This is a genomic window from Algoriphagus sediminis (genome assembly GCF_030403435.1).
Classification (GTDB): domain Bacteria; phylum Bacteroidota; class Bacteroidia; order Cytophagales; family Cyclobacteriaceae; genus Algoriphagus; species Algoriphagus sediminis.
Genome location: NZ_JAUEPH010000002.1, coordinates 115,344 through 230,686, shown reverse-complemented (window position 1 = coordinate 230,686; position 115,343 = coordinate 115,344). Strand labels below are relative to the sequence as shown.

General features: G+C 40.6%; 88 protein-coding genes and 1 tRNA gene (2 of these 89 cut by a window edge). 38 read left to right on the top strand and 51 right to left on the bottom strand.

The genetic code is table 11. The features are described 5' to 3' along the window. A protein-coding gene (locus tag QVH07_RS04170) for a hypothetical protein (protein WP_289998890.1) crosses the window boundary here: on the bottom strand, positions 1-379 show its 5' portion. The gene continues 185 nt to the left of window position 1, outside the view; 379 of the gene's 564 nt are visible here — the first part of the coding sequence; the start codon lies at positions 377-379; the stop codon falls past the left edge of the window. 434 nt (positions 380-813) lie between these two features. Here QVH07_RS04170 and QVH07_RS04165 point away from each other — a divergent pair, with 434 nt between their 5' ends. Next, the gene (locus QVH07_RS04165; RefSeq protein ID WP_289998889.1) at positions 814-1,869 is read left to right on the top strand and encodes a sensor histidine kinase; all 1,056 of its coding nucleotides are present in this window, start codon (positions 814-816) and stop codon (positions 1,867-1,869) included. A gap of 9 nt (positions 1,870-1,878) precedes the next feature. On the opposite strand, the gene QVH07_RS04160 is transcribed toward QVH07_RS04165, so the two are convergent. The 13 genes from QVH07_RS04160 to QVH07_RS04100 form a co-directional block, all read right to left on the bottom strand. Next, positions 1,879-2,160 carry a hypothetical protein gene (locus QVH07_RS04160; RefSeq protein WP_289998888.1) on the bottom strand — a complete coding sequence of 94 codons (282 nt, stop codon included), beginning with the start codon at positions 2,158-2,160 and terminating at the stop codon, positions 1,879-1,881. A gap of 29 nt (positions 2,161-2,189) precedes the next feature. Next, a complete protein-coding gene (locus tag QVH07_RS04155; RefSeq protein WP_289998887.1) occupies positions 2,190-4,592 on the bottom strand; it encodes an ABC transporter permease in 2,403 nt (800 codons plus the stop codon). 15 nt (positions 4,593-4,607) lie between these two features. Then, entirely contained in the window at positions 4,608-7,037 is a 2,430-nt protein-coding gene (locus tag QVH07_RS04150) for an ABC transporter permease (RefSeq protein WP_289998886.1), read from the bottom strand. A 14-nt stretch (positions 7,038-7,051) separates the two neighbouring features. Then, complete coding sequence (locus tag QVH07_RS04145; RefSeq protein WP_289998885.1) at positions 7,052-7,999, bottom strand: DUF4097 family beta strand repeat-containing protein; 948 nt, start codon at positions 7,997-7,999, stop codon at positions 7,052-7,054. A gap of 228 nt (positions 8,000-8,227) precedes the next feature. Then, on the bottom strand, positions 8,228-10,645 hold the full coding sequence (locus QVH07_RS04140) for an ABC transporter permease (protein ID WP_289998884.1): 2,418 nt from the start codon (positions 10,643-10,645) through the stop codon (positions 8,228-8,230). Positions 10,646-10,792: 147 nt separating this feature from the next. Beyond that, positions 10,793-13,222 carry an ABC transporter permease gene (locus QVH07_RS04135; protein WP_289998883.1) on the bottom strand — a complete coding sequence of 810 codons (2,430 nt, stop codon included), beginning with the start codon at positions 13,220-13,222 and terminating at the stop codon, positions 10,793-10,795. A gap of 84 nt (positions 13,223-13,306) precedes the next feature. Beyond that, complete coding sequence (locus tag QVH07_RS04130) at positions 13,307-14,002, bottom strand: head GIN domain-containing protein (RefSeq protein WP_289998882.1); 696 nt, start codon at positions 14,000-14,002, stop codon at positions 13,307-13,309. A gap of 148 nt (positions 14,003-14,150) precedes the next feature. Beyond that, on the bottom strand, positions 14,151-16,568 hold the full coding sequence (locus QVH07_RS04125; protein ID WP_289998881.1) for an ABC transporter permease: 2,418 nt from the start codon (positions 16,566-16,568) through the stop codon (positions 14,151-14,153). Positions 16,569-16,749: 181 nt separating this feature from the next. Further along, positions 16,750-19,158: an ABC transporter permease gene (locus QVH07_RS04120; RefSeq protein WP_289998880.1), complete on the bottom strand. Its 2,409-nt coding sequence runs from the start codon at positions 19,156-19,158 to the stop codon at positions 16,750-16,752. Between the two features lie 23 nt (positions 19,159-19,181). Beyond that, positions 19,182-21,635: an ABC transporter permease gene (locus tag QVH07_RS04115; protein WP_289998879.1), complete on the bottom strand. Its 2,454-nt coding sequence runs from the start codon at positions 21,633-21,635 to the stop codon at positions 19,182-19,184. A gap of 148 nt (positions 21,636-21,783) precedes the next feature. After that, positions 21,784-24,147, bottom strand: a complete 2,364-nt coding sequence (locus tag QVH07_RS04110) for an ABC transporter permease (RefSeq protein ID WP_289998878.1) — start codon at positions 24,145-24,147, stop codon at positions 21,784-21,786. A 95-nt stretch (positions 24,148-24,242) separates the two neighbouring features. Continuing rightward, positions 24,243-24,941 carry an ABC transporter ATP-binding protein gene (locus tag QVH07_RS04105; protein WP_289998877.1) on the bottom strand — a complete coding sequence of 233 codons (699 nt, stop codon included), beginning with the start codon at positions 24,939-24,941 and terminating at the stop codon, positions 24,243-24,245. Positions 24,942-25,063: 122 nt separating this feature from the next. Next, complete coding sequence (locus QVH07_RS04100; protein ID WP_289998876.1) at positions 25,064-26,311, bottom strand: efflux RND transporter periplasmic adaptor subunit; 1,248 nt, start codon at positions 26,309-26,311, stop codon at positions 25,064-25,066. A gap of 330 nt (positions 26,312-26,641) precedes the next feature. Between QVH07_RS04100 and QVH07_RS04095 the strand changes: the two genes are divergently transcribed. Beyond that, positions 26,642-28,030, top strand: coding sequence for a sigma-54-dependent transcriptional regulator (locus QVH07_RS04095; RefSeq protein WP_289998875.1), 1,389 nt, complete (start codon positions 26,642-26,644; stop codon positions 28,028-28,030). Further along, a complete protein-coding gene (locus tag QVH07_RS04090) occupies positions 28,020-29,372 on the top strand; it encodes a sensor histidine kinase (RefSeq protein WP_289998874.1) in 1,353 nt (450 codons plus the stop codon). The genes QVH07_RS04095 and QVH07_RS04090 overlap by 11 nt, the downstream gene beginning before the upstream one ends. Here QVH07_RS04090 and QVH07_RS04085 read toward each other — a convergent pair. Beyond that, a complete protein-coding gene (locus QVH07_RS04085) occupies positions 29,369-30,520 on the bottom strand; it encodes an aminotransferase class V-fold PLP-dependent enzyme (RefSeq protein WP_289998873.1) in 1,152 nt (383 codons plus the stop codon). The two genes, QVH07_RS04090 and QVH07_RS04085, sit on opposite strands and share 4 nt — an antisense overlap. A 100-nt stretch (positions 30,521-30,620) precedes the next feature. Between QVH07_RS04085 and QVH07_RS04080 the strand changes: the two genes are divergently transcribed. After that, positions 30,621-31,127, top strand: a complete 507-nt coding sequence (locus QVH07_RS04080) for a hypothetical protein (protein WP_289998872.1) — start codon at positions 30,621-30,623, stop codon at positions 31,125-31,127. A gap of 46 nt (positions 31,128-31,173) precedes the next feature. Here the strand turns inward: QVH07_RS04080 and QVH07_RS04075 are convergent, their stop codons facing one another. Further along, a complete protein-coding gene (locus tag QVH07_RS04075; protein WP_289998871.1) occupies positions 31,174-33,315 on the bottom strand; it encodes a TonB-dependent receptor in 2,142 nt (713 codons plus the stop codon). Between the two features lie 14 nt (positions 33,316-33,329). Then, the gene (locus QVH07_RS04070; RefSeq protein WP_289998870.1) at positions 33,330-35,990 is read right to left on the bottom strand and encodes a PQQ-dependent sugar dehydrogenase; all 2,661 of its coding nucleotides are present in this window, start codon (positions 35,988-35,990) and stop codon (positions 33,330-33,332) included. Between the two features lie 281 nt (positions 35,991-36,271). Here QVH07_RS04070 and msrA point away from each other — a divergent pair, with 281 nt between their 5' ends. Further along, a complete protein-coding gene (gene msrA, locus QVH07_RS04065) occupies positions 36,272-37,357 on the top strand; it encodes a peptide-methionine (S)-S-oxide reductase MsrA (protein WP_289998869.1) in 1,086 nt (361 codons plus the stop codon). A 44-nt stretch (positions 37,358-37,401) separates the two neighbouring features. Here msrA and QVH07_RS04060 read toward each other — a convergent pair whose 3' ends face one another. Beyond that, the gene (locus QVH07_RS04060) at positions 37,402-38,010 is read right to left on the bottom strand and encodes an alpha-ketoglutarate-dependent dioxygenase AlkB family protein (RefSeq protein ID WP_289998868.1); all 609 of its coding nucleotides are present in this window, start codon (positions 38,008-38,010) and stop codon (positions 37,402-37,404) included. A gap of 71 nt (positions 38,011-38,081) precedes the next feature. On the opposite strand from QVH07_RS04060, the gene QVH07_RS04055 reads away from it, so the two are divergent. Continuing rightward, the gene (locus tag QVH07_RS04055; RefSeq protein WP_289998867.1) at positions 38,082-38,489 is read left to right on the top strand and encodes a hypothetical protein; all 408 of its coding nucleotides are present in this window, start codon (positions 38,082-38,084) and stop codon (positions 38,487-38,489) included. Here the strand turns inward: QVH07_RS04055 and QVH07_RS04050 are convergent, their stop codons facing one another. Continuing rightward, complete coding sequence (locus QVH07_RS04050) at positions 38,490-38,939, bottom strand: Dabb family protein (RefSeq protein ID WP_289998866.1); 450 nt, start codon at positions 38,937-38,939, stop codon at positions 38,490-38,492. It lies immediately after the preceding gene. An 87-nt stretch (positions 38,940-39,026) separates the two neighbouring features. Between QVH07_RS04050 and QVH07_RS04045 the strand changes: the two genes are divergently transcribed. Beyond that, positions 39,027-40,019 (top strand): 2-hydroxyacid dehydrogenase, encoded by a 993-nt coding sequence (locus tag QVH07_RS04045; RefSeq protein WP_289998865.1) that lies wholly within the window; start codon positions 39,027-39,029, stop codon positions 40,017-40,019. On the opposite strand, the gene QVH07_RS04040 is transcribed toward QVH07_RS04045, so the two are convergent. From QVH07_RS04040 to trxA, 8 genes are all read right to left on the bottom strand, one after another. Then, entirely contained in the window at positions 40,009-41,364 is a 1,356-nt protein-coding gene (locus QVH07_RS04040) for a hypothetical protein (RefSeq protein ID WP_289998864.1), read from the bottom strand. The genes QVH07_RS04045 and QVH07_RS04040 overlap by 11 nt on opposite strands. Beyond that, entirely contained in the window at positions 41,361-42,419 is a 1,059-nt protein-coding gene (locus tag QVH07_RS04035; protein ID WP_289998863.1) for a c-type cytochrome, read from the bottom strand. Before QVH07_RS04035 ends, QVH07_RS04040 begins: the two co-directional genes overlap by 4 nt. A gap of 81 nt (positions 42,420-42,500) precedes the next feature. Then, the gene (locus tag QVH07_RS04030; protein WP_289998862.1) at positions 42,501-43,220 is read right to left on the bottom strand and encodes an acyl-[acyl-carrier-protein] thioesterase; all 720 of its coding nucleotides are present in this window, start codon (positions 43,218-43,220) and stop codon (positions 42,501-42,503) included. Continuing rightward, positions 43,221-44,381, bottom strand: coding sequence for an MFS transporter (locus QVH07_RS04025; protein ID WP_289998861.1), 1,161 nt, complete (start codon positions 44,379-44,381; stop codon positions 43,221-43,223). A 239-nt stretch (positions 44,382-44,620) separates the two neighbouring features. Next, the gene (locus QVH07_RS04020; RefSeq protein ID WP_435367056.1) at positions 44,621-45,112 is read right to left on the bottom strand and encodes a DUF6691 family protein; all 492 of its coding nucleotides are present in this window, start codon (positions 45,110-45,112) and stop codon (positions 44,621-44,623) included. A gap of 10 nt (positions 45,113-45,122) precedes the next feature. Continuing rightward, on the bottom strand, positions 45,123-45,704 hold the full coding sequence (locus QVH07_RS04015; protein ID WP_289998859.1) for a YeeE/YedE family protein: 582 nt from the start codon (positions 45,702-45,704) through the stop codon (positions 45,123-45,125). An 84-nt stretch (positions 45,705-45,788) separates the two neighbouring features. Further along, complete coding sequence (locus QVH07_RS04010; protein WP_289998858.1) at positions 45,789-47,210, bottom strand: MBL fold metallo-hydrolase; 1,422 nt, start codon at positions 47,208-47,210, stop codon at positions 45,789-45,791. Between the two features lie 62 nt (positions 47,211-47,272). Continuing rightward, positions 47,273-47,593: a thioredoxin gene (gene trxA / locus QVH07_RS04005; protein ID WP_289998857.1), complete on the bottom strand. Its 321-nt coding sequence runs from the start codon at positions 47,591-47,593 to the stop codon at positions 47,273-47,275. A gap of 167 nt (positions 47,594-47,760) precedes the next feature. On the opposite strand from trxA, the gene QVH07_RS04000 reads away from it, so the two are divergent. Continuing rightward, positions 47,761-50,742, top strand: coding sequence for a glycosyltransferase family 117 protein (locus QVH07_RS04000; RefSeq protein WP_289998856.1), 2,982 nt, complete (start codon positions 47,761-47,763; stop codon positions 50,740-50,742). Between the two features lie 33 nt (positions 50,743-50,775). Here the strand turns inward: QVH07_RS04000 and QVH07_RS03995 are convergent, their stop codons facing one another. Beyond that, positions 50,776-51,552, bottom strand: a complete 777-nt coding sequence (locus QVH07_RS03995; RefSeq protein ID WP_289998855.1) for a class I SAM-dependent methyltransferase — start codon at positions 51,550-51,552, stop codon at positions 50,776-50,778. A gap of 16 nt (positions 51,553-51,568) precedes the next feature. On the opposite strand from QVH07_RS03995, the gene QVH07_RS03990 reads away from it, so the two are divergent. Both QVH07_RS03990 and rlmB read left to right on the top strand, forming a co-directional pair. Then, on the top strand, positions 51,569-52,846 hold the full coding sequence (locus QVH07_RS03990; protein ID WP_289998854.1) for a GWxTD domain-containing protein: 1,278 nt from the start codon (positions 51,569-51,571) through the stop codon (positions 52,844-52,846). Then, complete coding sequence (rlmB, locus tag QVH07_RS03985) at positions 52,819-53,595, top strand: 23S rRNA (guanosine(2251)-2'-O)-methyltransferase RlmB (RefSeq protein WP_289998853.1); 777 nt, start codon at positions 52,819-52,821, stop codon at positions 53,593-53,595. Before QVH07_RS03990 ends, rlmB begins: the two co-directional genes overlap by 28 nt. Here the strand turns inward: rlmB and QVH07_RS03980 are convergent, their stop codons facing one another. Continuing rightward, positions 53,596-54,675 carry a mannose-1-phosphate guanylyltransferase gene (locus QVH07_RS03980; protein WP_289998852.1) on the bottom strand — a complete coding sequence of 360 codons (1,080 nt, stop codon included), beginning with the start codon at positions 54,673-54,675 and terminating at the stop codon, positions 53,596-53,598. Continuing rightward, the gene (locus QVH07_RS03975; RefSeq protein WP_289998851.1) at positions 54,675-55,649 is read right to left on the bottom strand and encodes a KpsF/GutQ family sugar-phosphate isomerase; all 975 of its coding nucleotides are present in this window, start codon (positions 55,647-55,649) and stop codon (positions 54,675-54,677) included. The genes QVH07_RS03980 and QVH07_RS03975 overlap by 1 nt, the downstream gene beginning before the upstream one ends. An 86-nt stretch (positions 55,650-55,735) precedes the next feature. Between QVH07_RS03975 and recQ the strand changes: the two genes are divergently transcribed. From recQ to QVH07_RS03955, 4 genes are all read left to right on the top strand, one after another. Then, positions 55,736-57,916 (top strand): DNA helicase RecQ, encoded by a 2,181-nt coding sequence (gene recQ, locus QVH07_RS03970; protein ID WP_289998850.1) that lies wholly within the window; start codon positions 55,736-55,738, stop codon positions 57,914-57,916. Positions 57,917-57,932: 16 nt separating this feature from the next. Further along, positions 57,933-59,222, top strand: coding sequence for a phosphoribosylamine--glycine ligase (gene purD / locus QVH07_RS03965; RefSeq protein ID WP_289998849.1), 1,290 nt, complete (start codon positions 57,933-57,935; stop codon positions 59,220-59,222). Between the two features lie 121 nt (positions 59,223-59,343). Beyond that, complete coding sequence (locus QVH07_RS03960) at positions 59,344-60,615, top strand: PSP1 domain-containing protein (protein ID WP_289998848.1); 1,272 nt, start codon at positions 59,344-59,346, stop codon at positions 60,613-60,615. Next, positions 60,608-61,057, top strand: a complete 450-nt coding sequence (locus tag QVH07_RS03955) for a gliding motility lipoprotein GldH (RefSeq protein WP_289998847.1) — start codon at positions 60,608-60,610, stop codon at positions 61,055-61,057. The genes QVH07_RS03960 and QVH07_RS03955 overlap by 8 nt, the downstream gene beginning before the upstream one ends. On the opposite strand, the gene QVH07_RS03950 is transcribed toward QVH07_RS03955, so the two are convergent. Then, positions 61,058-61,507 carry a GNAT family N-acetyltransferase gene (locus QVH07_RS03950; RefSeq protein WP_289998846.1) on the bottom strand — a complete coding sequence of 150 codons (450 nt, stop codon included), beginning with the start codon at positions 61,505-61,507 and terminating at the stop codon, positions 61,058-61,060. Between the two features lie 17 nt (positions 61,508-61,524). Further along, positions 61,525-63,186, bottom strand: a complete 1,662-nt coding sequence (gene pgi / locus QVH07_RS03945) for a glucose-6-phosphate isomerase (protein ID WP_289998845.1) — start codon at positions 63,184-63,186, stop codon at positions 61,525-61,527. A gap of 126 nt (positions 63,187-63,312) precedes the next feature. Here pgi and QVH07_RS03940 point away from each other — a divergent pair, with 126 nt between their 5' ends. Then, entirely contained in the window at positions 63,313-65,586 is a 2,274-nt protein-coding gene (locus QVH07_RS03940; RefSeq protein WP_289998844.1) for an aminotransferase class III-fold pyridoxal phosphate-dependent enzyme, read from the top strand. 64 nt (positions 65,587-65,650) lie between these two features. Continuing rightward, a complete protein-coding gene (locus QVH07_RS03935; protein WP_289998843.1) occupies positions 65,651-66,697 on the top strand; it encodes an endonuclease/exonuclease/phosphatase family protein in 1,047 nt (348 codons plus the stop codon). A gap of 28 nt (positions 66,698-66,725) precedes the next feature. Here QVH07_RS03935 and QVH07_RS03930 read toward each other — a convergent pair whose 3' ends face one another. From QVH07_RS03930 to QVH07_RS03920, 3 genes are read right to left on the bottom strand one after another with little or no spacing between them, the layout of a single operon-like run. Then, positions 66,726-67,703: an MlaD family protein gene (locus QVH07_RS03930; protein ID WP_289998842.1), complete on the bottom strand. Its 978-nt coding sequence runs from the start codon at positions 67,701-67,703 to the stop codon at positions 66,726-66,728. Further along, positions 67,700-68,461, bottom strand: a complete 762-nt coding sequence (locus QVH07_RS03925; protein ID WP_289998841.1) for an ABC transporter ATP-binding protein — start codon at positions 68,459-68,461, stop codon at positions 67,700-67,702. The genes QVH07_RS03930 and QVH07_RS03925 overlap by 4 nt, the downstream gene beginning before the upstream one ends. Further along, complete coding sequence (locus tag QVH07_RS03920) at positions 68,455-69,252, bottom strand: MlaE family ABC transporter permease (RefSeq protein WP_289998840.1); 798 nt, start codon at positions 69,250-69,252, stop codon at positions 68,455-68,457. Before QVH07_RS03920 ends, QVH07_RS03925 begins: the two co-directional genes overlap by 7 nt. A gap of 876 nt (positions 69,253-70,128) precedes the next feature. Between QVH07_RS03920 and QVH07_RS03915 the strand changes: the two genes are divergently transcribed. Continuing rightward, positions 70,129-70,581 (top strand): YciI family protein, encoded by a 453-nt coding sequence (locus tag QVH07_RS03915; protein ID WP_289998839.1) that lies wholly within the window; start codon positions 70,129-70,131, stop codon positions 70,579-70,581. On the opposite strand, the gene QVH07_RS03910 is transcribed toward QVH07_RS03915, so the two are convergent. From QVH07_RS03910 to QVH07_RS03900, 3 genes are all read right to left on the bottom strand, one after another. Then, complete coding sequence (locus QVH07_RS03910) at positions 70,582-73,431, bottom strand: PD-(D/E)XK nuclease family protein (protein ID WP_289998838.1); 2,850 nt, start codon at positions 73,429-73,431, stop codon at positions 70,582-70,584. It abuts the gene before it with no gap. Next, a complete protein-coding gene (locus QVH07_RS03905) occupies positions 73,424-76,672 on the bottom strand; it encodes a UvrD-helicase domain-containing protein (RefSeq protein WP_289998837.1) in 3,249 nt (1,082 codons plus the stop codon). Before QVH07_RS03905 ends, QVH07_RS03910 begins: the two co-directional genes overlap by 8 nt. An 86-nt stretch (positions 76,673-76,758) precedes the next feature. Further along, entirely contained in the window at positions 76,759-77,598 is an 840-nt protein-coding gene (locus QVH07_RS03900) for an alpha/beta hydrolase (protein ID WP_289998836.1), read from the bottom strand. Between the two features lie 75 nt (positions 77,599-77,673). On the opposite strand from QVH07_RS03900, the gene QVH07_RS03895 reads away from it, so the two are divergent. The 4 genes from QVH07_RS03895 (at position 77,674) to blaOXA (ending at position 81,138) form a co-directional block, all read left to right on the top strand. After that, the gene (locus tag QVH07_RS03895; RefSeq protein WP_289998835.1) at positions 77,674-78,888 is read left to right on the top strand and encodes a serine hydrolase domain-containing protein; all 1,215 of its coding nucleotides are present in this window, start codon (positions 77,674-77,676) and stop codon (positions 78,886-78,888) included. Between the two features lie 21 nt (positions 78,889-78,909). Then, a complete protein-coding gene (locus tag QVH07_RS03890; RefSeq protein ID WP_289998834.1) occupies positions 78,910-79,770 on the top strand; it encodes a cyanophycinase in 861 nt (286 codons plus the stop codon). Positions 79,771-79,844: 74 nt separating this feature from the next. Beyond that, positions 79,845-80,300, top strand: a complete 456-nt coding sequence (locus tag QVH07_RS03885; protein WP_289998833.1) for a GNAT family N-acetyltransferase — start codon at positions 79,845-79,847, stop codon at positions 80,298-80,300. 1 nt (position 80,301) lies between these two features. Beyond that, complete coding sequence (gene blaOXA, locus QVH07_RS03880; RefSeq protein ID WP_289998832.1) at positions 80,302-81,138, top strand: class D beta-lactamase; 837 nt, start codon at positions 80,302-80,304, stop codon at positions 81,136-81,138. Between the two features lie 10 nt (positions 81,139-81,148). Here blaOXA and QVH07_RS03875 read toward each other — a convergent pair whose 3' ends face one another. Together QVH07_RS03875 and QVH07_RS03870 are read right to left on the bottom strand one after the other, a co-directional pair. Next, positions 81,149-81,556: an alkyl hydroperoxide reductase gene (locus QVH07_RS03875; RefSeq protein WP_289998831.1), complete on the bottom strand. Its 408-nt coding sequence runs from the start codon at positions 81,554-81,556 to the stop codon at positions 81,149-81,151. A 51-nt stretch (positions 81,557-81,607) separates the two neighbouring features. Then, positions 81,608-82,441 carry a 1,4-dihydroxy-2-naphthoyl-CoA synthase gene (locus QVH07_RS03870; RefSeq protein ID WP_289998830.1) on the bottom strand — a complete coding sequence of 278 codons (834 nt, stop codon included), beginning with the start codon at positions 82,439-82,441 and terminating at the stop codon, positions 81,608-81,610. An 82-nt stretch (positions 82,442-82,523) separates the two neighbouring features. Between QVH07_RS03870 and QVH07_RS03865 the strand changes: the two genes are divergently transcribed. The 3 genes from QVH07_RS03865 to QVH07_RS03855 all read left to right on the top strand — a co-directional run bounded on the left by QVH07_RS03865 (position 82,524) and on the right by QVH07_RS03855 (position 85,545). Continuing rightward, the gene (locus QVH07_RS03865) at positions 82,524-83,582 is read left to right on the top strand and encodes an AMP-binding protein (RefSeq protein WP_289998829.1); all 1,059 of its coding nucleotides are present in this window, start codon (positions 82,524-82,526) and stop codon (positions 83,580-83,582) included. A 68-nt stretch (positions 83,583-83,650) separates the two neighbouring features. After that, positions 83,651-84,406, top strand: coding sequence for a hypothetical protein (locus tag QVH07_RS03860; protein WP_289998828.1), 756 nt, complete (start codon positions 83,651-83,653; stop codon positions 84,404-84,406). Positions 84,407-84,471: 65 nt separating this feature from the next. Further along, entirely contained in the window at positions 84,472-85,545 is a 1,074-nt protein-coding gene (locus QVH07_RS03855; protein ID WP_289998827.1) for a toll/interleukin-1 receptor domain-containing protein, read from the top strand. Here the strand turns inward: QVH07_RS03855 and QVH07_RS03850 are convergent. Next, the gene (locus QVH07_RS03850; protein WP_289998826.1) at positions 85,542-86,312 is read right to left on the bottom strand and encodes a LexA family transcriptional regulator; all 771 of its coding nucleotides are present in this window, start codon (positions 86,310-86,312) and stop codon (positions 85,542-85,544) included. The two genes, QVH07_RS03855 and QVH07_RS03850, sit on opposite strands and share 4 nt — an antisense overlap. Continuing rightward, a complete protein-coding gene (locus tag QVH07_RS03845) occupies positions 86,309-86,563 on the bottom strand; it encodes a hypothetical protein (protein ID WP_289998825.1) in 255 nt (84 codons plus the stop codon). Before QVH07_RS03845 ends, QVH07_RS03850 begins: the two co-directional genes overlap by 4 nt. Positions 86,564-86,821: 258 nt before the next feature. Here QVH07_RS03845 and QVH07_RS03840 point away from each other — a divergent pair, with 258 nt between their 5' ends. The 5 genes from QVH07_RS03840 (at position 86,822) to QVH07_RS03820 (ending at position 94,754) form a co-directional block, all read left to right on the top strand. Then, entirely contained in the window at positions 86,822-89,581 is a 2,760-nt protein-coding gene (locus tag QVH07_RS03840; RefSeq protein ID WP_289998824.1) for an outer membrane beta-barrel protein, read from the top strand. A 63-nt stretch (positions 89,582-89,644) separates the two neighbouring features. Then, positions 89,645-90,217, top strand: coding sequence for a TlpA family protein disulfide reductase (locus QVH07_RS03835; RefSeq protein ID WP_289998823.1), 573 nt, complete (start codon positions 89,645-89,647; stop codon positions 90,215-90,217). A gap of 95 nt (positions 90,218-90,312) precedes the next feature. Next, positions 90,313-92,760 carry a P-loop NTPase family protein gene (locus QVH07_RS03830; protein ID WP_289998822.1) on the top strand — a complete coding sequence of 816 codons (2,448 nt, stop codon included), beginning with the start codon at positions 90,313-90,315 and terminating at the stop codon, positions 92,758-92,760. After that, positions 92,757-93,473 (top strand): hypothetical protein, encoded by a 717-nt coding sequence (locus QVH07_RS03825; RefSeq protein WP_289998821.1) that lies wholly within the window; start codon positions 92,757-92,759, stop codon positions 93,471-93,473. Before QVH07_RS03830 ends, QVH07_RS03825 begins: the two co-directional genes overlap by 4 nt. A 3-nt stretch (positions 93,474-93,476) precedes the next feature. Continuing rightward, positions 93,477-94,754: a cation:proton antiporter domain-containing protein gene (locus tag QVH07_RS03820; protein WP_289998820.1), complete on the top strand. Its 1,278-nt coding sequence runs from the start codon at positions 93,477-93,479 to the stop codon at positions 94,752-94,754. Between the two features lie 240 nt (positions 94,755-94,994). Here QVH07_RS03820 and QVH07_RS03815 read toward each other — a convergent pair whose 3' ends face one another. Further along, positions 94,995-97,412, bottom strand: coding sequence for a penicillin acylase family protein (locus tag QVH07_RS03815; RefSeq protein ID WP_289998819.1), 2,418 nt, complete (start codon positions 97,410-97,412; stop codon positions 94,995-94,997). Between the two features lie 158 nt (positions 97,413-97,570). Here QVH07_RS03815 and QVH07_RS03810 point away from each other — a divergent pair, with 158 nt between their 5' ends. Together QVH07_RS03810 and QVH07_RS03805 are read left to right on the top strand one after the other, a co-directional pair. Then, a complete protein-coding gene (locus QVH07_RS03810) occupies positions 97,571-97,921 on the top strand; it encodes a PadR family transcriptional regulator (RefSeq protein ID WP_289998818.1) in 351 nt (116 codons plus the stop codon). Then, entirely contained in the window at positions 97,918-100,542 is a 2,625-nt protein-coding gene (locus QVH07_RS03805; RefSeq protein ID WP_289998817.1) for an ABC transporter permease, read from the top strand. Before QVH07_RS03810 ends, QVH07_RS03805 begins: the two co-directional genes overlap by 4 nt. A gap of 89 nt (positions 100,543-100,631) precedes the next feature. Here the strand turns inward: QVH07_RS03805 and hflC are convergent, their stop codons facing one another. The 6 genes from hflC to QVH07_RS03775 all read right to left on the bottom strand — a co-directional run bounded on the left by hflC (position 100,632) and on the right by QVH07_RS03775 (position 103,881). Then, on the bottom strand, positions 100,632-101,570 hold the full coding sequence (gene hflC, locus QVH07_RS03800; protein ID WP_289998816.1) for a protease modulator HflC: 939 nt from the start codon (positions 101,568-101,570) through the stop codon (positions 100,632-100,634). Continuing rightward, positions 101,567-102,544 carry an FtsH protease activity modulator HflK gene (gene hflK, locus QVH07_RS03795; RefSeq protein ID WP_289998815.1) on the bottom strand — a complete coding sequence of 326 codons (978 nt, stop codon included), beginning with the start codon at positions 102,542-102,544 and terminating at the stop codon, positions 101,567-101,569. Before hflK ends, hflC begins: the two co-directional genes overlap by 4 nt. A 120-nt stretch (positions 102,545-102,664) precedes the next feature. Then, positions 102,665-102,739, bottom strand: a tRNA-Pro gene (locus QVH07_RS03790). A 64-nt stretch (positions 102,740-102,803) separates the two neighbouring features. Beyond that, on the bottom strand, positions 102,804-103,055 hold the full coding sequence (locus tag QVH07_RS03785) for a hypothetical protein (protein WP_289998814.1): 252 nt from the start codon (positions 103,053-103,055) through the stop codon (positions 102,804-102,806). Between the two features lie 106 nt (positions 103,056-103,161). Beyond that, positions 103,162-103,566: a DUF4174 domain-containing protein gene (locus QVH07_RS03780; RefSeq protein WP_289998813.1), complete on the bottom strand. Its 405-nt coding sequence runs from the start codon at positions 103,564-103,566 to the stop codon at positions 103,162-103,164. Positions 103,567-103,599: 33 nt separating this feature from the next. Further along, positions 103,600-103,881, bottom strand: coding sequence for a hypothetical protein (locus QVH07_RS03775; RefSeq protein ID WP_289998812.1), 282 nt, complete (start codon positions 103,879-103,881; stop codon positions 103,600-103,602). A 132-nt stretch (positions 103,882-104,013) separates the two neighbouring features. Between QVH07_RS03775 and QVH07_RS03770 the strand changes: the two genes are divergently transcribed. From QVH07_RS03770 to QVH07_RS03755, 4 genes are read left to right on the top strand one after another with little or no spacing between them, the layout of a single operon-like run. Then, entirely contained in the window at positions 104,014-104,463 is a 450-nt protein-coding gene (locus tag QVH07_RS03770) for a DM13 domain-containing protein (RefSeq protein WP_289998811.1), read from the top strand. Positions 104,464-104,469: 6 nt separating this feature from the next. Further along, positions 104,470-105,357, top strand: a complete 888-nt coding sequence (locus QVH07_RS03765; RefSeq protein WP_289998810.1) for a hypothetical protein — start codon at positions 104,470-104,472, stop codon at positions 105,355-105,357. A 1-nt stretch (position 105,358) separates the two neighbouring features. After that, positions 105,359-105,985 carry a Crp/Fnr family transcriptional regulator gene (locus tag QVH07_RS03760; protein ID WP_289998809.1) on the top strand — a complete coding sequence of 209 codons (627 nt, stop codon included), beginning with the start codon at positions 105,359-105,361 and terminating at the stop codon, positions 105,983-105,985. A gap of 20 nt (positions 105,986-106,005) precedes the next feature. Next, entirely contained in the window at positions 106,006-106,452 is a 447-nt protein-coding gene (locus tag QVH07_RS03755; protein ID WP_289998808.1) for a hypothetical protein, read from the top strand. A 69-nt stretch (positions 106,453-106,521) separates the two neighbouring features. On the opposite strand, the gene QVH07_RS03750 is transcribed toward QVH07_RS03755, so the two are convergent. Next, on the bottom strand, positions 106,522-107,982 hold the full coding sequence (locus QVH07_RS03750; RefSeq protein ID WP_289998807.1) for a sensor histidine kinase: 1,461 nt from the start codon (positions 107,980-107,982) through the stop codon (positions 106,522-106,524). Between the two features lie 4 nt (positions 107,983-107,986). Continuing rightward, on the bottom strand, positions 107,987-108,685 hold the full coding sequence (locus QVH07_RS03745) for a response regulator transcription factor (protein WP_289998806.1): 699 nt from the start codon (positions 108,683-108,685) through the stop codon (positions 107,987-107,989). A gap of 147 nt (positions 108,686-108,832) precedes the next feature. Between QVH07_RS03745 and QVH07_RS03740 the strand changes: the two genes are divergently transcribed. The 3 genes from QVH07_RS03740 to QVH07_RS03730 form a co-directional block, all read left to right on the top strand. Next, positions 108,833-109,681, top strand: a complete 849-nt coding sequence (locus QVH07_RS03740) for an SdiA-regulated domain-containing protein (protein ID WP_289998805.1) — start codon at positions 108,833-108,835, stop codon at positions 109,679-109,681. 140 nt (positions 109,682-109,821) lie between these two features. Beyond that, the gene (locus tag QVH07_RS03735; RefSeq protein WP_289998804.1) at positions 109,822-112,107 is read left to right on the top strand and encodes a sodium-translocating pyrophosphatase; all 2,286 of its coding nucleotides are present in this window, start codon (positions 109,822-109,824) and stop codon (positions 112,105-112,107) included. A 377-nt stretch (positions 112,108-112,484) separates the two neighbouring features. Beyond that, a protein-coding gene (locus tag QVH07_RS03730; protein ID WP_289998803.1) for a SusC/RagA family TonB-linked outer membrane protein crosses the window boundary here: on the top strand, positions 112,485-115,343 show its 5' portion. Its footprint extends 228 nt past the window's final position; the window shows 2,859 of its 3,087 coding nt (coding positions 1-2,859); it begins with the start codon at positions 112,485-112,487; its stop codon lies off the right edge, out of view.

Genomic DNA, 115,343 nt, shown 5'->3' with positions numbered 1-115,343 from the left:
CCCTCATCGGTCCAATTAGTGCACTAATAGAAACCGCTTCTGTATCCAAAACGGTCATGGCCATTTCTTGCTTATAATTCATGAAACGATAGCTAAGGCCTTCTTCTTCATAAAGTTCCGAAACATTCTGAACCTCCAAGTCTCCAAAACTCATTTCAAAAAGTGGTGAATTAAATGTGGATTCAATCACCTGCTCCATTTGATCTCTGGGAATCACATTAAAAAGATCTGGATAAGTCAGATCAAGCGATCTTGACCATTCTTTGGATTCAAAAATATCCACATATTGATCCAATAACCCCCTTGCCTCATCTTCCGTCTGGGCCTGAATGGAAAAAGAAAATAATGTAGCGAAAAAGAGTAATGCAAGTTTTTTCATGAAAGTGTGGTTAATATTAGTCTGCACCGAAGATAATGTATAAGTCGGGATTTTTGGTACTTTCCTTTGGAGCTAGAGTTTTATTAAAATCATTTTTTATTAAAAGTGTTAATGGCCTAAATGGTGATTGTCGTTAGAATATAGGGCAGTGGTATTTTAAGGTTTTTGCCTTAAGGAAAGTTTCAAAAACTAAAACGAATACTCAGAATAGGATAACCTTAAAAATCATAATGTAAAAGCATTGACCACACCCTTGAATTTCAGTGTAGAAGCCTCAACTTAGAACAATGAACGACAACAATGGGCGATCAAATCAATATAAAAATTGGAAACTCTCAACCACCTCCTTATTAATCCAAATTCCCTGTCCTTGTCGTAAATAATCCAAAGCGGCGTGATAAAATCTCACCCCTTTAAGATAAACCTAAACTACATTGAAAGCCTATTCTTTTCTTTCCCGTGTACCTGTAATCAAAAACAGTCTCTCATTAAAGGTATTACTCGTTGCCTTCATAGGTATTCACGTACCCTTATTTGGAATCATAGGTTATTTACTGAACTCAGAGTTAGCCAAAACTCAGGCATGGAATGTGGCACTTTTCACCTTTTTTATGACCATTTTGGCTACAATTATTACTCTGATTGTCCTGAATAAACTGCTTAAGCCAGTAATTCTAGCCAAAGAAGCGCTTCTCCAATTTAAAGAATATAGTAAAATACCTGACCTTCCTACCGACTATCAAGACGAAGGTGGTGTACTGATGAGAGAGGTGCAGCAAACCATCGAGTCTCTTTCAAGGATAGAAGAAGAAAGGGAAAATATACTTCATATTCTCAGACATGATCTTCAGGGCCCTATTAATAGTTCTTTGGCAGTTCTGGAATTAGTCAAAACCGATTTACTAGACGAGCAGACTATTGAGAAACTTCAAAGCAATTTTCATGTACAGTTGAATCGCCTGCTCACCTCGATTGATTATATCAAAAGCCAAAGGAATCTACAGGAGCAAAAAAATTCTTTAGAAAGAGTTTCACTAAAAAATCTTATTTCCAGTGCCATCGGACATGTACACTATGAAGCCGATATCAAAAAAATCGAATTTCAACAAACAGAAATCCCTAATGAGAAGGTTCTCTTGCCACTGGTCATTTTGGATCGGGTGATGACTAACCTATTGGATAATGCCATAAAGTATTCAGAAAAAGGCGGTAGAGTGGTGATCAGCTCAGCTATTTCTGAGGGAGTCCTGAAAATTGATATCAAGGACTTTGGTGAGGGCTTAAAGCCCGAAATTTTATCCTCTCTTTTTCATATTTCAAAATCTGATAGAGAAGATTATGACATCCAAAATCCTTCTATGGGTCTTGGGCTTTATTTATGCCAGAAGTTAATGAATTCCGTCGGAGGCAGGATAATAGCCAAAAATAACCAGAAAGAACCCGGTGCTACCTTTGGAATTGAATATGTGATAAATGGGATAGAAAAGTAAACCCTCCACTTACATTGCCTTCATAAGCTCCTTGCTTTTCCTGTCCACAAAAGTGATCGGAACGAACTTATCCGTCGGAGCGCCAATGTAGTAAACTGTCCAATTTGGATCATGATGGCTAAGCATTTCACTGATACAGTCCGCGCGGTGTCCGCCCGGGTTTTCGCATTCATCCCAATAAAAAAGCTCGACCTTGTATTTCAGAGATTGCACCTCGTTATTCACGATTACTTGAATTTCGATATCTTGCTTTCCAGCGACATTCGGAATGGGTATGGCTATATGGCTCATGATTTCATCTATTTAGGTTAAACTTAGATTTATTCATTTTTAAGGCTTTTTACTGGGTTGGCCAAAGCGGCTTTTGTAGCCTGTGTACCGATTGTGAATAAAGCGACAGCTATCGCACTTATTCCAGCCAATGCAAATACCCACCAATCCAATTCAATCTGATAAGCAAAATCATTAACCCAATCTTTAACAACGTACCAGGAAATAGGTATAGCAATTAGGATGCAGACTAGTATAAGTTTAATGAAATCCTTTGAAATCAAGGAAACGACTCCAACCACGCTGGCGCCAAGAACCTTTCGAATTCCTATCTCCTTCACTCGCTGCTCTGTAGCGAATGAGACCAATCCAAACAAACCTAAGCATGAGACTAGGATGGATAGACCGGTCAGAAGACTCACGATAGTTTCTAGAGTTTGATCCGATTTGTAAAGCTCAGCGAAATGATCATCGAGGAATTCATATTCCATTTTTTGCTCTGGAATTACCTTATTCCATGAAGCCTGAATTTGGGTTAAAGTTTCTGAAAAATCTTCTGATGAAGTCCGAATAGAAATCTCAGAGAACCCTTGATTTCCACTATTAAACATCGCGAGTGTTTCAATCTTGTGATGTAAAGAATTAAAATTAAAATCCTTTGCTACCCCGATAATCGACCCCGTAGAATCTGTTCCAAAAATGTAAAAATTGGAGCCAATTAGGTCTTCGATCTTTTGATTATCCTCTACTAATTCATTAGCCAAGGATTCATTAATGATGTAGGTTCTCCCGACTTCACTTTCATTATCAGGGTCAAATTTCCTACCTGCCACAAGCTCAATATCATAAACATCGAGAAAATTCGGGTCAACTGCTATTTGGCTTAAAGCTAGTGATCGCTCTTCACCAAAACTTCGAAAAGAACCACTGGTTTGATGCAAGTTATTGCCAAGTCTTTGGCCAGATGCAGTAACCTGTTCTACCCCAGAAAAAGAAAGCAATTCCTGCTTTAGAGTTTGGAACCTTTGAGAGTAAGAATTATTCATCGGAACAACGATAACTTGTTCTTTGGAAAAACCAAGATCCCTTTCTTGCATGAAATTCAATTGCCTTTTGGCAAAAAGCGTAGCAGTAATCAGAAATATTGCCGCTGCAAATTGGACTACAACGAGGACATTTCGAAACCCTGATTTGGTTGTACCAGAATTCGAACTGCCTTTTAGAACTTTCACTGGGCTAAATCCAGTCAAAACCATTGCTGGATATATTCCTGATAAAATTCCAACCAACAAAGCCCCTAAAGTGGAAGTAAAAAGGAGGAAGGGATCCCTTAACAATGGAAATTCAATCGCCCTTCCGCTCAATTCATTAAAGGATTTTAAGGAAAGAGTTACAATCAAAAAGGCAAAAAGCAATGAAATCAAACTCACCAAAACTGCCTCAGTAATAAACTGTAAATAAAGCTGCCATCTAGATGCACCAGAGGTCTTTCTAATGCCTATTTCCATACTTCGACCCATAGACTTGGCAGTAGCAAGGTTGACGAAATTTATTCCTGCTATAAAGAGAACAATGAGGCCAATAAAAAAGAAAACCTGCAAATAAGATTTATCAAACTTCTTGTGATTAAAATAGTCATGGGTAATCTCAGATGAACCCGAATGAATTTCAGATAGTGGCTGGAGAAAAAGCTGAAAACTCTCGTCAGCACCCTCGCCCAAATGGGAAATCAGATATTCTGGGAAGCGGGATTCCATAGATGTCATATCTACCTCATCTACAAGTTCTAAATAGGTATTGAACCAATTTGCACCCCAACCCGGGCCTTCCTGATCATCAAAAAAAGTGTTCATGGCTATCACCCCCTCAAATTGCAAATGTGACCGTTCGGGAATATCTCTCATTACTCCGGTAACTACTGCGAAGGCGCTGTCTGTATCGGCTACAGGTAGGACTTTGCCAAGGGCAGGTTCATCACCAAAAAGAATTTTAGCTCTCTTTTCAGTAAGGATCATGCCGTCCGGCTTTTTCAGTGCGGTACTTCTATCTCCCTGAATAAGCTCAAAATCAAACACTTCTAGAAACCGCTCATCTGCCCAGATAGTATTTGGAATGGTAGTCCTTTCATTCTCGTTCATAACAATTAAATCACCACCATTAGTCATGGTCGTATAATTAAGAACCTCAGTGAATTCCTCATGGAGGGTAGGTCCCATGGGAAACATACTGAGTGCTACCTTCTGTGGAGCCACCATCCCTTCCCAATTCTGCACTTCATTTAGTCGAAAAATATTTTTCGAGTGCATTTGATCAAATCCTCGCTCATAACCTACAAATAGCATAATGAGTAGGCAAACAGCCATCCCAATTGAAAGACCTAACACATTCAAGAAGGAGTAAAGTCTATTTTTCAATAGATTTCTCCAGGCGATTTTAAAATAATTCTTGATCATTATGGAATGGTTTAATTATTCACTTTTCAGGCTTTTCACTGGATTCACCAAAGCGGCCTTCAGACTCTGGAAACTGATCGTGAAAACAGCCACACTTAAGGCTAATATTCCCGCTAATGGGAAAATCCAAATTGAAATATTTGTTCTATATGCAAATCCTTGTAACCAGGAATCCATCGCCCACCATGAAACTGGAATGGCAAGTGCCAAAGCTATCAATACTAGTTTCACAAAGTCCCAGGAAAGCATGGCTATAAGACTCGCTACGTTAGCACCAAGAACTTTTCTAATGCCAATTTCTTTAGTTCTTTGCTCAGCGGTGTAGGTCGCGAGTCCAAGTAGTCCAAGACAAGCAATCAAAATAGCTAGTACAGAAAATGAAGTAAATATCTTCCTAAACCTGAAATCAGCCTCATACTGATTATTAAAATCCTCATCCAGAAAGCTGTATAAAAATGGCCTGTGAGGGACCATCTCCGACCAAATATCCTCAACTTCAGTTATGGTTTCCTGAAGATTTTCAGTTTCTACCTTGATCGACACATAGCGACTGGCAAAAGGTTCATATGGCAAGGACAAAGGTTCAATTTCATTGTGCAAAGACACAAAATTGAAGTCTTTCACGATACCAATGACCTCTCCTTCTTTCCCCCATTGCTCAAATCTTTTACCCAGCATATCAGCAGGATTTGCATATCCATATTGGCGGGCTAAGGCCTCATTCACTACGATTGCCTGAGTGGTATCAGATAAAATATCTCTTGAATAGGATCTCCCTGCCACCATTTCCAAATCATACTGCTCGATAAAATCCATGCCTACCTGGAAAATCGCCTGATCCTTATACACAAATTCTCCTTCAGCATTCACGATTCCGGTACCTGCATTTGGAAAATAACTTCCGGGAACACTCCGTGAAAAAGCCACATTCTTAACGCCTGACACATCCTCAAGTCGATCCCTAATGGGTTCCATGATTGAATTCACCTGAAAATCATAATTGTACTCAATCAGTAGCATCTGCTCATCCGTGAACCCCATGTCCCTATCAAGGAGATGAGTCATTTGATTGTAAACTACCAAAGTGCCTACGATCAGTGAAATAGATAAGGCAAACTGAAAAACTACCAATCCTTTACGGAGGGCAACTCCCTTCGAATCGGTTTTACTGACTCCTTTCAAAATGCTGACTGGTTTGAAAGATGACAAAGCCAAAGCAGGATAAGATCCAGCCAAAAGACCTACAATCATTAACCCGATAATAAATAATGGGATAGTTTTGGTATTCAGCATTTCATTGAAAATGAAGGTCTTACCAGTGAGATCATTCATAATTGGGAGTGCCAAAGCTACCAGAAGAACTGCTACAATTCCAGCGAGAGATACTATCATTCCTGACTCTCCAAGGAACTGATAAATCAAGCTGGAACGATCAGCTCCAATCGACTTCCTGATACCTACCTCCTTGGCTCGTTCCAAAGATCTGGCAGTAGAAAGATTCATAAAATTGATAATGGCGATGACCAATATGAATAAACCGATCATCGAGAAAATGTAAATATTGGGGAGACTTCCTACCGTGCCTGGCTGGCGCTGGGCTTCAGATCTCAAGTAGAAGTCTTCCATTTTTTCTACAGCAATGTCATAGTTCCCGATATCATCGTCGAGAGCTCTTACTCGCTCTACAAAAGATGGAAGCTTTGCCTGAAAGGCTTCAAAATCCGTATTCTTATCCATTAAGAGATACGTGTAAGTATCTACATAGCCCCAGGATTCAAGAATAAATGGTCTGTTGGTCGAAAAAGTCTCGAAAGACAAAAGCAGATTGAAATCAAAATGAGAGTTTTCCGGCACATCTTCCATCACCCCGGAAACAGTGTAAAGCCCTGCATCCGATCGGCCGGGAGATGCTGATCCATCCAATGTCCTTCCCACTACATCAGTTTCTCCGAAATACTTCATAGCTGTCGATTCCGTCAAAACCACTTTGTATGGAGCATCTAGAACTGTTTTCGGATCTCCATGTATTAGTTTCCATGAAAAAACATCAAAAGCCGTGGAATCCATAAAAAGCACCCCTGTCTCTTGATAGGGTACTTCTTCAAGCATGAAAAGTATGTCGGCCCTGCCTGAAAAACGAACCACCTTATCTACTTCTGGAAAGTCATTCTGAAGGGCAGGTCCAACGGGAGCATTTCCCCAAACCCAGAAGTCATCGTAGCTTTTTCCCTCAATGGTATTATCTCCCTCGGTGTTTCCATGAATCACACGGTAAATCCTGTCATAATTCGCATGGTAGGTATCGTAAGAAAGCTCCTTTTGAACAAAATTAAAGATCAAAAAACAACATGCGATTCCTACTCCAAGACCAAAAATATTGATGAGGGAATAGACCTTGTTTTTCAGCAGGTTCCTGTAAGCGATTTTGATGTAATTTTTCAGCATTTCTATTCGAATGTTTATTCTGTGTATTCAAGCTTTACTCTGCCACCAGAGCTCTGCATGACCAGAGAATAACCTCCGCCATTCATTTCCCCATTCACTCTGTCTTTTTCTACTGTTCCATTGAAATTGATCATGTCAAATCCTACCCTTCCACCCCTTATATCCAAATCAAGGCCCGCTGTAGACGGGATGGAAACGGTGATGCTCCCTCCGCTGCTTTTGAATTCCAAATCATCTGAAATTTCAACCAGATCGGCAGAAATACTTCCTCCACTCGTATAGGCGCCTATACTTCCAGAAATATCTTTAAGCTTCACACTTCCTCCTGAAGTATACACTTCGATTTCTCCTTCGAGCTTATCCATGCTGACAGAACCTCCACTAGTTTTTACTTCAATATCTCCTGAAAAATCACTCAGTCTGAAAGATCCTCCTGATGACCTGGCGGTAATATCACCTTCTCCTTTGCTTATACTCACGCTTCCTCCACTGGTACTGATATCATGATCACCACTGACTCCCTCAAGGCTGATGGAACCTCCGCTTGTTTTAAAAGTGGTCTCTGTTTGAAAGGGAACTTCCACCTCGAAGTACACATTCATTTTCTGATCACCCCAGTTCCATCCGTTGGAATTTTTCCTTTTGAAAACGAGATCAACTTCATTTCCTGAGTGCTCTAATTTCAGGGTATAATCTCCAAGGTTTTCATCCACCTCTGCAGCACTCATATACTCATCCTGATTTCGATATTTGGCATACATGCGGACCACTATTTGGCCCCCTTGGGTACCGGTGACCTTTACCGCTGAGCCTGAAGTTTCCGCTGAAAACTCTGCTGGGGATGATACATCAAATGTCCTGGTTCTGAAGGGTTCTCCATCTTGTGCTAGAGTCTGAGGAGATATTAATAAACCGATGAGAGCTAAACCGAAAAGCGAAAATAATTTTTGAAGTAGGTTCATTTGTTGGATCTTTTTTCCAACTCAAATTTCCAGATTCGTGCCAGTTAAAATCAATCAAAATAGCGTCCTTGGGCTATTTTCAGATTTTCAAAAATTAAAACTCGAACATTTTTGTTCGCCTTCGGGCAAACATGAAAAGACTGAAAAATAGACTTATACTTGGATAGGAAGGAATATGTGTAAATTAAAAAAGCGGGGCCCCGCCCCGCTACTTGAAATTATTAAGGTCTATTCAGCCTTCAAACTATCCACGGGATTTGCTAAAGCAGACTTCAAGGTTTGTATACCAACTGTGGCAGCTGCTACCAAAAGGATGAAGATTAATGGAATGGTAAATAAATCCCAGTTTGGGATGAAACGTGTGGCATAATTTTGAAGCCATTCGTTAACCAGAAAGTAAGACAATGGAACCGCAATGAGTCCAGCTGTACCCACCATGATCAAAAAGCTTTTGGAAAGTTCCCAAACAAGAGATGATTTCGACGCGCCAAGAACAGTTCTTACTCCGATCTCTTTGGTTCGGAGTCGGATCATAAATGAAGACAGACCAAAGAGTCCAAGAATGGCAATTAAAATCGAAAGCAAGGTAAATAGAAGTACAACGCTCCCAAACTGATTATCCTGTTGATATTGCGTATTATAGGTATCATTCAGGAAATGGTATTCATAGCTAGCTCCTGGATAAACCTTCTCGATTGTCTCACCCACATCAGCCACTGCCATTTTTGCGTTATTCGTATTAAGTTTAATGAGGAAATGATCCGTAGAAGGTTGATTCCTTAACAATAGTGGCATGTACTGTTCCTTAGGACTTCTTTGATAGTAATTTTTGAAGACTCCTTTGATATATGAAGGTTCACCATCTTCTGACCAGTAAAAATTTATTCGCTCATTTACAGCATCCTCTGGAGTCGCGAAACCTAATAATTCAGCTGTCCTTTCTGAGATAATTACTTCCTCTTTTGGAGAGTCCACCCTGAATGCCTCACCGGCTAGGAATTCTAATCCCATCACTTCTGGAAAGTTTGCCTGAATTCCATAATGATAAATTAAAATTCCGTCTGTTTCTTCATCCTGACCAAGCTGAGTTATGCCACTACTGGAACTCATATCCTTAGTATTATCGCCTGGAAGAGATCCAGACATGGTAATATCCGAAATCCAGCTTTGAGCTATCAATTCTGATTGAAAGGCAGTGCTCTTTGCCACTTCGATAGAATCATTCGAATCGAGCTGCGGAACTTTGACCACTAAGGTATTATCGATTCCTATTCCCAAATCCTGCGAAGTGAGGTATTTCATCTGCTTGAATACCGCAAATGATACACAAAGCAAAACCACTGAAGCTGTGAATTGAACATAGACAAGCGATTTTCTTAATAGAATACCCTTGGTGGTATTACTAAATTTACCCTTCAGAACAGTCACAGGATTGAAACTGGATAGTACCAGTGCGGGGTAAAACCCTGAAACCACCGTGCCAATCAACACAAATCCAACAAGTATAGCTGCGAGCTTTAAGTTCCCAAAGTTGTTAATGGAAATATCAAGAGCTACAAACTCCCTAAAGGCTGGGAAAACAAGAGAAAAAATTAGTAAAGCCAGCAAAGTTGAAATGAAATTGACGAGGAATGCTTCAGCAAAAAACTGAAAAACCAATTGTTTCTTAGAGGAACCGATAGCCTTCCGAATGCCAACTTCTTTGGCACGATCCATGGCTTTGGCTGTAGCCAAATTAATATAATTAATCCAAGCTAAAGCTATGATTATCAAACCTATAAAAAACATAAAATTAACCGTCTGAGCACTACCGTTCACTTCTGGTTCATAGGTTTTATTGGAGTACAAGTGGATATCCTTGATTCCCTCAGAAATAACAACCTCAGATTCTATTTGTGGATGTCTTTCGGAGTATTCGGCAAGTTTTGCATTGAAGTCTTCTACATTTATGCCCTCCTGCATCAGCAAATACGTGTATTCATTATTGGCATTCCAGAGATTCTCAGGATACCACTGCTGGACTAATGGTAATGTCTCATGCGAAATCAGTAAATCGTATTTTATGTGGGTATTCATTGGGAGATCCTCAAAAACTCCCACAATCTCCAAAGGAAGCTCTGCTTGAGAAGGCTCTAAAGATTCACCCAGAACGTCGGTTTTACCGAAATACTTAATTGCCGTACTTTCTGAAATCACCAATTTGAATGGCTCACTAAAACTTTCCAGATTCTGATCATTCAAGATATTCAGGGAAAAAACATCAAAGATGGTAGAGTCGGCGAAATAGGTCCTGTACTCGTAACTTTTAAAGTTTGTGGAATTAGACACCATTTCAATCGACTCATTCGGGAAAAGCCGAACGAATTCCTCGACTTCGGGATATTGATCTTTAAGCTCCTGACCAATCAATTGGTAGGTCTGAGAATCATTTGCTATAAACTCATTCCCATCATACATATCGATAGAAAGCCTGAATATTCTATGAGCTTCAGCATGCATTTTTTCATAGCTCCGCTCAAAGTCCACATAAAAGAAAATCAACAATGTACAGACCACACCAATGGTCAATCCAGCTATATGAATGAAGGTGGTGGAACCGTTTCTAAAAAGATTTCTAAATCCGATCCGTAAATAGTTTTTCCACATTATGGTTGAGGTTAGATGCCAAATTCTACGCGAGTTTTATGCCATAAAAAATGGGGAGAAACCCCTATTTGAACTGTTTCTCCCCATTTTTCTATTTATACCCCGAACAATATTGTCCGATTTCGGTCGAAGCTCGATTTCAACCTTTTACTCTCCTGACTTTATGCTCTTCACAGGATCAGTCCAGGCTGCCTTCAATGATTGGGAGAAAACCGTGAGAGCAGCAATCAGACCGGCAATTAATCCTGCCACCAAAAAAGTGGTCCAGGAAATTCCCACGCTAAACGCAAAGTCTTCAAGCCAAGAATTCATGCCGAAGTAAGAAATAGGAATAGCGATCACAAAACCAACCAGGACCAGCTTCAAGAAATCTTTTCCAAGTAGGAATAGGATACTTCCTGTCTCCGCTCCCAAAACTTTTCTGATCCCTATTTCTCGTGTTCTTTGCTGTGTAGCAAAGGTGGTCAAGCCAAATAGCCCCAGGATGGATATCAAAATGGCCAGCCCCGAAAAGAAGGTGAAAATGGTCTTTACCCTTTCCTCAGCTTCATATTGCCTATTGAATCCTTCATCCACAAAAGTGGGTTCAAAAGGAAAATTGGGTCTGAAATCTGCCCACTCTGACTCTAAATAGGCAAGGGTCTCTTCTCTTTTATCTGAGTCAATCTTTAAACTAACAAGATTATTCCGATCCTGAGATATGACAAAAACGATAGGAACGATCGGCTGATGCAAAGATTCAAAATGAAAATCCTTCATCACGCCAGTAACAAAGCCTCTCCTTCTTCCATAAATGAATGGCTGATTTACGGCCTCCTCGGGAGATTGCCATCCTATTTCCCGGATGGCTGCCTCATTTAGAATAAAGGCTTCAGTGGAATCACTGGCTCGAAGTACATCGAAATTTCTACCCGCAACCAAGGGAATACCATAAGTATCCAGAAAATTGTGGCTCACGTGGATATCTGCAATTCTGATATTGAGTTGAGTCATTTCCCCATTAACCTCAGCTGAGGCTCCCTGAGAATCTAAAAGTCGTCCCGATGGAACCCTGCTTGAAATAGAAACGGACTGGATTCCCTCCTGGCTTTCCAGTCGGTCTTTTATGATCTGATAATTCTGCTCAATACTTCCGCTGGAAGGTAAAACCACAATATCATCCTTTTTAAAACCGAGATCTTTGGACTGCATAAATTCGAGCTGATTCACCACTACCAAAACGGCCACAATTAAAACTACTGAGATGGCAAATTGCCCAACCACCAAAACAGACCTGAAACTCTCATGTCCCTTACCTACTTTAAAAACCCCTTTCAGTACTCTTGCTGGTTGAAATCCGGAAAGAAATAATGCTGGGTAGCTTCCAGAAATCAAACCAACAAAAACAACGAGCCCGATAATGGCTAAAAAGTATTCAGGGTTTTGAAAGAAATTGAGACTGAGTTGCTTTTGAGTGAAATTTGAAAACTCAGGCAAAAAGAGATAAACCAGTCCCAAAGAGAGGATCATGGAAATGATGGTAAGAATAAATGACTCCCCTAAAAACTGCCTGATCAGACCGCTTCTGTCTGCACCCATTGCTTTTCGTAGTCCCACTTCCATTGACCTCAAGGAAGAACGGGCAGTAGAAAGATTCATGAAGTTGATACAGGCGATCAAAAGAATGAAAAGAGCTACTGCCAGGTAAATGTAGACATAGGTAATATCACTATTGGCTTCAAGTTCAGAATCTAAATTTGAATAAAGATGAATATCTTCTATCGGCCACAGGAAAAGTTTTGTGGTTTCCGACATAGGAATTCCAGCCTGAGTCTCCCCCATGTGCCGATCGATTAAGGAGGGAAGCTTATTTTCGAATGTTTTTCGATCCACTCCCTCTGCCAATAGCAGATAAGTAGAGAAATTATTCCCTCCAAAATTACTCATCATCGCATCCTGTCCACCGTAGAATTGAACTACGGGAGCCATTGAGGAAAGAAAAGATGGATGGAAATGTGAATTATCCGGAAAATCCTTAAACACCCCACTGATCTGCACAGGAAATTGCATTCCACTTAATCCAATTAGCATTTCTTTACCTACTGCAGGTTCATCACCAAAATATTTTTTCGCAGTATTTTCTGAGATCAATAGTCCATCAGAATTGCTCAATGCCGCTTTTCCATCCCCTTCTAAAACCTCAATCGAAAAAATATCCATGGCTTCCGGATCTGCAAAAGTAAAATGTTCTTCGATGAATTTATTCTCTTCATAAATCACTAAAGGATTCGCTTCAAGCAATCTGCCTGAGGCTTCTACATCATCAGGGAAATCCGACTTGATTAAAGGGCCAAAAGGTGGTGCTGCATGCCCCAAGTGTAGACTTTCTTCTCCATCTGGATTAAACCATGCCCGAGAAACTCTTACAATTCGATCTGATTTTTCATGCCAGGTATCGTAGCTAAGTTCGTGCTGGACAAACAAGAGAATGATAATACTGACGGCCATTCCCACTGCCAAGCCAAACACATTGATGAAAACGTAAAGAGGGTTTTTCTTTGCATTTCTTAGTACGATTTTGAAGTAGTTTTTAAGCATAATGATGGGGGTATTTTAAAAAAAACACCTGAGCCTACTGGAAACTCAGGTGTTCTGCTTCATAGTGTTAAGTTAAGCGTTGGTTTAGTTCTTAATGATAATCTGACTGGATCCGGAGCTTGAAATCTTTTGATTTTTGGGGTTTCCATTCACATAAATATCACCTGAACCAGAGGAGGCTACGATTAAATCATTTTCAACTCCAATGTGTACATCTCCAGAACCTGACTTGCCTACTTTTACAGATTCAGCTATTAAATCAATCGCCTTGAAATCTGCAGATCCAGATTGGCCGATATCTACGTTACCTGCTCTTCCTCCTTCTATGGAAACAAGGCCTGAGCCACTTATGCCGACATTTAATTTATCTGTTTCGAGGTTTTGTAATTCTATACTTCCCGATCCTGACTGGCCTATGGAAAAACTCCTAGACTGTACATCAGACTCCACAAAAATACTTCCTGATCCACTACCTCCGATAGCTTCCAGCTCTCTTACCGTTACGTAGGCCGTAATATTCACATTCCTGTGCCTGCCATTTTCAAGCTTGATTTTCAGCTTATCGCCATTTACTTCAGTAATTACCTTATCCAGATCGAAACCTCTGGACTCAAGTCTTACTTCGTCTTTGTTTCCGATGGTTACATAAACATCCCAGTTACCACCAGATTCGATTTTGGTAAAGGAGCCTGGTGTTCGGGTTTCAGAATTTTGTGCTTGTGCGGTTACTCCCAATAAGAAAAGGAGAATGATAAATGCAGTTGAAAGTTTAGTTTTCATATTGTAAGTGGTTATTGATTATTTATTTCCAGAGATAGTGCCAAAGCATTAAATAGGGTTTAATTCACTTTTGATGGCTTTTTCAAGCTTTGGACTGTCCGAATTCTAAAAGATTTTGGTCGCATGCGAACAAATTTCTACAAGATTTTTATTCACTCTTTAAATGATCTACAGGGTTAGAGGCAGCGGTCTTAAAGCTTTGATAACTAACTGTGAGCCATGCAATTACTACCGCCATGACTCCAGACCCTAGAATAAGCGCCCATCCTATGGAAGTTTTAAAAGCGAAATTCTGTAACCAGTAAGTATCCATTACATAATATGCCAGAGGACCAGCAATAATGAAGGCCACCAAAACCAAAAGGGTAAAATCTTTGCTGAGAAGTGTAATCAGATTTGGCATACTTGCTCCCAAAGCTTTCCGGATACTTATTTCTTTGGCCCTTTGCTCGGTGGTGAATGCAGCCAAACCAAATAAGCCAAGACAAGCGATGCTAATGGCCAAGACGGTGAATACCAAAATTATATTACCCATATTCTTTTCTGATCGATACAGGGAATCAAAATTAGAATCCACGAAAGAATACTCGAAAGCAGCCCCATCCGCATACTTTCTCCAAAGTTCCTCGATAATTTCAATTCGATCAGCAATATCTCCGGGGTTAAGTCGGATGGCCATTTCCTGAAAATATTCAGGTTCTATACCCATGATTAAGGGTTCTATTTTCAGTTTTAGATTATCATAGTTAAAATCCTTTATCACTCCGATTACTTCCCTGACTTCATTTTCATCTGCATTGAAATAGCCTGAAATTTTTTGGGTGCCATCCAGCTCAGTCCAGCCGATCTGCTTAAATGCACTTTCATTGACGATTAAGGCAGTACTATCAGAAGGAAATTCTTCTGAGAAAAATCTCCCCTCAACCATTTCATAACCCATGGCATCCAAATGATCTTTATCCACCCAATTCATGGTAAAGAGAAAATCCTGTTCAGTATCCACGGCACGATAGACGGAGGTCCAATCGATTGCCGGAGGAAGGTTATTCGCGTAGGAAGCAGCTTTAAATCCCGTATTTGATAGTAGTTCCTGCTTGAAAGCCTCAGCATTATTTCCCAAGGATCGTGTGTGCAGCAGATTTATGACATTTTCTTTATCAAAACCTAAATTCACTTCCTGCATGTAAGTGAGTTGCTTGTAAACCACTAAACTGCTTATGATCAAACTAATCGATACAAAGAACTGAAAAACTACCAGGCCATTTCTGAACCCTGATCTTTTGGCCCCTTTTCGTACTTTGCCCTTAAGCACCTCAGACGGAGCAAAGGAGGTGAGATAAAAGGCCGGATAAGATCCCGCAAGCAGACCAACTATGAACAAAAAGGCAAAGAAGGCCAAAAGAAGAACCGGGTCTAAAAATACCAACCAGCTCAAATCCTTACCTGAGAGAGCATTAAATGGCTGAAGAGCAATTAAAATAAAAACCAAGGCCACCAGTCCTGACAAAAAACTGTAGATCATAGACTCTGCCAGAAACTGACCAATTAAAGGAATTCTGCTGGCGCCTATAGTCTTGCGTACGCCTACTTCCTTTGCCCTATTTGCGGATTTGGCGGTAGCCAAATTCATAAAATTGATGCAGGCTATCAGGATGATGAAAATTGATATCGCCCCAAAAATGTACAAGTATTGAATGCTACCTGGTGTCGTAGGCTCTTCCGAAAGCTCTGAATATAAATGGATATCCTCTACTGGCATAAAGCCGTAACCTACATTATTTCCCTGGGCCCTAAGTTCATCCATAGAAAAACCCAGATACTGCTCTATCTCAGGCCCAAAATACTTTTCAATAAAACCGTCAAGCCCTGCCTGTACATTACTCATATCCACCTCAGGATAGGTCCTGAAGTAGGTATAGAGATTATTACTGGACCAATTTTCATTTTTCATGTATTCCCAGCTATCTCCTGAAATGATCATATCATAAGTGAGATGGGAATTTGAAGGTGGGTTACTGATTACTCCACTGACTTCGGTTGCAGTTTTTCCAGATCCACGCAAAAGAACCTTTCCTATGGGATCCTCCTCTCCGAAGTATTTTTTAGCATTATCCTCTGAGATCACTACTTTATTTGGACCATCCAGGACCGTTGCCGGATCACCTTGAAGTAGCTCAAAGCCAAAAAAATCAAAGAAATTTTTCTCCACTACTAGGACTTTTCCTTCTGTAAATGTGAGTTCCTCGTACTGGATTGGCAAGGATTCCCACTGCCCTACCCTCAAAGTACTTTCTACTTCAGGAATTTCTTCAGCCATAGCTGGCCCAATCGGTGCGCCAGTCATGGCCATATTGAATTCATTCCCATTAAGCTTTCCTGTGAAATCAACCCTGTATTGGTTTTCGCTCTGTGGGTGAAATTTATCGTAGCTCAACTCGTCCGCAATGAAAACAACGATTAAGACACTGGCGGCTATCCCTAAGCTTAGGCCAAGTATATTGATCGTTGAATAGATTTTATTGTTTCGAAGATTGCGGAATGCAATTTTTAAATAGTTCTTCAGCATAGTGGTGGGTTTAAAGCGTTGGGTAAAAGTGTTGGTTTAGTCTTCTTTTTATTTAGATGCGCTTTATTATGAAAAGGTTGCAATCAGGATTCCAAATAAAAAAATGCTCTCAGAGACTATCTGAGAGCATTTTTTGAAACTGAAATTTAAAAAAGTGTACGATTACAATCTTACCCGAACACTATTCATCTCGCATAGCATCCACCGGATTTGACCAGGCCGCCCTGAGTGCCTGAGTACCAACTGTGAAAAAGGCGATAAGCAAAGTGATCAAACCTCCCAGTAAAAAAGTCCAAAGTGAAAGTCCTGCTTGATATGGGAAATCCGATTGCCAGGTATTCATTCCATACCAGGCAAGTGGAAAGGCAATTATTATGGCGACAAAAACAAGCAATACAAAATCTTTGGTGATCAACTTAATCACACCCTTACTACTTGCACCAAGTACTTTTCTAATTCCTATTTCTTTGGTACGCTGCTCAACCGTGTAAGCCGCCAAGCCAAATAATCCAAGACAAGAAATCAAGATAGATAGAACTCCTGCAATGGTGAATGTTTTACTTAATTGCCGGTCTTCAGCGTATTGAGCAGCAAACTGCTCATCCATAAAGTAATACTCGAACGGATTTCCCGGAAAAATCTCCTCAAACGTTGATTGTAAAGAGGCTAGGTTTGATTCTAAATTGGTAGGATCCACGATTAGAGAAAAATACGCTTGACCTTCATTCGGCAGGAGTATCATAGGAAGTATTTCCTCCTTTAAGGATAAGTGATGATAATCTTCAACTACTCCCACAATTTCATAGACATCCTCTCCCCATTTTATATCATTACCTGCGGCGCTTTCAGGCCCATCAAAACCCAAAACTCTAGACGCGGATTCATTGATCATGAGCTTTCCACTTTCATACCAACCTACCTTGGTTTCATTGGGGTTAAAACCTCGACCGGCTTTGATTTCAATTTCATAGATATCCAGAAATTTTTCATCTATGATTCCCATAGCATAACTCTGGTCTCGATCTTCAGGCCGAGGAACCATTGGAGTGATACCCCCGGCAGAAAAATTATAAGATCTTCCAGGGAGAACATTGGAAGCCGCCAGGCCTTTAACAAAGGTGAAATTTGTCAATCGATCTTTAAATGAAACCAGCTTTTCCTGCCTGTTTTCACCTAGTTCATTTGGCCCTGAAATAACCAGTAGTTGCTCAAGGTTCATTCCCAGGTCTTTGTTTTGCATGAAAGAAAGCTGATCCCTGATAACTAGGGTGGAAATGATTATCCCAATGGAAATAACAAACTGGAAAACCACGAGCGATTTTTGTAATAACTGACCTCTTCCAGCCTTAAAGTCGACTTGAGATTTTTTAGCAAACTTACCAGAAAGGACGACTACATAAATTCCTGAAATCAGTGAACAAAAACCGATGATACCCATCAGCATAAGCCAAAAAACCGGAAGGGTTAAAGCCCCAAGCCAAATTGACTTACCCAAAATAGCAGCCACAATCGGTTCAAGCAGATATACTCCTACCAGTGCCAAAACGGCTGAAAAAACAAGTAATATCAGAGTTTCAATCATAAACTGCTGACCTACTTGCCATGAATTTGCCCCTAAAACCTTTCGCATTTTAATTTCCTTCAATCGGGTAAGTATACTCGCTGCTGAGAGGTTGAGGTAATTCACATAAGCAATAGCTAAAATCAAAATTGCCATCGCCGCAAAAACCAGAACCGAAGCCCGACTTCCGAAGGTTGGCAGAGGATCATCAATCGACCTTCCCAAATGCCACTCACTTAGGGGCTGTAAATGGACTTTGATTTCATCAAGTCCAGGAAATCTTTTGAAGTAATTGGTAATTTGATCTGCTAATTTTTCAGATTTTATTCCTGGATTGGTTTGCACGTAGAGGTTAGCAAAACCAGAATCCATTCCGTCTGGATCAGCCCAAGTGTTCCCATTTCTATTGGCTTCATTCTCTAAAAAATGAATGGATAAAAATACCTGCGAACTAAGATCAGAGCGAAGTGGTATTTCATCCAAAACTCCGGTGACGGTAAAGTCATTTTTCCCAAAATTATTACTAATGGTAAAGCTTTTTCCCAATGCATCAGAATCTCCAAACAACTTGTTGGCGAGATGATTCGAAATTACAGCCGTTTGTGGTTCGGAGAGGTCGGCATTACCCCGCTGAATGGAAAAGGAAAAAGTCTGGAAAAAGTCTCCTTCCACAAAGCTGATTTCTTCTTCCTTGAAAGCAATATTTAACTCAGGGATAGAAATTAATCCATTGCCAATATTTCCTGCAGCACGGGTTACATGGTCCAGGTCTGTAAATTGATCCTCAAGAATGTTTGCAAAGCCTGGAGGAAGCAATATCTCCGCCTGACCACTACTTTCAATAACTGCAATCCGGTAAATTTCATCCTTATTCTCGTGGAAATCATTGAAAGTCCACTCCGTTCCCACATAGGCAAAAAGAACCAGAAAAGTGAGTAGCCCCAAGGTTAGTCCCAGCAGATTCACTGCTGAAAAAACTTGTCGCTTCAGTAAACTCCGGAGTGAGATTTTTATATAGTTGAAGATCATTATTTCAGGATTAAGGGAAAGATTTACTCGCTTTTTAGAGAATTTACTGGATTACTTGATGCGGCCTTAAAGGCTTGGAGGCTTATGGTGACAAAGGCGATAACCGCCACAAAAAGCCCGGCAAGGAGAAAAATGGAGGGGCCCAAATTTACTTTGTACTCATAATCTTCCAACCATTTTGTCATACTCCACCAAGCTAACGGGCTAGCCAAGACAAATGCAATCAAAACAAGTTTTGAAAACTCTTTGGAGAGTAAAACAACTATTCCCGAGGAAGTGGCTCCCAAAACTTTCCTTATTCCAATCTCCTTGGTTCTTTGCTCTGCAGTAAATGCTGTCAAAGCAAAAAGTCCGAGACAGGCGATGAAAATGGCAAATCCGGCAAAAACCCCAAATACTTTACCCAATCGGGTCTCTGCATGATACATTCTGCTGAATTGCTCATCCATAAATTCGTAAGTCAAAGGCTGACCTGGCGCCATATCTTTCCAAGCTTCTTCGATAAGTTGGATGACATTCTGAGTATTTTCAGCCCTGAATTTAAAAGAGACCGGACCTCCTGGAACTTTATTATATAGTAGCATTACAGGAGAAACAGATTCTTTCATAGATTGAAAATTGAAGTCCTTCACCACACCTACCACTGTTCGGATTTGGTAAATCTCCTCATTTCCGTCTCCAAGTATCTGAGAATATACTTTTTGCCCAATAGGGTCACCCTCGAAATTAAACTTCTTCACCGCTGTCTCATTCAGAATCACTGCGCTGCTGTCAGAAGGGAAATCAAGAGAAAAATTTCTACCAGAAACCAGCTCCATGCCTAGGGATGGAATATAGTTTTCGTCTACTTGCCAATTTTGTATACTCACCGTGCTTTCCATATCGGCCAGATCCCGACCTTCTACGAGCCATGGACTATCACTTCTAAAGGAACCTGCCACTGGCAAAAAACCACTAATCGTTGCCTGTTCAATTGTGTTATCAGCTAGGACCCGATCCTTAAAACCTACAAGCCGATCATTTAAAGCATAGGTATTAAACACTGTGATCAGCTGATCTTTTTCGAATCCTATCTCTCGGTTTTGAATAAAGCTCAACTGATTATTCACGGTAATTGTAGCTATGATCAAAATCACAGAAATAGCGAATTGAAAAACCACCAAGGTACTTCGGATATTACCACTCTTCATCCCCATTCGGATTTTTCCTTTCAGGATGCTTACTGGTTTGAAAGCTGATAAGAAAAATGCGGGATAGCTCCCAGCGATCAGTCCTGTTACAATTGCTCCAAGAAATATAGCTGCATAAAAACCTATAGAATCAATGGGCATTGTAAGGTTCCTTTCTGCTACATCATTAAAGAATGGAAGCATAAGAGAAGCCAGAGGAATGGCAATCAAAAATGCTATAGAGCTAAGCAGAATTGATTCCATTAAAAACTGTCGGATCAAATGAATTCGAAAAGAGCCCATAACCTTCCTGATTCCTACCTCCTTGGCTCTGCTTGCAGATTTTGCTGTAGAAAGGTTCATGAAATTGATACAGGCAATCAGAAGGATAAATAAGCCTATGGCTAAAAAAATGTACACATACTGTTCACTGAAATTTGCCTCAAACTCACCTTCCAAATCACTCTTCAAGTGAATATCATGTATTGGTTGGAGGATGTATTCAAGTGAGCTTCCCTGTGCAATCAAATCATCAAAAGTAGTCCCCTCTCCAAAAAAGAGAGAGAGCTGAGGCTCCATATATTTTTTGAGCATTGGGAAGAATTTTTCCTCTATCGCTTCAGGCGAAGCCCCTTCATAGGCCTTGAAATAGGTCTGGAAATTATTACTGAACCAAACTTCACCCTGGGCTTCCTGTAATCCTTCTGCGCTCAATAAAAAATCAAAATGAAAATGGCTTGCCTCAGGCAAATCCTTATAAACTCCGGTAATTCTGAATTCCAAGTCATTATCTAATATCAGCGATTCGCCAATAGCTTCCTGTTTAGGGAAATACTTTTCAGCAATTGTTTCACTGATCGCTATAGTACCCGGTTCATCCAGAATTCCATCATTGGTTCCGCTAACCATTTCAAGATCAAAAACCTTAAAAAAATCCTTACTTGTCCATATTACTCTTCTCTCCAAAAGGTTCTCCGAATCATTTGGTCTTTTGACCAAATAGGGTCCTTGCTCACGAAAATGAACAGCAGATTCCACTTCGGGGATTTCCTCCGGTAAAGCCCTCACTAAAGCAGCTGGAGTGTATAAATTATGGGAGGACCTTCCTCCAAACACGGTCTTATTTGTAATTCTATAAATCCGATCTCCGTCTTTAAAATGCTTATCATAGGATGATTCATTGATTACAAAAAGGGCAATCACCATACAAACGGCAACTCCCACCGAAAGACCAAAGATGTTTATGAAAGAGTAGAAACCTTGTTTGCGAAGATTTCTCAGTGCGATTTTAAAATAACTTTGAAGCATTACGATTTTCTTTAGTGCTTGATTTCTCCTGCCAAATAGTATTCAGGATTTGTGCCACCAAAAAAAGGCCTCCTGAGGTATAGGAGGCCTTTTTTTGAATTTACATATTTATAGTTCGAACAAAAATGTTCGCTTGCGGTCAAATCAATTATTCACTTCTCAAAGAATTTACCGGGTTGTTTCTGGCAGCTTGAAAAGCTTGGTAAGCAACAGTTAATAAAGCTATCAATACAAGAAGTAAACTAGAACCTGCAAATATCCACCAACTTAAATCCGTCTTATAAGCATAATCATTCAACCAATTGGAGGATAAATACCAGCCAAGTGGCACAGAAAGGAGGATAGCAAGTAAAATGAGTTGTAAAAAGTCTTTGGTCACAAGTCCCAAAATACTGGAGATCGAAGCACCCATCACCTTTCTTACACCGATTTCTTTTTTTCTTTTTTCTGCAGTGAAAGTAGCCAGGCCAAAAAGCCCTAAACAAGACAACAATATGGCTATCCCACCAAAATATTTAGAAAGACTGGCTATTCTTTTTTCTGAATTATATAAAGACTGAAAATCTTCATCCAAAAAGCTATAATCCATGGTAAGGCCTGTATTTTCCTGATATAAATTTGCTACTTCTGCAAGCGTCTGATCCTGATTTTCACTCTGAATCCTCACCATGATTTTAGTCGCAAATTCATCGTCATACTTAAGAAAGGCAGGCTTTACGGTTTCCTTTAAAGATTCGAAATTAAAGTTCTTTATTACCCCAATCACCTCCATGTCATTACCCCAGAGGTTTAGCACTTCCCCTACCGGATTTTCAAGCCCTATGATTTTAACAGCCTCTTCATTTAAAATTAACTTTTCTCTTTCCTGCCCATAATCAGATGAAAATGAACGGCCCTCCAAGACTTCAAAACCCATAGTTTCAATTAAACCAAGGTTTACCGTGATGTTTTCAAATTTTACTTGCTCAGTTTCATCTTTGCCTTCCCAGCGCAATCCTATGGTAGAGCTTGAAAGTCCAACCAAATTATGGCTTAGACTAGAGGCGTTTTCCACGCCAGGAAGCTTGCGCAATTGCTCAAGAAATGAATTCGCTTTGGAAGTTTCAAAGTCATTCGCTGAGATTTGAATAATCTGAGTTTGATTATATCCTAAATTCTGGTTTTGAATGAAACTCATTTGCCGGGAAATGACAGTAATCCCAATAATTAGTAAAAGTGAAATAGAAAATTGAAAAATGACCAGTCCCTTCCTTGCCAATAACTCGCCGAAGCTTCCCTTCGCAGTAGACCTAAGTACCTGCATTGGACGGAATTTGGAAAGGTAAACTGAGGGATAAATCCCAGCAATCAGGCTGGTGAAAATCCAGATGCTTATTAGAATTGCAACCTCCTGAATACCGAAGGAAATGTTTAGTAGTTTTCCTGTGACACTATTAAAAAACGGCATTAAAGCATACATTAAAACCACCGCGATTATTAATGCCATTCCGGTAAGAAGAAAGGACTCAATCATAAACTGAGCGAATAATCCTGTACGATTGGCTCCCATTGTTTTCTTCACTCCTATTTCCTTTACCCGACTCATGGCAAGAGCTGTGGTCAGATTCATGAAGTTGATGCATGCTATAAAAAGGATGAAAAGAGCAATAGATGAGAAAATGTAGATGTAGTTAATTTTGCCTCCTGCAACTTTCCCACCCTCATATGTAGAATGTAAGTACAAGTCTTCATAAGACTGAAGGAACGGAGTTACATTACTGCCTTCTTCCCTGTCTTTTATAAAATTGACAAATGAATTATTGAATTCGTCAATATCCACTCCTGGATTCATTAGAGCAATTGCCTGTCCATTGAAGTTATCCCAATGCACCCCATCACCGAGCATTCCCAAAAAATAGTCGTAGTTCAAAAGAAAATGGGCTTCATCCAGCATCTCTTTTTCCGTAAAATCACGGTATACACCTCTAATTTCCACTTCATTTGAAAAGCTAAATACCTTCCAGGCTAGAGTCTTTCCAATAGCTTCTTCCGGACTATCGAACATCTTCAAAGCGAGAGACTCAGAAATGACAACTGAATTTTGATCTTCAAGTGCGCCTGAGCTCGATCCTGCTATCATATTCACGGTGAATATTTCAAAGAATTCCTGATCGATAAAAAATCCATTTGTTGTAGTCTTCTCAGCTACTGACTCAAAACTTACCCCTTCGATATAAGGTGACATTCCTGTCACCACATCTATTTGAGAGTACTCATCTCTCATGGCTTCAGCCATTCGGCCGGGTGTTACCGGTATCGTATTAATTCCAGCACTATTATCATGATTAGTCAGTACCTGATAGATGTATTCTCCTTTCTCATGGCCTTTTAGAACGCCTAATTCACTTCTTACCCATGAAGTAATCAGAAGCAGAGTGGCCAGCCCTGTGGCAAGACCGAAAAGGTTAATAGCAAAAATGCCCTTCTTATTTGAGAAATTTCGAAGGGCAAGTTTGAGGTATTGGTTTAGCATGGTAGGTCAAATATGGAGTAAGGAGATCCTTGAGATTTAGAGAAAAAATAGAAGTAAACTCTTTACTGAGCCTACTTCTAATTATTCTCATCTTCTTAGACGTGAAACTGCTCCCGGATATTCTCGGTCACAACTTTTCCATCAAACAAATTGATGATTCTGTGGGCGTAGTTGGCATCGTGCGGAGAGTGAGTTACCATTACGATAGTGGTTCCTTCATTATTCAACTCCTCCAATAATCTCATAACTTCTTCCCCATTCGTAGAGTCAAGGTTACCCGTTGGCTCATCGGCAAGGATTACAGAAGGCTTTGCCACAATAGCCCTCGCAATGGCCACACGTTGTTGCTGACCACCGGATAACTGCTGAGGAAAGTGGTTTCTTCTGTGCATAATATTCATTCTTCCGAGCACCTCTTCCACTCTCTGCTTTCTTTCTTCAGATGGAAGCTTTAAATAAAGAAGAGGTAATTCCACATTTTCAAACACCGTCAATTCATCAATCAGGTTAAAACTCTGAAATACAAAACCTATATTGCCCTTTCTCAAGGACGATCTTTGTCTCTCCGAGTATTTTGCTACTTCATGATCTATAAAGTGATACTCGCCTTCGTCTGGATTATCAAGAAGTCCAAGGATATTCAATAAAGTAGATTTACCACAGCCCGAAGGGCCCATGATAGCAACAAACTCACCTTTTTTGATTTCGATTTGGATTCCATCCAAAGCGGTAGTTTCTACCTCCTCGGTAGTGTAAAGCTTCCGCAAATTGACTGTTTTGATTACGTTTTCCATTAGTACTGGTCTTTATTAGTAGTTTCTATTATTTATTTCTTTTTATTCTTTTCCTAAGTCTTAGATGAGTTCAGCTATAAATAAGTTGCTTGAGTTCTGAATTTATCATCTTGAGAGCATCCCTATTTCAGTTGTAAGACTTCATTATTACCAAAATTCTCATAGCCACTTACGATCACTTTTTCTCCTTCCACCAGGCCATCAAGAATTTCATAGTACTCAGGATTTTTTCGGCCTAGTCGAATATTTCTTTTCTCGGCATTTCCATCTGACGTCAAAACGAAAACCCAGTTTCCGCCCGTATCCTTAAAGAAACCTCCGGTAGAAAGGAGAAGACTTTCCTCGCTTTGGCCCAGTTCAAGACGAATTCTCACACTCTGACCACGTCTTATACCAGATGGACTCTCTCCTGTAAATTCCATATCCACTTCAAATCTTCCGTTTGTGATATTTGGATAAATCTTAGTGATCTCCAGTTCGTGTGTCTGTCCGCTCAAGGTAAAATTTCCTCTGAGTCCTCGACCTATCCTCGGTAAGTATAATTCATCAATAGGAACGCGAACTTTAAATTCATCAAGCACATCTATCTGACCATATCTTTGACCGGGATTAATAGCCTGACCAATCTCGATCTGCTCCATGGCGAGTTGACCGGATATAGGAGCTCGGATAATAAGGTTATTTAAAATCTGACCAACTCCATCCAAAGAAGCTTGCATTCTGGCTTCTGACTGGCGAAGCTGTGCAAGCTGGTAAGATCTTGCGATAGAATCACTTCTATAAGAAGCGTAGGTCAATTCCTTTCTTTTCAAATTATACTCGTACTGCTCTTTTACTTCTTCAAACTCCCTGTCTGAAACTAACTTCTGCTCATGAAGCTGCTTGAATCTTTTATACTGTGGCTCAAGCAATGAAATCTGATAATCAATCTCTGCCAACTGTCCCTGTTGGCTCAAATCATTTTGATCCAAAAAGAGCCGAGTCTGACGAAGGTTATTGATTTGTTCGTAAAGCATAGTCTCCCGCTGCATCACGTCAAGCTGTAAATTAGAATTGGTCAAAGCCAAAATCGTATCTCCTCGATTGACAGTGGCTCCGGACTCCCTGACCACCTCTGCTACCATCCCTCCTTCTACAGCATCAAGGAAAAAAGTCTGTGCTGGCTCGATTTGTCCAGAAACTAGAATATAATCGGTGAACTCTCCGGTTTTCACAGTCGCGATACTCAATCGGTCTCTCTCCACATTCATGGTAGATCGATGATCTGCCCACCAGATTTGATAAATAATCCCAAATACAAGAACCACTCCACCTACGATGTAAGCTATCTTCTTTGGGGTCCAAAACTTCTTTTTAATTTTTCTATCCATAATGCGTAATCCCTTTTCGGGTCGGTACCCATTATGCCAAAGGCTGTGCCATCCAAAAAAACCGTCTCTTTGCTCTCAATAAACGTTTTTGATTTTTCAGCTTTTAATTATCTCGAACATTTTTGTTCGGCAGCGAACAAAATCTTAAAAAAATGGACTAAATTATTCTGGTCGAGTACACCTGTCTTGGTCAGTAAAATATTGCCCAAACACTATCTGAAAGCCGATTTTTGGTAAAAACAAACTTGGCCCTCATTTCGGTATGCTTTTGGAACTAGCAGAGAACAGCAACCAGGCCAACTATTTTCACTCTTTAAATATTCTAATTAGATGAACGAGCAAAGAATCGGGAAAATACTCATCATTGATGATAACGAAGATTTGCTGAAAGCAGCAAAGATTTTTTTGAAAAGACATTTCGCCCAAGTCGACACCGAAACCAATCCAGACCTTCTCCCCATACTGACTCACAATGAACAGTATGATGTCATTTTACTAGACATGAACTTCACAAAAGATGTGAGTTCAGGCCAAGAAGGGTTCTATTGGCTGGACCGGATTCTGGAAATGGATCCTTCCGCGGTGGTGGTTTTAATCACGGCATATGGAGATGTGAACCTTGCCGTAAAGGCCATAAAAGAAGGAGCCACTGACTTTGTTCTGAAACCATGGGAAAACGAGAAACTACTGGCCACTTTAAACTCTGCCTTAAGGCTCAGGCAAAAAAAGCTGGAAGTTGATCTGCTCAAATCGCAAAAGGAAACCCTTGAAAAGGATATCGATAATAAGTTTAAAGATATCATCGGTCAAAGCCCGGCCATGCAGGAAGTATTTGAAACGATTGAGAGGGTGGCTACTACCGATGCAAATGTCCTTATTCTGGGTGAAAATGGTACCGGGAAGGAATTAATTGCTCGTGCCATTCACAGAAATTCCAAGCGAAACAGAGAAGCTTTTGTAGGTGTGGATCTAGGTTCAATTACGCAGACTTTGTTTGAGTCGGAGCTTTTTGGACATAAAAAGGGGTCTTTTACGGATGCCAAGGATGACCGAGCAGGCCGATTTGAGCAAGCTCACAAGGGAACCCTGTTTTTTGATGAAATAGGTAATCTTCCTTTGCCCTTGCAGGCAAAACTCTTAGCCGCTTTGCAAAATCGACAAGTGACCCGTGTGGGTGCGAATAAGCCTGTGGATGTAAATATTAGATTGATTTCGGCTACCAATATGCCGATCCATAATATGATTTATGACAATACTTTCCGTCAGGATTTACTTTACAGAATAAACACCATTGAAATTCAGCTACCACCGCTTCGAGAAAGAATAGAAGACATTCCTTTGATGGCCGATCATTTTATTTCATTCTATTCCAAGAAGTATAATAAGGACATTCGAAAGGCATCCGAGCCTCTGGTAAAGCGAATGATCAAATACAGCTGGCCAGGAAATATCCGTGAGTTACAGCATAGCATAGAGCGTGCAGTTATTATGTCAAATCACAGTGTGCTACAGCCAGAGGATCTTTTCCTTCAGAAAGTTCAGCAACCTGAAAAGCAGGATGAATCAGTCAGTCTTGATCATTTGAATATAGAAGATGTAGAAAGAATTCTGATCAGAAAGGCCCTTCAAAAGCATAATGGGCATATTACCCGAGCAGCCGAAGAATTGGGATTGACCCGATCCTCACTTTATAGAAGACTCGAAAAATATGGTCTATAAGCGATTTTACCTTGGGGTAGTTTTCCGGGTGTTGGGGCTGGCTCTGGTCATGTTTTTTGCTTTATGGCTGTATTTCAGCCAAGGTTTATTACTTGCACCAGGCATTCTCTTCTTGATAATCTTGGGACAAATTGTCGAGTTAGTCTACTTTGTGAATTCGCTCAACCACAAACTCGCAAGGTTTCTTGATTCTATTCGATTCAATGACTTCTCGAGTTCCTTTACTTCAGATAGTAAAAAGGGAGATTCCTTCAAAGCCGTGAACTTGGCCTTTAATGAGGTCATGGAGGTCTTCAAACAAACCCGTGCTGAGAAAGAAGAGCAAATGCTTTTTCTTCAGGTGATCATCCAACATATCAACTCAGGGATTATTTCTTTTAATTCCCAGGGGCAAATTGGAGTAATCAATAACTCTGCAAAACACCTGCTTCAAATCCCTCAATTTAGGAATATAACCGATCTGGGACGCCTTTCAGAAGAACTCTTGAAAGACGTGATGGATATGAAACCTGGACAAAGAATCTCCAAAAAAATTAATAACGACCTCCACATAATTATACAATCCACTTCCTTAAAAATGGGTGGCGAGAGTTGGACGCTTCTGTCCATGCAAAACATCAATGCAGAATTACAATCGAATGAACTGGAGGCTTGGCAGAATCTAACCAAAGTACTCAGGCATGAAATTATGAACTCCATCACCCCTATTTCTAGCCTGGTGGAAAGTCTCAGAACGATCCTTGACGAAGATACTTTCCTTCAAGCTGAAGGAATGCTGATCAAAAAGGATGGATATCAGGATATGCAGGAGGGCCTGGACACTATTGCAAATAGAAGTAAGGGTCTGGTTAGCTTCGTAAATGCCTACCGAGATTATACTAATATCCCCATTCCAAATAAAGCCACCGTAAAAGTCAAAGCTCTTTTTGAAAATGTGCTTAGGCTCATGAAAGAAGATCTGAAATCCATGGAGGTCAAGGTGGACACAAAAGTAAATCCGGAAGATTGCGAGATCTTATGTGATGAAGATCAGATCACCATGATTCTGATCAATCTGGTAAAAAATGCTGCTGAATCTCTTCATAACAGTGCCGATAGGACCATTTGGCTTTCAGCCCTAAATCAAGGAGATTTGGGTACAGTTATACAGGTGGAAGACCACGGGCCCGGAATTGTTCCTGAAGCCTTGGAAAGAATTTTTGTTCCTTTTTATACCACCAAAAAGACCGGATCAGGGATTGGATTAGCAATTTCAAGGCAAATTATGAATTTACATAGAGGAAGCCTCCAGGTTAAATCCACCCCAAATGAGAAGACTATTTTTTCTCTGAATTTTCGTTAGTCAACAGAGTATAAAACTTCCTTTAGGCGGTCAATATCTGATTTATCGTTGAAGACATTAATTGAAACGCGAAGTGATTGGCCCCGAACCGAAACAAACACTTTTTGGGCATCAAGATTAGCTTTGATTTCTTTTGGGTTAATCCCTTCAGGAAGCGGTAATGCAAAGAGATGGTTTGCTGAAAATGGGCCAAACTCTAAATCCAGTCCCCTAACCTGTTGAAAATCAATCAGCTCCTTTTTCAGGCTACCGGCATATTCCTGAATTCCGTAGGCTGTCCATTCTGATAATTGCTCAAGAGCTTTTTCAAGCATTGGAAGCAAAACAAAATAACTTGTCTCTCCCACATTAAAGCGATTGGCACCAGGCAAAAACTCCTCTTGATAATTTGTCAATTCCGAAAAAATATGCGAATTCGTTCGATTCATCCAAGACTCTTCCAATGGCTTTCCGTCCTTAAACTTATCTGAGAAATAAGAAATGGCCAGTGAATATGGACCCAATAACCACTTATAACTAGCACAGATCAAAGCATCAATTTTGAACTCCTTCACATCTATTGGCATCGCACCAACAGATTGTGTGCCATCCACCACAAAACAAGCTCCTACTTCCTGACACCTTTCCCCGATGGCTTTAAGATCAAATTTCACTCCATTCATCCAGTGCACACTTGAAATCAGTACCACACCTGTTTCTTCATTAATCGCTTCTAATAATCTTTCATTCCAGCTTTTTCCTGGATTATTAGCCTCTGGATCAGGATCAATTATCACCAGCTGAGAGTCATTTTCTTCTGCCCATCTCTTTAGTGAGAAATATCCACTGGGAAATTCATCTCTAACCGTTATTGCATTTTTTCCTCTTGCATTATTCCAATTAGACAAAGCACATGCAAAACCATAGGAAGTACTGGGAATCAAAGCAATATCATCAGCAGAAGATCCTACCATTTGAGAGAATAAGGCTTTTACGCTGTTCACCGTGGTGAAAAAATCCTCTGGATTTTGAGAAAATGGATTCCGCATTTTCTTTAAATCTTCAATAGCAGCTTCTTCTGAAGACTTTAAAATAGGACCTCGGTAGGCATTATTTAGATATGTTACGTCAGGGTCTAATTGAAAAAGAGAATTCTGGCAAGTAAGCATTCCGATGTGTTTTGAGCTTTGGAAGGCCAAAATATAAAAATACCCTGTTTAAGGTATTTCTATTTTGGGGATTTGGAAGTAGTTTAAAAGAAAAAAAGAAATGAACCCAAAAACAACACAAGCCTACAACCGACTGAAAGGTCTGCTACATGGAGTTTTTTTAGACAGGCACGTGAATAGAAACGAAATCATGGAACTTAAGGACTGGTGCTACGCTCACGAAGAACTAGCAACAGACGGTCCATTCAAGGATTTTTTCTATGAGATTAAGGCAATTTTAGACACAGGAGTGGTTACTGCGGAAGAGATTCTAGACATGAATGTGATTCTTACTGATTACCGGAAACACTTCATCCCAAAGGATCAAGCTATCGCCGATATCAACTTTTTAAAGGGCATCTGCTATGGAATTCTAGCTGATGGTGAAATTAACAAACATGAAGTTTATATGTTGAAAACATGGCTCAAGGAGAATGAACATCTTTGCACAGAGCCACCGTATAAAAATTTTTATATAATTATCACCAAGGTATTAGAGGATAATAAGGTCGATCAGGAAGAGGCAAAAATGCTGAAACAATTATTTTCTGATTTCCTCAGTGAGTAAAAAAAAGGCCAGCAATGCTGGCCTTTAATATTTCGGTCTTTTTAGATCAGAATCTGAACACTACTTCTCCGCCGAAGGTAGCTGGATTTCCTAAATGAGAAGCGCCAAAATTATAGGCATAATCCACATAGACCTCATCGGTAATATTTCTTGCCCAGAAATACACCTCCCAAACTCGGCCAGTAACCCCTGCTTTAGCATTCAGCAGACTGAAAGAATCCTGGGAAATGGTGTTTTCAAGATTGTAAAATTGCTCTCCAAAGGCTTGCCATTCTCCTCTTACAAACCATCGTGCAGTAGAAGAATTAAAAAACTGTGGCGTCCATTCCAAACCTACGAACGAAGTGTATTCAGGTGTAAATATTTGCTTATTTCCAGAGTAGTCCACCTCACCATCTTCACCCGGAAGTACTAGTTCATCATAGGTGGCATTGGTGTACCCAAAATTCCAGTCAAAAACCAAGTTTCCAGTGAGTAATGCTGTAAACTCAGATTCAATACCTTGGCTGGTCACATCACCCGCATTGCTCGTAATTACAATAGCATCAGGTAAAATCAAGGCAGGTACCTGAACATCAGAAATTCCAGATAAGAAAGCAGAGACATTCCAACGAATTCTTCTTTGAGCGAAGAAGTTTTTCACTCCTATTTCAAAATTATTTGAGAATTCTGGATCATAAGCAAAAAGTGGTGGTTGAGATGGGTCAGAGCCTATCTGTGTCAATCCACCTGGTCTATATCCTCTGCTATAGCTTAAATACCAATTAGATGTTTCTGATGAAGCATAAGCCAGAGAAACCTTAGGAGTCACAGCAGTAAAATCCACCGTTCCTGTAGTATCCGGTTGGGTGACCATTGGGTCACCAGCTCCGAAATCTAGCTCCTGACCAACGGTCAATTCCTTTTCTTCGTAATCAAGTCGTAAACCACCAGTCAGGATGAATTTGTCAGAAAGTTGATAAGCAGCCTGACCGAAAACAGCTAGGCCGGTAGAACCTTGAATATTGGTACTTATGTTGGTGAAATTGGTTATTGGAGAACCAATCAGACCTGCATCCTCACCAAAGAATATTCCTTGACGTGTGGGAGCATCTGAGCTGAATCCGAATAAACCAACCTGCCAGTTCAACCTGTCAGAGTTTCCAGCAAGCCTGAATTCCTGTGTCCAGATTTTGTTGGTATTCCAATCCTTACCATAATTATTAACAATAGAAACGGCATCGATAGGGCTAAAATCTCCATCGATTGGCTCACGATAGTATCTCCAATTAGTCTGATAAGCTGTAATGGAGGAGAATTCCAGGTTTTCCCATTTCTTCTTGATCACCATTGAAGTATTGGTAGTATTATCTACCATTTCGGTAGTAGCGTTTTGATTCACCACAAAAGGATTTTCCCGAGCAGAATCAGGATCCGGTGCCAAAGCAAATGGACCATTATTTCTGTTTGCTGTGGACTTAAAGTTCAAAGCCAGTTCCCATCCCTTATTGAAGTAGAAGAGCAAATCCGAATTAAAATTTGTTACCCTTTGCTTATCAAAGTTGGAGTCATTATACAGATTCGTGTAATAACCATCAAGTCCTTCTGTCACTGCAGAAACACCGAAGTAAATTTTCTCGGGCTTTATCATCGTTTTGACACCTACAGAAGCTCGAGTCAGACCATAATTACCAAAAGCCACCTTGGCAAAGCCTGTGAGTCTTTCTGATTGCTTTTTGGTCTTAATGTTTATTACTCCGCCCATGGCATTTCTCCCATACAGGGTTCCCTGCGGACCACGAAGCACTTCAATGCTCTCAATATCGTTCAGTGTGAAAAAATAAGTATCTAGACCAAACTGATTGACTCCATCCACGTAAGTGGCCACAGCCGGCTCGTAAGAAGTAGTAGTAATTCCTCTCATAGAAATAACATTTCTGTTATCTCCGGGATTAGCAAAATAAAGATTAGGTACTATGGAACGTAGCTCGCGAACATTCCAGATATTTTGTCTTTCGATTTGTTCTGCATCAAGTGCGGAAACCGAAAAGGGCACTTTTTGTAGATCCTCTGGTTGTTTTTGAGCCTCCACAGTGACCTGATCCAGCTGTCTTTCAGGAATGGTATCATTGGTTTGAGCTTTGGCCGAAAAGGCCGATACAAAAACCAATAGAATGACCAGACCCAGTTGGGTGATTTCTTTTTTCATGGGTGAATTGAAAATTATTTTTTGAATTGAATTGAGTACAGGTTAAAGGTATTCCAAATGGAAACATCAGAATTGGCCTCGAAGATAAAATAAAGGTCTTGAATGTCCCCAGACTCCTGCAATTTTACTTCCACAGGAAACCAATTCCGCTTGGAGCCCGCAGGTCTGGAAGCCTGACTTAACACCTGGGTGGAGGCGATAATTGGACCATCGAGAGACCCGGCCTTTACGACAATCGAACCCTCCACGGATCCAGGGTTCAACATGAATTCCAGGCCTTTGATATCTTTCAAGTCGACCCTTTCCATCCTCATCCAGCTATTATTTTCAGTGAACTTTAGGAACTGATCCACATCGGTATTCGCTTTAGCGCTTCCCTTATATTCATCAGCCTGAACCGCTGGAACCACGGGATGACGTAAAACTAACTGACTTTGGCTCCTGATCGGAGCAATACCATTACCACCCTTATCCGAATAGGCAGCCTGAACAAAATAGTAACCTTCTTTTTTGTTAGGCTCATCTAAGGAGTAGATTCCTGAAAGTGGCAATTTTTCGTTCTTGAAATCCGGATTTTCCAAAGTCAAAATAAAGTCTACCATCTGCTCTATTTTTCCATCTTCAATATGAGAATGAGCAGGCATTATTCTTTCGCCCCAGACTCCTCCACTTCCATTTTTGATCTTGTCATAAAGATATCCAGACGCGTCTGCTTGATTCAGGTATTTTTTAGAAACCTCTGTGTAGCTAGGACCTACTGACTCATTTGCTATGGCATGACAGCCCTTACATCCAGACTCATTAATATAAGTCTCACCGATCGAAATCTCTTCCTCTTGATGCCCAGTCTGGATTAGATCAAAACCACCTTCCAGATAATCGATGGAAAAGGAAATTTCATCTTCATTGATTTCACCGTCTTCAGGATCCATCACCTGAACCTCATAATTTATTTTTTCATCATCAAAGAAGAAGCTTGTATTGCCTGACCACTCTATGGCCACAAATGGAGGCGTATTACCAACCTCTACCTTTAGTTTGGATTCAGAAGACAAGCCCTCCGAATCAGTGATAGTTAAGGTAGCATCGTACGTTCCGTTTTCTTGAAAAACATGCACAGGATTTTTTTCTTCTGAAGTCCCTCCATCTCCGAAATTCCACGAATACGACAATTGATCTTCAGGATCAAAATCCTGACTGCCTTCTGAAGAAAAATTCACTGATAGTGGAGCTGCTCCCTTTTGGACAGAAGCTGATGCCTTCGCAATTGGTTTTCTGTTTCCAGGAGCAAATTCAATAACATAAAGGCCTGAATCGTCATTTTGAGCTCTCCAGAAAGTTCCATATTCCAAGAGATACAGAGCCCCATCTGGGCCAAACTGCATATCCACAGGCTTATCAAAAACCGTAGATGGCATAAACCTTTCCATGGTATCATACTCGAAATTCTCGGTCAAAGAGACCGTAAAAATCCAATTTCTCATCCAATCGTAGATGAAAACCTTCTCATCAAAATATCCAGGAAATCGAACTTCACTATTCTCGTAATCCTCGCGATAGTAAACTGGACCAGCCATAGCATTTCTCCCGCCCTCTCCTAACATTGGAAATTCTTCAGATTCCCGATAAGGGTACCAAATCAAAGCGGGCTGAGCTTTTGGCAAAAGGGTAAGTCCTGTGCTGTTTGGGCTTGTATTTTCAGGTGCGTTAGGATCAAATTCAAATAGACTTTCCTGCTTTGCAAAGTCGTATTTCCAGTATGGTTTATTATTTCCAACGAAATAAGGCCAACCGAAGAACCCTGCCTTGGTAGCCAGATTTATTTCATCATGGCCTTTTGGACCACGTCTCATACTATCTACATCCGCGTCCGGACCAACTTCCCCCCAGAAAAGATTGCCATTTCTCTGATCAATAGAAATTCTGTATGGATTTCGATTTCCTTTTACATAGATCTCTGGTCTGGCATTAGGAGTACCTTCGGGAAATAAATTTCCTTCGGGAATAGTATAAGTACCATTAGGCTGTGGGGTAATTCGGATTATGCTTCCCCTTAAATCATTTGTATTTCCTGATGAACGCTGTGCATCCACATTGGCCGGTCTTCCTGGTCTTTCATCAATCGGGTTGTAATTATCCGATTCAAATGGTGTGCTATCATCCCCAAGCGAAACATAAAGGTTTCCTTCTCCATCAAACTCAACAGAGCCACCGGAGTGGCAGCAACCCCTGAATACAGGGACTTCAAGCATAATTATTTCAGTACTTCTATCTAGAAGGCCTTCCACCAAAGTAAATCTAGAGAGTCGATTAATGGGAGGACCATCAAGTGGAGCATAGTATAGGTAAATCCACTGATTTTCCTCAAAATTAGGATCCTTGGCCAACCCTAATAAACCATCTTCCCCATCAGGATAAACCTCAAGAAAACCGATTTCTACCAACTCGTTATCTGATCTATAGAACCTTTTAATGGATCCATTCCTTTCAATGAAAAGGATATCCCCATTTTTTAGGACTTCTAGCTCCATCGGCTCATTCAGTCCTTCCACCAAAGCAATTTTTGTGAAGCGGGTTTCCTCTGGTTTCACTTCAGCAAAAGGATCTTCAACCTTAGGGGCTGAGCAGGCAAAGGCCAGTAGGAAAATAAGAATTGAAAGTAATCTGAGATTCATGGGTTTACTGAATTAGGACTTCGAAGATAATCAAAGGGAGGTCTAAGTCAGTTCACTTTTTTAAATGCCCAAGAAAAACCTGTCCTTCGGGTTTTCTGTTATTTCAATGGTCTTTAAAAGCAGACATGCACTGATCTTTTGGAAGATCAGCTTAACAACTTTTATCACCATAAGAAAATCTAAAGAACCAAACTTGCGTCTAAGCGATGAACACAAATTAAAATTAACTTGTTTAAGACACGAAACATAAATCCGTAGATACCCAAATGAAATCAAACCCTATGTTTACATCAATCTTAACCACACTAATTGTCGCTGTGATTGGAGCTTGTTCCTCACCACAGCAGGCAGAATCCGAAGCGACTCCTGAAGTACAGGAAGTGGCTCAGTTTTCAGGAAAAACCGAGTTAGCCACTTTCGCGGGAGGTTGTTTTTGGTGCGTAGAAGCACCTTTCGAAGGAATAGATGGAGTTATTTCTGTAATCAGTGGATATGCTGGTGGAAAAGAAAAGAACCCAACTTACAATGAAGTGGCAAGCGGAATGACCTCCCACCGAGAGTCAGTCCAAATCACCTTTGACCCTGAAGTCATTAGTTACTCCGAACTGGTAGATATTTTCTGGCAGACTTTTGACCCTACAGATGTGGGAGGATCTTTTTACGATAGAGGTAGTCAATACGAATCAGCCATTTTCTTCCATGACTCAGAGCAAAAAAAGGTAGCAACAGAGTCTAAAAAAGCTCTAGATAATTCTGGGAGACTCGACAAAAAAGTGGCTACACCAATTATCAAATACACAAATTTCTACCCAGCTGAGGATTACCATCAGGACTATTATAAAAAGAACCCAACAGAGTACTATGCTTACCGAACAGGTTCAGGCCGAGATGCCTTTATCAAAAAACACTGGCCAGAATTAAGTTCGGATAAATATACTGCCAAAAGTAAGTCAGAACTTAAGGAAACCTTAACTCCGCTTCAGTATGAAGTAACCATGGAAGATGCTACCGAATACGCTTTTTCCAATGAATACAACGGAAATAAGGAGGAAGGAATCTACGTGTGTATAGTTTCAGGTGCACCACTTTTCAGCAGTAAGGATAAGTATGAATCCGGATCTGGCTGGCCTAGTTTCACCAAACCAATTGATGCCAGAATCATCGACAAGCCTGTTGATAAAACATTAGGAATGACTCGAGTAGAAGTCAGAAGTAAGTTGGGAAATAGCCACCTTGGACATGTCTTTTATGATGGACCAGAGCCAACTAACCTTCGTTACTGTATGAATTCTGCAGCCATGAGGTTTATACCTAAGGATCAAATGGAAGCCGAAGGATACGGAGAGTTTATTTGGTTAGTGGAATAGGTTTAAAATCTAAAAAAGCCCGGAAATGGATTTTCAGGGCTTTTTTATGTCAATATTTTTCGAAAGGTCAGGTTTATTCTGGGCCTGGAAACTCTTTTCCTCTTGGGTAATTGATGCTCCCAAAAATGCTGTGTAGCTCCTTTCATGATTAGAAGGCTTCCATTTTGAAGCATAATTTTTCTTTTGATTTGCTTTCTTTCATAGTGCCTGAATTGGAACTCTCTTTCCTCACCAAAACTTACAGAAGCGATCACTGGATTCTTGCCCAAAACCGATTCATTATCTCTGTGCCAACCCATGGAATCCTGACCATCACGATAATAGTTTAGCAATACGTGCGTAAACTCCTGACCTGCCAAATCCTCTACCCTATTTTTGATGCCTTGTAAGACTGGTATCCATTCATGTGACTCCATCTCAATTCCTGAATATCCGTAGGGAATATCAGGATTTCCGTAAAGGGCAGTCAGCCTGGGCTGCATCACCTCTTTTCCGAAAATTTTTATAGGTTCTTGTTTCCAAATGACCTTTTGCCGTAGATCCAAAAAATGCCGAGCACTTTCTTCCTTTGTAAAGAACTCTGGAAAATAATCTGCTTCTCCATCGAAAGGGATAAGGTTATTCACTGAATCAAAGAAAAGTTTTTGCTGCATGGAGATTTAACCTGCTAGGAAATCATAAGTTTTATTGCCTATTTTTCGAAAGCAAAACGACGTACTATTTCATGAAAAAGGTAGCCTGGATTTTCGGTCTGATCATCATTGTCATATTTACTGGCATAATTTGGTACAAATTTTTCTTTGTTTTTGGTGAAGGCGTCAAAGCCGGAAGTCTGAATTACTTCGTAAAAAAAGGGGTGATTTTCAAAACTTATGAAGGCAGGGTGGTCCAGGAAGGTTTCCAAAGTCCAAATGCCGGAGAACTTCAGAGTAATGAATTCAGATTTAGCGTGACTGATGAAAAAGTCGCCGAGCAACTAGAGAGATCATCAGGAAAGTTTGTCGAACTTCGCTATGAAGAATTTAACGGAATGCTTCCCTGGAGGGGTACGAGTAATTTTCTGGTCATTGAGGTTTTGACAGTAAAAGATTCTCCCGGTCAAACCAACACTGAACTCCCTTTCAGCCAGTAGTTATTCTCTAGTCCAGTAATCGACCACCAATACCTCTTTAAGATGAGGGGTGAGTAAGTCACCAAAGGCCTTATGATCAGGATGAGGTAGGTATTCGTCTCTCGCCTTATCTGAGTAGAAGGTCAAGGTAAAGGCATGGGTCAAGCCTCTGTTCAATCCTTCTGGACTTGAATTTTCACCCCATTCAAACTTTTCAATTCCTGGTATTTTATTTTGTAAATCCCTGAAAGCATCCACAATTTCTTTGATTTGTTCGGGAGAGGTTCCTTCCTTAAAGGAGAAGTATACTCCATGTCGGAGCACTGAGTCAGGATTGTTTTTTTCCATCTCTTGATTATCTTCCATAACTAATCCCTTATCGTAATTTTCCTCGATTTCTTGAATTTCAGATTTTTCGGAACAACTAAATAAAATGATTCCTGCCGAAACAAATAGAAATATTTTTTTCATACTAAATACTTTTTAAAATTTAGATCAAGCTTTATTCTGATAAGACTGGTTCTCTAAATTGAACCTGTTTCAATTAACTCTATTTCTGTGAAAGTAGCTTTTTTTAATACAAAACCCTATGAGCAAAACAGTTTTGAAGCTCAGCTCAAAAACTCCAATCATAAATTCACATTTTTTGAAGCGAAGCTGGACAAAGAAACAGCAAAGCTAGCAGAGGGTCATGACGCAGTATGCAGTTTCGTAAATGACCATTTGACTCCATTGGTCTTAAAAAGACTGAAGAATTGTGGAATCAACAACATTGTACTTCGATGTGCTGGTTTCAATCAGGTGGACCTCCAAAGTGTAAAAGAGTTAGGAATTAAGATTTGTAGGGTTCCTGCATATAGTCCTGAAGCGGTGGCCGAGCATGCCATGGCTCTTATCCTTGCGTTGAGTCGAAAGACACATAAAGCATACAACAGAGTCCGGGAAAACAATTTTTCTTTAGCAGGATTAACGGGGTTCAATCTTCATGGTAAAACCGTCGGGGTAATTGGAACCGGAGCTATAGGTAAGGCTTTTGCGAAAATTGCGCTTGGATTCGGCTGTGAGGTAATTGCCTTTGATTTATACCCGAATGAAAAGTTAAAAAAGATCGGGGTGAAATTCTTAGACCTACAAGAAGTTTTGGATAAGAGTGACATAGTTTCTTTGCATTGCCCCTTGACCGCTCAAACTCATCATCTAATCAACAAGGATTCCTTGGCAACAATGAAAGATGGGGTCACTTTAATCAATACAAGTCGAGGAGGACTGATCAATACGAAGGATGCAATCAGCGGCCTGAAGCATAAAAAAATTGGGTTTCTAGGAATTGACGTCTATGAGCAGGAAGAAAATCTGTTCTTTGAGAATTTATCTGAGGAAATCCTAATGGACGAACAGATCACAAGACTCATGACATTCCCAAATGTTTTGATCACAGGTCACCAAGCTTTTTTGACCCATGAGGCTTTAGCAGAGATTACCCGTGTGACATTGTTTAACCTTGACCAGCTCGAAGCAGGAGTAAGCCTTGAGAACGAAATCAAGGTTTAAACTTGCTGAGATAATAATTAATCATCAGGTTGATGTGCCACATCCCAACCTTATTGTAAAGCTGATTCGCTTCCAATGGGTCATTTCCGAGGGCTTCCTTATTCATGGCAAGAAGATGGAAATTTAATCGTCCAAAAGTCTCCGGATTATATTTTATGCCCAAATTTATTTGCCTATAGGAAGGGAAATTATACTTGTTTGCAGCAGCATCATCTATATCCGGAAGGATATGAATTCCAAAGTGTCCATATACGGAAAGTGGCAAATTTTTAAAGGAATATTGGCTATACCAGGTGGTAGCGAAAACATTTTCAAAACCCTCGTTTCTCTCCCTTGGAATAAAGGTCATCCAAGGGTCTTTTCCCCATTCCCTTGGGCTCAGCCAGCGACCATTCCCATCCAAATAGGTAAGACCCATTTTATGCGTCCAAGCTTGGGATTGAATCCCAAAACTTCCTGATAGATATGCATTCTGATCATTAGGGTTCTTATACCTGAACTCGGAATCTTTATTACCTCCTTGGGAAATCCCATGCTGATATCCTGCCTGTAATGCCCCAATCCATTTTCCATTCAGCTTCGGGCTATCCCATGAGGTTTTATAATCTAAAGTGAATGTGTTGGAAATATTCTGTACCAGAGTCTGGGTGAAGCCGAGATTACTTCCTGACTCAAAATCTTTTGAAACCTGAATTATGAAAATATAATCTGAAGAGGTATTTCCAGCATAAGATGATGGCTTTCCAGAAATATCACGCCCCTTAGGATAAACACCTATACTCTGACCAATGTGCAACCATTCTGAAGTTCCCCTGATACTCATTTGATTTATCCACCAGGCTTGAATATTAAATGATTCTGGTTTCACCCAAAAAGTCAGACCCTCCACTCCGGTGGGAGAAAGACGACCATCTTGAGGGTTTATCCAAGGAGTATTTATCCCAAACCTCCCAATCTGACCTCCCCAGTTTTTCCCCTCATATTTAAGATTGAAAATCTCTAGTTTTCCAAAATAATTATCCCCAGGGTTTAAAAGGTCAAATAAACCGGTTTCATAGCGATTTCCTTGACCTGAAACTGGGTCCGGCTTCCAGATATCAGAGCTGACTAAATTACCAAAAACTCTATATCCAGCATGGAATTCAAAGCCTTTATACTTTGCTTTACCCCCGAGATTTAGGCTAGCGCCCAAAGCATAATCATCCTTAAAATCGCTTGGATAAGAGGTGCTCATCCAGAAGGTTCTGAAGTGAATGTCAGGGCTAAGTTTAACTTTTTGGACATCCTGAGCCCAGGCTTGTGAGAAAATGACAAGCCACACTAAAAGGATTAAGACTCTTTTCATTGCTGTTCTTTCGCCTTAATTATTGCTTGATAGGGTCCGTATTTGTGTTCTTCTTCAGAGAAGGAATCGGCGTAGGGACCGAAGGGATGATCCATTGGCTTTTTAGAAATATCGGGCCAGTCACCAGACATATTTTTAGTTGGTCTCTCTAAGCTATTTACGTAAGCAGCTACATCCCAGGCCTCTTCATCTGTGAGAATTGGGTTTTCGTAAGTCACACCAAATGGCATATTGGCTTTCACATATCCTGCAAATCGGGACATCCGGTAAAGACCTGCTTTGTCATTATAGCTATGCTCTCCCCACAGCGGAGGATAAACATAAGTCCTGCCATCCATGGCAAGCATTCCCTGTCCATCTTCCATGTGACAGCTTTTGCACTGGTTATCATAAACAATTTTTCCTTTCACAGGATCCGCAGCCCTATCCAGAAGAGGGACACTGTATAGTCCGGCTCCATTCGGCTTTACTCCTTTGGGCACATCCTTCCCTAGCCAAGTCATATAGGCCAACATCGCCTTCATTTCTTTGCCATTCACGTCAAGCTTATCCCCATTTAAGCTTCGCTCAAAGCAGTCATTTATGCGCTTTGGAATATCTTCCATTTCTCCCGATCGATTTCGAATCTTTGGATACATAGAAGCTACTCCTCCAAAATTATTTCCCAACGGAATACGGCCGGCATCCAGATGGCAATTTTGGCAATTCAAACCATTAGAGATTTGGAGAACCTTTCCTTGAGGACCCAAATAATCAGCGGTGTTTGCTAATAGATCCTTGCCATATTTGATTTCATCTGCATTGGGCTCATTATCCACCGTGGACCATTCTGGTGGTAACCACATTTCTGATGGATCTGCCAGAGCTTTGGACACCACAACGGCTGGGATTTCCGTTAAGGGAATATTTTCCTCTTCTATGAATTCAGAAAAATCATAATCCGACATGGAAAGGAAAACCGTGACACCCGCCACAAGTGTAAGGCCCACTGTCAACACCAAAAGACTGATCATTAAAACAATGAGCTGGAGTATAGAATCTGAAGGCTTATTCATAACGCTAATTAATATTACAAAATTAGCCCTTGCCCAAGGCAATTCATGTGATGAATATCACAGGATTAACCATGAAAACACTCAATTCCATAAGCTGGTAAAGACTTTGATACCCTGGATAGCACCTTCCAAGTAATGCCCAGAACCTGTGGGTAATTGCCTGATATCCAGCTCATCTCCAAGGTGGCTTTCTGAAAGATAATTGATCAAGCAGTGCTTAGCCGGTTCCCTTTCGGAATAGGTTATATTTTCTGCCCAGCGTAAATAACTAGTGTTATTCACGTGCTGGTAAAGATCAACATCAGTCGGCTCGACTTTCTTGTGCCTGATGGAAAAGTCTCCATTCAGTACTCTTATTTTTTCTGGCTCCCAATTCGGTTTCAGTTTGGGGTCAAAAAGGCTTTCCGGCAAAACCACTTCTGGGTTTTTAGGTCGCTTAGTAGCTGAATCTAGAAGCAACCAGCTGCTCATCCCTTCCACGAGTTTTTCTCCTTCTGAATCAGTCAGGAGAAACTCACGAAAGGCAAAAATTTTATTCACCCCTCTTCCAGCTGTATAAAGCTTAAAATTGTCACCCCAGGTTGGGAGCTTTTTTGCCTTGATTTCTAATCTGGCCAGGGCCCACATTAGCTGGGATTGATTGATTTCTGTACCGAAACCTCCCGAATTAGCATGTCTCCAAGCAATTTCCTGAAACCAATCCGCTAATGCATGTAACCAGATTTTGCCATCAGGACGAACCTGAAACGATTGGACTTCGGCTTCTATGGAAAATTGAAACCCCCTTAAGTCTTTATTCATTTAGCTTAATTTCTGTGTATTTACTTCAAAAACCTCTTTGCGATAACTTGAAAGAATCATTATTCCCAGTCCATTCAAGGCAATTAATGCAAATGAGACCTGAAGATTAAAAATATCAGCAATAAACCCAATCAAGGGTGGTCCGATCAAAAATCCAAAAAAGGCTATAGTAGAGACAAGAGCCAAAGCCACACCCGGAGAGTAAAGACGAGACCGACCTGCAATGCTATAAGACATGGGAACAATTGCTGCAACTCCAAATCCCACGAGAAGAAAGGCAAAAGTGGAAACCCAAAAAGTGGGAAATAGGACGGCAATGGCCAGCCCTGTAAAGATCAAAAAGCCGCTGAAGCGGATGATCTTTATTTTTCCTATTTTTCTAGTCAGTAGATCAGAAAGGAACCTACCTGAAGACATGGCTCCCATAAACACCACATATCCTGTGATTACCCAAGACGGATCTGCCATCACTACCTTTTTGAAATAAACACCACTCCAATCAAACATACAGCCTTCGCACATCATACCCAGAAACGAGATCATCCCAACTCGAAGAAGAAGGTCATCTGGTTTTTTAATAATTAATCCTCCCCCAGCATGAGTATTCTTCTCCTTCACGATAAATGGTCGTGCAGTTAGAAGAACCAAAACGGAAAAACCCATAATTATCGAAAAATGAATCGCAGGATTAAGCGAGAGCAAAATCATTCCAGCTCCTACCCCTGCGCCAACAAATCCAGCCGAACTCCAAAGCCCATGAAAAGTTGCGATGATGCTTTTTCCTACATCATCTTCCAGAGCAATAGCCTGAGTATTCACCGCGATATTCATCACATTTCCTAAAAGGCCGAAAAAAACTAAAATGGGTACCAATACCCACGGGCTAGGGCTCCAACCCACTAGTGCTAATGAAACAGCATAAAAAATCCCTCCAATTGTAATAACAACCTTACTCCCATACTGATGAACCAACCAGCCTGCGATAGGGAGTCCAATTAAAGAGCCAAAAGGAAGGCAAAGTAAAAGTGATCCTAACTCCCCTTCCGAAAGATCAAAATTCGATTGGATATCAGGAATTCTGGAGGCCCAGCTTCCGAAGCATAAGCCCAAAAAGAAAAACAGGCTACCCAAGGCTAATTTTCGCTTCCCAAATGAGTGCATAAATATTCAGGTCTTAAGAAAGCGAAAAGGTAATAATATCAATGTGGAAATAGTGGACCAGAGATATAAAAAACTATTTGGGCATACTTGTGTTTCTTACGCAAAGTGTAGATATGGAATTTGTCATTGTAGGGTCTATAGTTGTTGTCATCATTTTTTTTATTCGCTTTGTGATTAAGCGGGTTTTTGACTAAAAAAAAGCCGATTTGTTAAAATCGGCTTTGACTATTTTTCTGACATCAATTCGGAAGTTTATTCGAAAACTTTCCGTAGACCCAAGTACCTACCAATGCACTTATCAGAGTGACCAGCACCACAGTGTATCCACTACCAATCTGGGCGAACAAGGGTCCTGGACATGCTCCGGTCAAGGCCCATCCTAGACCGAAGATGAAACCTCCGATCACCTGTCCTTTTCTAAATTCCTTCTTTGGAATATTGATGGTCTCACCATGAATGGTCTTAATATTAAACCGTTTGATGATTTGTATCGAGATAATCCCCGTCACCACTGCTGACCCAATCACTCCATACATGTGGAAAGATTGAAGTCTAAACATTTCCTGAATTCGGAACCAGGAAATAATCTCAGCTTTGACAAAGACAATTCCGAAAAGAACACCCAAAATCAAGTATTTCAGCAATTCAAGTCCCTTGTCTTCGTGCTTTCTTAAGTTGGGAGCCTCACAATGAGGATCCTGTATCGTTGTTGGCTTTTCTACTACTTTCATCATTTATCAATTAAAATCCTACCAATTTCATTAAAGGCTCAAGCAAAACGTGCGTCATCAAGAAACCTCCGATCATAAAGAAAACCGTGGCTAGCACCGACTGCCATTGCAGAGAACTGATTCCCATGATTGCATGTCCAGAAGTACAGCCACCCGCATAGCGAGTTCCAAAACCTACCAAAAATCCTCCAATCACAAAGAACAGAAGCCCTTTGGCAGTAAATAGATTCTCCCAGGAGAAAATGTCAGCTGGCAATAGGTTGCCAAAATCAGTAACACCTAATGCTTTCAAATCTGCCTGAGTTGCTTCTGAAACAATAATTGAATCAGGGTTTGCCAAGAAGTTGGTTGCTACAAAGCCGCCAATCAATACTCCTAGTACAAATAGTAGATTCCACATTTCCTTTTTCCAGTTATATGTAAAGAAGGGGATCCCTGCTGGGACACACATCGCACAGACGTGTCTTAAGGAAGAAGAAATACCGAAGGTTTTATTCCCTAATATGAGAAGGGCCGGCACAGTCAATCCAATCATAGGGCCAGCCACATACCAAGGCCAGGGCTGCGAGAGCCAATTAATAAAGTCGTTCATTTCTATTGATTAGTGTTTAAAAAGGGCTGAATGATTCAGCCCTTTAATTAATACATAAATGATTTTCTAATCCATTACCCAAACTTATAGAAGGGTAGTTGGGCAAACGTAATCTGAAACTTCAAATTTGCCTGATTCTTTGATGGCTTTAAACCCACCATCGATATCAATGAGCTTATCAAAGCCTCTTGCCCGAAGTGCAGAAGTAAAGATCATGGACCGATATCCACCTGCACAATGTACATAGTACTCTTTATCCTTGTCGATTTGAGCCATGCTATCGTTGAGATAATCTAAAGGAGCATTCTCTGCATCCAAGACATGCTCTGAATCGTATTCAGACTTCTTGCGAACATCAAGAATTGTCGCATCAGGGTTTTCCTTTTTAATTTCAGCAAGCTCTTCCACAGATACAGACTTTATAGAATCAATTTCTTTACCCGCAGATTTCCAAGAAGCTATTCCCCCTTTTAGGTAACCCAAAGAAAAATCATATCCCACTCTAGCAAGACGGGTAATCACTTCTTCCTCGCGGCCTTCATCAGCAACTACAAGAATCTCCTGCTTCACATCAGGAATCATGGCTCCTACCCATACGGCAAAGCTTCCGTCAATACCAATATTCACAGAATTTGGGATAAACTCCTTAGCAAAAACCTGAGGGTCCCTGGTATCTAAAATCAAAGCTCCAGTCTCATTCGCAGCCACCTCAAACTCCTCAGGAGTTAAAGGATTTATTCCTCTCTTCATCACCGTATCGATGCTATCATAACCTTCGATATTCATCATCACATTTTGAGGGAAATATGCCGGAGGAGGTGTCAATCCAGTGATTAATTCTTTAATGAATTCCTCCTTGGTCATATCTTGAAGGGCATAATTGGTCTTCTTTTGATTGCCTAGAGTATCAGAAGTCTCCTTGCTCATGTTTTTACCACAGGCAGAACCTGCACCATGGGCTGGATACACGATGATATCGTCAGCTAAAGGCATGATCTTTTCTCTTAAAGAGTCATAAAGATGACCTGCTAGTTTCTCCTGGGTTAAATCAGAAATTACTTTTTGGGCCAAATCTGGTCTTCCTACATCTCCAATAAATAGTGTGTCTCCAGTGAAGATGGCTTCAGCTTTTCCCTCCTCATTGTAAAGAAGATAGCATGAACTTTCCATAGTGTGACCAGGCGTATGAAGCAACTTGATTTTGATTTTTCCAAGAGTGAATTCCTGATTATCCTCAGCGATTAAGGCATCAAAACCTAGTTTCATACCAGTAGGACCATAAACGATCTTAGCACCAGTTTTCTCTGCAAGGTCTTGGTGACCTGATACAAAGTCTGCATGGAAGTGTGTTTCAAAGACATATTTGATCTTGGCATTTCTACGCTCTGCCTTCTCAATGTAAGGTTGAACCTCTCTTAATGGATCAATTACGGCTGCTTCACCTTCTGATTCGATGTAATACGCACCTTGCGCAAGACATCCTGTATAAATTTGCTCGATTTTCATAGCTTAATATATTTCTGTTTTTAAAAGTTATTTATTCCTATTGTCCAGACCAATGACTTTCATCATGCGGTCTCCATAATTTTATTTTCGATAATACCAGTTAATTGATGTGCAGGTAAAACTCCTGATTCCCGCCATAAGATTTTTCCTTGTTGGAAAAGAATTAAAGTGGGTACTCCACGAACCTGAAATTTACTGGCTGCCATTTGATTACGATCCACGTCCACTTTTACGATCTTTACCTTGTCACCCAAGGCTCTGGAAGTGTCTTCAAGGATCGGTTGCATCATTTTACAGGGTCCGCACCAAGTCGCAAAAAAGTCGACTAAGACCGGTTGATCCCCTTCTATTAATTCTTGAAATGTTTTAGCTTTCTCTTTCATAAGACGATTATTTAATCTCATCGGTAACAAAAGTAAGGTCTTTGATAGTTCGAAAAGGTAACGAAAGTCACATAATCGGAGCATGCCGGGGATATCGTTTAAAAAGTGCTAAAAAAACCGTGTTTGGTTATTATTTTTTTATTTTCGCCCTGCCAAAAAGAGACTAAATGTTGAATTTCAAACGCATTAATAATATAACTGGCTGGGTCGTTTTCGGTCTGGCCACTTTGGTTTTTGTTCTAACGGTAGAAGATACAGCGAGCTTCTGGGATCCGGGGGAGTTTATAGCTGCATCCTACAAGCTTTCCGTGCCACACCCACCTGGAGCACCATTCTTCCTTCTGGTTTATCGGTTCTTTAGCTTTTTAGCATTAGGTGATTCTCTGGAGATCGCATATTGGATGAATATAGGTAGTGCCTTGTTTTCGGGTTTTACTGTTCTTTTTTTGTTTTGGTCCATTACCCTATTTGGACAGAGACTGTTTGGGATTAAACCGAATGAAGAAACCAAAGGCCAAACCATAAGCCTGATGGGTGCAGGAATTGTTGGATCCTTGTGTTACACTTTCTCCGATAGCTTTTGGTTTTCAGCTGTTGAGGCGGAGGTATATTCTATGTCTTCATTCTTTACCGCAATAGTCATTTGGGCTGTTCTGAAGTGGGATGTTATAAAGGATCCAAAGGAGGAAAACCGTTGGTTGATTTTCATCGCCTATTTAGTAGGACTTTCTATTGGTGTCCATTTGCTGAATTTGGTAACCTTACCGGCTTTGGCCCTAATCTACTATTTCAAAAAGACCAGTAAAATCACTTTGAAAGGAGGAATAATAGCCTTCTTACTAGGTGGAGTAGTTTTGGTAATTATAAATAATCTCATCATTCCGGGACTTCCAAGTGTGGCAGGAAGCATGGAGATTTTCTTTGTGAACTCACTGGGGCTTCCCTTCGGTTCAGGCATTATTTTCTTCGCGATACTATTCTTCGGCGCTCTAATTTACGCTTTTAGATATTCTGCAAAAAAGGAGTTAGCCATTCTGAATACAGCATTACTTTCACTGACTTTCATTTTGATCGGTTACGGTAGCTACGCCCTCATAGTCATTCGGGCAAATCAGGACCCAGTGATTAATGAAAATGCTCCAAAGGATATAATTAGCTATGTTTCATATTTAAAGCGAGAGCAATATGGCTACAGGCCACTTTTACATGGTCAGTATTTCACAGCAAGGCTTGTGGATCAGGAAGAAGGGGCTCCGATTTATGCAAAAGGGAAAGACAAGTACGAAATCGTAGATTATTCATTAGTCAACACCTACGAGCCTGAGAAAACCACCATCCTCCCTAGAGTTTATTCCACCCAGGAAAATCATAAACGAATCTACAGACAGAAATTAGGACTACGTGAAGGGCAAGACCCCACATTTGGAGACAATCTTTATTTCATGTTCTCCCATCAGCTAGGTCAAATGTACTTCCGATATTTCATGTGGAATTTCTCTGGAAGAGAGTCAGATTTCAGCGATGCTCCATGGATTGGATTGACAGACGCTTTCAGTGATAAGTTTCCGGACTACATTAAAGAGAACAAAGGGCACAACCAGTATTTCATGCTTCCTTTGATTCTAGGTCTTGTAGGATTCTTCTTTCAGGCAAGAAAAGACCCCAATTCATTTTATGTGAATCTAATGCTCTTTCTAATGATGGGGGCAATTCTGGTACTTTACCTGAATTCACCACCTGTGGAACCGAGAGAGCGTGATTACATATATGTGGGTAGTTTCTATGCTTTCGCTATCTGGATAGGAATGGGGGTGCTGGGTATTGCTCATGGAATAGCCAAATACAGTAAAAATCTAGGCACGGCTGGAATAGCAGCCACCCTGCTCACCTTACCTATTGCAGGTTTAATGGGTGCAGTTAATTGGGATGATCACAACCGAACCGGAAGATACTTTTCAGTTGATGCCGCTAGGAACTTCCTGGAATCCTGCGCCCCAAATGCCATTCTGTTCACTGGTGGAGATAATGATACTTTCCCGCTTTGGTATGTACAGGAAGTAGAGGGTTTCAGAACCGATGTCAGGGTAATTGTTTTGAGCTACTTTGATACTGATTGGTATGTAGAGCAAATGGCCCGATCTGTGGATGACTCTGAGGCATTGCCATTCTCTCTGACTTCTGAGAATTATAAAAAAGGCACTAATGATGTTCTTTATGTAACAGGAGAGGATGATAATTCTGCAATCTCTGTGAGAGCCTATTTAACCCTTTTGCGAAATAACGACAAAAGGCTTAATCTACAAACAGGTGGAAAAAGCATTGTGAATATGGTTCCTTCCAGGAATTTAATACTTGATGTAGACAGTAGCTTTGTAAATAATGATGAGATAGTTCCACCACAGTTTAAAAGTCTTTTTACCAACCAGATGAACTTACAGGTGAAAGGTCAATACTTAACCAAGGGCAACCTGATGCTGGTGGATTTAATCGCAAATAATAATTGGGAAAGACCAATCTATTTCAATAATACTTCTTTAGCCACCATAGGTTTGAATCTTGATGATCATGTGGTGATGGAAGGCCTGACTTATCGTCTGCTACCCATTCAAAAACCTCCATTTATTCGAGAGGAATTAGTAAATACAAATTTGGCCTACGAAAACTTCACTGAAGTATTCAAATTCCGCGACTTGGATAATTCAGATAGATATTATGATGAAGAATACAGACGCTTTGTCTCAAATCATAGAAGTGCTCTGAATTCAATTGTCATCGCCCTCTTGGATGAGAATCAAATGGATAAAGCCAGAGATCTTCTCAATTATGGCCTGGAGGTCATGCCAGATGAAGGAGTGCCTTATGATTTGGCCAGCGGCCAATCGGTTCCTTTATTCTTCGAAGTCGGTGAAGAAGACAAAGCCCTTGAAATTATAGAAAAAGTAGCCAAGAAATCTTTGGATATGATAGAGTTTTACGATCAGGAAAATCGAGACTATGATCGTGAAATCCTGATTTCCATAGAAATGGTGAGGTACTTTATTCCTTTACTTCAGGAAAGAGGATATCAAGATCTGGCAGATGAATACCGTCGCCGCTTGGAACAATACCTGGGACCACAGGAATTTGAGGGTGATCTCCCAAGGAGGTAAAAGATAAGGCGGTTGAAAATTCAACCGCCTTTTTTATTTCTTGTGAAGGATATAAAATAAATCCAAGGCCTTTGAGGCATCATCAATCAGAAGATAATCCTCCTGAGTAATGTCAGTGACCGATTGGCCTTGTTGTTTATGGAGTTTGTTTCTATTCCTTCTATTTAAAATTTCATAAGGAATTTTGAGTAGGCTGGCTGGTAATCGATACTGCAGATTGAAGATATCATATTGCATAATCTTCTGCACAGACACACGATTGGCTTCATGGTAAGCCCATACTTTTTTATTACCACCAATTCCTCTTGACTCCACCTGATCAAACACTTCATTGCAAAGCTTGGTAAGTTGTTCCGGTTTATACTCCCGGATATGCCAAGGATTTCTTGAAAGAGTAAAGTTGATATTCGGGGTGGAGATAATAGCAATTCCACCGGGCTTAAGTACACGGTAAATTTCCTCCAGAAAAAGTTTATCGTCTTGAATATGTTCGATTACCTGAAAACTCACCACAGTATTAAAAGAAGAATCCTCAATCGTTGAAAACGGGGGTATTACGGCTTGCTCAAATTTAGTTTTCAGATGCTTTTTTTGAAGACTATCAATAACCTCACCGATCTTATCAATCCCTAAGTAATCTTCCGCCAGGGGCAAAAGAATGTCCACTCCCCTACCTTCACCACAGCCAACTTCAAGTAATTTTCCAGAAATCCAAGGCTTAGCAGCGATATACGCTTTTAACAATCTTTGATGGATTGGATTATCACTTACCAACTTGTCAGAGGCAATTTCCGTTGTATAGGTAGCCATATAAAATTTTACTATTTTGGCAAAAGTAAGCGAAATTTCTGAATCCCAACTAGACCACATGAATCCAGGTAAACTTCTTCTTACCGCCCTTTTTTGTTTCTTTTTTCTCTTTGGCTTTACAGCCAAAGCTCAGCGGACCTTAGAGACTTTGGATCAGTCTCTACGATATTCAAGATATTCAAGACTTGGTCTCAAAATCATCCCAATTCAGACCAGGACAAATTCTTTCAAGCTGCTAATGCAGGTAGAAAAAATTGAACAAAACCCTTCATTTGATGCATTCAATTTCTCCTATACTTTACTTGATTCTTATGATCAGGAGATCACTGAGGATAAAATCATCCTCTTGTCCGAGAATGACCTGAGCATGGACACTGAACGCCACTGGGTTTTCGAAAAAGAAGTGATTCTTCCAGAAGATGTCGATACCCAGATTGCTCTTCTTTCTGTATTGGACACCCGACAGGGCGACGAATATTTATACCATATTGACCTAAAAGGATCGTATGTTTACGATCAGCCTCGATTGGGAGCTTTCTATGCCAATGGAGTAGCCTTTGATCAAACTTATATCAATCAAAGTCAATCCTTGCTCTTCGATTCCTTTGATGGTCCCAGCATTCACTCATTTTTCTATCCGATAGATTTTTCCATCCCATACCCACCAATGGAAACCAGACCTGCAAATGTTCCAAAGGAACTGGAAGTGATAGATAAAGGTGATTTCGTAGAAAACATACCCAGAAGTCTGGATGAGGAAGGTTACTATTTCTTCCAAACGGATACCAGCGAACTCGGAGGATTAATGATTAAGACCACTCATGAAGCTTTTCCGAAGGTAAAAGATTGGGAAGAAATGGTGGATATCGTTACTTACATTTCCACTCGTAAAGAGCACGAAGAATTATTAGAGGCTGAGGATAAAAAGAAGGCCCTTGACGAATATTGGATCGGTATGACCCGAAATCCAGATACCGCTAAGGAAGTTATTCGCGAATATTTTAGACAGATTGAGTTTGCCAATATTCTCTTCACTGACTTCAAAGAAGGATGGAAAACGGACCGGGGAATGGTTTACATTGTGATGGGTCCACCAAATGAGGTTAATTTTTTTGAAGATAGAGAGGTGTGGACTTATGGAGGGGATAGCCAAGCTTCAAAAATTAAATTTACCTTTGCACGGATAAAAAATGTATTGACACCCCACTATTATACGCTGAATCGCTCTAGAGCCTATCAGCCAATATGGTTCAAAAATATTTCGGAATGGAGAAACGGAAGGATGGCTTTTTAATCGAAAAAAATGCCCAGGATAAAGATTTTATTTTTGGAACCAGAGTTGTAATTGAGGCCATTCATTCAGGAAAGGACATCGATAAAGTCCTGATTCAAAAGGAAATTAACAACGATCTAACCAAGGAATTAATCAAGCTCTGCAAAACGCAAAGCATCCCCGTAGTTCGTGTTCCAGAAGGAAAACTGAATCGGATAACCAGAAAAAATCATCAAGGGTCATTAGCTCTTGTATCTGCCTTAACCTATGCTTCCCTTGATCATGTCATTGAAACCTGCTATTCCAATGGCCAAGCTCCGTTAATTCTGATTCTGGATCGAATTACTGATGTCAGAAACTTTGGAGCGATAGCGAGGACAGCAGAGTGTGCAGGAGTTCATGCTATTATTATCCCTGAAAAAGGAAGTGCTCAAATTAATTCTGATGCCATCAAAACCTCTGCAGGAGCTTTAAATTTCTTACCAGTAGTGAGAGTGAAAAATCTCTTTTACACCTGTCGTGATTTACAAAAGTCAGGCTTAGTGCTTTTGGCAGTGACAGAAAAAACCGATCAATTGATGTATGAAGCTGACATGAGCGTTCCCACAGCATTGGTCATGGGTTCAGAAGAAGACGGGATTTCTGCGGATCTTTTGAACATAGCTGATTCTAAGGTGAAGATCCCTATGCAGGGAGAAATTGATAGTCTTAATGTTTCTGTTTCTGCTGGAGTAGTGATCTATGAAGCTATGCGCCAGAGGCAAAGCTAATTAGATATAGCGACTATCTTTTTTCTTTGCGTCCGCTACGAATTGTCTGAATTCTTTTTCAGAATCAATAGGACAAATCAAAAGCACATTATTTTCCTCCACAATAAGGTAGTTTTCAAGCCCTTTGACCATGACTAGCTTATCATTATCCAGTCGGATGAAACTTCCCTTGGTATCATAAAGTATGGTATTTCCGTCTATGACATTTCCATCCGGATCCTTTGTTCTTATGTCATGAAGGCTTTGCCATGAGCCCAGGTCTGACCAACCTATATCGGCAGGAATCACATAGACCTGATCAGATTTTTCCATCACCCCAAAGTCAATAGAAATATTCTTAACCAGCGCATAGGCATTCCGAATAAATTCTGCCTCTTTCGAAGTATTGAGTGAATTCAAACCATCTTCAAAAACCTCGGCAGTATCAGGTAAATAAGTCTTCAGGGCAGAAATAAGACTTTCAGCCTTCCAGATAAAAATCCCAGAGTTCCAGAGAAAATCTCCACTTTTCAGAAAAGTTTTAGCCAATTCCAAATCAGGCTTTTCAGTAAAAGTTTTCACTTTTAAGACATCGAAATTTTTTTCTTGGACGTACTGGATATAACCGTATCCCGTCTCTGGTCTTGTAGGCTTTATTCCAATAGTGACTAATCTTTGACCATGCTGGGAAGCTCTTAAGGCTTTATGCATGACCTGATGAAACTTTTCACCTTCTAAAATCAGGTGATCTGCCGGAGTAATTATTAGCGATGCATCCGGGTCTTTTGAATAAATTCTATAGGTCGCATATGCTATGCAGGTTGCCGTATTTTTTCTGGATGGCTCACAAAGAATCTGATTTTCGTCAAGTTCAGGCAATTGTTCCTTTACCTGATCGAGGTATTTTCCATATGTAATAACTATAAATCGATCAGGAGAAGCCATTTCTTTGAATCGATCGAAAGTCATCTGAAGAAGGGATCTTCCTTCTCCGAGAACATCTAAAAATTGCTTGGGTTTATGTCGGCGACTATATGGCCAAAATCTCGCACCTATGCCACCAGCCATGATGACGATGTATGTTTTTTTTCGATTGGCCATTATACAATTCCTTCCTTCATCAAATCATGAATATGTATGAATCCAGCCAATTTATCACCATCCATCGCGACCAATTGAGTAATATTATTGTTTTTCATTAGGTTCAAGGCTCTAATGGCATATTCATCTACAGAGATGCTTTTGGGTTTAGGAGTCATCACATCTCTGGCCAAAATATCCTTCACATCCAGAGTTTTTTCAAGCATTCTTCTAAGATCTCCGTCGGTAATAATTCCCACCACTTTTTGCTGGTCATTTACCACAGAAGTGGCACCCAGGCGCTTTCCTGAAATTTCTACTATTACGGCTCTTAAATCTGCGGTTTCATGAACCGAAGGTGGATCCATCTTTGGAATTAAATCACCAACCTTTAGGTAAAGTTGCTTTCCTAAGGATCCGCCGGGATGATATTTGGCAAAATCTTTAGCCGTGAAACCTTTAGCTTCTAAGAGGCATACCGCCAAAGCATCTCCCATTGCTAGGTGGGCCGTGGTACTTGTGGTCGGAGCAAGATTATTTGGACAGGCCTCCTCTCCCACCGTGGCATTCAGAACAAAGTCAGCCCGCTCAGCTAAATAGCTTTCGGTATTACTCACCAAACCAACCAGAACCGATCCCAATTTTTTAAGCAAAGGAACCAATACCTTGATTTCAGGCGTATTACCGCTCTTTGAGATACAAATGACCACATCATCCTTCTGTACCATACCCAGATCTCCATGAATGGCATCAGCCGCATGCATGTACATTGCCGGAGTACCTGTAGAGTTTAATGTAGCTACAATTTTATTGGCGATGATCGCGCTTTTCCCAATTCCGGTTACTACCACCCGGCCTTTACAATCTAATATCTTTAATACACAAGCTTCAAAATCATCATCGATATATCCAGCGATTTTCTTAATGGCCTGAGCCTCATTAAGAAGAACCCTTACCGCGGTTTTTTTAATATTTTTAGTTAAATTATTATCCATCTGTTGCCTGATTTGGCCTAGACAAAGGTATATTAAACTAGGGAATCATTCTAGCAGCAATCTCTCATCACCTTAAATGCTTTTTTGTGCAGGACATAGTAAAATCAGATCTTAAGAGGATTTTTGGATTTAGTCAGTTCCGAGGAAATCAGGAACCCATAGTGGATAACCTCTTGAATGACAAGAACACCTTCGTCATTATGCCTACAGGAGCGGGAAAATCTCTTTGTTATCAGCTGCCTGCAGTGGTATCTGAAGGCACTGCCATCATTATTTCTCCTTTGATTGCACTTATGAAGAATCAAGTGGATCAATTGAATGCCATAGGTGTGAATGCTCATTTTCTAAACTCCACCCTGAATAAGACTGAATCTAAAAAGGTCAAATCTGAGGTGGCCTCAGGAAAAACCAAGCTTTTATATGTGGCGCCTGAATCTTTGACTAAAGAGGAAAATGTTGAGTTTCTGAAATCAGTAAAACTCAGTTTTGTGGCAATTGATGAAGCGCATTGTATTTCTGAATGGGGACATGATTTTCGGCCAGAATACAGGAAAATAAAGTCGATCGTGGCACTTATAGGTCCAGACCTTCCCATCATAGCTCTTACAGCGACCGCCACTCCAAAGGTTCAACAGGATATTCAAAGAAACCTCCAGATGGAAGAGGCTGACCTGTTTAAATCCTCATTTAATCGAACTAATCTTTTTTACGAAGTACGGCCAAAAACAAAAAAGGGGACCGAAAAAAGCCTGATTCGATTTATTAAATCACATAAAGGCAAATCAGGAATTATTTATTGCCTAAGCAGGAAAAAAGTCGAAGAAATCGCGTCCTTACTCAAAGTAAATCAGATTAATGCCGCACCATATCATGCAGGTCTAGAACCGGCGGTCCGAATGAAAAATCAGGATGACTTTCTAAATGAGGATGTGGATGTGATCGTAGCGACCATCGCCTTTGGAATGGGAATAGATAAGCCTGATGTAAGGTTTGTAATTCATTATGACGTTCCAAAATCACTGGAAGGGTACTACCAAGAAACCGGGAGAGCTGGTCGAGATGGCTTGGAGGGACACTGTCTGATGTTTTATAACTACGACGACATTATCAAGCTGGATAAGTTCAATAAGGACAAACCCGTAACCGAAAGAGAAAACTCAAAAGTTTTACTTCAAGAGATGGCCGCCTATGCGGAAACATCAGTTTGCAGGAGGAAATTTATCCTGAATTATTTCGGGGAGAAGATGGAGAAGGATTGTGGGTTCTGTGATAATTGTAAAAGAAACCGAGAAACATTTGATGGGATAAACCATCTGATAACCGCACTAGAAACAGTCAAGCTATGCGATGAAAGGTTTGGCCTTGCTCATATAGTGGAAGTCATCATAGGTGGTGAAAACGAATATATCAGCAGTTATAAGCATGATGAGCTGGATGTTTATGGGAAAGGAAAAGATGAAGGGGAAAAGCTTTGGACGTCAGTCCTGAGACAAGCTATGATCCGAGGATTTCTGGAAAAAGATATCGAGAATTATGGTCTGCTGAAGGTTACCCAAGAGGGAAAAGAATTCTTAGAAGATCCATTTTCTGTGGATTTGTATAAGGATCAGGACTTCGAAAAAATGGAAGAGGAAATCGAGTCCAATGATGGAGATGGAAACACAGACCTAGCCTATGATGAGGAACTTTATGATCTTCTTCGGGCCGAGAGAAAAAGGGTAGCCAAATCCAAAGGCCTTCCACCCTATGTTATCTTCCAGGACCCCTCTCTAGAAGAGATGGCCACATTATATCCTACCACGAGAGAAGAATTGGCACAGATCAATGGCGTGGGAATGGGAAAAGTGGCTAAATTCGGGTCATCATTTCTGAAGCTCATCGCCAAATACGTAGAGGAGAATGACATAGAAACTGCCTCAGACGTAATTGTCAAAAGCTCTGGAAGCCGATCGAAAATAAAGATTTCGATCATTCAGCAAATTGATCGTAAAATAGATTTTGATGAGATCGCTGAGAATTTGAATTTGTCATTTTCCGATTTGATTCAGGAAGTGGAACAAATCATCTACAGCGGGACCAAATTGAATATTGACTACTACATCCACCATATTATGGATGAAGAAAGGGAGGATATCATTCACGACTATTTTATGACGGCTGAGGACGATAAAATTGAATATGCCTTGGAAGAACTGGAAGAGGAAGATTTTGCGGAGGATGAAATCCGCATTTATCGAATCAAATTCATTTCTGACCATGCTAATTAAAACGTGAAAAACACAAATGAACATATTGTTGCTTGGAAGCGGAGGAAGAGAGCATGCCTTCGCCTGGAAGATCACCCAGAGCCCATCCTGTGATAAACTATTCGTAGCTCCAGGAAATGCCGGTACAGCAGAAATAGCTGAAAATGTATCACTTAAAATAACTGATTTTGAAGCCATTGCTACCTTCCTCAAGGAGGAGAAGGTCGATTTGGTGGTAGTGGGACCGGAAGAACCACTTGTTAAAGGCATTAGCGACTACATTCTAAATGATAGCACGGTTTCTCATATACCTGTAGTCGGTCCTTCACAGCTCGGTGCGACCTTAGAAGGAAGTAAGGATTTCTCGAAGAGATTTATGCAAAGGAATAATATTCCTACCGCGGCCTACGAAACCTTTACTGCTGATCAATTAGAAGAAGGGCTGGCCTATTTGGAAAAGCAATCTCTTCCCATAGTTCTGAAGGCGGATGGTTTGGCGGCGGGAAAAGGGGTTTTAATCTGTGAGACTTTGGCAGATGCTAAAGCAAACCTCAAAGAAATGCTTATTGATGCCAAATTCGGAAATGCCTCTTCTAAGGTGGTGATTGAAGAATTTCTCGAAGGAATTGAGCTTTCTGTTTTTGTTGCGACGGATGGTAAGGATTATAAAATTTTGCCAGAGGCAAAAGATTACAAAAGAATAGGCGAAGGTGATACAGGACTGAATACCGGAGGAATGGGAGCAGTGAGTCCAGTGATTTTTGCCGATGAAGACTTTATGAAAAAGGTCGAAGACCGTATAATTAAACCAACAGTAGACGGTCTCGCAAAGGAAGAAATCAGCTATAAAGGTTTTATTTTCATAGGCCTGATGAACAAAGGTGATGATCCATACGTCATCGAATACAATGTTCGAATGGGAGATCCTGAAACACAAGCTGTTTTAGCGCGAATAGAATCTGATTTTCTGACTATGCTTGAAGCTATGGGAAAAGGAAATCTTGCTGAGTATGACTTGAAAATATCTCCTCATTTTGCTACCACAGTGGTGATGGTAAGTGGGGGCTATCCTGGTTCCTACACGAAGGGCTTCCCTATTTCTCTGGGTGAGGGAAATGACAAATCTATTCTTTTTCATGCGGGAACTGGTAGGAATGACAATGGAGATTTGATCAATACAAGAGGAAGAGTACTAGCTATTACCGGGCTAGGCCAAACTCTCTCAGAAGCTCTTGAAAATGCCTTTGAAAGAGTAGAAAAGGTTTCCTGGGAAGGAGCTTACTATCGAAAGGATATCGGAGAGGATATCCAAAAATTGTATAATTAAACCCAAAATAGACAGGTTTTACACCTGAGAATATATTATGTCTGGATGTACTAGTTGCTCCACAAGCGGAGGGAATGGGTGCCAAAACAACGGAACGTGTGGCACGAGTGATTGTAACAAAATGAATTCTTTTGACTGGCTTACCCACATGGGTATTCCCCAGGTAGATAATTTTGATATAGTCGAAATTAAGTTTAAAGGAGGTCGGAAAGAATACTATAGGAACATTGACTACCTGGAACTTAATACTGGTGATCCAGTAGTAGTCGCTTCTAACCCAGGACATCATATCGGCTATGTTTCCTTGCAGGGCGAACTCGTGAGGTTACAGATGCAAAAGCGCAAAATCCGGGATGATGACGATATCCTTAAAGTGTATAGAAAAGCGAGTGAAAATGACCTTGAAAGATGGGCCGAGGCAAAAAACAGGGAAATCCCCACTCTCTACCGTACTCGCCAAATAATCCTTGAGTTAGGGTTAAAAATGAAACTGTCAGACATAGAATATCAGGCAGACAACTCAAAAGCTACTTTTTACTATTCCGCGGATGAGCGAGTAGATTTTCGTGAATTAATCAAAGTACTGGCAGGCGAGTTCAGAATTCGGGTTGAAATGAAGCAAATTAGTCTCCGACAGGAGGCAGGACGTCTTGGTGGAATAGGCGTTTGTGGTCGTGAGCTTTGCTGCTCTACCTGGTTGGTAGATTTCAAAAATGTGAGTACTTCAGCTGCACGCTATCAAAATCTATCGCTGAATCCAAGCAAGCTCAGTGGGCAGTGTGGCAGGCTGAAATGCTGTCTGAATTACGAATTGGATACCTATCTGGATGCCATAAAGGATATCCCTAAAGTGGAAAAACCACTTCAGACCGAGCAGGGTCCTGCAAAGCTCCAAAAAACCGACATTTTCAGGCGACTGATGTGGTTCAGCCTAAACAATGAAAGTGAATGGCAAAACATCTCCTGTGATCGAGTATCGGAGATTCTTGAATTAAACTCAAAGGGAGTCACCGTATTCAATCTTCAGGTAAATACTGCAGATGAAATAGAGAATTTGGCCGCTAAATCAACCCTTGAACTGGTGGAGTTGGATAAGAAATTTGCCAAGAAAAAGAAGGGGAACCGAGGGTCCAGGAATAAAAGGAATCGTGGCAGAAACAGGAATGAACAACAGGCTCAAAATCGAAATCAACAAAAGAGCCAAGAAAATCCAAACTCACAGTCCAGGAATAAAAGAAGAAAGCCTAAAGGACCAAGACCTCAGAATCCCAACGTAGAAGCAAAGGGAAATTCTTCACAGGGACCAAAAGATCAAGGAGGAAATAAGAAAAATAGGAAATTTCCACCTAGAAAAAATCGCGACTCAAATAACAACTCATCAAAAAATGAATAGAATTCCGGCGTTTTTAATTTTTCTTGGCGTAGTGCTATTCTCCTGTGATGGAAACAGAGTTTACGAACAATTCGAGGAAGTGCCTAACCAATTATGGGGTTTCACAGACACCATCCATTATGAGCTTCAAAACCTTGATTCGGCCGAGCATTTTTTGGTCTCAGTTCGTTTCAATGAGGACTATCCTTATACCAATATTTACCTGAAGCTCTTGGAAAGTGACTCCTCTGGAACGGTGCTTGAGGAAAAATTGGTGAATGTGATTCTATTCGATCCCAAATCAGGAAAGCCTCTTGGGAATGGATTTGGAGGAACCAGAACACTCTATGACACCCTCGATTATAAAATCAATATGAATGCATCCGGTCTGGATATTCTTCAATACATGAGAGTAAACCAATTGAAGGGAATAGAAGCAGTCGGATTCAAAGCAACCAAGTAGCTAGAGCTTTTTCTCAAAACAGAGGCTGTTCTCGACGCCCACATAAGGCTCAAAGTTTGGGATGATCTGATACCCAAGCTTTTTATATAGAGCCACGGCATCCTTTTGCCTCTTTCCTGTTTCAAGCACGCAGGCCTCAGCGCCAGACTCTTTGGCCCATTTTTCAAGTTCATGTACTACCTGAGAGGCTAAACCTCTTCCTCTAAATTCGGGTAAAGTGTACATTCTTTTGATCTCCAGATTGCCTCCTGCTGAGGGTTTCATTGCTCCACAGGCCACTGGCACCTCACCCTGATAAAGTACTACCACCTTGTCAAGGAATTCGATTTTGTTGTATTGAGAATAAAAGGCATTTTCCTCTCCGTCGATCTCAGCCAAATAAGCATCTAACTTTCTCACAAGTCTTTGAAAATCTTTGCTTTCAGTATCTGTCCTGAGAATCTTATTCATGGAATCAGAAGTATGGATCAACCGTTTTCCTTGGAATTTCTCAGTTTTTTGAAAGCATTGATCAGACCATTTGTAGATGCATCATGACTCTGAATCTCCTCATCATTTTCCAATTCAGGGAGGATTTTCTTGGCCAGAACTTTACCCAGTTCCACACCCCATTGATCGAAGCTAAAAATATTCCAAATTGCTCCCTGAACGAAAATCTTGTGCTCATACATTGCTATGAGCATTCCTAAGGTATATGGAGTGATCTTTTTTACAAGAATCGAATTTGTAGGACGATTCCCTTCAAAAACCCGGTGAGGTAATACCCTTTGAGTTTCCTCCTCGGATGCTCCAGCAGAGATCATCTCTTCTTTTACTTCTTTTTCACTTTTGCCGAAGGCCAAAGCTTCAGTTTGAGCGAAGAAATTGGACATCAGTTTTAAATGGTGATCCCCAATTGGATTATGAGAAATAGCCGGTGCTATAAAATCACAAGGAATTAAATGAGTGCCCTGATGAATCAACTGATAAAATGCGTGTTGCCCATTGGTTCCTGGTTCCCCCCAGATGATAGGACCAGTTTTGTAATCGACTTTTTCTCCATTTCGGTCAACATACTTTCCGTTGCTTTCCATATTTCCCTGCTGAAAATAAGCCGCAAACCTATGCATGTATTGATTGTAAGGAAGGATGGCTTCGGTGGATGCTCCTAGGAAATTGGTATTCCAGATACCTATCAGAGCAAGAATGACCGGAATATTTCTATTAAACATGGAATGCTTAAAGTGTTCATCCATGGCATGGCCCCCTTTGAGAAGGTCATGGAAATTTTCAAACCCAATCGCACAGGCAATGGATAATCCGATAGCAGACCACAAGGAATATCTACCCCCTACCCAATCCCAGAACGTAAACATATTTTCCGGTGCTATACCAAATTTGCTGACAGCACTCTCATTCGTAGATAATGCGATGAAATGCTTAGCCACTGCTTGCTCATCTTTTGACTTTTCCATAAACCAGGCGCGAGCCGTGTGCGCATTGGTCATGGTTTCTTGAGTAGTAAAAGTCTTTGATGCTATGAAAAACATGGTAGTTTCAGGGTCCACTTTTTTCAAAGTTTCTGCTATATGTGTTCCATCCACATTGGAAACAAAGAAAACTTCAAGCTTTGGGTTTTGATACGATTTCAGAGCTTCGGTTACCATTACAGGTCCAAGATCAGAACCTCCTATTCCGATATTCACCAAAGATTTGATAGGTTTCCCAGTGTACCCTAACCATTCCTGATTATAAATCTTATTAGAAAAACTCTTCATTTGGTCAAGCACTGCTTGCACTTCAGGCATCACGTCCTTCCCATCCAAATAAACCGCGTGACCACTTTGGTTTCGTAAGGCTGTATGCAAAACAGCTCTATCCTCGGTCTGATTGATATGATCACCCGAAAACATTGACTGGATAGCATCATGTAACTCGGTTTCCTCTGCCAAATCTCTCAGTGCATTAAAAATCTCATCATTGATTAGATTTTTGGAATAGTCCAGGAGTAAATCTTCGAAGTGTATAGAATAGCGTTCAAATCTCTCATGCTCAGCCAGAAGATCAGATAATTTAAGATCTTCATATTTTTTCGATAAGGCTGTCAGCCTTTTCCAGGCATCAGTTTGGCTTGGGTTAATGGTTTTCATTTAATAGGTTTCAAGTCGAATTTCACAAAAATAGAATTAATATGGGCTTTCAAAAGAGGCTTGGAAGGATAAGTGATGTGTTTTAGGGTTCGCTTTTTTAAAAATCAATAAAAAGATCGGAAAGAAATGAAGGAAGTCCTCGAATTATTGAAGAAAGAATTTCATCCTGAGGTCAAAAATATTAGGAAATTGGATGGCTATGCCAACCGAAACTATCGCTTTGAATGTGAAGGTGAGCTCTTCATTCTTAAAACCTATCCATTTGAACCGGAAACCCTAGATATGATCAAGGAAGAAACCAGAGTGCTGAACTTCCTTAGCAGATCTGATAATTTCCAGACATCAAAACCAATTCAGTGGAAAAATGGAGAACTCGTGGGTTTATTTTTTCTCTTAAACCAAAAGGTGATTGCTCGAATTCTAACTTTTATCGATGGTACATTTTTAGGGGATACCAAACCTAAAAAATCACTTTATACCCAGTTAGGAGATGGACTTGCTGATATAGACCTTGCTTTGTCAGAAATAAAATCCTACCCTCTACAAGCTAAAAGAACCGACTGGAATTTGATCTATTTTGGGGATATCAAGAAGCATCTCCCGAAAATTCAAAATCCATCGGACGCTAAACTGGTCAGGTATTTTTTTCTCCAGTTTGATGAAAATACTCGGGAAATACTTCATTCACTGCCCAGGCAACTCATTCATGGGGATGCGAATGAATGGAATATCTTAACCAGGGATTCAAAATACTACTCACTGATTGATTTTGGTGATTGCTGCTACGCTCCTGTCATCTGTGAGGTAGCTATTGCTTTGACCTATCTGATTTATGATAAGGAAAACCCATTGGAATGGACCAATGATTTCCTTCAAGCTTACCATCAAAAGAGACCGCTAGGTGCAATAGAAGTAGAACTTTTGTACGATCTTATCGCTGCCAGGCTTTGCACCAGTGTCTGTAAATCAGCAGAATCAAGGAGCTTAGACTCAGAAAATGAATACGCAAGAATCAGTGAAAATTTCGCTTTTGCTACCCTCAGAAAGTGGATCTGCCTATCTCGGGATGGCGTCACAAGGCATTTCAAAAAAGGCTTAGGGATGGAATTAACCAAAATTGATTCTACAAAAAATGAACTGGAGCGAAGACATCAATTCTTAAGTAAGATTCTCTCTGTGAGCTATAAAAAACCGCTAAGTTTCACAGGGTCTGCATTTCAGTATTTGTATACAAAAGACGGACAAACCGTTCTGGATGCTTACAATAATATTCCACATGTGGGACATTGCCACCCAAAGGTGGTAGAAGCAGGAAGGAAGCAAATGGCAAAACTCAACACGAACACCCGCTATCTATATGACCTGCTTCCTAAATATGCAGAAAAGCTTTTGTCAAAGTTCCCTTCAAATCTAAACCGAGTTTTTTTCGTGAATTCAGGCTCAGCTGCGAGCGATTTGGCCATTAGGCTGGCAGAAAAACACACTGGCCGTAAAAACATTATGGTCATGGAGCATGGCTATCATGGAAATACACAGATCGGAATAGAGGTGAGTGATTATAAATTTTCCAATTCGAAGGGGCCTGGACAGGCCGCTCATATATTTAAAACTCCCTTGCCAGACATATATTTAGGCAAATACAACAATCCGGAGACTGCAGGAAGGCAATATGCTACCGATGCCATTGAAGAAATGAAAAGCCAAAGTGAGCATTTGGGAGCTTTCATCGCTGAACCCATTGTCGGTTGTGGAGGTCAAGTTCCTTTAGCCCCAGGATATTTGGCGGAGCTTTATCCGGCATTCAGAAAGCAGGGAGGAGTATGCATAAGTGATGAAGTTCAAACAGGATTTGGACGAATTGGAGACCATTTTTGGGGTTTTGAGGCTCAGGGAGTAATTCCAGATATGGTGATTTTAGGAAAGCCTATTGGCAATGGTCATCCACTTGGAGCTGTTGTTTGCACACAGGAAATTTCAGAATCATTTGAGAAGGGGGTGGAATTTTTTAGCTCTTTTGGAGGGAACCCTGTGAGCTGTGCCATAGGACTATCAGTTCTGGAAGTAATCGAAGAAGAAGGTTTACAACAGAATGCAAAGGAGGTTGGAGATCATTACATGAAGCTATTCAGGGAGCTTTCCGAGCAGACGGATTGCATAGGAGATGTCAGAGGGTCGGGACTATTCATTGGAGTAGAAATAGTCAAACCCGGTACTAAGAGTCCCGATCAGGAACTAGCTTCAGAAATCAAAAACAGATTACGAGAAGAAAATATCCTAATTAGCACTGATGGTCCAAATGACAATGTTTTGAAAACAAAACCTCCTCTCTGCTTCACGAAGGAAAATGCAGAAAAGGTAGTGGAAACTATGGCTCAGGTTCTTAAAATTGATCACACCTAAAAAAGTTTGATACCCTTTATCCAAAAGCTAAATGATTTCAGGCTGAGATTTGGTAAACTACCTTATGATTTGGGTTCTCAGAGTGCTTAGCACTATTATTTTACTTGTCACATTTATCCCAAAAATCCCACATCAGGCTTGGTGGGTGAGGATTTACGATTACCCAAGACTCCAAAAATTAGGCATTGTTCTCACACTGGTTATCCTCTGGATAGTTTTCGATGAGGAAAGTTTCAATCAGGAATATTTTATTTGGTTACTTCTGCTATCAGGTTCATCAGTATTCCTTCTGAGTAAAATTCTACCTTTTACCCAACTCGGAAGGAAGATGATCGAGGACTGTGAGTTTTCAGCGGAATCAGGAATTCACCTCTTAATCGCTAATGTTTACCAGTATAATTCGAAATTCAAGAAGGTGCTTGATCTTATAAACAAGGAAGATCCTGACCTCATTTTTATGGTGGAGACCGACGAAAAGTGGCTTGAAGAGCTTTCTGCAATAAGAAGCCGATATCCTTACCAAATTCTAAAACCTCTCGATAACACCTATGGGTTGCTTTTCTTTTCTAAGCATGAGATAAAAAGAGAAGAAATAAACTATTTAATTGATAAAGAAATTCCCTCCATTGAAGTGGATATTGCCTTGCCATCCGGTCAATTGATTACATTATATGGAATCCATCCTACCCCTCCAGTTCCTTCTGAAAATGAAAAAAGTACGGATAGAGATGCTGAAATATTAGTGGTTGGAAAAAAGGCTCATGCAAATCCAAAACCATGTGTGGTAATGGGCGATCTGAATGACGTTGCATGGAGCCGGACAACAGAGCTTTTCCTTAAAATTTCAGGACTAATGGACCCACGTCGAGGCCGTGGTTTCTACAATACTTTTCACGCGAAATTCCCCCTTTTTAGGTGGCCTTTGGACCATGTGTTTTTGAGTGAAGAATTCGGGTTAAATGAGATTAAAGTCCTTGAGGAAATAGGATCAGATCACCTCCCAATTAGTATTAAGGCCTGTATCTCAAACGGAACAAAAACCGAAAAACTTGATCTTGATAAAGAAGACAAGATGGAAGCTAAAGAAAAAATAAATAAGGCTAAAAATTAAGAAAGCCACCTTTTCAGATGGCTTCCTGTTAATTATTATCTTTTTCTTCTTCTTTGGCTTTACGCTTAAATCCTTTGCGGAAAGGCCATGTATAAGGCAAAGCTTCAAGCCCTTTATTCAGATTATAGGTAGCAGAATCAGTGTTGATCATGAAGCTTTTTAAGTCTTCAGCAAACTCGGGATCGTTCAATAAAACCCCCATGGCATTTTCACTGGAATTGAACTTTTCTGTAATTCCTTTTAGCTCTTCAGTCATTTCCTGAGAATTTTCTGCTGTAGCCTGGAGCGTTCCCAGAGTTTCCTTAAACTGAGCTACCATCATCGTATCGGTAGCCAATTCATTAAACAGATTCCCCTCCTGATTGATCTTGGCTGTGAATTCATTGAGCTCGGCTAGCATCCGATTACTGTTTTCTGAAGCCACAGTCAGATTATTTAAGATTTTTCGGAAGTTTTCTGCCAAAATAGAATCCGTCATTACTGCACCTACTATCCCTTCACCATCCGCTAATTTTCCAGTCAAAACCTTCAAATCAGCCGTGATATCAACCAAGTTCTCATTATTGGTCTGAAGGGTTTCCATCATCTGATCTGTATCCAAAGGCATTACAGCTTGAAGTCTATCTCCATTCTCCACTGGCGGGGCGTTGGTTGTTCCACCATAAATGACAATGATTTTATTTCCTATCAGACCATCAGAGCTTAAGGTAGCTTTGGAGTCCTTCCGGATAAAGTCGACTACCTCCTCCTCTACATTCATGATAATTTCCACCTGAGAATCACCATAAAAGTTGATTTGCTTAACCGTACCGATTTTTACCCCTGAAAACCAGATGTTATTTCCAGTTTGCAATCCTCCGATGTCGTCGAAAACAGCTCTGAGCTCAATGGCTTTCACAAATTTCTTTTGCTGCCCACCGAGAGTCAGAATCCCTGTGACCAAAATGGCAATACCTAGGAATACAAATATTCCTACGATGACAGATCTTTTATTTTCAGCTTTCATGAATTAATGAAATTATAATCGTAGAATGATTTAACCCGCTGGTCTTCCGCACCAGCAAATACTTCCTCAAAAGAACCCTGGGCCTTAAATTGACCATCCAAAAGGACTGCCTGGCGATCTCCTGTCATTTTAGCACAGGTAAGATCATGGGTAATCACTATTGAAGAAGTGTTATACTGTTCTCTGATTTGGATAATCAGATTGTTTATGTCTATGCAAGTGATAGGGTCCAAACCTGCTGTAGGTTCATCGTACAGCATTATCTCAGGTTCTAGAATCAATGTTCTAGCCACCCCAATTCTTTTTTTCTGTCCTCCTGAGAGTTCAGAAGGCATTTGATCGATGCTTTGGGGAAGTCCTACACTATCCAAAAGCTCTTCGATTTTCATGGTGATTTCCTTTCGGGTCAGATTCTTAACATTCCTCACGAGTGGAAACTCCATGTTTTCACGCACGGTCATGCTATCGTAAAGAGCAGAATTCTGGAATGAAAATCCAATGTTCAACCGAAGCTTATTTAAGGCTTTGACTCCTAGGCTGGCCACATCTTCTCCCAAGACTATCATCGAACCAGAATCTTGCTTCAGTAGCCCAACCATGATTTTAATAAGCACGGACTTTCCGGAACCTGATTTTCCGAGAACAACGAGGTTTTCACCCTTATGGAGATCCAAATCTACTCCTTGTAGCACCTTCAAATCACCAAAGGACTTGAATAGGTTCCTTACTTCTACAACTTTCTCTTCTGTTCCTACCATGTCCGAATCGCATTTACAATTTGAAGAGCCAGCAACTCTTCAATGAAGATCAAAAACATAGAAATTACAACCGCTGAATTAGCAGCCCGGCCTACACCTTCAGTTCCTTTTGAGGAATTATAACCTTTATAGCACCCAACCATTCCAATCGTGAACCCAAATAGAATAGATTTAATCACTGAGGAAAATATGTCTAAAAATGAAATCGACTCAAAAACCTGTACGAAGAAAGTAGACATACTTACCAGTTCCTTTGAATTTACGCTTAGAAAAGACCCGATCAAAGCAACAAAGTCTGTGTACATAACAAGAAGAGGTATCATAAAGGTAGTTGCCAAAACTCTGGACACGACCAAAAACTTGAATGGATTAGTTGCTGAAACTTCCATAGCATCGATCTGCTCGGTCACCTTCATGGATCCTATTTCTGCACCTATACTAGAACCGACCTTTCCTGCAGCAATAAGTGCCGTCACCAAAGGCCCCATCGCCCTTACTACTGCAATCGATATTAAAGATGGTAACCAAGATGCAGCACCAAACTCCTCTAGGGAGGGACGCGATTGATTGGTAAACACAATCCCTACAATAAATCCAGTAAGCGAAATTAAGGGTAAAGATTCCACACCAATTCTATAACACTGCTGGACTACTTCCTTGAGCTCATATGGCGGTACAAACACCTCCTTAAAAAATCGTAAAACGAATCGATAGGCACTTGCTAAACCGGTGAAAAACTTATCTATTTTTTTCGACAGAAATGGTTTCTTATCGTCTTTTTCTTCAGCCATTCATTTTGCTTGAAATGTAAAAGTAAGGAAAAAACTCAGATGGTTTAAAGCAAGTTCATTCTATTAAAATTCTGTAAATGCTCTTTATAAATTATCGTAATAGAAAATCATTTTTCATGCCAAGAAGTCTGTGTCAGAAATGATAAAATCAAAATAGTTCTTAAAAAAAAATTCAAAAGACTCCAGAACATTTCAGTCCTAATGATGCAAGACCAGAAATCAGAAATTCTAAAGCAAGAATAGAAAACAGAAAATGTGAAATAAAGAGTGAAGAATTCTAAGGGACTCTATTCTCAATAAAGATCATATTGGAATAAAAATTCTTTTTAGGTGAGTCTAAATTTTTTAGTCTTAGCTAATTATGGTTAACCTTAATTTATTTTAAAAACTTATTAATCAAATATTTATAATAGGTCAAATAAATTGATTTCGAGGTTAAAAAAGCATTTTATTCCTAATTCACTTTTCTTAGATAAAGTCACGAGCTTTTTGGTTCAAAAACCCAAAAGCACTCATCTTTCAAGGGCTACTCACTTTCAGTACAAAGAAAAATTCCATGAAATTAATCACCCTATTCATTAGCAAAGAGCTTCTAGAATAGGGCTTCACGAAATTCTTTTTCCTCCAAATAAGGAAGTCAAAGGACCCTTACCTACCCTATCTCTAATGTCAAAACCTGAGAGTTCCATTCTGAAATCTACTCCCAAAAAGGGCAAAATTGAGGCCAATTATTTTTGAATAATTATTCTACCCAGCGCTACCTTTTCCTATGTTCGGAGCTTTAATTTCTGGTCTTCCCGGGGTAAGTCCTTGAAATTCTAAAGATATTTTGGAGCATTTTTTCTACCTTATCCATCCCAACAAAACCCATTCAAAATGAAGAAGATTTTCCTATCCCTGTTCTTGATTTTTGGTCTTTGCATTCTGACAAATGCACAGGAAAAATATGATGCTAAACTCGCCGAAAAAGTAGGCGCTGATGATTATGGTATGAAGAAGTTTGTAATCGCTTTTCTCTATCGAGGTGACCGTGTCAATGAGTATACTGAGCAAGAGAGAGCAGACTTACAGCAAGGACATCTTGCCAATATTGGCCGGCTTGCAGAAGAAGGAAAAATGGTTTTGGCCGGTCCATTTTTTGGTAATGAAGATTTACGGGGACTTTTCTTTTTTGATGTTGGTTCGATAGAAGAGGCGGAGGCGTTAACCAATACCGATCCCGCCATCGAGGCCGGAGTTCTAAAAATGGAACTTAAGGAATGGTATGGATCGGCTGCACTTTCACTTTTGCTGGAAATGCATGAGAAGATTCAAAAAGTTGATATTTAATTATCGCCCACAAATTTCTTTGTAGGGGCAATACTCACACTTCTCTTCATCTTCAGTCTGGTTAAATTCCTGATTCTTATCAAAAATCTCTGAAATTAAGGCGTGTAATCCCACTTCAAATTCTTCAGCTACACTTGAAAAATCCTCTATTTCGGCTTTCTCCATCATCAAAAAGGGGTTAAAATCCGGATTATAAATTTCTCTTACATTGAAAATTGCGGGTTTGACCTTTAATGGGTTGCCTGGATTTTCGGCCTTGAAAAAGCGAGAATATAGCAAGGTTTGCATGGCCGCTTTATTCCTGTTTTTATCATCACGGTCAAAGAGGGATTCAATCGAAGTCACCTTTTTCTTATCCTTACCCGTTTTGTAATCAATAAGGCGGATGACTCCATCTTTCTCATCAACCCTGTCAATCAAGCCTGATAAGGCCACTTTTCGCTCCCCTTCAAAGGTTTCTACTTCGAGGCTATCAAAATATTTTTTTTCCAGGGACAATATTTTAAAATCACCATTTCGGAGGTCGTAATCCAAAACGGCCTTTATATAATTTGAAATGACCGCGCGAGCTATTTGTAGTTGTCCACTTAACTCAAGTTCCTCTTCGGCATCCAGATGATAAAAATCACGAATAGCCTTCTCGACAGCATTTGGAATGGTTTCTTTCAATCTTTTTATTTCATGGGAAGTGATTACTTTAGGCTCATCTCCCTCTTTTTTTGCATAAAGTAATTCCAGTGCATTGTGAAGCAGGGTGCCAAATGTAGACGGATCAATCTCGCTTACGACTTCTTCTTTTTCCTTTAATCCTGCGATATAACGTAGGTAAAATCGTAATCTACAATCCAAATAGGTATTTAATGCTGAAGCTGAAAAAGAGGTTCCTCCCTCCTGCCCTAAATAATATCTTCTTAAACTTTTTAACACCTCTTCTGATTTCTCAATCCGAATCTCTTTGCCTTTGGTGAGATCAACGGGAATCATAACTGGTGATGGGCTCGTAATTCCTAACTCAACCTTCATCTGCTGAACAAAGCGACTCATTTCACCAACTTTCCCCTGATCAGAAGCAGTGGTATAAATCAAATGCACCTCTTCCGCACGATGTAGCAATCTATAGAAAGTGTAGGCGTAAATTGCATCGTTTTGCTCCTGTACCGGCAATCCAAAAGCCCTCCTGAGATTAAAAGGAATCATTGAATTAATCCCTCCTCCAGGAGGAAAGCTTCCTTCATTCAAATCACAAATGATTACTCTTTTGAAATCAAGATTACGAGATTCCAAAACACCCATTATTTGAAGTCCTTCCAGAGGTTCTCCATCAAAGGGAAGCTTCAATTCGCGAAACAACTTGCGGAAAATTTTGAGATAGAAATCTTTATTGATTTCTGCCCTTTGATTATCCCTGAAAATAGCCTGTATCCTTGTCAGTTGCTTGAAAGCCTGAAATAAATAGCTTCTCTGGACCGGATCATTTTCCAGACTTGAAGCCAAATACCGAATCAAATCGGAGAGGTATACAAAAAGCTCTTCAGCGGCAACTTTTCTAAAAATCAACTCAAACATTTTTCCTCCCTTGGCAAGTGATTCTGCTGGAATGGATGTTTGGTTATTTACTCTAATCTGATCGATAGCCTGTTCCACAAATCCCTCATTTTCAGATCTCAAATAGGTGAAAGCCAATAAATCGATCACAGGCTTATGATAGAAAAAGGCCTTGTCTTCCTTTTCTTTCAGATACCTCTGCAAATCCAAAACTGCATCCAAAAAGGCAAAGACAGGAGCATTTCGGATGGGATAACCCATCGTCACGTTTAGCTTTTCTATTTCATTGGGCAGTGCATGCAAAACAGGAAATAAAAGCTGCTCATCTGGAAGGATCACAACGGTTTCTTCAAGAGCCTCCTCCTTTCCGATACTCTCTGCAATTTTACCTACCAAATTCGCCTGATTACTTTTCAAAGGAATCGAATAGGTGTGAATACGATCATTTTTCCCTGAAATCCGGTCTGGAATATCCTCAGGAAAAGTGGGACCAAAAATGGGGTCTTTCTGATAATCCCTAAAAAATAAACCGGCCTCCTGCCTGTTATCTTGAAGATAATATTGATCAATATCCCAAAATATTCTTGCGCCAAACTCCTTGATATAATGTTTGATTAACTTCTCTTCAGCTTTGGTAAAAGCATTAAAACCTAAAAAATAAACATGCTTTTCAGGTTTTTCATTCTGGTTCAAATTCTCTATAACGGAGCGGTAAATACGTCCCCCATAGCTTAAGCCTAGCGTTTCCAGGCTAGCTTGAAACTTTTGATATAAAGAACCCAGAATTTCCCAAAATCGAAGAAATTTTTGTTTCTCCTCTGGACTTTGCTCTTCGAATGACTTCCAAAACTGAGAGATAAGAACTCTCTGCTCCTCAGTTAAAAAGGATAGATCAGATTCAAGAATTTTCTGTTCGGCCAGGTTCTCGTATACTTTTTCCGGATCAGCTAAAAACTGATCGATATCGTTAAAATCCTTCAGGATTATTTCACCCCAGAAATAAAACTTTTCAAAGCTATCTTTTTCTCTGTCCTCCTCCGAATTATAGGTTTGAAGACTCGAATAAATCCTATGTAGCTCAAAAATAAGAGTTAGCTCATCGGCAGGTCTCTCTCCCTTCAAATCATAAAAAACCTCCTCAATGGTCTTCACCTCTGGCATCCATTGCGGCTCTGCAATCGCTTCACTCAGGTATTTGGTAAAGAAAAGCCCAGCTCTTCTATTGGGTAGCACAACCATCATTTCCTTGAGAGGAATATCACTTGCAAGCAGCTGTTGGGCGGTATCTTTCAGGAAGCTACTCATCGATTTCTAATATTTCAGTTGGTCCCACATAACATAAAAATCCCTTGACCGGTAAATTTGTGAGTCCACCAACCAACTGCATATATTCCCTGACCTGAGCTTGATGACTCGACCTTTTTTCTCCGGTTTTAAAATCAACAACAAGGGCTTTGTTTTTCCCAATCAATATCCTGTCAGGTCTTTTCTGCTTGCCTCCCGGCAAAAGAATACCTTGTTCTGCCAAGACCTGATAATCTCCTTCATACCAATCCAAAAACTCCGGTCTTGCGAACAATTCAGTAATCTCTGTCTCTACTTTTTCTTTTGTCTCTTCATCAATTCTACCTTCGAATTCTAGCTCCTTCAAGCTTAACTTTGCAGAGGTCAAATTTTTGGCATTTTCTAGAATTTCATGGACCAGCAAGCCTAATTGCCTCTGTTCCCTTCCTTCTAGCCCTTTTTCTGAAAAATCCCATGCAAACTCTCTGGTCTTGAGTTTCTCCCTCCAGTTCACTGAGTTCCACCTAAGTTCTGTACCACCTAAGCCTGGGGTATCCTTCTTTATTTGCAAAGCAGCCCAGTTTCCGAAGCTAAATTTTTGCCGATCATCATCCCATGCTGCTCCCTCACCCAATCCTTCCATACTCAAGGCTTTAAAAAACCCATAAAGCAAATTACCTGTTTGAACGGGATTCAGTTTACCCTTACTATGCTTACTAAATCCACTGAATCCGTAGATAGCTTCTTCAGCTCTTGTGAAGGCCACATAAAGCATATTCATACTATCTAGGAAGGATAATTTTATCTCTTCATTGTAAATATTCTTGAAGGCTGAATCCGCCAGTGAACTTTGATGAGAAATAGGCAGTACAGTTTGGACATGCTCAGAAACTTGATACTCACTCCATAAAATGGAAGCCATTTGTCCACTTTGCACAACCTGCCAGTCAAGATACGGCATTACGACCACCTTAAATTGAAGCCCTTTTGACTTATGAATCGTCAAAATGCGCATGGCATTATGATCATGCGGAATCTTCACGGTTCTCTTATGAGAATTGATTTCCCACCAGTCCAGAAAGCCCTGCAAGTCAGCTCTGTTTTTACTTACAAAATCATAGACTGCCTCTTTCAATCCACTGATGTAAGCCAGGTCAGAATGCTTTTCGAAAAAGCCAAGGAAGGAAATCAACTCCTCTAAAAGCTCCATTAGAGGTAGCTGAAGCCATTTATCAATTGACCCTAGAAAACCTTCCTGCTTCGCAGAAAGAGCCCCTGGAATGCTACGCTTATCAAACAATTCATGATCATACTCTAACCCAAAGATCTGGGCATAATAAAACCACATGGTTTTCAGTGGAATCAGATCAGCCGGGTTATTCATGTAGGTCAGCGCAGCAATTATACATTTCACCGCTGCGGATTTCCATAGGAAAAGTGATTCCTCCGAAAGCACATCAAATCGATACCCGCTATCCGGATTTTCCTGAGCGTAAGTTAAAAGGGTATCTGCCACATTTGCCCCTTGATCATTTTTTCTAACCAAAAATGCAATATCCTTAGGCTCATAGCCCTTATCCTGAAGCTGCATGACCAATCCAGGAAGTTTATCTAGAACTGTAGGTTCATCTTCTTCCTCCTCATCCTCTTCCATATTCCCTTTTCCCTGTTTAGTTTTTTCAATGAATTCAAGTTCAATCCTACCCTGAAAATCGAGTGCCCTCTTCTTTTCGGGCACATCCTGTACCACCTCAGCAAATGCACTTTGCAGAATTCCCCCCGGGTCCAACCCATAATGCGCTTCCACTTTAGATTCTATGAAAGGTCCAAGCTTAGAAAAAAGCGAGTTATTGAAACTGACAATGTTTGGAAGACTTCTCCAGTTAGTTTGAAGATTTCGAATGTACTGATACTCCTTGTGAATCTGCTTTTCCACCTCAGAAAGCAGTAAATCCAACCTACCTCCTCTCCAGCGGTAAATAGATTGCTTCACATCTCCTACAATCAGGTTAGTGTGACCTGAGGCCAAAGAGTTTTCCAATAAAGGCTTAAAACTGGACCATTGAAAATCCGAGGTATCCTGAAATTCATCAATTAAAAAATGCTTGTATTGATTTCCGATTTTTTCGTAAATGAATGGAGCTTCGGAATCCTGAGTAATTCTCTTCAAAAAATCATTTACATCAGAAATAAGTAGAATCCCTTCCTCTGATTTTAACTCTTGGAGCTCACTTATAAGATTTCTAAAAACACCAAAATCATTCAAGTTTTTTGCGATAGCATTTAGCGTATTTCCTCTGGTATGTAGGTCAGGAATTTTAAACGCTAACTCCATTAGTCCTGCTGCGGCAGCTTCTTCTATTTCTGATTTTTTAGGACTTGTCTTGGCGTACCAATTATCAACTTCCGAAAGATCCCGTTTCATAGGTTCAGTAAGTCCAGGACTTGGATTATCCTTATCTCCTAATTTTTCGAATCTATTCGCAAAACTTCTGGTGGCTCCTCCTTTAAAATCCTTCCATTCCAAACCGAAACGCATCCTAATGTCATTTGCCTGGGCTTTTACTTCATTGGCTTCTGAGATGAGAGCTGCCTTCTGTTCTCTGACAACTTTGGTGAATTGCTCTAAAAAATCCCCCTCTCCAATAGTTTTCCTAAAAAGCTCTTGATAAGCTTTAAAACTCTCTCTGAAAATCTCCTTTCCCAAGCCCTTGATAGCCCTCCTCACATCCCAGGACTTCTCACTTTCGATCTGTTCCGAGGCATAATTCACCAACCATTTTCTGAGCCGCTTATCTTCGGACACCAGTTCCACTACCCTATCCACCAATCGCTCCAAAATAGCATCTTGGTCCAGTTCCACTTCAAACTTGGCGTCCAAATCCATTTCGCGAGCAAAAGAACGAATGACCTTTTGGAAAAAAGAATCAATGGTACTTACCGAAAAATATCCATAACCGTGAAGGATGTCCAGAAGGGTGTTTCTCGCAGCCTTTTTTAACTGAGCCTCGTCAAATCCAAGGGCCATCATAAGCTGCTGATCCAAAAACTCATCCGCACTGACTTCAGAACTCAGCCTTAGCAAAAACTCCAGAATTCTTTCTTTCATTTCTTGTGTGGCCTTATTCGTAAAGGTCACCGCAAGAATTTGCTTGTAAGCACCCGGATATTTCAAGGCAAGCTTGAGATATTCCAGTGTAAGGGTAAAGGTCTTTCCCGAACCTGCTGAAGACTTATAAATTATAAATGGTTTCTGCTGCATAAGTAGATCGCTGACCTAAGGTAAATCAGGGATTTCGAATTGATATGGAATTTCAAATTTTGTGACAAAAAATGTCAGATCAAGCGCTATTCAATTCTGGTCTTCACCCAATCATGAATCAGATCTAATGCTTTCTTACTATCTAAATCATTCAAAAGCTCATGATACCCACCTTCAAAAAGTTGTAAAACCTTATCACTTGACTTGGCCTTTGCATGTAGCAACTTGGATCCTTCAGGATTAGTTAGTTTGTCATCAGTACCATGAATTATCAAAACTGGCAAAGAAAATTCATCCGCTGAGTCTTGAATAAATCGAGTCATCCTGAGGAGTTCATAACCTGTTCGTGCCGGAATAGACTTGGTGTAAACCAATGGGTCATCGAGATATTTCGAAACCTCCTCGGGAATTCTGGAAATCGAATTAGCATCTAATGCAAGCACCTTTAACCTTGGAAAGATTTTACTGATCCATTTTGCAGATGCTATCAAAAGAGGAGATGTTCCCTCTGCCTCTTTGATGGCTGCAGAGGAAAGAATCACGCCTGAAGCTTCAGGTTTGTATTTTAATACAAATGCTGCCACAAGGCCTCCACCCATACTATGCCCATAAATAAAAGAAGGAACATTTGGAACATAGCTTTTCACCTTCTCAAAGAGGGAATTAATGTCTTTTAAATAATCCTCATAGGAAGCAAAAAATGCGTCAGGCTTGCCCTCAGCTGATTTACCATGACCTCTGCCATCAAAGGTAAATACCGCCACACCTAACTGGTTGAGAGTTTTCACCAAATGATCGTACCTACCGCTATGCTCGCCCAGCCCATGAACCAGAAGTAAACTAGCCTTTGGCTCTTCTGGCAGCCATGCCTGTAAATATAGCTTTAAGCCATCCTGAGTGGTGTAAGAAGTTTCGAGATGATTCATTTTTACAAATTAGGAAAAAGAACCAAAAGCGTTTTATCTTGAAAGATTCAATTGATCATCTAAAACAATTTCCTCATGAGAAATAATCGATTCAATCTATTAGCCTTGTTTCTATTTTTTATTTCAAGCACCTCCTTTTCTCAAGTCATAAGCACCGAAATCTCTCAGGACAGGATCCAGAGATTTGATGAATTTCTGGAAAGAGAAGTGGCAGAAGGCAGGATAGCGGGAGCCGTAACTTTGATTTACAAAAATGGGGAGAAAGCTCACCAAGAAGCCATAGGCTACTCTGATATTTCCACTCAGGAGGAAATGGAATTAGACCAGATTTTTTTCATCCAATCCATGACCAAACCAATAATAACCACTGCTTTTATGATGCTTTATGAAGAAGGTCATTTTATGCTAAATGATCCTCTTTATAAATACATCCCTGAGTTCAAGGATACAAAAGTGGCGGTGGATCCGGAAAAGGGTTTAGAAAGTGAAATGGTGGATCCGAAAAGCCCAATCACCATCGCTCAATTAATGAGTCATACTGCAGGATTTTCGCATGGTTTAGGCCAATCAGCATTGGATCAGAAAGTGCTTGAAACATTGTATTATACTCCTCATGAAAACATAGAAGCTAGAGTAAAAGCATTTGCAAAAATGCCCCTCGTTGGGCATCCTGGTGAACAATGGTACTATTCTGCCTCCCCGGATATCCTTTCCAGACTCATTGAGATTTTTTCAGGTCAGACCACGGAAGAATTTCTCCAGGAAAGACTTTTTGACCCTCTGGGTATGAATGATACCGGGTACAATCTGGATGAAGAACAACAATCCAGAATGGCTATGCTTCATTCTTATGATGACAACGGAAAACTTATTAAAGCAGAGCGGCAGACGCCAATGACCGGAAATGTGGTTTTTGCCGGAGCTAATGCTTTGTTTTCGACTGCGCAGGACTATGCCACTTTTGCGAGAATGCTGTTAAATGGAGGCGAATGGAATGGCAAGAGATTCATCAGCCCAAAAACATTAGAAATAATGACCATGGATCAGGCGAATGGTTTATTTCAGGATCCCGGTTATGAATTTGGTTTTGGCTTTGCTGTTTTGGATGATCTCGCGGACGCGAAATCATTGGGTTCAGAAGGTCAATACTTTTGGAGTGGAGCATATTGCACCTACTTTTTCATCGATCCGGAAGAAGATTTGATTTCGATAATGATGACTCAGACAGCTCCCTATTCGAATTACTACCCGGCCAAGATGCGTCAGATGGTTTACCAGGCTGTTGAATAAAACATTACTCCCATAGCATTTATGTTTCCGAAAACAGCTACAGCTACCTTACTCTTCTTCTTTATGGCTTTGACCTTTCAGGTCAAAGCTCAAAAACAAGTCCATCCCAAAGGAAAACTTTTAATCCTGGGAGGTGCAGCCACCAACGAGTATTTCATTGATTATTTTGCCGAACTCGCAGGTGGGTTTGATAGGAAAATTGTGATCATCCCTTCGGCAATGACCGATAATGCCATTGAAAATGACCCTGATTTTGAACGATTGAAAAAGCCTTTCAAAAATGCAGGGTTCACCAATATCGAAGTTCTCCATACTAGGGACAAAGTTTTGGCGGATACCAAAGAGTTCATCAAACCGCTATTGGATGCAGAAGGCGTCTGGATCACCGGCGGACGTCAGTGGAGACTGGTCCAAAGCTACCTCGGAACCAGAACTCAAAATGCCCTGGACCAATTACTGAAAAAAGGAAAGGTAATCGCCGGAACCTCTGCAGGAGCTTCCATTATGGCCGACTTGCTAGTCCGAGGCGATCCTGCAGGAAATACCATCATGCTCGGTGAATATCAGGAAGGTTTTGGTTTCCTTCAAAATATAGCCATCGATCAGCACCATTTGGCGAGGAATCGCCAATTTGACCTATTTGAAGTGAAAAGAGTTCATCCTGAAGTATTGGGAATTGGTTTGGAAGAAAATACAGGAATTCTAGTCACAGATAACCAGTTCAAAGTGGTGGGCAAAGGATATGTAGGGATTTATGATGGAACGCGTTGGTCAGCGGAACGAGATACCATTTACCAGCTGCCCAAAGATGTGGAGCAGTTTTACTTTCTCAGGGAGGGCAATGCTTACGACCTGAAGGAGCAAAGAATTATTTTAAAATAAGCCAAAACCAAACACCCGGATAATTTTCATTCTCTGGAAATAGTTCTGGCCTGAAATCATCTAATGTTATCCTCATGAATTACCAAATTAGGTTTGCTTTGTCATCGGATCTTGAAGAGCTGATTGAACTTTGCCAGCTTCATGCAGAGTTCGAAAAATCTGAATATTCCAAGAAAGGAAAATTAGAAAACCTCAAGAAACATCTCTTTTCGGAATCACCAAGTCTATTTTGCCTGGTGGTAGAGGACCTGGATTCTAGTACGCTAATGGGTTATGCTTCTTTTATGAAACAGTTCTCTACTTGGGATGCATGGTTTTACATTTATATGGATTGCCTTTATCTAAGAGATGGGTGTCGGGGATTTGGAATCGGTGAAGAGCTGATAAATAAAATTAAGTCCGAGGGAAAAAATTTGGGATGCAATCTGATCCAGTGGCAAACCCCAAAATTCAACACCAGAGCCATCAAATTCTACAATAGAATTGGCGCAGTTTCAAAGGAAAAAGAACGGTTTTTTCTATCTATCTAGCATGAAAAAGTTCTTCCTAATTGTCATAATCATTACTGCCTGTAATCAGCAAAAACCGGTAGCACCAGCAATTATGCTTGATTCACCTCAAGAATTTATTCAAGAGGAATTTCAGGCCATTCTGGATTCAGCAAAAGTTCGAGGTACTATTTTGATCCTGGATGAGGTTGAAAATAAATTCTACTCTAATGACTTTGACTGGGCAAGAGCGGGGCAACTTCCGGCATCTACTTTTAAAATTCCAAACTCCATCATCGCTTTGGAGTCGGGAGTTGTAGAAAATGACTCCACTATTTTAGTCTGGGACGGTGAACCCAGAAGAATGTCTAGCTGGGAGGAGGATATGACTCTCAAACAGGCTTTTTTAAGATCTTGCTTGCCATGCTATCGCAAAATCGCCAGAGAAGTCGGGTTGGAACGCATGAAAGCCTTGGCAAATAAACTAGATTATGGCAACCTTAAATTTGACTCTACCAACTTGGATTTATTTTGGGTGGAAGGAGAATCTAGGATTACCCCTTTTGAGCAAATTGATTTTCTGATAAGACTCGCTAACTCGGAACTGCCAATTTCAGAAAGAACGGAGGAATTGGTCAAAAAAATCATGATTCTCGAGGAAGGTGAGAATTACACCCTCAGAGCGAAAACCGGTTGGTCCATAGTGAATAATCAAAATAATGGATGGTTTGTCGGATATCTCACTTATGAAGATCGAAAGTACTTTTTTGCCACCAATGTAGAACCAGGTAAGGACTTCCACATGGATGATTTTGCCAGAATCCGTGGGAAAGTGACCATGAAAGCCTTGAAGGTTTTAGGAGTCAAAACCAGTTCCTAGATTTTTTTCGCTATAACTTCCAACCACCCTTTTTGGCTTCGAAAAGAATTAGTCCAAAAGGAATCCACCAAATAATGTCATTGGTGATTAAAGTATAACCAAAAGAACCGGGAACTACACCATTGAGATAATTAAAAACAAACCCAAGCGGTCCGAAGATCTTTCCAAGGAATCCGACAGCCACGATAGGCCAATGCTTTACGGGGTCAGCAGAAGACCACCAGTAACCAAGACCATAAACCCCAATGACCATCCCCATACCTTGCCATATCATCGGGTGAACAGGCTCGGCCATTCCTGTCAATTCAAAAAACTGAAGAGGGAAAAGTACTACCCAAGCACCCCAAAGGATATTATAAATAGCTGCGATTTTCATCACCTTTCCCATCCAGGGTTTACTTTGAAAAGAAGCTTCCATGAAGAGGGAATAAAAAAGGCCTGAAAATGTTTCAGGCCTGTGGTCAAATAATCAAGGGATCCATTTATTTTTTCCAAAGTTGGGCTTTCGCTTTTCGAGAAATGCATTTCTTCCTTCTTTGGCTTCATCAGTCATGTAAGCCAGTCGTGTAGCCTCTCCTGCAAAAACCTGTTGACCTGCCAAACCATCATCGGTAAGATTCATAGCAAATTTGAGCATCTTGATCGAAGTTGGCGATTTAGCTAGGATTTCCTGAGCCCATTCATAAGCTGTGCTTTCCAACTCATCATGTGGAATCACCGCATTCACCATTCCCATCTCAAAGGCATCCTGAGCAGAATAGTTCCTACCTAAAAAGAAGATTTCTCTGGCTTTCTTTTGCCCTACCATTTTCGCCAGATAGGCAGAACCGTACCCGCCGTCAAAACTTGTCACATCAGCATCCGTTTGTTTGAAGATAGCGTGCTCCTTACTTGCCAAAGTAAGATCACAAACCACATGGAGACTATGCCCCCCACCCACAGCCCATCCAGGCACCACTGCGATGACCACTTTTGGCATGAAACGAATGAGGCGCTGAACTTCAAGAATATTCAGTCGATGATATCCGTCTTCACCCACATATCCCTGATGGCCCCGAGCTTTTTGATCTCCTCCGGAGCAAAAAGCCCACCCACCATCCTTAGGAGAGGGCCCTTCACCGCTTAGCAGGATCACCCCAATTGAAGTATCTTCCTGTGCGTCGTAAAAAGCGTCATAGAGTTCCGAAGTTGTTTTTGGACGAAAAGCATTTCGAACTTCTGGGCGATTAAAGGCGATTCGCGCAACGCCATCACATTTCTTATAAGTAATATCTTCGTATTCTTTGGCAGTAATCCAATTCATAATTAGTTATTTGAGTCTATTGATAACCGGCTTCTCAATTCTTTTGTTGATTATATTGAATCCCATTTCAGACCAAAAATAGATGTTTCAACTTCGAATCGAAGACAAAACTTTTACAAAAAAGGAAGATTTTCTCACGGAAAGCTCATTTACAGAGCCTTGGGCTAAGGCCACGATTGATTTTTGTGGAAAATGGCTATCCGGAGAAAGCGAGTTTCAATTACGAACCAGCGGATCAACTGGTAAACCAAAGCTGATTACAGTAAAGCGAAGTCAGATGGAAGCTAGCGCCAAAGCCACTCAAAGCTTCCTTGGAACCAGCAGTCGAAGCAGAATTATGAATTCTTTGAATCCAGAATTCATCGCAGGGATAATGAACCTTGTTAGAGCGATGGTATGGCGGTGCCCCATTTTCTGTGAAAAACCCTCCAACTCTCCTCTTAAGGCTCCTTCAGATTTCCAGCCAACCTTTATTACCCTTGTTCCCAGCCAACTAGAAGGGCTTCTATCCCAACCTGGTAAATTATCAGGGTTAAAACATATTCTTGTCGGTGGAGCTCCCACCAACCAAACGCTTCGAGAAAAGATCTCTGAAAGTAGGATTCCCGCCTGGCAGACTTTTGGAATGACTGAAACGGTTTCTCATTTTGCCTTGGCACGCATAACTCCATTCCCCTTAAAATATCATGTACTACCAGGCGTGGAAATAGGAGTTTCCGAGCAGAATAACCTATGGGTTAAATCTCCAATGAGTGATATGAAAGTAGTCCAGACCAACGACGTGGTCAATATGGTTTCACCAACCGAATTCTATTGGATCGGCCGAAGTGATTTTGTAATAAACTCCGGAGGCATCAAGCTTCATCCCGAAGAATTGGAAATCAAGATTCAAATGATCTTAGGAAATGAATTACCAAATAGATTCTTCCTGTTTGGTAAGGAAGATGAAAAACTTGGAGAAAAGCTTTGCATGGCCCTAGAGGACCCAAATCATGAGATCAATACCAAAGAAATGCGTACAAAGATTAAGGAATCACTCGGATCCATTCAGACGCCAAAGGAGATCTTCGTTCTCCCCAGCTTTGTGGAAACCAAAAATGGAAAGGTGCAAAGAAAAGCCTCAATCTCTGATTTGAGCTAGATAGAGATAGTTACTCCCCTAAAGATCGATTCGGATTATTTCGCTTATTTTTGTGCCAAATTTAAGCCATGAGCATAGATCTTAATAAGTTTTCAGGGCTGGAAATAGAATATGATTCCGGCAGCATTCCACCACCTTTTAGCCATGTTTATCGTTTGGGGCTTGATTGGTCAAAAGGTGATTTGGAAAGTGATTTTGTAATTCATTACACGGATAGAGAAGAACTTTCCGAAGAGGAAATATATGAGGAGGGCTTTTCTCTTGAGGATGATTATTCTGCCAAAGTTGATTTAAATTCCATTTGGAAAGAAGTGGTTTTTGAAAAGCTTAGGAGTACCAAATGGAACTCCCGCTCGTTGAAGGATGAAGGTATTTCATTGGCATTAGTAGAAGGAAAATCAGCTCAGGCTGCAAAAGTCCCCATGGATCAGGAAGGCTGGAAATTATTAGCCCAGGACTTAATTCAGGCGATTTATGAAACCAATAAAAAGGAAGCGCCACTTAGTATCCGGTTCAAAGTAGTAACCAAGGAAATTTCCGTCGAGGCCCAGATCACCGTCTATTTTTCAAATCGCACGGTGAAGTTAGAATCAAATGGAAAGGTTGAAGATTTGAATTGGGAATTCGCCATCGAGCTAATGAAACTGATTTTTACACCTGATTATAATTATGAAATCGCTCGCGACCAACCCGGAAACAAACGAGGTATTTATCTTGATTGTGGAGATGGGTATTGGCATGTATTGGGGAAAGGAGTCACGAATGTGGATAGGGAATTCGACGCTGTCGGCCGGATAGAAAAAGGTTTGATGGATTTGATCTGAACTTTTTAAAGCATTCGCATAATGAACTGATTTATTTATATTTAGCTAGGTGAATCAGTTTTTTTATGCCCAACAATAAAATTTTTGTCAGTTATAGAAGGAAGGATGCCTCTGGTGAAGCAGGCAGGCTCGTGGATGATCTTCAAGATGTTTTTGGTCAGGAGTCCGTATTTCTTGATGTAGAAACCCTGGAAGCGGGTTTGGATTTTGTGGAGGCCATAGATCAGGCACTGAACTCCTGTAAGGTATTATTGGCTATCATTGGGCCGCACTGGGCAAACATCAAGGATGCTGAAGGAAACTTAAGGCTTTTTGAGAAGGATGACTTTATACGAATTGAAATCGCAGCAGCCCTGGAAAGGGATATTCGTGTGATTCCAGTGCTCGTCAATGGTGCTAAAATGCCTTCTAATTCCGAACTACCTGAAGAGCTTCAAGCACTGAACCGCAGACATGCACATGAACTGAGTAGTTCAAGATGGAAATATGATACGGAGCAATTGGTCGGAATTCTATCTAAAATTATTGAGCCAAAGAAAAAACCGGCTCCCACTCCAGGACCCAAGCCAACCCCAAGACCTATTCCTCCGAAGAAGGAAAAATCATGGTTTGCTAAAAACTATATCTGGCTTTTGGGAGGATTTGTGGTTATAGCAATTCTATTCTCGCTAGGAGGAGAAGATTTTGAGGAGGGTTTTGAAGAAGGCTACAATGAAGCTGTGACGGGAAATCCCCAGAATCCCACGGCAAACGAAATTTTAGATGATTTTCAAAATCAGCAAGACGAAATTAATACCAATTCAGGAGGTAATGGAAGTACAGATATCAGTCCATCTACTCAAGTCAATGTAACTGGAATTTGGTACTTAAATGCAGCTGATGGAAGCTTTGCCACCATAAGGTTTAATCAGTTAAATTCTGACATTGAATATTATGAATACAATGCATTAAATGAGCTAATAGGAACTGGCACAGGGTTTTGGGAGGATGATGTTCTTTACGTCGATGGCTTTAATAACTATATGCAAATCGGACTAGAACTTGAATTGGTTTATTCAAGTCCAGGTACCTTAACCGGAGAATTATATATTCCGTCGACCAATTACACCACCGCTGTAACCCTTACTGTGATCAATTAATCCTTCAGACGCTTCAAATCGGATTGGATATCCCTAATCATTTCGCCCAGATCCTCTAAGCTGAGTGGCTTCTTTTTATCTCCCGGATTAGGAAAATCCGTGCTTACAAAGGCTCTTGCCTCCCACACCTCCAGTACATCTTCTGCTGAAACCTCATATGGTTTGTATTGCTCATTATCCGAAACGAGATAGAGCTTACCATTTTCTCCCAGATAATTAAACACCCTTTTGTAAACCACACCCTCAGTCTGACTTACCAAAATATAGGTTTTACCACTTTTTATATTACTCAGCTGATCTATATAAGAACCTATCACAATGGTGCCAGGAACGAGAGGAAGCATGGAATCACCCGATAATTCAAAGGCTCGGTAGGTTGCGTTCTGGGGTAACCCAGGCAAATGAAATTGCTTCAAACTTTCCATGTATTCCGGATCCGCCAAGCCGTTTAGATAACCGGCAGAAGCTTTTTGCTCGACGAAAAGAATATTCTCTTTCTCCTCATCTGCAGCAATAGTCAGGATGTTGAGTTTCCTTTTTTGCAGGGCAAGGCGTCCTTTATTCTCTATGTCATGAAAAAGTAATTCTTCCACCCCTACTTCAAAAATTTCGGCAAGCTTCTGAAGGGTTCCAATCTTTGGCTCCGAGCGACCGTCTTCATAGGCTGAAATCATCGTCCTTTGAACAGATAACTGATCCGCTAATTGAGACTGTGTGATTTCCTTTTGCTTACGCAAAAACTTCAAATTACTACCCAGAAAACTCATGCTGAAAAGAGATAAAAGTTCTTGTCCTCATTTTTCGGTTTCACTGGGAAAAAAGGATTGATAGACTTTTCCTCCATTCTCCTTTTCTCCATTTTCAATTTGATTTCCTCGATGATCTCTCCTACTGACTTTGGCTCAGAAACAAGAAGGTATCCATATTGACTTTTCTTTTGATCTTCGATAAAAAACTTGACCTGGCAATTTCCAGATGCCAGGTTCTTGGTTTCGATGCTGATTTGTTCGGTTTCCATACTTTTTGCCTTTTCAATTACTTCAAGCAATTAAATATGTTAATTTTATAAACACAATATTGTTTATAAAATTAACATTAATTCTGGCAGAAATTGACGGAATAATGAGGCTAGGGCTCTCATTTCGACTTTTTTGATGAATGGGAGTTTTTCAAGACACATTCTAACCACTCGTCAAATCCGCTCGTAACGCAGCATCCATATTGATTACTTTTAACCCATCTAAACCAACAACACCACAAAGAAAGAGAAGAAGGGATGAGAAAGTTTTTTACCAGCCTCGCACTATTTTTTATCAGCTTAGGGCTTTTCGCCCAAACTTACACCGTGAAAGGAACTGTCCGTGATGCGGCCAGAAATGAAACCATTCCCAATGCTACTATTCTCCTTTTGAATTATGGTGACTCCGTCCAAAGAGATGGTATGATCAGTGACCTGGATGGATTTTTTGAATTGAAGGACGTAAAAGGTGGAGATTATATTTTACAAGTTCAATACCTCGGGTATAAGTCCCTATTTCGAAACATAGAAGTTCAAGGAGATTTGAATTTAGGTAATCTGAACATCGCAGAAGAAGCCACCGATTTAAATGAGGTCATGGTAACCGGTAGAAGGTCCAGAGGCGAGACTAGAAGTGATACCACCATGTTTAATGCGGATGCCTTTCAAACGATGCGGGATGCCAGTGCCCAAAGTTTAATTGAAAAATTACCAGGTGTCCTTTCAGAAGATGGATCCCTTCAGGCCCAAGGCGAGGCAGTAACTCAAATCCTTGTGGATGGTGAACCATTTTTCGGAAATGATGTGACCACAGCCCTACAGAATATCCCAGCCGAAATCATCCAAAGCATAGAAATCTTTGATCAATTAAGTGAGCAATCCCAGCTGAGTGGATTTGATGATGGGGAAAGAATTAAGACCATAAATATTATTACCAAACCTAATCGCCGTAAAGGGCAGTTTGGAAGAATGACAGGCGGATACGGTACAGATAGTCGTTACCTGGTCGGGGCTAGTATCAATGCCTTTAACGAAGATCAAAGAATCACTTTTACGGGATTGAGCAACAATATTAATCTTTTGGATTATTCCAGTGATCCTAATGTGCAGAACAATACCCGTCCACAGAATGGAATTATCGACACCAATATTCTTGGAATTAACTATACCGATGACATTGGGGAAAAAGTTAAACTTTCTGCGAATTATCGCTTCCGGCAGAGAGAAAATGATGAAATCCAAAATGTCTTTCAGGCTTTTGTGACCTCAGAAGATGCAGGCCAAACCTATACAGAGTCAAACAGAACTCAAGGAAATAGGCAGGAGCACAGATTCGATATGAGGCTGGAGTACAATATTGATGAGCGAAATAAAATTGTTTACAGACCAAGAATGTCTGCTCAGTTTTATAAGGAAAATTCAGCTTTCGAAGGTTCTAGTGAAAACAATGATGGTCCTTTAAATCAGACTACAAATGTTAGGACTTTGGATAATGAGGATTATGACATCAATAACTTCATTTATTATGGCCATAAGTTCAATAAGCCCGGAAGAAGCCTGAGTCTAAGAGGATATGTTGGAAATCATCGAAATGAAGACAGGCAAGTACGACGTGCAGAAAATATCTTTTTTCAGCCTGAAGAGCGAACTGAAATAATTAATCAGGAGATCACTCGAGACCGAACCGGACTATCATGGGAGACCGGGATTTCTTATACAGAACCCTTAGGAAAATACGGTCAACTGGAATGGGAATATGAGGTTGGCAACCGAATCAATGACTCTGATCAGTTAACCTTTGATATTTTAGGAGAAGATATAGGCTCTATAGAATTGGAACTGGATACTGCCCTCAGTAACAGTTTCGAAAGCCAGTATTTAAGACATGAAACGGAATTGGGATACCAATTCTCGAAAGACAAAATGAGAATTCAGGTCGAAGGTGAATATCAAAATGCCAGCCTGGATAATCTTCAGTTCTTCCCTGCTCCTTTTGATCTTGAAAGGACCTTTGAAAGTTTTATGCCGACTTTCCGTTTTGATTATCAATTCACCCAAAACACAAACTTAGAATTTGATTATGACACCGATGTGGATGCTCCATCTGTGCAGGAATTACAGGGTGTGATTGACCAAAGCAACCCTCTACGTTTAAGAACAGGAAACCCAGATTTAGATCAGTCTTATTCTAATCGTCTCAGACTGAGATTCAGAAGCCGAGACCCCGAGACAGATAAAGGTTGGTTCCTCTTCGCCCAAGCGCGTTTCGTCCAAAATGCAGTGGCAAATAGCTCCTTTATCGCAGACGAAACCACAGAACTCCCTGGGGGAGTCATTCTGGAAAAAGGCTCCCAGCTGATAAGGCCTGTTAACCTAGATGGATTTCAGGATTATCGGTCTTGGTTGAGTTATAGTATGCCTGCAGATTTTATCAAGTCCAATCTCAATATTTGGGGAGGACTTTCTCACAATAAACGACCGGGACAGGTAAACGGTGATTTGAGCTTCAATAACTCAACAAGATTCAGCACAGGGTTTTCTGTAAGTAGTAATATAAGTGATCAAATCGATTTCCGGGTTTCTACTCGCCTCTCTTGGAATGATGTAGAAAATACCCTGAACTCTGATTTGAATAATAACTTCTTTAACCAAAGAACCAGAGTTAATTTCAGCTGGATAATCTGGGAAGGATTCGTCTATCGGATGGATATTAATCATCAGATAAATAGCGGTCTATCAGATGGTTTTGATCAAAATATCTTTCTTATGAATATGAGTATTGGTAAGAAGATTTTCGCAAATCAAAGAGGCGAAATCAGTATCAATGCTTATGATATCTTCAATCAAAATAATAGTGTGCGAAGAAATGTGACTGACATTTATGTCGAGGATGTAGAGACCAATGTGCTTCAGCGCTATTTAATGCTTACATTCTCATACAACCTCCGTAGATTCAGCAAAGGTATGAACATGGAGGATTACAATGACCTAGTTAATTCAGGCGCATCAGTAGATTAAAATAAGACCACCATAGTATCATTTATCACTTAGGCTTTATTCCATTTGTTTTTTATTTGCTGAATGAACTGGAAAAAAGAAGCTAAATCCTGGGGTATAATATTCTCCATTTTCGCTTTTCTGTATTTCACTGGATTGCTACCAGTAATTCAAGGCGGGTTGCAGTCTATTCTTCTTTCTACAGGGCTTATCAAGCCAAAGATTGAGTCGAATGAACGAGTGGGCCAGCCTTTTGATTTTCAAGCCCAATTTCAAACTTTTGACGGGCAAAGAGTGAGACTAGAAGATCATGAAGGCAAAATCCTTTTGGTTAATCTTTGGGCATCTTGGTGCGGTCCATGTAGGGCAGAGATGCCCCATTTATCTGATTTGTATTCTTCTCTTTCTGATAGGGATGATATTGTATTTTTAATGATCGGATTGGACAATGATTTTGAAAAGGGGAAAAATTTTATCGAAAACAAGAATTGGTCCTTTAAAACTGTCCATGCCAGCTTTGGCCTTAATCCAAGTCTAAGAAGTGAATCAATCCCTACCACTTTGGTGGTTAATAAGGAAGGTGAAATAGTTTTCTATCAGGTAGGAATGAGCAACTTCAACACAAAAGAATTCGAGGATTTTTTGAGAAATCTCTAGCTACAACCATTAGCTACTTTTATCGTTTTAAGTTTTTCATCAAAGAAATACTTTTCTGTTCGGAGTCATAAAATTGCTTTTGAAATTATCTCTTTTTGGAAAGATATCCCTTTGCTTTTGCCAGAAAAAGGCTTTCTTTAACTCCGATAATTAATCTGATGGTCAAAATACAAGACATAAGAGAGCCGGCTGTTCCCCAAGTCAAAGACAGTCTGACAGAGTTTCAAAAAAGCCTTGAATCAATGGTGGAGACCCTGGATTCATGGGAAAAACCTCTGTCTGATTTTTTGACTTCCCAGTCCAAAAAACTCACTGACCAGTATCAGGAAGAAGCAGAGAAATATTTCCCTAAAAAGGAGACTGAGGAAGAAATTCCGTCTTTAGAAGGGTATTTATGGGATTATTTCCTTCCGGAAAAATTCAAAGATTTACTCTTGCTTTTCCGTGACTGTCTACTCCAGGAAAAGATCAGCGAACATCTTCTGGCTGAGAAAAAAATAAAAAGTGCCAAAATAGACGACCTGAATGAAAAGAGTAAACACCTTTTAAAAGAAGCTCTTCTTGCAGTTCAAAAGGAAATGACCGGAGAGATTCAGGTTTTAAAGACTAAGGAAGGTGCATTGGACCGGAAATTTGAAGATGTTCTCCATTTAAAGAATCCTTGGGGCGTCTATAAGGCTCAATTTAAAACCCTAAATAAGCAGATGGACGAAATCATCAGAACAAACGATCTGATGAAGGAAACCATCATGACCTTCAGTTTAATCCGCTCAAATCTGGAGCGAATGGGTTTTGAAATTCGACGGCAGAATAGAGCCTTTTTGCAGAAAGCCAGAGAATCAGAAGAATTGATCTCACAGCTGGAGCAAAGTGGTGAAATAGACAAGGCCCTCAAATGGCTGGAAGATGTTTTGGAAGATCTTCTGACTTTTGAAGGAAAGCAAGATCATCAGGTTCGTGTTTTGGAAGACTGGCTAGAAAGTTTAAAAAGTTTTTCAGTGCCCACAGGCAGTTTGGATGGAGCTTTGGTCACCAAAAATATTGATTTCAAAAAAACCACCACCAAATGGTTAGATTACTTTATTCTGCCTGATATTATTGAGCTTTGGGAAGATCAGGAGAGCATGATTTCCAGAATTAAGCATGTGATTTCACAGATTCGTGGAAGTCTCACCATTGCCAAGCAGTCTGAAGGAATTCAGAGTTTCAAAGCTGACCATCAGGCTGTCTCAAAGCTGATGGAAGGAATCCGGGAAAATTCCACCAGGGCAAATAATCTGCTGATCCATATAGATGACACGATCAAAAAGGATTTCTATGCCACATCAGTTTATCAAGACAAAGAATTCCTAAAAGTACCCCTGCAGACCAGTTTCGGAACCATAAACAACCGCAATAAAAACCTAGGGCAAAGGATAAAGAGAACCTGGCAATCTTTCCTTCAACTACTGGGAAGAAAATATAGAGAAACGAAGGAAAAATCAGCCCATGAAAAGCTGGAAATCGCTATGCAGGTGATAGAGAATCGAACGCATGATATCCATCCTGATCACTATCATACTCTCTTTCTTACCAAAAATTTTGTTGGAGATTTATTTCTGGTCCCCAGAAAAGAGGTTGAGGATCAGCTAGATCAAGTGGTGGTACAATGGAAATCCGGAAAAAGCCGCTCGATTCTACTGACAGGAGCTCCTCTCTGTGGAAAGTCAACCATGGCTGAACACTTATCCAAAGTATCTTTTCAAAAGAATACTATTCTCTTATCCCCAGAAACCGATTTGGTCGTGGAAGGCAGGAAATTTCGGACTTCCTACAGCTTGAAGGAGGCTTTTGATTTTATCAAACGATCTCTTCAAAACACTAGTCCATTGATCCTAGTGGATGATCTCAATCTTTGGAGAGACCAAAAGACAAGTCTACTCCAGAATGTGAAGGAGCTAATGAACTTCATTTCTACCCATGGTAAACGAACCTTGGTTCTGGCTACTTTGCCAGAGATTATGGTAAGGCATCTGGATACCAGGCTGCAGTTTTCCGCATCCTTCACGAATTATTTTAATCTGGATACTGCAAATATCGATGAGATATATAAAGCAATCATGCTAAGGCATGGAGCTTCCCATAAATCTTTACAAAACACTAGTGATCAAGAATTTACAGATCGGGAAATCAATCGGAAAATTGTTGCCTTAAGTAAGAAATTTGATCATAATATCGGGGCGGTTTTACAGGCCTGGACATTTATCACCGATGTGAAAGATGAAGAGACCATCCTTATTGAAGATCGAAATATCCAATTAAACGACTTCTTAAGCACTACCGAGCAGATCATTTTGAAGCATTGCCTTCTATTCGGCTTTGGGACGGAACTGGAATTCAAAAGCTTTTTCCCTGATCGATTTGAAACAGAGTTTAAGCCAGTCATCAGAAAGCTGCTAAACATTCATGTACTAGCCAGAGATGAACGTGGAAGGTTAGTAGTAGAAGACCTCCTCAAGCAAGACGTTTACACCTTGTTGAAATACAACGAAATACTCCAATGATAGAACAGGACGAAAACATATTCGGCTGGCAAAATCTTTGGATGCTGGCATTGATTCTTCTGGGAATATATTTAGTGGTTCGTCTTTTAAGAATCTCTATAGAGCGCTACATGACCCAAAACCGGATAGGAAATAGACTTAAGTTAAACAGCAAGCGTTTTGAGCTGTTTTATATTCCCATGGCCTGGCTCATGGTGATATTGGGTTTTGTAGCTATCAATCTTCTTTGGCATGGTGTTTTTGCAGGAGTTGTAGCGATTTTCGCCTTTCCATATCTGAGAAACTATGTTAGTGGAATTTTTCTAAAGTCAAACCCTATGCTCGAAGTGGGTGCCCTGGTTCAAAATGAGGGTACTCGGGGCTTGATCAACAGGGTTTCTTCGCTAGGCTTAATTCTTGGTACAGATACCGGAGAGCAATTCGTCTGGTACCGAGATTTTGAACGGATGGGTTTTTCGGTAATTGCGCAGCAAGCTAATCAGCAAAGACAATCCCTATACTTAAAATCCGAGAAGTCTTCAGCAGAGATTTTGGATATTTTGTTTGCCAATCCTGTTCTGTCCTTTGGAAAAAGCACATCGCTCAGAGCTACTAAAACCAAGGGAGTGTATTTATTTCACTTTACCCTTGAAAAAGGTGCAAGCGCAGATGACATAAATATCTTTCTGGCTTCACACGAGATCGAAACCGGTCAAACCGATAAATTTGAATAAGCAATGGAAATAATCTCATCTTATAATCTGATTATTGAGGCCTCGGTCATTTTGATCTTGTCCTTCCTTTTCAATGGTATCTCAAAGCGTACCAATATTCCTTCAGTGCTTATGCTTATCGGGCTGGGGATAGGCCTACAATACTTACTTAGATCTGTTACGAGTGATGAAATTGACTTTTTCCCGATTCTTGAAGTTTTGGGAATAGTCGGGTTGATCATGATTGTCTTGGAAGCCGCTCTAGAGTTGGAGTTGAAAAAAGAAAAACTCATTCCAATATTCAAGTCATTTTCGGTGGCGTTGATTGGTTTACTGGCTTCCGCATGGGCAGCTGTGTGGATTCTGCAGAGTTTCATTCCTGATATGTCCACAGAATCGGCATGGTTATACGCCACTCCTCTTTCTATTCTTTCGAGTGCCATTATCATTCCAAGTGTGGAAGGACTAAATAAGGCCAAAAGAGAATTTCATATCTATGAGGGTACTTTCTCAGATATATTGGGAATTATGATGTTCTACTTTCTCACTGGAAGATTAGATCCGAGCGAAGGCTCAGGTTTATTTGGTTTTGGCGGGAACGTGGTGCTTACGGTTGTACTTTCTTTGATAGCGAGTTATGCCATCATTTTGGTCTTCCAGAATATTAAAACTCAGGTTAAGCAGTTCCTCCTGATTGCTCTTCTACTTTTGCTATATGCTTTAGGGAAAAAAATGCACCTCTCCTCTCTGCTGATCATTTTGATTTTCGGATTAGTGATTGCCAACATGAAGATCTTCTTTCAAGGAAAGCTATCCAGGTTGCTTAATTATGATAAAGCCCATCAAATTTATCATGAATTGCATACCATTACCGCAGAATCAGCCTTTGTAGTACGGACCTTTTTCTTCGTGATTTTCGGTATTACCATAGTGGTATCTTCACTTTTCGATTGGCAAGTAGCCTTAATTAGCTCACTTTTGATTTTATCGATTTACCTGATTCGACTGATTCTCTTGATGATTTTTGTGGGTAAGGATATGCTACCTCAGCTTTTCATCGCACCGAGAGGATTGATCACCGTGCTATTATTCTACGCCATCCCTGTGGAGGCACAGATAGAAAGCTTTGAGCCAGGCATTCTTTTATTTGTGATTATCGGGACAAGCTTAATAATGACTTTTGCGATGATCTATGATAAAAAGCGGAGTCAGCAAGCCATTCAAAAGGCACAAAGTAGAAAAGTGGATAATGTCCGCTGGAAGGCTCCCACGGTAATAGAAGCTGAATCAAAAACGAAATAAGTGGATTAATGCAGCTCAAATGCTATTATCAGGGATTTTAAAACCAGTGATCAGCTTATTTCACCCAAAGTCATATTTATTCAAATCAGCCAAACTTACAGGTCCAAAATTCGGTATGTATGTATGCCGGATTGAAAATGGCTGAATTACCCATACGGGGTAAAGCTTTTCTCAAGTTTAGTTGATGATCGGCATTCAAAAGGCTTCCACTTGGAAGCCTTTTTTATTCTGAAAACAAGACTAATTTCCAGCTCTAAAAACTTGTATCTCATGAGCCATATTCCTGACCGATTCGATTTCAAAAGGAATGCCCACGTATTCGTCATTAGCCCAAATAGGAAATAGGTTTTTATAAAAGGGACTTGCTACATCCCCAGATTGTCCCGGGTTATTAATCCCTTGAGTACCCTCCCAATCCTCTGTATCTACGAGAATTCTAAAGGAGGCTCCAGATGTATTATTATCTCCATAAGCATTGGCACTCGGCGTAAAACTGTATCCACCTCTTGGAAGTGGACCCGCATTAAGCTTTGACTTCCATTCCTCCGAAACTACTCTACCCAAAGGGTGATAAATCAAAGCATGCTTGTAATCCTCTTGACCGTACTGCCAGTTTTTTGGATTTGGCCCAAGTTTTTGTTCCAAAGCTGATATGGCCTTTTCAAAAGATTGGCTGAGCCAGCTATTCCTTTGTTTTTCTGCTTCTGAGTCAAAAATTAGGACTGGATCTTTTACCCAATCAATCACCCTTGTCAATTGAATCGCACCCATAAATTCTCTCACTTCTTCAGGTGCTGCCAACTCAAGAGCTAGCTTTCTAAGTTCTCTTTCCCACATGACATACACCCCAGCTTGTACCGATTCAGGGTTTAGAGTGAAATCCCAGGTGGATAAAGTCTCTTTCAATGAATCTACCCTAGAATTTTCAAAGCTTAGGTCCTGAAGAAAAGGTATCAATTCTCTTGCCGGAAGGGAGAGATAATCATTTTGCAGAGCACCCATTTCAGCGATAGTGAACTTCTTATCTTGGGATAGAACCTCCCGAATTCGTTCTCCCCTATAATTATCTGACCACTCAAATCCAAGAGCTTCGGGAAAAGGATAATCTTCTTTGGCAAGGTTCTCATTTGCAGTAGCAATAAACCCTGACTCTGGATTATAATTATGGGGCCGGTCTTCAATAGGTAAATATCCTTCCCACTCTAGGCTACCGTCTCCCATGGTCGGCACCAAACCAGAGAAACCCTTTCTAATCGGGGCAATACCCGTAGCCTGCCAGCCAATGTTTCCATCTCTATCCGCCCAAACCATGTTCTCAGCCGGAATATAATTATTGGCACAGGCTTCCCGAAACTCCTCCCAGGATTGAGATTGGTCCATTTTCAAACTTGCCAAATAGGGTGCGGATCCGGGTTCTAACCAGGCGCATTGAACTGCGACGGCTTTGTCCAGCTCTTCATCAATAAAAGTGACTGGCCCGTGTACAGTGAAAAAATGTGTAACTATCCTCGGCTCTTGATTCTTGATCTGAATAGTATCTTGAATGGATTCCATGGTCTTCCACTCATCATTAAACCAATATCGATTAGGGTCATCCGGATGCAAATCATAAACCCTCATGTCTTCATTATCGGTCGAAAAAATGGTGAGTCCCCAAGCTCCAAAATCATTATGTCCAATAGAGACCCCGGGAATAACAGGCTCACCTCCACCGACTACATTCCAACCAGGGGCATTTAGGTGTACCCAATAGCGGAGAGAAGGAGCTGCCTGAAGACGATGAGGATCATTTGCCATGAATGGAAAACCACTTTCTGTTTTCTTTCCACTAAGCACCCAGTTATTTGATCCCTGGGCAAAAGCATCGGCCTCCAGAGTTGTTTTTAATTCATTTTCCCACTCCGCCAAAGCTATTTCCGCATCTTCGGTTTTTGCCTGAAACTCTGGTTTCAAATCTTCCGGCTGAAATTTTACTGATGTTCGAAAAGCCTCATAAGGTGCCAGAATATCCCTAAAAAGTAAATCTTTGGAGATTCTTGAATCAATTTCAAGAATAGGCTCATTTGGATGGAAATAATAAAGCTTCTTTGCTTCTTCCTTTCCAATTAAACTTACCACTCTACTGATTTCTAGCTCATCCTTTACATTTTCAAGAAGTCCCTGATGCCTGGAAATCACCACTTCCCATGTCCAAGGTTCCGGTTTAATTCCGAGCATTTGAAACTCAATAGGTAATGACTCTGGATTTGCATTTGCTTCCGTTATGTAGGCATTGATTCCAGAGACGAAGGAATCCACTATCTTCACTCCTCTCGGATGATAATGCCGAAGCTCTGTTTCTTTGTCCCCACGAAACTTAAAAAGTCTAACTCCCCGATCTCTTTCAAATTCCCGCTCTCCCAGAATTTCAGCCAATGTTCCAGTGGCTTGCCTCCTCCAAATCTCAAATTGAAACAAACGATCTCTGGCAGCCAAATAGCCCTGCATAAAAAACAAGTCTTCCTCATTTTGAGCAAATATGTGGTTGATGCCATTTTCATCCCGAATCACTTCTACATCCTCCCTTAGTTGATCCAGCGATTTATCCGCGCCTGGATTACAAGAAAATAGGATAGCTATGAAAAGTATGAGAAGCGTGGGCGATTTTCTAGAGTTCATGGTGTTTGGGTTATAATCAACAGAAGTTAAGGATATTGGATTAAATCCTCTAATTGATGTGCAAAGCCACTCCTATTTTTATAAAAATCTGGTCAAATCTTGGTTTATCTACATTTAGATAAAATTATTTTCCTACATTTAGATATTATTTAAAGAATATGAAAAATTTTCAATTAGGAGAGTTTGAGGAAATCGTGATGCTTACTGTCGGCATTTTAAATAACTCCGCATACAGCGTAGCTATTAAAAATGAGATCGAAGGAAGACTTTCGCGAAGTGTAAGCATGGGGGCTTTGCATACAGCATTAAAAAGGCTTGAGGAAAAGGGATATTTAAAATCCTTTGCCGGTGAGCCTACTAAGGAAAGAGCAGGAAGACCAAAGAGGTTTTTCGAAATGACCGGACTAGGAAAACAAGCCATTGCTCACTCCAAAGATATGCGTGAAAAGCTATGGGATGCAATGCCGAAAACCATTCTAAATCTGAAACTTCAAGCTCCTATAGGATGAAGAATTCCCGAGAATTTCCACCAAAGTTCGCTATGAAGTTTTTCGAGTGGTTCTGCAAACCCTCCATGCATGACTTCATCGAGGGTGATCTTCTTGAAGAATACTTTATCCATAAGAGTGAAATGGGGCAGCAAAAAGCTGATCTGAAGTTCATTCGGGACGTTTTCTTCCTTTTTCGACCCGGAATCATAAAGCCCATAAAAGGATTTGAAAACCTAACCACTGCCGCTATGTACAAAAGCTATTTTAAAATTGGTTACAGAAACCTCATTAGAAATAAGGGTTTCTCATTCATCAATATCGGAGGTTTAGCCTTCGGTATGTGCGTTGCAATTTTGATTGCCTTATGGGTTCACAATGAACTCACTTACAATACTTACCACAAGAATTATGATCGCCTGGCTCAAGTATTATTTCGTTCGGATTTTGGAGGTGATGATGGCATCCATGTCAATTCTTCTGTTCCCACGGGGCTTGGAACGCATATTCAAGATACCTATCAGGCACAATTCAAAAATGTAGCCATGTGCTATTCCAGGCCTCAGGAAATAGTGATTACCTCGGGTAAGGATAGCTTTTTGGAAAACGGTTACTATATGCAGCCCAATGCTCCGGAAATGCTGAGCCTCGAAATGATGGCCGGAACCTTGGATGGATTGAAGGATTTGAAAACCATTATGATTTCGCAATCATTGGCTGAAAAGATTTTTGGCGATCGCGACCCAATCGGACAAGAAGTAAGATTCAATGAGCAAGTAGATGCACTTGTTACCGGGGTTTTTAAAGATATCCCTCGAAACTCAGAATTTTTCGATGCACAGTTCATCGCGCCTTTAGACGTTTTTCTGTATGGCTGGTCAGACCTGAATGTTTGGGATAATCAGAACATGCGACTTTATGTAGAGCTTCATGAAGGGGTAGACCTTCAGACCGCAAGTGCTATCATTAAAGATGCATACAATACGAATATCGATAAAAACCATGAACGCAATCTTTTTCTTCATCCCATGAAAGATTGGCATCTCAAATCTGAATGGGAAAATGGAGTAAGCATCACCAGCGCTAAACAGAAGTTCATCTGGATATTCTCCGCCCTTGGAATTGCTGTATTGGTTCTCGCTTGCGTGAATTTTATGAATTTAAGTACAGCCAGATCCGAAAGTAGAGCCAAAGAAATTGGCGTGAGAAAAACCATGGGTTCCTTAAGGAATCATCTTACTCATCAGTTTCTTACCGAATCAGTTTTGGTCGCATTATTTGCCTTTATCCTTTCTTTGGGCCTGCTAGTAATAGTACTCCCTTGGTTCAATGAACTGGCCGCCAAAGACATAAGCGCACCTTGGTTAAACCCTGTTTTTTGGATTGCAGGTCTATTTTTTACGCTAATTACCGGCCTTCTCGCTGGTAGCTATCCTGCGCTTTACCTATCATCCTTTAATCCTATCAAATCTCTAAAAGGTGGGATAACTTCGGGAAGACAAACGAGTCTGCCGAGAAAAGTTCTTGTAATTTTTCAGTTCTGCGTATCCTTCATTGTGATCATGGGTACCATAGTAATCTACCAGCAGATCCAACATGTGAAGAATCGCCCCGTAGGTTACGAACGAGAAGGTTTACTGATGATGCCGAAAAACTCAGATCAGCTTTGGGAAAATTTCAGAACGCTGAGACAAGAGTTATTTAACACGGGGGTGGTTGAGGAAATTGGTGAGGCCAATTACCCCTTAACCAATACATTTGGTAATAATGATGGATTCAGCTGGGGAGGCCCCGAAAGCGATAAGGGAATTGCTTTCAATACCATTCGAATAAGCCCTGAATATGGTAAAGCGGTTGGATGGGAAGTTCTTCAGGGAAGAGATTTCAACGAAAACATGGAAACTGATAAAGCTGGAGTCATTATCACGGAATCTGCTTTGGCCAAAATGGGCTTGGAAGACCCGATTGGCAAAACTGTCCTTACGGAGGATGAATTTTGGGGTTATCCCGAATTTACCATCATAGGTGTAGTGAGAGACCTGATTAAAGGCGATCCCTTCGAGGATAGCAGCCCAGGAATTATGTTTCTTTCGGACCGTCAGCTTTACTGGCAGTTTATTCGGATCAAAGAGGGAATTCCTTTTGGAGAAGCCTTGGAAACTATAGGTCAAACCTACAAAAGAGTGGCGCCAGAAGCTTACACCGATCTCAAAGTCCTTGAAGATGAATACTTGGCTAAATTTGAATCTCAGGAGCAAATCGGGGAAATAGGAGCTTTCTTATCGGGTTTCGCAATTTTCATCAGCTGCTTAGGCTTATTTGGCTTGGCTTCATTTCTAGCAGAGAAAAGATCTAAAGAAATTGGCTTGCGCAAAGTTCTTGGTGCATCCACCGCAAATCTTTGGCAGCTACTGACGAAAGACTTCTTTATCCTGGTTTTAGTAGCTTCTTTAATCGCCTCACCCATTGCTTATTACCTCATGGAAAAATGGTTAAGCGGATTCGATTATAAAATGGATATACCTCTAAGTGCATTTCTATTTACATGCTTTGGAGCCATGCTAATCACCCTTTTGACGGTAGGCTTTCAGGCTGTGAAGACAGCTTTAGCCAATCCTGTCAAATCCATTCGTACAGAGTGACACCTACCGCTGGTTACTTATAAATAACAAAAGACCCATCGAATTTTGCTCGATGGGTCTTTCTTACTTTTGACCGGTCAAGGGTAGAACTAATTCAACTTTCTCAAATACCTGAAAAACTCAGAGTCAGTGGAAAGCACAATACTCGTGCTCTCATCCATCGATTTTTCGAAACTTTCCATCGTCCTTAGGAACTTATAAAGTTCAATGGACTGACGGTTTTTGTTGTAAGCAGAAGCATAGATATCTGTTGCTTCAGCATCTGCTCTACCCTTAATCTCTTCCGCCTCACGAAATGCCTCAGATTGAATTTGAGCCAAATCCCTTTGCCTATTTCCATCAATAATTCTAGCCTGCCCCTGACCCTCCGATCTAAACTGATCGGCAATTCGATTTCGCTCTGAGATCATTCGATCGTAGACCCGATCCCGAACTTCATCCACATAGCTCAATCTCTTAAATCGAAAATCAAGTATTCTTACTCCTAAATCGGTAGTACGTTCATTGGCCTTTTCAAGAATTATCTCCTCGATTTTATCCCGACCTACGGAAATATCCTCTAGCACTTCAAGCTCCTCCATAAACTCCTCGGTCACTTCTGGATCACGATTTGTCGAACGAACCACATCCAGAAGATCATTACTTGCAATTGCATTTCTCGTCTCACCATCCAGAATATCATCCAGTCTGGATTGGGCAGAGCGTTCATCCCGAAGTCGGATGAAGAACTGCAATGGATTGGTAATCTCCCACCTGGCATAAGTATCCACGAAAATGAATTTCTTATCCTTCGTAGGAACTTGGTTTTTATCTCCATCCCATTCCAGATATCTCTTATCAAAGAATTGCACCTTGTGCAAAAAAGGAACTTTGAAATTCACCCCCGGTGAAGTCCTTGGCTCTCCTATTGGTTTACCAAATTGAGTAACAATAGCCTGTTGGGTTTCATCCAAAATAAAATAGCTATTGAAAACAAGTAGGAGTCCGATTACCCCTAACACGATACTTATTATTCGTCCTTTATTCATTGCTGTGGGGTTTTAACTTTATCAATATTTAAAAGTGGGAGTACATTATTTCCTTTTTCGTCCACAATGATTTTGTTTCCGATTTTAGGTAAAACTTTCTCCATGGTCTCTAAATAAATCCTCTGCTTGGTCACCTCTGGCGCTTTTACATAGGATGCATAAAGGGCATTAAATCGTTCCGCTTCACCCTTGGCTCTATTTACTCGGTTTAAGGCGAATGCCTCTGCCAGCTGAATAGTCTGTTCTGCTTCACCTCGAGCACGTGGAATCACACGATTGTATTCAGCTTCGGCTTGATTGATTAAAGTTTCTCTCTCTTGCTGCGCTTCATTCACTGCATTAAAAGAGGGTTTCACCGGCTCAGGTGGATTCACATCCTGAAGCACCACCTGATCTATTCGAATACCATTTTCATACTCATCACAAAGCTCCTGAAGTCTAACTTCTACACTTGAAGCCACCTCTTGCCTTCCTACGGTCAGCACCTCATTTACGGTTCTATCTCCCACAACCTTCCTCATCACTGATTCGGACATGTCTCGGAGCGTTTTTTCCGCATTTCTTACTTTGAACAAGTATCTGTAGGAATCAGTAATTCTGTACTGAACGACCCATTCTACATCTGTTAGGTTTAAGTCTCCGGTAAGCATAAGACTTTCCTCTCCAAAGCCAGAGGTACTGTATTCCGACTCAATGCCAGCCTGAGTTGTCCTGAAACCGAATTCCTGTTTCAATTGACGCTGAACTGGGATTTTGTACATTGTCTCTACGCCATAAGGAATTATAAAATTTAACCCTGGCTGAACAGTTCGATTAAATTGTCCAAGTTGAATTACAACCCCCTCCTCTTCCGGACCCACAGTTTTCACACTGGAGAAAATTCCTGCAAGGATGAAAATCCCTAAGGCTATTTTTCCCAGATATTTCCTGATCCAATCCGGATTGATATTTATTCTAAAGTTCTCTTCTTCCATTTATATTTTTTATTAATTAATTCTTGCACCAATAGCTGTGCTTATAGAAAAACCGAATTTATAGGAGATTAGTTTGGTTACAAAAAAAGCAGTCCGCTTTGGACTGCTTTCTGAAAATAGTCGGGGTGACAGGATTTGAACCTGCGACCACACGCCCCCCAGACGTGTACGCTAACCGGACTGCGCCACACCCCGATGAAGGCACGAAATTAATACTTCATTTAGAATTTTCAGAAGGTATTGCGCAATTTATATAAGCCTATTCTGCCTGACAGTTCTTTTGACCAACCTGCTTTACAGTAAAGCTGGGTCTGAAGGTAGAAGTGCAGCAAGATGAACAGGTGACAGCCAATTTGTTTCTAAGCCTGGCCTTTCTTAAAGCTTCCTGGCCGCTGTTAAATGGACCCAAATACACAAGATCAATCATTTCTGGTTTGTAAACACAATTTCGCTCATGAACCTCATACTTGGATTCTGAATTCGGAACAGTGGACAAATAATAAAACTTCATGCTTGCCTTGGTTTAATTGCTCAACTAAAATTAGCAAGACTAAGAGTTGGAAAAAATACCCAGTACTGGGTATTTTTCGAGGGTAATTCACCAATTATTCCGAAATTTAGCCTGATCCTCGCTTCTTTCTGATCTCACTTTGCCGCATAGGCATGGCATCAATGGTGGCGAAAATGCTTTCCAGAGGCGGTAAAATTTCCTCCTTCCGTTTCACTCCTCCATCCAATCCGATCAAAAACCAACCCTTCTTCTCATTTGAACCCAGCTTCAAAAATGACTCAGCTTGCACTTCACCTGGAAAATTGCTTTCTGCCAATTTTCTGTTTTTAAAATGGAAGACTAACAACCTTCTCTCTTCAAGTGCTTCCTTCTGTTTCTCAAATAAATTTTTCAAGGAGTCCGGCTGATCAAAAACAATGAGTAATCTGTTTTCCCAACGAAAATCCTCGAGGGTTTTTGGACGATCGGAGTAAATGGAAAGAAAAAGGGGAATTAGGATCAAATGCCACATACTCAATTAACCCGCTTTTCCACCAAATGTTAGTCAGTGCTTGTAAAACCGAGCCACTAAACCCTCCCATTCTTCATCAAGACTATGATCCGGCCGCACCTCTCCTGCTCTTCTGTACCAGTAATCTGCATTCCAGATATCCCCCTCTTTTCTATGTAAATAGGCATGCACTCTTGCAGCACTTTGGCTGGAAGGACCATCTACCAAATCATGGGCTTTCTGCCATTCACCATGCCCATCCCACCATAAGGCCTTTAGCTCCAAACCACTAAGCTCTGATACATCTTTTTTCAAAAAGTTTTGAGTATCAATCATTTAGATCTCTTTTAATCCTGTTTCTCTCTCTAATAAATAACAATTCTCCAAATTAATAAAGCTTTAATCTTCTGTGATTTTTTCGTGATAACCTATCGGCACATTTGTATCATATCAAAACCAATAACAATCATGAAAAAATTACCTATCCTCCTTTACGTCTTCTTTTTTGGACTAGTATCATGCTCCGATGATCCAGATGAAATTATCGTTGATCCAAATGAACCGATGGGTGCTTTGAATGTCCTTCGGTCAGGAAATTTTGTGGATCAAAATGGTGCGGGATCAACAGGTACAGCTGCATTAGGTACTGACTCCCAGGGAACGGAGTTTCTTCAGTTCGGCCCCGGCTTCAATACTGCACTCGCTACTGGAACAGTGACGGTATTTTTATCAACCTCAGATACTTTTATGGCAGATCCTGCCAATGGAAACCCAGATTTATTGCCACTCGGACCTGTGCGAAACTCTGGTGAAAACTTCTTCAGAATACCAGCAGGTTCTTCTACAGCATCATACACACATGTAATTCTATGGTGTGGTTCAGTGGGAGTTCCTTTTGGGAATGCAAGATTGGAATAAGTCAACATGCAAAGAATAAATAAACAAAGGATACAGCTTAAGGTACTTTTCCTTGGGCTGTTTCTTTCTCTTTCGGCATTAACCTCCTTTGCGCAAAGTGGCTGGACCAAGGCAAAAGGAGAAGGCTTTTATCAACTGAGTTTTCAGACTTTCTCATCAGATAATTATTATACGCTAGCTGGTGAGCTTTTGGAAACAAACCAATTCAGTCAACAATCAGTTGTCTTTTATGGAGAGTACGGGGTGACGGAGAAATTTACCATTATCGCAAATTTACCTCTCCAAACCTGGAATGGATTTGAGACTACCGAAACTGTCAACGGACTCGGAGACCTTAGGCTTGAATTCAAACATGCACTATTGAAGAAATATCTCCCGCTTTCCATTTCGGTAGCACCGGAGATTCCCATAGGTCGGGCAAATAATTTTGCCAAGAGTACAGTCAATGATTTTGACGAAATCAATTTGCCATCCGGAGATGGTGAGTTTAATGTCTGGACTACTCTTGCCAGTTCTTTTGCTCTTCCCAACGCACCATTCTATGGGAGCATTTTTGCAGCTTATAATTTCAGAACGGAATACGATGACGTTTCCTTCTCTGACCAAATCGCTATTGGTGCTGAAATCGGTTACCAGATTGCAGATTTGGTTTGGGTAAATGCAAGGTTAAACGCACTGAATTCCGTAGATGAAGTTCTGGTAGCGACAGACTTCGTAAGAGGTGACGGTACTGAATACACCAGCTTCAGTTTTGGCGCAAGTGTTCCGGTTTACAAGGATTTTAGCCTATCTGTAAACTATCGAAACTACGCCGATTTTATCTATTCGAGAAGAAATATTTACTCCGCCCCAACCTGGAGTGTAGGCATTTATTATCAAAGAAAACCAAATTAATATGTATTCATCGGTATTATCCTTTATCCCAAGGCCTCATCAAGATACTTCCTGCGAGTCAACTTATGGAAAAGGCAAAACGATTTACAAACAGAAAGAGCTTTCAAAAGGATTCTATTTGCTTAAGTCAGGCACGGTAAAACTTCAGCGGGTTTTGCCTTCCGGCGAGAGCACGATTATCAGAATCATATCACCGGGACAAATCTTTGGAGAGAAGACGTTCAAAGAGGACCGAAATGTTCTCAACAGCTCATTTGCAATAGCTCTTCAGGACAATACAGAAATCGAAAAGATTGCTTGTATTTCTACACTTCCTGAACAGTGGATTCAACAAATCATGAATCATCTCGCACAGGACGCCAAGGAAAACTTAGCCCGATATGAAAGGGTAATTTCCATGGAGTCTGAGACTCGAATCCGATATTATATGAAAGATCTGGCGCAAAGGATCGGGGTAAAATATGGAGATGAAACCTTACTTAAAATTAACCTGACTCATCAGGAATGGGCTAAATACACCGACACTAGCCGCCAAACTGTGACTCAGACTTTCTCAAAGCTCAAAAAACAAGGGCAGATCACTTACAGTAGAAACAGAATCCTTTTCAGAAATCTGGACACCTTTTAAAGCTATCTATCATGAAAACAATGTTTAAAATATCACTCCTCTTTGCCTTAATAATAATCGCATTCACTTCCTGTAGTGATTCTGCGGATATGAAGCCTGATAAGGCTCCTGATGTAGAAGCAGAAGTGGCTAACTTCGAAATATTACGTGGAGGGGAGCTCACCGCTCAAAGCAGTACCAACACAAGGGGAATGGTACAGGTAGTAAGAGACGATGCGGGAGATTTTTTTCTGCGACTAACCGAAGACTTTACCACAAAATTCAGCACGGGAACAGTCACGGTTTACCTTTCTACTTCATCAAGTCTTGATCTGAATGAATCCAGTAGTTTCGAACTTATATCTGTGGTTGACCAAGCTGGAGAGCATTTCTTTAAATTGTCAGGTGAGCCTGATTCGAAGTTTACCCATGGAATCATCTGGTGCGGCGCAGCAGCTATTCCTTTTGGATTTACTCTCATGGATTAAGCGAGACCTTCAGACCAAAAAAAGCTGTAATTGAATTACAGCTTTTTTTCTGCCCAAATCTTTTTAACCTCAAGCCAATTGCCGAACCGGCAATTCAAATGAAAATTCGGTGAAAGTCTTGGAATCAGATTGAGTGCTGATTTGTGAGCCGTGAATGGAAAGAATTTTCTTTACTATGGCTAGTCCTAATCCCGAGCCCTCAATTCCTTCCCGATCCTTGTCTATTTTGTAATACCGGTCAAAAATCGCCTCTAAGTCCTCTTGTGGTATTCCACTTCCCGAATTTCTGACGCTCACGCTTACCCCATTTTCGGTAGAACAGGCATCAATAAGGATTTCTCCATTATCTGGAGTGTACTTCACGGCATTGTCCAGAAGGTTTTGAATCACTCGATCAAGAAGGTAAAGGTCGGCTTTGACCGAAGGTAAATTCTGACAGATCGTGGACTCAATTTTAATCCCTTTGGCTTCTGCTAAAAGTTCATACTTCAAAGTAGAATCATATAAGAGCTCCTGGATTTTTAAATACTCCATCTTCACGGACATTTGACCGGATTCCAGCTTTGACAAGTCAAAAAGATCAGCGACCAGCTTAGTCAGCCGATCAGTAGAGTCGGTGATAATTTTAAGGTATTTTTCCTTTTCTTCTTTCGAAAGCTTATCTCCCTTGATTTGTAAGGTTTCCACGTAGCCATTGATTATGGCCAAGGGATTTCTTAGATCATGAGATACATTTGCAATCAGCTCGCGTCTCAGTCGATCCACCTTCTTGAGCTCTTCAATATTGTTCAGAATGGTATCGGCCATATGATTAAAAGTCTCTCCGAGTAAAGTCAACTCAGATTTGGAATTGGTGGTGGGTACCCGTGCCTGAAGATTGCCCTCCTTAAATTGATTCACCACTGTAATTATCTTTCTCAGATGTCGAGTCAACAAACTAATTAAAGCCAAACCAATCAGCATTGCCACCACCAGTGTGATGATCACTGAACCAAGACTCAACTTAAGCCAATAACTATTCAGCAGCGAAGCCGCCACCGTGTCAAATTTCTCACTTTCTAAGGTGATGTAAACATAGCCTAGAAGTTCTTCATTTTCATAAACAGAAGTAGCTGAGAATACGGCCTCTTCACCTGGAGTTCTGGGATCGTCTCCCAGAATATATTCAGTCCCTGAGGTCGCCAGAAAGTTTTCGATAGGTTCCAAATTTACCCTTTTCAGCTTCACGAGCTGATCCAGAACCACGTAAGAAATGATCTCTCCAGTAGGATTTAGAAGATAAACTTCTATGCCCGGATTGACCGCCATCATGGAATGCATGATGGTTCCCAGAGCTTCTTCATTTACTTCTCCATCCTGAAAAGGGTTCACTTCTTTTATAAGATAATCTGCCACTTCAGCATTAAGCCTTTGAGTAGTAGCCTGATAATATTTTTGTGTGTAGTAGGCAGTAATCACCACGTAGGAAAAACCCACAACCAGCAGCACACCAATGAATGAGAGGGAAATCCTCCAGTATAAACTTTTCATAGCATTATAGTTCGTCGTTGAAGCGATAGCCCACACCCCAAGTGGTCAAAATGAATTTTGGGTGGTTTGGGTCATCTTCTATTTTAGATCTTAATCTGTTAATATGAGCATTCACTGTATGTTCATAGCCGCTGAAATCATACCCCCAGATCAATTCGAGTAGCTCAGCTCTGGAATAACTTCTACCGGGGCTTTTAGCCATTAAAAGGAGCAAGTCAAATTCTTTGGGAGTAAGCTCCACTCGCTTACCATCGAGTATCACCTTTCGCATGGATTCGCTCACCTCTAACTCTTCAAATTGAAGAGTCTTTGATTTGGCTTTGGCTGAAGCCCTATACACATCTTGCCTACGCATGATAGCTTTCACTCTTGCAATCAACTCCCTGATTTTAAATGGTTTAGTAAGATAATCGTCAGCTCCAGATTCTAAACCGATTATTTTATCGATCTCTTCAGATTTAGCTGTAAGCATGAGAATGGGAGTATAATTATCCAGTGCTCTGAGCCTTTGACAAATGGCCACACCATCCATTTCAGGGAGCATTATATCCATCACGATAAGTTCAAAATCCTGGGTATTCGCAGTCTCAAAGCCCTCACGCCCGTTATTTTTTACTTTGACCTGATAATCTAAATCTGACAGATGAATTCGAACCAATTCGCTGATATCCGGATCATCTTCGATGACCAAAACCTTTTTCATATGATTTTTGTAAGATGGAAAATTAAGGTCTAAACATCACGAAACTATCACAAGCCAAGAATAAAAGACTTTTGTAGTATTGGACTCAAAGGGCGAAAATTTAAATGAGAATGATAAATTAGAGGTAAATCAAGTCTGACTCAATTCATGTCCTACTCTTTTTTATTGATTTTCTCATTTTTAATGCTAGCAGCCCAATGTGCCAGCGACCAGGAAGAAGTAGTCATCTCCGAATTTCCTGAGGTCTATGATTTTGAGGCAAGAAAGGTTTTGGACATGCCAGGTGCATTACGCGAAATTTCAGGAATCGAATGGGTAGATGGGCAGATACTAGCGATTCAGGATGAGGCAGGGGTTTTATTTTGGGTGAACCCTGAAAATGGAGAAATCACGGAAAATAAGTCCTTTGGAAAAAATGGAGACTATGAGGATATCACACTGATCAATGATCAGATTTGGGTCTTGGAAAGCAATGGAACTTTGCACCACATTAAAGATTATCGGGCAGCTGAGTTGGAAAGCGAAAAATATAAATTCCCAATAAAAGAGCGGCGAGATTTCGAATCTCTGGTTCAAAGCCAAGATAGTCAAAAGTTGATTTCTATATGCAAAGACTGTAAATGGGATAAAAATGAGAAAGAAGCCTCAGCTTATTCTTTTGACCCGAATGTAAAAGAATACAGCGATCAAGCTGCTTTTCAACTGGTGAAAAAGCAGATAGAAGAACGCCTTAATGTGGATTATGATAAATCTGTAAAAATCCAGCCATCTGCAGCAGCACTTCACCCAATTGATCAGGAGTACTACATAATTTCTTCCACTGGAAGCTGGCTAGCTATTTTTGATTTAGACTTCAACATCAAAAAACTCTACCGGCTGAATACCAAGGTCTTTAAACAACCGGAAGGAATCACTTTTTCACCTAACGGAACGCTCTATATTTCAAATGAAGCCCGCGGTGGCCGAGCCAATATCCTAGTATTTCCTCTCAAATAAGTAATTCCTTTTCCTCGAGACCAATTATCAACTGCATCCAGACACCTTATATACCACTTTTGAGATTATGGGTTGGGGAGTCGGAGAGAAATTCTATCTTTGCGAGATTATTTAACCAAGGAGATAAAAGAAACTAATAAATGGAAAACTTAATCTACATTTTACCAGCTTTTGGGGTAATTGGATTAGCGTACATGTTCTATCTGAGAGCATGGGTAAATAAGCAAGATGCTGGCGAAGAGAACATGAAAAAACTCGCCGGTTACGTAAAAGAAGGTGCAATGGCTTTCTTAGCGGCTGAATACAGAATGCTGGCAGTCTTCGTTGTCATTGCTGGAGCTCTTTTAGGTGTCGTGTCAATGTTGGTAGAAACCACACATTGGTTCATCGTTGTGGCATTTGTTATAGGAGCTGTTTTCTCGGCTATTGCAGGTAACATAGGGATGCGTATTGCAACAGATGCCAACGTAAGAACAACACAAGCCGCCAGAACCAGTTTGCCAAAGGCACTTCAGGTGTCTTTTAGAGGCGGAACCGTCATGGGTCTTGGTGTTGCAGGATTGGCCGTTTTCGGTCTTTCTTTATTGCTTGCTCTTCTCGTTCAGTTTTTCATTACTGGTGAGCAGTCATTCTACATGGAAATGACTATCGTTCTCGAAACACTTGCCGGTTTCTCTTTAGGTGCTGAATCTATTGCTCTTTTTGCTCGTGTGGGTGGAGGTATTTATACCAAAGCTGCAGACGTAGGCGCTGACCTTGTAGGCAAAGTGGAAGCAGGAATTCCAGAAGATGATCCACGTAATCCAGCTACAATTGCAGATAACGTAGGAGACAACGTAGGTGATGTCGCCGGAATGGGTGCTGATCTTTTCGGGTCTTATGTAGCAACCATGTTGGCTGCCATGGTATTGGGTAACTACCTGATTAACGATATTAACAACGGCACGCCTATGAATGACGCCTTTGGCGGAATGGGTCCAATTTTATTACCTGTCTTGATAGCTGGTATCGGTATCATTTTCTCAATCATCGGTTCTTGGTTCATCAAGATCAGTGACAACAATGCTAAAGAACCACAGGTGCAGGCTGCATTGAACAGAGGAAACTGGGGATCGATCATTCTAACGGGTATTGCCTCTTATTTCATCATTGACTGGATGTTACCTGCAGAAATGCAGATGACATTCTTCGGTAAAGGTTTACAAACCGTAAGCTCATTCAGCGTATTTGCCGCCGTATTAATCGGTTTGGCTGTGGGAGGTTTGATTAGCTACTTTACAGAATACTATACTGGTATGGGTAAGAAGCCAGTAATGACTATTATTCAAAATTCATCTACCGGAGCTGCAACCAATATCATTGCAGGCCTTTCTCAAGGTATGATGTCAACTTTTGCTCCTGTATTGCTTTTTGCTGCTGCCATCTGGGGAGCTTATGCTTTTGCAGGATTCTATGGTGTAGCGATTGCGGCTTCTGCCATGATGGCTACCACGGCAATGCAATTGGCTATCGATGCATTCGGACCTATTGCTGACAATGCAGGTGGTATCGCCGAAATGAGTGAATTACCAAAGGAAGTACGTGAGCGTACTGATATTCTTGATTCTGTTGGAAATACTACGGCTGCCATTGGTAAAGGATTCGCGATTGCTTCTGCGGCATTGACTGCACTTGCACTTTTCGCAGCGTATGTAACATTTACAGGCATTGATGGTATCAATATTTTCAAAGCACCAGTTCTTGCCGCTCTTTTTGTTGGAGCGATGATTCCTGTGGTATTCTCCGCCTTAGCCATGAGTTCGGTTGGTAAAGCTGCGATGGCTATGGTAAAAGAAGTGAGACGTCAGTTCAAAGAGATTCCTGGTATCATGGAAGGTACAGCAGAACCTGAGTACGACAAGTGTGTGGAGATTTCTACCAACGCATCTTTGAAGGAAATGATGCTTCCAGGTTTACTTACGATTGTTTCGCCAATTTTAATTGCTTTTGTTACACAGTTGGCCACTGGAGACACTATGTTGGCTGCTGAAGTTCTAGGTGGTTATATGGCTGGTGTGACAGTTTCTGGTGTAATGTGGGCTATCTTCCAAAACAATGCTGGTGGTGCTTGGGATAACGCTAAGAAATCTTTCGAGGCTGGTGTTATGATTGATGGAGAAATGACTTACAAAGGTTCTGAAGCGCACAAAGCGGCAGTAACTGGAGATACAGTTGGCGATCCTTTTAAAGATACATCTGGACCGTCTATGAACATCTTGATTAAGTTGACTTGTTTAGTAGGTTTGGTTATTGCACCACTTCTTTCTTCTCATGACTCTCATGGGGAAATGGCTAAAGCCAAAGTAGTGGAGATTAAAAAAGAAATTGTTGTAGATGAGGATGGAAATGAGACCGTTACTACCACCACAGAAGAGTATCTGAAATAATTAAATTTCATCTCATCAATAAGGAGCTGCATTTTGCAGCTCTTTTTTTTGCCCGTTTGCAAGACCACTTAAAATAAAAATGCAAATAAAAGCAAGGCTTAGAATTATTTTGATTTTTCTCAATTCTTTCAAATCAATGTTAAAAACATTGATTTAATAGAAATAATTATGTTTTTTAACATTATTAATAATGGAAGAGCCTAATTCTTAACTATTCCTTAGACAATCTCCATCCTTATACTTTCATTTATTTGCAATTTTAATTTTATAAAAACAGCAAGTAAATGTCCGTAAAGGAGTGATTCTTAGTCATAAACGGAAATTAGCAGCAATGAATTGGGTGAACCCATGCATGTTTCAAACTAAACAACTATCTCATGAAGAAAAGCTACGCTTATTCTTTACTGTTTCTGATGGGCTTGCTGTGCTTTAATCCTTTATATGCACAGGTGAGCGTTTCAGGAACCGTAACAACCAGCGGCGATGGACTTCCCCTACCGGGTGTAAGTATTGTTGTCGAAGGCACCACACAGGGTGCAGTAACTAGTATTGATGGAACCTACACCATCAGTGCTCCGAGTACTGAAAGCGTCCTCGTATTCTCATTTATAGGATATGAGACACAAAGACGCACAGTCGGAAATAATTCTACCATTAATGTGGTGATGTCGGAGGAAGCTTCAGAATTAAATGAAGTGATCGTGACTGCTTTTGGTATTTCCCAGGAAAAGAAAGCCTTGGGATACGCCGCTCAGAGCATCGATTCAGAAGCCATCACCAAAACCAGGCAGCAAAACGTAGTAAATGCGCTGCAAGGTCAGGTAGCTGGTGTACAAGTCACAAATTCTGGTGGAGCACCAGGACAGTCCGCACGAATTATTATTCGAGGGATTAACTCTTTGGACCCATCTGCCAATAACCAACCACTCTTCGTAGTGGATGGTGTACCGGTAGATAACTCTACAGTAGAGTCAGGAGGAACACCACGCGGTATGTCAAACCGTATTGCCGATATCAATCCAAATGACATAGAGTCCATGTCTGTACTGAAAGGTGCAGCTGCAACAGCGCTTTATGGTGTACGAGCCGCAAACGGAGCAGTGATCATCACTACTAAAAAAGGAAAAGAAGGACAAATTCGAGTAGACTTCAATTCCTCATTGGGCTTTGACCAACTGGTCAAAAAACCAAAGCTTCAGGATGAATACGGGCAAGGATTTAGTGGAGAGCGAAACGACACCAGTTTCTGGCCTTCCTGGGGAGCCAATATTGCAGATGAAAATGATCCGGATTATGTATATCAGGACAACTGGACCCGAGCTTTTGATACCGGAATTCAGTTTGATAACTCTATCTCAGTTTCCGGTGGAAATGAAGCAGCTACATTTTATGGATCTTTCGGAAGATTAGATCAAAACGGAATTATCCCATTTTCTACTTGGGACCGTACTAGTGCAAAGCTTTCCGGAACTATAAAGGTGAGTGAGAAATTCAATTTCTCAGGATCTATGAACTACATCAATTCTGGAGGTAATCGTGTTCCTCACGATAGATTCCTCGAGAGAATGATGTACTGGGCAGAGACTCAAGATGTCCGTGACTATATCAATGAGGACGGAACCATGCGAACCTATGGAAATACAAATCCAATTTATGATGCCAGATTTGCTACTTATGAAGATAATGTAAATCGAATCATCGGTAACATCAATTTGAACTACAGCCCAACGGATTGGATGACACTTTCTTACCGATTAGGTGTAGATAATTATTCAGATTCCAGAACTGAAATTACTCCTGGGCCAAAGGGAATTGACGGAGAAAGGCCATTAAGTTCTACAGGTTTCATAGAAGAAACAAGAATTAATAGCCGTGATATCACGTCTAACTTCTATATAACTTTACAAAAGGAATGGAATTCGGATTGGAACACCTCGCTTAGATTAGGTAATGACATCTTCGAGCGTAAGTTTGATCGAGTGACCGCTACAGGTTCAAATTTCGTAATTCCGGACTTCTTTAATCTGAATAACACATCTCAGATCTTTGCTTCGCAGGGCAAGAGCATTCGAAGATTAGTTGGTTTCTATGGAGACTTAATGGTGGATTATAAAAACTTCCTTTTCTTAAACGTGACAGGAAGAAATGATATTTCTTCCACCCTCCCAAAATCAAATAACTCTTTCTTCTACCCCTCTGTTAACCTTGGATATGTATTTAGTGAAAACTTCACTTTACCGGACTGGGTAACTTTTGGAAAGCTAAGAGCATCTTGGGCCCAAGTGGGTAAAGATACCAATCCACATATTTTGGGTTCGTTCTTTGTGTCTCCTGGGGTTTTCCCATTGGATGGACAAGTAGGCTTCTCTAGAAACTCTACTTTTGGAGATCCCAATCTTCGACCTGAGTTGACAACTTCTCTTGAGTTTGGTGCTCAGTTTGCCTTTTTTAATAACAGGGTAAATCTGGACGTGACTTACTATAAAACTAACTCCAAAGATCAGATCATTCCAGTTCCAATTTCGGATGCAACAGGTTTTTCATCCTACATCACCAATGCGGGAGAAATTGAAAATAGAGGTTGGGAAATCGTAGTAGGTGGAACTCCAATAGAGAAAGGGAACTTCCGTTGGGATGTATCTGCAAACCTGACTTCCAACACAAATGAAATCGTCGGAATTCGTGAAGGAATTGAGGAAATAGTGGTTGGATCTCAATTTGGGTATGCAGGAAGTCGAGTAACCATGATCTTACAAGAAGGACAGGCCTATGGAAATATTTTCGGTAGTAGTTATGTGAGACCTGGTGCACCAGAAGGAACCACCGAATTGGATAGAAGCCTTCCTCAATTGATTGGAGCAAATGGTTTCCCAGTTAGAACTGGTGAGCAGCTAATTCTTGGAAATGCCGTTCCTAAGTTTTTTGGTGGTCTTAGAAATGACTTTACCTACAAAGGATTTGAATTATCCTTCCTGATTGACTTCAGAGCTGGTTTACAGCAGTATGACCAGTTTGGCAACTTCCTTTCTGCATTTGGTAAGCAGGAAGATTCCGAGCGAAGAAATGACTTTGTTGTATTCCCAGGTGTTTTGGCCGATGGATCACAAAACACTCAGGAAGTTTGGTTGGGTCAAGGAGAAGGACCTGATGGTGTAAACTATGGAGCTGGCTACTGGAGAAATTACTATCGTGGAGTTTCTGAAAACTTTGTGAAAGATGCAGACTTCATTAAGCTT

Excerpts from the sequence above, each read along its gene's own strand:
- QVH07_RS04160 (WP_289998888.1), bottom strand. The coding sequence starts at position 2,160 with ATGAGCCATATAGCCATACCCATTCCGAATGTCGCTGGAAAGCAAGAT.
- QVH07_RS04155 (WP_289998887.1), bottom strand. The coding sequence starts at position 4,592 with ATGATCAAGAATTATTTTAAAATCGCCTGGAGAAATCTATTGAAAAAT.
- QVH07_RS04150 (WP_289998886.1), bottom strand. The coding sequence starts at position 7,037 with ATGCTGAAAAATTACATCAAAATCGCTTACAGGAACCTGCTGAAAAAC.
- QVH07_RS04145 (WP_289998885.1), bottom strand. The coding sequence starts at position 7,999 with ATGAACCTACTTCAAAAATTATTTTCGCTTTTCGGTTTAGCTCTCATC.
- QVH07_RS04140 (WP_289998884.1), bottom strand. The coding sequence starts at position 10,645 with ATGTGGAAAAACTATTTACGGATCGGATTTAGAAATCTTTTTAGAAAC.
- QVH07_RS04135 (WP_289998883.1), bottom strand. The coding sequence starts at position 13,222 with ATGCTTAAAAACTACTTCAAAATCGTACTAAGAAATGCAAAGAAAAAC.
- QVH07_RS04130 (WP_289998882.1), bottom strand. The coding sequence starts at position 14,002 with ATGAAAACTAAACTTTCAACTGCATTTATCATTCTCCTTTTCTTATTG.
- QVH07_RS04125 (WP_289998881.1), bottom strand. The coding sequence starts at position 16,568 with ATGCTGAAGAACTATTTAAAAATTGCATTCCGCAATCTTCGAAACAAT.
- QVH07_RS04120 (WP_289998880.1), bottom strand. The coding sequence starts at position 19,158 with ATGATCTTCAACTATATAAAAATCTCACTCCGGAGTTTACTGAAGCGA.
- QVH07_RS04115 (WP_289998879.1), bottom strand. The coding sequence starts at position 21,635 with ATGCTTCAAAGTTATTTTAAAATCGCACTGAGAAATCTTCGCAAACAA.
- QVH07_RS04110 (WP_289998878.1), bottom strand. The coding sequence starts at position 24,147 with ATGCTAAACCAATACCTCAAACTTGCCCTTCGAAATTTCTCAAATAAG.
- QVH07_RS04105 (WP_289998877.1), bottom strand. The coding sequence starts at position 24,941 with ATGGAAAACGTAATCAAAACAGTCAATTTGCGGAAGCTTTACACTACC.
- QVH07_RS04100 (WP_289998876.1), bottom strand. The coding sequence starts at position 26,311 with ATGGATAGAAAAATTAAAAAGAAGTTTTGGACCCCAAAGAAGATAGCT.
- QVH07_RS04095 (WP_289998875.1), top strand. The coding sequence starts at position 26,642 with ATGAACGAGCAAAGAATCGGGAAAATACTCATCATTGATGATAACGAA.
- QVH07_RS04090 (WP_289998874.1), top strand. The coding sequence starts at position 28,020 with ATGGTCTATAAGCGATTTTACCTTGGGGTAGTTTTCCGGGTGTTGGGG.
- QVH07_RS04085 (WP_289998873.1), bottom strand. The coding sequence starts at position 30,520 with ATGCTTACTTGCCAGAATTCTCTTTTTCAATTAGACCCTGACGTAACA.
- QVH07_RS04080 (WP_289998872.1), top strand. The coding sequence starts at position 30,621 with ATGAACCCAAAAACAACACAAGCCTACAACCGACTGAAAGGTCTGCTA.
- QVH07_RS04075 (WP_289998871.1), bottom strand. The coding sequence starts at position 33,315 with ATGAAAAAAGAAATCACCCAACTGGGTCTGGTCATTCTATTGGTTTTT.
- QVH07_RS04070 (WP_289998870.1), bottom strand. The coding sequence starts at position 35,990 with ATGAATCTCAGATTACTTTCAATTCTTATTTTCCTACTGGCCTTTGCC.
- msrA (WP_289998869.1), top strand. The coding sequence starts at position 36,272 with ATGTTTACATCAATCTTAACCACACTAATTGTCGCTGTGATTGGAGCT.
- QVH07_RS04060 (WP_289998868.1), bottom strand. The coding sequence starts at position 38,010 with ATGCAGCAAAAACTTTTCTTTGATTCAGTGAATAACCTTATCCCTTTC.
- QVH07_RS04055 (WP_289998867.1), top strand. The coding sequence starts at position 38,082 with ATGAAAAAGGTAGCCTGGATTTTCGGTCTGATCATCATTGTCATATTT.
- QVH07_RS04050 (WP_289998866.1), bottom strand. The coding sequence starts at position 38,939 with ATGAAAAAAATATTTCTATTTGTTTCGGCAGGAATCATTTTATTTAGT.
- QVH07_RS04040 (WP_289998864.1), bottom strand. The coding sequence starts at position 41,364 with ATGAAAAGAGTCTTAATCCTTTTAGTGTGGCTTGTCATTTTCTCACAA.
- QVH07_RS04035 (WP_289998863.1), bottom strand. The coding sequence starts at position 42,419 with ATGAATAAGCCTTCAGATTCTATACTCCAGCTCATTGTTTTAATGATC.
- QVH07_RS04030 (WP_289998862.1), bottom strand. The coding sequence starts at position 43,220 with ATGAATAAAGACTTAAGGGGGTTTCAATTTTCCATAGAAGCCGAAGTC.
- QVH07_RS04025 (WP_289998861.1), bottom strand. The coding sequence starts at position 44,381 with ATGCACTCATTTGGGAAGCGAAAATTAGCCTTGGGTAGCCTGTTTTTC.
- QVH07_RS04020 (WP_435367056.1), bottom strand. The coding sequence starts at position 45,112 with ATGAAAGTAGTAGAAAAGCCAACAACGATACAGGATCCTCATTGTGAG.
- QVH07_RS04015 (WP_289998859.1), bottom strand. The coding sequence starts at position 45,704 with ATGAACGACTTTATTAATTGGCTCTCGCAGCCCTGGCCTTGGTATGTG.
- QVH07_RS04010 (WP_289998858.1), bottom strand. The coding sequence starts at position 47,210 with ATGAAAATCGAGCAAATTTATACAGGATGTCTTGCGCAAGGTGCGTAT.
- trxA (WP_289998857.1), bottom strand. The coding sequence starts at position 47,593 with ATGAAAGAGAAAGCTAAAACATTTCAAGAATTAATAGAAGGGGATCAA.
- QVH07_RS04000 (WP_289998856.1), top strand. The coding sequence starts at position 47,761 with ATGTTGAATTTCAAACGCATTAATAATATAACTGGCTGGGTCGTTTTC.
- QVH07_RS03995 (WP_289998855.1), bottom strand. The coding sequence starts at position 51,552 with ATGGCTACCTATACAACGGAAATTGCCTCTGACAAGTTGGTAAGTGAT.
- rlmB (WP_289998853.1), top strand. The coding sequence starts at position 52,819 with ATGGAGAAACGGAAGGATGGCTTTTTAATCGAAAAAAATGCCCAGGAT.
- QVH07_RS03980 (WP_289998852.1), bottom strand. The coding sequence starts at position 54,675 with ATGGCCAATCGAAAAAAAACATACATCGTCATCATGGCTGGTGGCATA.
- QVH07_RS03975 (WP_289998851.1), bottom strand. The coding sequence starts at position 55,649 with ATGGATAATAATTTAACTAAAAATATTAAAAAAACCGCGGTAAGGGTT.
- purD (WP_289998849.1), top strand. The coding sequence starts at position 57,933 with ATGAACATATTGTTGCTTGGAAGCGGAGGAAGAGAGCATGCCTTCGCC.
- QVH07_RS03960 (WP_289998848.1), top strand. The coding sequence starts at position 59,344 with ATGAATTCTTTTGACTGGCTTACCCACATGGGTATTCCCCAGGTAGAT.
- QVH07_RS03955 (WP_289998847.1), top strand. The coding sequence starts at position 60,608 with ATGAATAGAATTCCGGCGTTTTTAATTTTTCTTGGCGTAGTGCTATTC.
- QVH07_RS03950 (WP_289998846.1), bottom strand. The coding sequence starts at position 61,507 with ATGAATAAGATTCTCAGGACAGATACTGAAAGCAAAGATTTTCAAAGA.
- pgi (WP_289998845.1), bottom strand. The coding sequence starts at position 63,186 with ATGAAAACCATTAACCCAAGCCAAACTGATGCCTGGAAAAGGCTGACA.
- QVH07_RS03940 (WP_289998844.1), top strand. The coding sequence starts at position 63,313 with ATGAAGGAAGTCCTCGAATTATTGAAGAAAGAATTTCATCCTGAGGTC.
- QVH07_RS03935 (WP_289998843.1), top strand. The coding sequence starts at position 65,651 with ATGATTTGGGTTCTCAGAGTGCTTAGCACTATTATTTTACTTGTCACA.
- QVH07_RS03930 (WP_289998842.1), bottom strand. The coding sequence starts at position 67,703 with ATGAAAGCTGAAAATAAAAGATCTGTCATCGTAGGAATATTTGTATTC.
- QVH07_RS03925 (WP_289998841.1), bottom strand. The coding sequence starts at position 68,461 with ATGGTAGGAACAGAAGAGAAAGTTGTAGAAGTAAGGAACCTATTCAAG.
- QVH07_RS03920 (WP_289998840.1), bottom strand. The coding sequence starts at position 69,252 with ATGGCTGAAGAAAAAGACGATAAGAAACCATTTCTGTCGAAAAAAATA.
- QVH07_RS03915 (WP_289998839.1), top strand. The coding sequence starts at position 70,129 with ATGAAGAAGATTTTCCTATCCCTGTTCTTGATTTTTGGTCTTTGCATT.
- QVH07_RS03910 (WP_289998838.1), bottom strand. The coding sequence starts at position 73,431 with ATGAGTAGCTTCCTGAAAGATACCGCCCAACAGCTGCTTGCAAGTGAT.
- QVH07_RS03905 (WP_289998837.1), bottom strand. The coding sequence starts at position 76,672 with ATGCAGCAGAAACCATTTATAATTTATAAGTCTTCAGCAGGTTCGGGA.
- QVH07_RS03900 (WP_289998836.1), bottom strand. The coding sequence starts at position 77,598 with ATGAATCATCTCGAAACTTCTTACACCACTCAGGATGGCTTAAAGCTA.
- QVH07_RS03895 (WP_289998835.1), top strand. The coding sequence starts at position 77,674 with ATGAGAAATAATCGATTCAATCTATTAGCCTTGTTTCTATTTTTTATT.
- QVH07_RS03890 (WP_289998834.1), top strand. The coding sequence starts at position 78,910 with ATGTTTCCGAAAACAGCTACAGCTACCTTACTCTTCTTCTTTATGGCT.
- QVH07_RS03885 (WP_289998833.1), top strand. The coding sequence starts at position 79,845 with ATGAATTACCAAATTAGGTTTGCTTTGTCATCGGATCTTGAAGAGCTG.
- blaOXA (WP_289998832.1), top strand. The coding sequence starts at position 80,302 with ATGAAAAAGTTCTTCCTAATTGTCATAATCATTACTGCCTGTAATCAG.
- QVH07_RS03875 (WP_289998831.1), bottom strand. The coding sequence starts at position 81,556 with ATGGAAGCTTCTTTTCAAAGTAAACCCTGGATGGGAAAGGTGATGAAA.
- QVH07_RS03870 (WP_289998830.1), bottom strand. The coding sequence starts at position 82,441 with ATGAATTGGATTACTGCCAAAGAATACGAAGATATTACTTATAAGAAA.
- QVH07_RS03865 (WP_289998829.1), top strand. The coding sequence starts at position 82,524 with ATGTTTCAACTTCGAATCGAAGACAAAACTTTTACAAAAAAGGAAGAT.
- QVH07_RS03860 (WP_289998828.1), top strand. The coding sequence starts at position 83,651 with ATGAGCATAGATCTTAATAAGTTTTCAGGGCTGGAAATAGAATATGAT.
- QVH07_RS03855 (WP_289998827.1), top strand. The coding sequence starts at position 84,472 with ATGCCCAACAATAAAATTTTTGTCAGTTATAGAAGGAAGGATGCCTCT.
- QVH07_RS03850 (WP_289998826.1), bottom strand. The coding sequence starts at position 86,312 with ATGAGTTTTCTGGGTAGTAATTTGAAGTTTTTGCGTAAGCAAAAGGAA.
- QVH07_RS03845 (WP_289998825.1), bottom strand. The coding sequence starts at position 86,563 with ATGGAAACCGAACAAATCAGCATCGAAACCAAGAACCTGGCATCTGGA.
- QVH07_RS03840 (WP_289998824.1), top strand. The coding sequence starts at position 86,822 with ATGAGAAAGTTTTTTACCAGCCTCGCACTATTTTTTATCAGCTTAGGG.
- QVH07_RS03835 (WP_289998823.1), top strand. The coding sequence starts at position 89,645 with ATGAACTGGAAAAAAGAAGCTAAATCCTGGGGTATAATATTCTCCATT.
- QVH07_RS03825 (WP_289998821.1), top strand. The coding sequence starts at position 92,757 with ATGATAGAACAGGACGAAAACATATTCGGCTGGCAAAATCTTTGGATG.
- QVH07_RS03820 (WP_289998820.1), top strand. The coding sequence starts at position 93,477 with ATGGAAATAATCTCATCTTATAATCTGATTATTGAGGCCTCGGTCATT.
- QVH07_RS03815 (WP_289998819.1), bottom strand. The coding sequence starts at position 97,412 with ATGAACTCTAGAAAATCGCCCACGCTTCTCATACTTTTCATAGCTATC.
- QVH07_RS03810 (WP_289998818.1), top strand. The coding sequence starts at position 97,571 with ATGAAAAATTTTCAATTAGGAGAGTTTGAGGAAATCGTGATGCTTACT.
- QVH07_RS03805 (WP_289998817.1), top strand. The coding sequence starts at position 97,918 with ATGAAGAATTCCCGAGAATTTCCACCAAAGTTCGCTATGAAGTTTTTC.
- hflC (WP_289998816.1), bottom strand. The coding sequence starts at position 101,570 with ATGAATAAAGGACGAATAATAAGTATCGTGTTAGGGGTAATCGGACTC.
- hflK (WP_289998815.1), bottom strand. The coding sequence starts at position 102,544 with ATGGAAGAAGAGAACTTTAGAATAAATATCAATCCGGATTGGATCAGG.
- QVH07_RS03785 (WP_289998814.1), bottom strand. The coding sequence starts at position 103,055 with ATGAAGTTTTATTATTTGTCCACTGTTCCGAATTCAGAATCCAAGTAT.
- QVH07_RS03780 (WP_289998813.1), bottom strand. The coding sequence starts at position 103,566 with ATGTGGCATTTGATCCTAATTCCCCTTTTTCTTTCCATTTACTCCGAT.
- QVH07_RS03775 (WP_289998812.1), bottom strand. The coding sequence starts at position 103,881 with ATGATTGATACTCAAAACTTTTTGAAAAAAGATGTATCAGAGCTTAGT.
- QVH07_RS03770 (WP_289998811.1), top strand. The coding sequence starts at position 104,014 with ATGAAAAAATTACCTATCCTCCTTTACGTCTTCTTTTTTGGACTAGTA.
- QVH07_RS03765 (WP_289998810.1), top strand. The coding sequence starts at position 104,470 with ATGCAAAGAATAAATAAACAAAGGATACAGCTTAAGGTACTTTTCCTT.
- QVH07_RS03760 (WP_289998809.1), top strand. The coding sequence starts at position 105,359 with ATGTATTCATCGGTATTATCCTTTATCCCAAGGCCTCATCAAGATACT.
- QVH07_RS03755 (WP_289998808.1), top strand. The coding sequence starts at position 106,006 with ATGTTTAAAATATCACTCCTCTTTGCCTTAATAATAATCGCATTCACT.
- QVH07_RS03750 (WP_289998807.1), bottom strand. The coding sequence starts at position 107,982 with ATGAAAAGTTTATACTGGAGGATTTCCCTCTCATTCATTGGTGTGCTG.
- QVH07_RS03745 (WP_289998806.1), bottom strand. The coding sequence starts at position 108,685 with ATGAAAAAGGTTTTGGTCATCGAAGATGATCCGGATATCAGCGAATTG.
- QVH07_RS03740 (WP_289998805.1), top strand. The coding sequence starts at position 108,833 with ATGTCCTACTCTTTTTTATTGATTTTCTCATTTTTAATGCTAGCAGCC.
- QVH07_RS03735 (WP_289998804.1), top strand. The coding sequence starts at position 109,822 with ATGGAAAACTTAATCTACATTTTACCAGCTTTTGGGGTAATTGGATTA.